The following is a 112400-nucleotide window of genomic DNA, read 5'->3' as shown; positions in this document are numbered from 1 at the left end:
TTGAGCTCGAACACAAGCGCCGGATCCCAGCGCACGAGCGGTAGCGATTTCGCCGCCCCATCCAGTTCGAGCAGCAATGCCATGGCCGTATCAGAGCGCTCGGCGTTCTGTGCAAGTCGCGCCATCACGAACCGCTGAAGAAAGCGATGCCGCTCCGTTTTCATGCCCGGCAGTCCTTCGAGCCACGCGAAGGCCGCTTCGATACCTTCGCGTGCGACAAGATCCCGTGCCTGTGCCTCGATCTCCGGCCAGTCGCCGACGCCACCCTCGCCGGTATCGGCCGACACCGGTAACGGCGCAACCACCTCACCAGCCTCGAGATCGCGCACGACGGCATGGCGGGCAATCCACTCAAGCGTCGTATCGTCCGCGAATGGCGTACCATCGTTGAACGATAGACGCTCGATCCCTGGCAGCCGTTCGAGGAACAGCGCAAGGTCCGCGCGCAACTGCTCGCGCCAGCTGTTGTAGGGCGCGCCCAGGTGATCGAGTGCGGTTTGCTGGAAGTACTGCAGATCGAACCACAGGTGATTGACGCCTTCCATGAAGGCGCCCTCGACCCGTTCGATCAGTTCGTTCCACTGCTTTTGCAGAACAAGGCGCTTCATCTGTGAGCGCAACTCCGCGCGCGGTGCGAGAAGCCGCGTATGTGACGCGGCGTCGGACGGCGGCACCTCATGAAGGGTATCCCAGCGGATGCAGCGCACCAGGCGCACCGACGGCAGATAGCCCCCTTCGTTATCACGAAGCCAGTTGGCCATCGCGCGCGCCTGTTCCAGCAGGTCACGCGTTGAGGCAATGGTGCCTGGCGCGCTCCCGCTCACAGGCGACGACGGGAATTGCGGCGCTTCGGTGACAGCCGTCTCAGACTCATCCCTGCGCTCAAAGCGGGAGACAAGCGGTCGCAGTGCCGGGCGGGCGGCTTCTGGCCAGGTCGCCGTGTGCGTCACGAGCACGTCGAGCGCAGCAAGCGAGCGTTCAAGGTCACGCGCCATCGGCTCGCCGCGGCTTGCGAGCAGTTCCACCATGCGCGCGGTGGCGAGCATCTCAAGTGCGCCCTTCTTCGCTTCGGCGCGCGCAGGCAGCACCGCCTCGCCGAACCGCTCGACGAGCGCAGCGGCCAGTTCCAGTCCATCAGCAAATCCAGCCGGCCCATCCTGTCTCAAACGCGCGCCGGCGTAGTAGCCAGCCACCCGCAGGTCCTTGCCGGTTTCCTTGATCAACTGCTCGCACGAGCGCGCGATCAACGCGTCGTCGATCCCGGACAGCTTGCTTGCCTCGTCCTTGAGCGTGAAGAAGGCATCTTCGTAGCCGGGATCGCGCCCAGCACCGTTTTCGCCAGGAAGCAGTTGCAGCCAGGCGCTCCAGGTGTCAAGGCGTGTGCGTGTGAGCTGTTCGGCGTCATGCGACGGAAACAGCGCCTTGAGCAGGCCGGGCATCTTCACGTGGGGCACTCCCGTAAGCAGGAAAAAATAGCGCCGGGGCGTTGTGGGCCCCGGCGCGGTTCACGTCAACAGCAGCCGATCAGCTTTTGGCCTTCGGCATCTGTGACACGAGCGAGAGCCCGATATCCATGCCTTCGACCTGGAAGTGCGGGATGATGTAGAGCTTGATGCGGAAGAAGCCCGGGTTGTCCTCGATATCCTCGACGGTCACCTTGGCCTCGCGAAGCGGGTGCGATGCCTGGAGCTCGTCACCCGGATCCTTCATCTCGGTCACAAGACCCTTGATCCAGTTGTTCAGCTCAAGTTCGAGCAGACGGCGATCCTTCGTCATGCCGATGTTTTCGCGCTGGATGAGCTTCAGGTAATGGGCGATGCGCGAAAGCAGGAAGATGTACGGCAGCCGCGCATTGATGCGGCTGTTCGCGCTGGCTTCCTTCGTCTCGTAGAGCGCCGGCTTCTGCGTCGAGCTCGCCGAGAAGAAGCAGGCGAAGTCGTGGTTCTTGTAGAACGAGAGCGGGATGAAGCCGAGATTCGCGAACTCGAATTCGCGCGTCTCGGGAATCAGCACTTCCGTCGGAATCTTCGCCTGGGTGCCGGTGCCGAGGTCATACAGGTGAACCGGGAGGTTTTCGACCTTGCCGCCGGCCTGTGGACCGCGGATCTGGACACACCAGCCGTTGTTCACGAAGCTGCGGCTCATGTTGGCCGCGAACGCAAATGAGGCGTTGACCCACAGGTACTTGTCGTGGTCCGGGCCCGTCACGGCTTCTTCGTAGTTGAAGGCCCGCACCGGAACCGTGTCCTTGCCATACGGCAGACGACCGAGCACGCGCGGCATCGTCAGGCCGACATAGCGCGCGTCGTCCGTATCGCGGAAGCTCTTCCACTTGATGTATTCGGCACGGTCGAAGTAGTTGCCGATATCCTGGATCGCGGCCACTTCCTCCATCGACTTCTTGCCAAAGAATGCCGCCCCCACCGAACCGATGAACGGCATGTGGGCGGCCGCCGCCACCTTCGAGATATTGCGCAGCAGCGCGATGTCCAACGGCGAATTCTCGAACTCGAAGTCGCTGATCATCGAGCTGAAGGGCTGGCCGCCCGGCGTGTCGTATTCCTCGGTGTAGGTGAGGCGATACAGGCCACTCTGGATGAGTTCCGGCGCATCGTCGAAATCGCTTTGCAGCGCTTCCTTGGAGACGTCCAGCACCTCGATGCGCGCGTTACGACGGAAGTCGGTGCGCGAGACAAGCATCTTGAGCCCGCGCCAGCGTCCCTCGAGCGCCTGGAACTCGGGCGCGTGCATCACCGAGTCGAGCTGACGGCTGATCTGGCGATCGAGCTGGCCGATGTGGAAATCGAGCAGGGACTTGTCGAGGCGCTCGACCGGCTGGCTCGACTTGGCGATGAGTTCGAGAAACGCGCCCATGCCGCGCGCGATACGCTCGTCAGCAGAGGCTTCCGAGAGTGCGTCGCTGTCGCGGAACGCCTCGATCGGGCGCGCTTCGGCAACGGGTTTGAGGTTGATCCTGCTGCACAGCGAGGCGTACACGCTGTCGGGTGCGTCAAGCACAACGGTCTCGGTTGTGCCCTTGCGGGAATCGTTCTGTTTCATTATCGTTCCTGTCTGCGGTTGGAGTGCAACCTGATTGCGAAAAGCGGTGAAGGCCAGTTTGGCCCGTTGGCGCTCAGGCATGCCCTTCGGGTTGCGTGGCCGCCGTCGCGAGTTGTGCCAGCTCGCCTCGCAGCTTCTCGGACAGGGACTTGTCCTTAACGATTTTCTCGAACTCACGACGGAACGTCGCGTTATCGAGCAGGTTCGATTTGAGGTCGCGCAACAGATTACGCATCGCCAGCATCGCCTGAAGTTCGGGAATCTGACCGGCGACATGCTCCGGTTCGAAGTCCTTCATCGAACGGAACGAAAGGTTGACCGGCAGCTCGGAACCGTCAGCAGCCAGCGTGTTCTGCGCGGCGAACTTCAGGTCCGGCGCGTAGTCGGCGAGCACCGAATCGAAGTTGTTCTTGTCGATGTTGACCTTCTTGCGTTCAGCCAGCGGCGCCTGCTCACGACCTGCGCTGAAGTCACCCGCGACTAGCAGCTTGAGCGGCAGTTCGACCTTCTTCTGCGCCCCGCCCGTATGCAGGTCCAGCGTGATCGAAACACGGCTTTTCGGAATTTCTCTTTGAAAACTGTCCATCGGCAATCCTAAGGAATAATGTCTACAAACTCCGCAGGAATCAACCGCAACGACAGGGATTCTCCCGTATACGTACCCAGAATGTTCATTCAGAATGCTCCCCATGCCGTGGCTATCATTCATGCGACCTCTATTGGCCTGTACATTAAACAGGTTTACCGGCGCACCGTCAAAGCCCGTTAGCGATGACTCGGGAATAACTTCCATCAATATTGCGCTGGATCGGGTTTTAAATTTTTTCCCGATGCGACATCGCCTCCAACCTCACACCTCTCTTGCGTGCCGCACCATCTTTTTCCTACGAAACGCGCAGATTAATCTTGGCGCAATCACGACTTTAGGAATTAACTGCTCGTGATGTCAGGGTACGTGGGGGCATGCGATGCCCAATGGCTATCTCTATTTAAATAACCGGAAGTCTGACAATCCTTCACGAATCAATTAACCAGGATACCTAAAATTTCGCTATGCTCGGATGAAAAGAGACATATAGAATCTTCCGCTAAACAGGAAACAATAAACTAGACCACATATTGCAGATCTCACTGCCTTCATCAAGAAGCCTGATTTTCACGTAGCCTTCCTGTCGCGCTCACTGCCTCAACGACTACGCTGATTTGTTGGCACACCAGATGAAACACGCGACTTGCAGTGCGGGTGCTGCATCAGACAACAGCACGGATGATGACACTGACTCTGGGCCGCAACGGGCGGCCTTCCTCGCCTCCAGCACCTGACGCTCTCCGTCCGGCAGATGTCGGTGTGCGCGATTTGCTGCACGACACTGCGCTGCTCGTGACAACACTTGCGAGCGGAGGAAGCGTGCAGAACGCGACGACATTCCGCGAACGCTGCCGGCAGCTTGTCGACCAGTTTTCGGAGGCGCTTGCGCGACACGACATACCCGAGGACGTTCAGCGTGAAGCGCTCGTAGCACAGTGCGGGCTGCTGGACGAAACGGCGCTACGTCATCTGTCATCCGAAGCCCGCTCGGACTGGGAACTTCATCCGATGCAGGTTGAAAGGTTCTCCATCCATGATGCGGGCCGACGTGTCATCGATCGTGTTGAAACCCACCTGCATGAGTCATCGCCTGACGTCGATCTGCTTGAGTGCTACGCGGCGATTCTCGGGATGGGGTTCGTCGGTCGCTACGCAGTGGAGGGAGAAGCGAAGCGGGCCACGCTGATCGCCGCGCTCAATGCACGGCTGGAATCGATGCGCCCCTATACCGAAGTGCCCTTTCACTCCGAGTCATCTGGCACGCTGCTCTCGAGCGGCGCACACCGGCTGCTACCGGGGATTACGGTTGCGCTCGCCTGCCTGGTGGCAGTGACTGTGTGGGTTGTGGGTAGCAGCGAGATCAATACACAGCTCGCGCAAATCGCGCCAGCGAAGGTCGCCCAGCAATGAGATCCGATCTGCCCATACTCGGGAACCACACAACGTCGGCGTCGGCGGCAGGTCATGACGGACTGGGGTATCCGCTGCGCCTGATGATCGTCTTCGCGACTGCCCTGGCGTTCGCCGTGATCTGGCTCGTGGCCAAACCGGGTACCGGTCCGGCTTGGGTGCTGACCGTCATGATTACGTTCTCAGGCGCACTTCTCTCGTTCTGGCGTACACGACTTATCGACGGTGCGCGCACGAATGGCGCCCACGTGCTCGCTGCGCTCGGAACAGCGACCGCTGACATTCCGCTCAGGCTGCGCACGCGCATGCCGCTCGTGCTGATCACGGGAGACGACCTGCCCGCGCTGTTCGACCGGCACGATGGGCAGCGATTCGCCCACGTCGGTGATGGCGCCATCTGGCTGCGTGTGGATCGCCCGCAGGATCTCCCGCGCATGGCCGTTGCCGTCAGGCAGTGGCGTGATGGTCGCGCACCGGACGGTGTCGTGCTTTGCGTATCGCCCGCGCGCTATACGGATGAGGACGTTCTCACCCAGGCATTGCGTGTGGTACGTCAGGCAACGGCTGACGCCGCGCGCATGCTTGGGTCACGTGCCCTTCCGGGGTATGTGGCGATCTACCAGCGCCTCACTACCGAAGGGGTCTTTGGCTCGATCAAGGCGCTTGTCCAGGCGCAGGTTGCAACGCCGCACACGGACCTTCTCGCGCCGCAGTGGTATGGCGTCTCGTCGGCCTCGCGCCCGATCGACGCGCGGCATTTCGGCGACGTCGTGCGCGCGGCCGAAAACGAGGCGCGGTCTGCGGCGGACACCCGTGTTCCGGCCGCCCGTGCGGCGGCCCTTGCCTCGATGATTGGCTGGACACAGCGTGTCGTGATTCACGCGCTCGCCGACCAGCGACAACCGGCGACACCATGGGCACTTTACGGCGTCGGCTGGATTGATTGCGGGCCGGCAAGCGCGCCGGGTCGCCCGTGGGAAACCGATGTGCACAGACAGACCCAGGTTGCCCGTCCACCCGGTGCAGGTTCGCCCATGCCCTGGCCGCTTCCCCAGCCGTTGATCCGGGCCATGCCGCAGCGCCACTGGATATCACCGCGGATCGTCGCGCTCGCCCACGCGCTGGCGCTGCTCGCCTGTGCGGCCGCAGTCGCGTTCTTCTTCTCGACCCGGCACAACCAGACGCTGCTCACGCGCATTGGCAGTGACCTTGGCCGGTATTCGATGATTCCGCCCGAACACGACGCTGCAAGACGTGATGCATTGCACGCCCTCGTGTCCGACCGCGATGAACTCGAGCGGTATGCCCGTATCGGCACGCCACTGCCCCTCTCGTTTGGCCTGAATCGCGGCGCCCGGCTGATTCCCCCGCTCAACGCCGCGATCGCCTCGTATCAGCCGCCGTCTCCACCGCCCCAGATCGTGACGCTCGACAGCATGTCGCTCTTTGACAGTGGCCGGGCGCAGCTCAAGGACGGCTCGACACGGGTCATGGTCGGCGCGCTCGAAATGATCAAGGCGCACCCGGGCAAACGGATCCTCGTGGCTGGCTACACCGACAGCGTGGGCGACGCGGACAGCAACCTGAAACTCTCGACCGCACGTGCCGAAGCCGTACGCGACTGGCTCGTCGAGGTCTCCGGTATCCCCGCCACACAGTTCGCCATTCAGGGTTACGGTGAGACGCGTCCGCTCGCCGATAACAGCACCGAAGCCGGGCGGGCGAGGAACCGCCGCGTGGAGATCACACTGGTCCCTGACGCACCAAAGGAAATGACTGCGCAGACCGCCACGCCCAGATAACACGTTTTAGGTCCCCGGAGCCCAGGCTTCGGGATTAGTTAGCCCGGGTAGTGCTGCCGGGCGAATGTCGCGGTAATCAATGCAATGGAGTGAAGACATGGCAATTCCGTCATATATGTGGCTCAAGGACGATGGTGGTGCGGGCATCAAGGGTTCGGTGACCGTTCAGGGCCGCGAGGGAAGCATCGAGGTCACGCAATTCGACCACGGCCTGCATATCCCGACCGACGGCAACACTGGCAAGCTCACCGGCACGCGTGTGCACGCACCGATCACGCTGATCAAGGAAACCGACGCGTCGACGCCGTATCTGTACAAGGCGGTGACGAGCGGCCAGACCCTGAAGTCGGCCGAGATCAAGTGGTACAAGATCGACGACGCCGGCAAGGAAAAAGAGTACTTCAACACGAAGCTCGAAAACGTCAAGGTCGTCGCGGTCCGCCCGAAGATGCTCGACATCAAGGTTCCCGAATTCGAGAAGCACAACCACCTCGAAGAAATCGAACTGCGCTACGAGAAGATCACGTGGTCGTACAAGGACGGCAACATCATTCACTCGGATACGTGGAACGAGCGTTCCTGATCCGTCACGGTGGTCTGAGGGCCGCTACCGCATAGCGGCCCCTTTTGCCAGTCCGCGCACGCGGGCTGGTTTTCTTGCTGCATGGGCGCCGCCATCTGCGGACACCCCTTTCCTGACTTCGCGAACAGCCCGAACATGACCGTGTCCCTCGACCGAAATCTCCTCTCCCGCGACGCGAGCCAGCTTCTGCAACGGCTCAATCCCCATTGTGCGAATGCGCTCGAAGCCGCAGCCAGTCTATGCCAGGGACGACTTGCGGACGAAATTACGGTCGAGCACTGGTTGCTCAAGCTGATCGAAGCCGGGGACGGCGATATCTCAGCCATCATCCGGCATTACGATCTGAACATCGAGGCCATATGGGATGCGCTCCTCAGGGCCATCGCGCACACACCACGTAACCTGCGCGGGCGCCCCAGCCTTTCGCCACAGCTGGCTGCGGTTCTCCAGGACGCGTGGGCTCATGCGGTGACGTTAAATGAACCAGACGAGACGACCATCCGGTCTGGCAACGTACTGCAGGCGATCGTTGAGGCGCCGCACGTCCTTCGCGCGCGCAATGCCTGGCAGTTGCTGTCGGTGAGCAGCGCGCAAATCGACCGCCTGCTGCCTCGCCTTGGGTTGCGGACCTGCGAAAACCAGCCGGAAGAGCCGGCCGCTCCCGCTGACCAGAACAATACCCGTGCCGCAACCAGTACTGTTGACGACTCGCCGGAAGGTAAAGCCGCAGCGACGGCGCAGGCAGTCAAACGGAGTGTGGAAGGCGATGCACTAGCGCGCTTCGCGATCGACATCACGGCCAAAGCGCGTGAAGGCAAGATCGACCCGGTGTTCGGCCGCGACCGCGAGATCCAGCAAATGGTCGACGTGCTCGCGCGGCGCCGCAAGAACAACCCCATCCTCGTGGGCGAGCCGGGCGTCGGGAAAACAGCGCTTGTCGAGGGCTTGGCGCTTCGTGTCGCCGAAGGCACGGTTCCCAACGTGATCCGCGATGTGCGCATCCTGACGCTCGATCTGGGTCTGTTGCAAGCCGGCGCCGGCGTAAAGGGCGAATTTGAGCAGCGCCTGAAGAATGTGATCGACGAAGTGCAGGCTTCGAGCGTGCCAATCCTGCTTTTCATTGACGAGGCCCACACCCTGATCGGCGCGGGCAACGCACCCGGCGGCGCAGACGCGGCCAACCTGCTCAAGCCTGCGCTTGCGCGAGGCGAGCTGCGCACGATCGCGGCCACCACGTGGTCGGAATACAAGGAATATTTCGAGCGCGACGCCGCACTCGAGCGGCGCTTCCAGATGATCAAGGTGGTGGAGCCAGATGACGAGGCAGCCTGCCTGATGCTGCGCGGCCTCAAGGAACGCTACGCGAAATATCACGGCGTCCACATTCGCGACGAAGCGCTGGTTGCTGCTGTCAAGCTCTCGCGCCGCTACATTCCGGCCCGCCAGCTGCCGGACAAGGCCGTCGACCTGCTTGACACGGCAGCCGCGCGCGTGCGCATGGGCCTGGAATCGCCACCGGCCGAACTGCAACGTGCACGCGCAGCCGTTGCGGCACTGGAACTCGAACTCACGGCCGTGGAAGAAGACGCCCGTGCGGGCATTGGAGAGATGCAGACGCGTCAGGCAGAACTTCGCGCGGCCCGCGTCGAGGCGCAGGCTACGCTTGAGCAGTTGCAGCAGCGCTATGACCAGGAGCTCGGTTACGTGCACGCGCTGCATGAGCAGCGTAATGACGCGTCTGGCGGCCAGACCGGTCCCCTTATACAAGCGCAGGAAACGCTTGTGCGCGTACAGGGCAAAACGCCACTGATCTTCGCGGACGTCGACGCACAGGCAATCGCACGCGTGGTCGCCGAATGGACCGGTGTGCCCGTTGGCAATCTCGTCGAGGACGAGCTGCAGGGCCTTCTCACCCTTGAGGCGAGCCTTGCGAAACGTGTGGTCGCGCAGGACGAAGCCCTTGCCGCACTTGCGGAAAGTCTGCGCACGGCCAAGGTGGGACTGAAGAACGAGCACGCACCGCTTGGCGTCTTCCTGCTCGCAGGCCCTTCCGGTGTTGGCAAGACCGAAACGGCACTCGCACTTGCGGACCTGCTCTTTGGCGGTGAGGCAGCGCTTACCACGATCAACATGTCGGAATACCAGGAGTCGCACACGGTGTCGCAGCTCAAGGGTTCTCCCCCGGGCTACGTTGGCTACGGCCGCGGCGGCGTGCTGACCGAAGCGGTACGCCAGCGCCCGTACAGCGTCGTGCTGCTCGACGAGGTTGAAAAGGCACACCGCGATGTTCTCGACATCTTCTACCAGGTGTTTGACCGCGGCACGATGCGTGACGGCGAAGGGCGCGAGATCGATTTCCGCAACTGCGTGATCCTGATGACGTCCAATCTCGGGAGCGCCCAGATTGACGAGGCCACCACCGACGCGCCGGATATCGCGCAGGCGGCACTTCTTGAGGCAATTCATCCGCAGCTTGTTGTGCACTTTCAGCCTGCCCTGCTCGCACGCTTCCAGACGCTGGCATACCGGCCGCTCGATGTACCGGCTCTCGCGTCGATTGTGCGCCTGAAGCTAGACAAGCTTGCCGAGCGCCTGAAACGCCTGCATCACGTCGAACTGGCCTGCGACGATTCCCTGATTTCGGCCATGGCCGAGCTTTGCCTCTCACGCGAATCGGGCGCGCGCAAAGTAGACGCGTTCCTCAACCAGCGCGTCCTGCCATCGGTTTCGCGTGAAATGCTGACGCGCATGGCGGGTGGCGCGACGCCAGCGAAGATTCTGCTGTCCAGTTCGGCCGAGGGCAACCTGACAATCGATTTTCTCGATCATGGCGTATCAACGACGCAACCGTGACTAAGAAGATCGAGGAAGTACCAACGAATAGATGTGGCTTCGCGAAAGGTGAAAGCCATTTCTGACCGATCCCGCGCCACCGCCATCACTGGCAAGTCACAACACTAACAGGCAGGTTCTCGCTCGCCGCGCCGAGTCTCTCGCGCGATGCCGTAGTGATGGAGCCGCCCGGCGGTAAGCATTCCGATTGCCCCATCCCTCCGCCTTCCATTTGCGGCGAGCCATTGTTGAACGACTGCCACGTGATGACGACCGAGGCGCCGCAATTGTTGATCAAGTCGGTGTAGTCGAGTCCCAGTTTGGCGTTCTTCCCGCGATATTCGCGGTCGATGCAGTCGGTCGAAAGCTCGCTCGGCTCGAAGCGGGACGCGGCTGGGGACGCCGCGCGATCGCCCGCAGCGCCAGCCGAGGCATGCGCCAGAAGAACCACGAGAAGCACTGCAAGTTGGCCGTTAGCCAGATTGCGGGAAGCTGTCATTTCTTCACCTCGTTTTCGGGTGTCGATCATCATCAGTTAGCTTCCCGCAGAAGCTGGCGTCAAGCGTCAGGCGCTACCTTACGTGGGCAAACAGACAGTTTCGCCCACCTTGTTATTGAGGAATTCGAAATGACCTGAAGGCCGCCCGCGATACTCACAAGGCTTGCACCTGCACCGCGGGTCCAGGCGCGCCGCCCACGCTGGGAGCAATCACGAGGTATCGGCGGTGGTCGGTAACGCCAGGTGTGCCCGGCGCGCCAGGCGTGACCACTTGGCGAATCTGGCCTAGCGTGTTGACGATCGCAGATCCCGCCGGATTGGTCTTGAAGCTCGCGAGCACGTCAATGCGGCCGCTGCCGTCCGCGTGGTCCGATAGACCGAGAAAATACGGCTGCCCCGCCTGCAATCCCGTCACCGCAGCCTGCAGCACCTGCAGCAATCCCTGATCGAACAACGCCACCGACGTAGGCGCATTGCCCTGGCCGGCGGCAGCGCCACCCACCGGAATCAGCGCCACGTGCGTCGCCTCGCCCGCCGTGCCGAGCGGTTGCGTGTTTGCCGTGCCGTCGCCATCGGGAACCGCATCGGGCACATACGCCACCGCTTGTGGCGCCTGGCCCACCGGCACCGTGGCGATGACCTTGTTGGTCAGCGTGTCGATTGCCGTGATTGCATCGCCGTTTTCGAGGCCCACATAGACGCGTGTGCCGTCGCCAGACGGCCAGATGCCATGCGGCAGGCTGCCGACATCAATGGTCGCCACCTGCGAGAAATCGTCGGTACGGAACACCTTGATCCGGTTCAGGCCGCCCACCGTCACGTACGCAAACATGCCGTGGGCGTTCTGCACGATGTTCACGTGATTGGTGATGGGGCCCGTATCGATCGTTTTCAGCAGCGCAAACGGCGGGCGGGCGTCGAACACCTGAGTCTTGCCCACATCCTTGAGCGTGAACCAGACCTGCCGGCCATCGGGCGTCGCCGCAATGTTCGGGCAGAATGGGCTCGCCTGCGTGACCTTCGCCACAACCTTGTGATCGGCGACCGAAACGACATCGGTTTCCGGGTTGAAGGACGAGCAGATATACCCGTACTTACCATCCGGCGAGAAGATCTGCATGCCAGGCCCGGCCGGCACGACAATGCGCGTCTTCTCTTCGAAGGTCTTGCCGTCGAGCACATCGACGTAATTCTCGCCGCGCACCGTCACCCACACCTCGTTGCCGTCGGGCGTGAAAAATGCCTCGTGCGGAGAGCGCCCCACGTAGGTCACGTGCTTGACGGAATTGGTTGGTGTATCGATAAACGTCACCGAGTTCGAGCCGATCGAGACAATGGCCAGCGTGCGGTGGTCAGGAGAAAAGCCCATTCCGTGCACGAGCAACTGACCGTGATAAAGCGGGCTGAAGTTGGCCGGCGCCGGATCCCCGAGCCGAATGACGCCGACCAGCCGATTGGCAGCGGGATCGATGACCGAAACGGTGTTCGAAAACTGATCAGACGAATAGACGCGGTCCCGATGGCTGACTGGAATATCGGCGCCCGATAGTGAACCTGGGACCTGCCCCGCCTGCGCGAACGTTGAGGCAACCAGCGCCGCAACAGCCATGGCCGCGCGAGGAATGAGGTTGTATTTCATGACATTGTCTCCTGCGTCGTGACGCGAATGAGTCGGCGGTTCAATGGGACATCGGCGTGGGCGCAGCGCTCGAGTCATGCACCGCCAGGTGCATGGCGACGATCTCCTGCTGTTGTTCGACCACGATCTCCTGAGCGATCCTGCGTAGCTGTTCGTTGTGGCCGTGCCGCAGTTCCGCCATCGCCATGTCGATCGCGCCCTGGTGGTGTGGAATCATCGTTGCGACGAAATCGCGGTCGACGTCGCCCGTGGGCCGCGCCGCCATTCCGGCCATCATCTTCGTCATGGCCGCGTCGTTTTCCGAAAGAAACGAGCCCTCTTCACTGTTGCGAGACGATGCCGCGTCACTCGACGGCGCGGCGCATAGACCGGCCAGAGACAGCAAGGCCGCACCGCTCACCGTGGCTCGCAAAACGAGTCGAATTGCTGAGTTCATGACGTGCTCTCCGTATTGGTCGAATCAGATCGATTCAGGTCGAATCGTGTTCGACGTGAAGGCAAACAACGGACTAGCCGATTTACTCCATGCAGACCAAATTTGAATTGCGAATTGAGCGGGCGCCAAACGTTGGCAAACGCTTCCCGACTCACGAACCTGACGCGGGCCTCGCACAAATGGAATAACTTCGCCGATCGCGCGTTCGCCCCGTCAAGTTCGCGTATGCGGGCGTACCATCAGTGCACAACGCGTGAAGGTTGCAGATTAGCCGCTTCGCAGCGGCGGGGAGCGCTCCATGGCCACGGACATTGGGCTTCACGACCAGGGACGACAGTTGTTGCCGTTTCGCGAGTCCCTATTGGCGATGCTTGGCGTTGCGTCGGTCTCGATGCTGATCGCGCTCGACCAGACCATTGTTGGCACCGCGCTGCCGCGCATCGTCGCGGAACTCAAGGGTTTCGATCTCTACGCTTGGGTTGCGACGGCCTACATGCTTGCGTCGGTCATCACGATTCCGATCTTCGGGCGTCTGGGCGATCTGTTCGGCCGCAAGCCATTCATGCTGGCAGCGATCATTCTCTTCACCCTCGCCTCGGTGCTCTGCGGAATGGCGACCAACATGCTGTTTCTCGTGATCGCGCGCGGCCTGCAAGGCATTGGCGGCGGCATCATGATGGGCACAGTGTTCGCGACCGTCGCCGACCTGTTCCCCGATCCGCGGCTACGTCTGCGTTGGCTGGTGTTCGTCACCTCGGCGTTTGGCATTGCGAACATGGTCGGGCCAACGCTCGGAGGCATGCTGACCCAGCATGGAAGCTGGCGTCTCGTGTTTTTCGTCAACGTGCCGGTGGGTCTGGTCGCGCTCTTCTTCGTGTACGCTTTCCTGCCGCATCTGCACCATGCCCGCGAAGGCGCGCGGCTGCGCCTCGACTGGCTCGGCGCATGCGTCGTCGCCGTCACGTTCGGCGCGCTGCAACTCGCCATCGAGCTTTTGCCAAGGCAAGGTTGGACGACTTCGACGATCGTGCTCGCCGTGATCGTGCTGGTCTGTTCGCTGACGCTTTTCTTCTGGGAAAAGCGCATGGGCTATCCAATCATCCCCGTGGACATGCTGCTCGACCGCAAGCTCGGCCCGCTCTTTGCGATGTCGGTGCTCGGCGGGTTCGCATTGTTCTCGCTCGTTTTCTACGTGCCGCTGCTGTTCCAGGGCGGCTATGCGATGTCGCCTCGCTCCTCGGGCATGCTGATCACGCCGCTCCTGCTCGGCACGACGGTCGGCAGCTTCGTGAACAACCGCCTGGTCACGCGCATCCGGCGCGCCAACGCAATCCTCTACGTCGGCTTCGCGCTCTCTGCGTTCGCGAGCCTCGCGGTGGTCGTGCTGCGAGGCAACGAGCCGCACCTCGTGTGGATGGCGTGCATGGGCGCGAGCGGACTGGGGCTGGGCCTCGTCGGCACGAGCCTCACGGTCTGCTCGCAGCAGATCGTCTCGCGAGACCACATCGGCGCGGCCACGGCCATGCTGCAATCGCTGCGCACGTTCGGCGGCATGCTCGGCACGGCGATGACAGGTGCGCTGCTCGGGCACCTCTACACGATGGGCGTGAATCGCTCGCTGGACTCATACCAGGCGACGCAGTGGTTCAAGTCGTTTGCGAGCCCCGAACTGCTCGTGGACCGCGCCGACCAGGCCGCGCTGATCAGCCGCCTCGTGAGCGCCGGGCACGCCGGCGACGCGATGATGAACTCGGCGCGAAGCGCGCTCGTGGATTCGATCCACATGGGCCTCGTCGTCGCCGCCGTGGCTGCGCTAGCCGGCCTGTGCCTCGCCTGGTTCGTGCCGCCCGTGCGGGTTGGCTATCTCGATGTATCGGTCGACGTCCAGGTTTAGCGGGCCTGCCAATTCGAATCGGGTGCTTAGCTGCGCTTGTGCAATTGCTGCTCGCTTGCGCTTGCCTTAAATGCGCCAGAAGATCCCCCGAGGATTCGTATAACTAACTATTCATCGAAAAATCGAGCCACGTGCAGACGATCTCCCAAGACGATGTCGAGCGCGTGGATCATTTTCGTCACGCCCGGCTGCGTCAGCCCCCCGCTTCCCTAAACGAGCGTTGCCCAAGAGAGAACGATATGTGAACTTTGTTGCTCTTGCTATACAGCCATGCTCCGGTCACGATGGCGTTGACCGGTTTGCACATCTTCGCGCATCGCGACCATTCGCCAACAAGCTCTTCCGCGTGGCACCGGACAAATCAAGGAGTCTGCAATGCTTTTGTATCTATCGACGTGGACCGAAATTGAGCAGTACCTGAAGCGCAGCCGCACGATTGTCGTGCCGATCGGCTCGAACGAGCAGCACGGGCCGACGGGGCTCCTCGGCACCGACTGGCTGTGCCCTGAGATCATCGCCCGTGAAGCCGAAAAGGCCGCCGACATTCTCGTCGCTCCGACATTCAATATCGGCATGGCCCAGCACCATCTCGCCTTTCCCGGCACCATCTCGCTGCGTCCGTCCACGTTCATCGCGGCGATCGGCGACTGGATCCGTTCGCTGGCCGTGCACGGCTTCGAGAAGATCCTGTTTCTCAATGGCCACGGCGGCAACATCGCGTCCATCGAGGCGGCGTTCTCCGAGGTCTATGCCGAAGCGAGTTTCGCGAAGCGCCACGCGGGCTTCGCGCTGAAGCTCTGCAACTGGTGGGACCTGCCGGGCGTGGGCGAGCTTGCACGCGAGCAGTTCCCGAGCGGCCACGGCGCGCATGCGACGCCGTCCGAGATCGCCATTACGCAGTGGGCCTTGCCCGAGACGATCAAGTCGGCCGAGTATTCGCCGCAGATCGCGCCGTCGGGTCCGATCCGCGAAGCCCTCGATTTCCGTGCACGTTACAAGGACGGCCGCATGGGCTCCGATCCGAACCAGGCCTCGCAGGAAAAAGGCGGCGCGCTCGTCAAGCTGGCCGCAAAGAGCCTCGTGCAGGAAGTGGACGCCTTCAGCCGCGAGGCCATGCCGGCCTGAATTCACAGGAGCAACATATGAGTCGACACGATATCAATGAAAAGCTGCGAGCGCTCGGCATCAGCCTGCCCACGGTTAGCGCGCCGGCTGCCGCATACGTCATGGCCGCGCAGAGCGGCAACACGGTTTATCTTTCCGGCCACCTCGCGAAGCGGGATGGCAAGGTGTGGGTGGGCAAGCTCGGCGAATCGATGAGCACCGACGAAGGCCGCGTGGCCGCGCGCGGTGGCGATCGACCTGCTGGCGACGCTCAACGCGCACGTGGGCGATCTGAATCGCGTCACGCGCATCGTGAAGGTGATGAGTCTCGTCAACTCGATGCCCGACTTCACGGAACAACACCTCGTGACGAACGGCGCGTCGGAACTGCTGGCCGAAGTGTTCGGCGACAGCGGCAAGCACGCGCGCTCGGCGTTCGGCGTGGCGCAGATTCCGCTCGGCGCCTGCGTCGAGATCGAATTAACCGTAGAAGTGAGTTGAGACGCGCGCGGCCCCAGCGTGACGCACAATCGACATCGAGCCCTCGAGCGGCAACACGCCGCTCTAGGGCGAACACACGTTGATAGCGCTTTACAGACGTGACGCCAGGAGTCGGATGCCGGCAAACGCGAATACCACGGCGAGGCACCCTTCCATGGCACGGCGAGTCCGCACGTAAAACCTGCGCGCGGACCCCGTCGAGAAGAGCAGCGCATAGCTGCCGAACACCAGACATCCGATGGCCGCACAGCCCACAACTAAAGCACTATGGGCAGGCCCCTTGCCGTTCGACGATAAGGCGACAATTGAAACCCACACGAGGATGGCTTTGGGATTCGTGAGATGGAGCATCAAGCCGCGACAGACCGCCAAAAATCTTGACCGCAGTAAGTGATCGCCTATTCGCAATTCAGTAACGGGGTGAAACTTTCAATTCTCCCTAAACTCGGCCATTTTCCGCATCTGCAAGCGCCTGGGCAGACGGTGAACGAAGTTCGGGCCGCATTCGGCGCGGACAGCAACCCCATGAATGACTAGAATATTTCGGCCGTGTTTCATTTCAACTACCATTTAACATGAGCGTAATAATTTAGTAATTAGGGAGTAATCGAGGGTAAGCATAATTCGCCGCCGTCAGTGAGGAATCACCACACAGCCCCAACCACGACGACGGAGCCCTCAGCATGTCCGCATCACGCCACCGAATTTCGCTGCCGCTACGCCTGGCAGTACTGACCAGTATTGCCGCACTTGCCGCCTGTGGCGGCGGCAATAGCGATCCCGCTACCACCGCCGCGGTTCCCGCGCCGCCCGCCGATCCCGGCTTCGTCGACAACGCGCCGATTCCCGACGTGCCCGCTTTCGTCGACAACATCGCGACCAACCAGCGTGGCGACGCGCGTTACGCCACGCTCGCGACCAATGCGGGCGTGCGCGTGGTGGCGCGCTTTCTCGATCTCTGGCAGCCCCTTACGCTGCTCGTGGACGCAGGCGTTTCTGCGCCCGCCACCGGCACGTTCCCCGCAGTCGTGCAATCGACGTGGACGGGCGTGCCCACCGACGGCACGCCCAACGGTACGATCCTGAACAGCACCGTGCTGAACACGAACATCCAGTACGTTGTGACCGCAACGACCCAGCGCACCCAGACGCAAGCCGACGCGGCTTACTACGACGACCGCCGCGGCAAGGGCTACAGCGTGACAGACGGCATGGGCCCGCTCACCGCCGCATGGCGCTCGGCCGCGCAGCAAACCACGAGCATCACGTCGATTCCCGCGGACGCCACCACGACGCTCTACAACGACTCGGGCAACAACACTGGCGTGGGCAGCACGACCAACGCGTCCTTCGGCAAGGTAGTCGACCTGCTCAACACGATGGGCAACAACGCCTCCACCGAACCCGCCAAGCGCTTCTACAAATACGCGCGGCCGTTCCGCTGGAGCACGAGCGTCGTGGTCGATCCCACGCTCGTGCCGGCTATCAGCACGACGCCTTCCACGGACGGCGGCTTCATCAGCGGCCACGAAGCCGAAGCCATGCGCGACGCGATGACGATGGCCTGGCTCGTGCCCGAGCGTTACCAGGAAATGGCGAGCCGCGGCCTCGAACTCGGCGAAAACCGCATTCTCGCGGGCATGCATTCGCCGCTCGACGTGATCGGCGGCCGCATGTTCGCGCTGGCCGCCACGGCCGCGAATCTCTACGATCCCGCGAACGCCACGCTCAAGAGCACGGCCTACGCGCAAGCGCACAGCGCACTCGAACAGGCCACCGGCACGAGCGCCACGACCTTCCCGGCCTTTGCGCATTCGGGCACGGCCGCAACCGACCGCTTTGCCGACTATGCGACCAACAAGTCGGAATTCGCGCGCCGCATGACGTTCGGCTTCAGCCAGATCGAATCGACTGAAGCGCCGCCCGTCGTGCCCAAGGGCGCCGAGGTGCTGCTCGAAACGCGCTTCCCGTACCTGAGCGCAGATCAGCGTCGCGTCGTGCTGAAGACGACCGAAATCGTCTCGGGCTATCCGGTCATGGACGATGCCGAAGGCTGGGGCCGCCTGAACATGTTTGGCGCTGCGGATGGTTATGGCGCTTTCAACGGCAACGTGATCGTGGCAATGGACGCGACCCAGGGCGGCTTCAACGCCGCGGACACCTGGCGCAACGACATTGCTGGCTCGGGCAAGCTCACGCTGCAAGGCAGCGGCACGCTCACGCTCGCGGGCAACAATAGCTACGCGGGCGGCTCGCAGGTGAGCGGCGGCGTGCTCGCCGCAGCGTCGGCCACGGCCTTCGGCAACGGCGACGTGTACGTTGGATCCGGCGGCGGCGTGAGCGTCGCGACGAGCGCACCGCTGACGGTGGCGGGCAAGTACACACAGCTCGACGGCACGACGCTCGAACTCGACATCGACGGCAACGGCGGCGGACGCGTGCGCGTGGGCGGGCAGATCACCGTGGCGGGCGGCACGCTGCACGTGAGGTTCGTGAACGGCTACGCGCCGAAAGCGGGCGATACGATCGACGTGATCGACGGCAGTGGCACATCGGTAAAATTCGCCACGGTCACCGTGGATGGCTTCAAGGCCACGCCCGTCTATTCTTCGAGCGGCGTTGCGGTGAAGCTCTCGGCTTCGTGAGGTAGCCGCGCAGCAAGGGACGGGCGTAACGCATCAGCAGCGACTTCAGAAACGATGCCGCACGCCCGCCGCCACGAGCACCTGATTACGGCCGCCCGATGGGTCGCAAGTGTTGATCATCGCAAACGCACCGGATGAAGCGCGCTGATAGATCGCCTCCGTATAAATGTCCGTGCGCTTCGACAGTTGATAATCGGCCTGCAGCGCGCCCTGATGCCAATGCGCTGAGGTCGCGCCGGTGTAGGCATACATGCCCGCCAGCGAGAACGCGGGCGTCACCTGCCAAAGCGCATTCGCTTCGTAGTTGCTGAACGCGATCGATGGCAACGGCGCGCCGCCTTCGGCCTCGCTCACGCCGGTATGGATCGAGCGTGACCAGGCCGCGCCGAGCGTCACATCGCCGAGAACGTAGCTCATGCCCGCGCCGATGGTGTCTTCGCGCTGCACCGCAACCTCGGTCGGCACGAGGCCCGCGCCCGGCAGCACCGACGTATCGTATGCGCCCACGGAAGAGGCGCCGCGCCCGTCGATGTGCATCCACGCCACGCCGGCGCTGAACCCGCCGCCGTCGTAATGAGCACCGAATCCGTAGGCACGGTTCTGCGCGAAACGCCCTGCGGCGTTCGAAAACGCATACATTGCGCCGGCGCTAAAGCCGCCATATGTTGCGCTTGCAACCTTTACGGCGTTCGAGGCGAGCCATGAATTGTTGGCGTTGTCGTTGTCGAACGGATGCGCGAATGCCGTCCCGCCCGCGCCGCCTGTTAGCGTGAACGGGGCGAAGTAGTCGTGCATCGTATCGTACTGACGGCCGAGCGTGATCGTGCCAAACCGTTCGGATTGCAAACCGACATAGAACGGATGGTCGTCGAACGCCTCACCGGATGTGACAGAGAAGCCGCGCTCGAGGCGAAAGATCGCGGCATTGCCGCCGCCGAGATCCTCGGTGCCTTGCAGGCCCCAGAAACTGCCATCGATAAGGCCCGATCCCGCGCGATACTGGGTGCGGCCGCCAACGTTGCTGACATAGTCGACGCTCGCGTCCATTTCGCCGTACAACGTGACCTGCTGCGCCGATGCGCCAGTGCCAGTGAATGCCAAAGCCGCCCCACCGAGAACGGCCAGAATGTTCTTGTTCATCAGTCTTCTTGTTTGTGTATGGGGAGAATGCATGGACTGAGTCGCGCACCTACGCGCAAAAAACAGCCGAAAGGATAACGTAAGTTGCAGGGAAGGCCAAACCGGGTGTTTTTGCCACACCAGCCAGTCAAAGGTTGACGCGCCGAATGCGCGGCCATTACCCTTGCGCGCTGATGGTTCCCGGCGACGGGATCAAAAGGGAACGCAGTGCGAGACTGCGGCTGCCCCCGCAACTGTAAGCGGCGAGTCCATGCCAGAGAGGGCCACTGGGAAACCGGGAAGGCCGGCAGCGGATGTCGACCCGCGAGCCAGGAGACCTGCCATCAGCCGAGTCCAGCAGCCGCAGCGGGCGGGGATCCCCGATGCGCAAGCACCGCCCATGCGGCGGTCGCCGTTGCAAGGACAGCCCTATACAGGAGCTGTTTCCAGCCACCACAACATGAAGTTTCGCCAATTCGTTTTGACTTCCGCCGCGCTCGCCTGTGCGTGGCAAACCGCGTACGCCGCCAACGCATCGCCCACCGAGGCGCAGCAGCAAACCAGCGACGACACCACGTTGCCCAATATCCTCGTCGTGGGCGACACGCAGCATCTGCCGCAATCGTTCGACCAGCGCTACGCGAGCACCCAGGTGCTCACGCGCGAGGATCTCGAGCGCGTCTCCCCCGCCGACCCCAGTATCGCGCAGGCGCTCGCCACGCTGCCGGGCGTCACCGTCTCGCAGACCGGCGGCCCGGGCTCGTACACGGGGGTGAGCATCCGCGGATCGTCGGCTGACCAGGTGGCCGTGTTCATCGACGGCATACGCGTGGGCTCCGTCACCACCGGCACGCCTGAATGGGCCGACCTCGCGACCGCCTCGTTCGACCGCGTCGAGGTGATCTCGGGCCCTGCCGCCGCCTCGTTCGGCGCGGACGCCGTGGGCGGCGTCGTGCAGCTCTTCACGCGCCATGCGTCGAACCAGCCGAACCAGACCACGGTGTCGTTCGGCGGCGGCTCGAACAAGACCTTCGACACGCAGGTGCGCACCTCGGGCACGATCGGCTCGACCGGACCGCTTTCCGCATTGAGCGGCCTCACCTATTCGCTGGGCCTGCACGACTACAACACGGCGGGCATCGACGCAACGCAGCCCTGGGCTTACGGCCACGAAGACGGCCGCAACCCGTACCATGCGCAGAACCTGGACGCGCGCCTTGGCTACGCGCACGACAACTGGTCGATCTCGACCTTCGCGCTCTACCACCGCTCCGATCTCTCGTACGACAACGCAGGAGGCAACGACCGCCAGCGCGACAACCAGCTAACGACCGGCCTTGCGTTCCACCTCGACATCACGCCGACCACGCAGTTCGACCAGTCCGTGGGCTACGCAACAGATCGTCAGTTCCTCTATTCGAACGACCCGACGATCCCGACCGATGAGATCGACTCGACGCGCTTTTCCACTTCCACGTCGATCACGCATCAGGAAACGGGCCACACGCTCTTTGGCATGCCGCTCGAAGGCGAAACCAAGCTCGCCTACGACTACACGCGCGAGCTGGCGTTCCTGCCTGTGGATGTGCCGAGCGGCCTGCCCGCGCGCAACGATTCCGCGGTCTCGATGCATCAGTCGACCACGCTCGGACCGCTCACGCTGTTCCTGGCGGGGCGGCACGAGATCGTGCAGGGGCAATCAGTGAATACGGGCAATGTCGCGCTCTCGTGGGCGATCACGCCGGTCTACACGGCGCGCGTTTCGTATGGCAATGCGTTCCGCCTGCCCACGTTCAACGACCTTTACTATCCGAGCTATTCGAACCCCGACCTGCTGCCCGAGCGCAGCGACTCGGTCGAAGCCGCGCTCGATGCGACCACGTCGATCGGCACGTTCACGGCGGCGGTGTACGACACGCGCGTGCACGACCTCATCACCTACAACTCGCAGACCTTCCTGCCTGTGAACGTGGGCCGCGCGCACATTCAAGGGCTCGACCTCACATACAAAGGCACGCTCGGCAAGTACACGCCGGTGAGCCTCACCGTGGGGATTCTGAATCCGCAGGACGTGACCGACCAGACCTGGCTCAATCGCCGCCCGCGCCAGACGGTGAGCCTGAGCGTGGATCACACGTGGGACGAGTTCCAGCTCCACGCGCTGAGCACCGGCGTCTCGCTGCTGTACAACGGCTCGACGTTCGACGACCAGCTCAACACGATCTACCTGCCTTCGTGGACGACGGTGAGCCTGCGCGCGTCGTACAAAGTCAATGCGCATCTCGCGCTTTCGGCCACGCTTGCGAACGTGTTCAACCGGCAGTACGTGAGCGCCTACGGGTACAACACGCTCGGGCGCACGGCGTTTGGCAAAGTTACCTATACGTTCTGACGCCCTGCGCGCCTAGCCTTCGCGTTTCGGTCGCCGCACCGCGCGAATCTTCCCGGTGTTGCCGCCGCCGCAGAAGAACTGCTCGCCGCCATCGGACTCCAGCCCAGAAACGGCGGTTCCGGGCGGCATATCGAGCTGTTCCAGCACTTCGCCCGTACCCGGATCGATGCGCCGCAAATCGCTCTCATCGCCTTCCCAGGTGCCGTGCCACAGCTCGCCGTCCACCCACGTCACGCCGGTGACGAAGCGGCTCGATTCGAGCGTGCGCAAGATCGCGCCCGTCTGCGGATCGACCTGATGGATCTTGCGCTCGCGATACACCCCGACCCAGAGCGTGCCGTCCGCCCACGCAAGGCCCGAGTCGCTGCCACCACCGGGCGCGGGAATCGTGGCGAGCACGCGGCCCGTTTCGGGGTCGATCTTGTGGATGCGGTCCTCGGCGATCTGAAACAGATGCCTGCCGTCGAAGGCCGTGCCCGCGTGCGCCGCGATGTCGATCGAGCGCTGCGTCTGGCCGCTCACAGGATCGAGCGACGCAATGCGCTCGCCCACGGCGAACCACACGTGCTTGCCATCGTACGAGACCCCGCCCACCTTCTCGATGCCGGGAAAAGGGCCGTACTCGCGGACGACTTCGGCGGTCGATCGTTTCATGACTTCCTCCTTGAATGAAGGGACAGGCGTTCATCCTAATCGCCCGGCAGCGGCGCGGGGAGTAACAAGGTCGTCGCGAATCCGGGAACGGGCGGCGTGGTCCAGCGGCGCGCGCGGCCGTAGCCGAACGACTGCACCTTGTCCGCCGCCGCAAGCGAATCGAGCGCGCGCTGCACGGTGCGCTGGCTCGCGCCAAGCGCAAGCGCCAGCGCCGAACTCGACCACGATTCGCCGTCGGCGAGAAAAGCCAGCACGGCTGCGTGCTTCTCTTCCACCGGACGCGCCAGCACCACCACTTCGCTCGCGTGGCGCGGCGCGAGTGCGAAGCCCTGCTGGGTCGCACCGATATCGGCTACGTCGCGCATCAGCGTACGCAGGCGGCCAATTTCCACGCGCAGGCGCGCGCGGTGCGTTTCGTCGGCGTGCTTCGTGCGAAAGGCGCGCTCGATGAGCGCGTCGCGCGCAACGTCGGCGGGCCACGCCTCGGCGAGCGCGCGGGCGAGCACGAACAGCACGGGCCGTCGCGCAAGCTCGATGACCGTCGCCCCCTCGCGCGCGACGTAGCGGCACGCGTCCACGACGAGCGCCTTCGAGGCGAGCAGCGCCTCGACATCCTCCAGCAGCAGCACCCGCTCTTCGCCCCGCGCGATGAGGCGCGCAGCCGGCGAGGTCAACAACCGCGCAGCGCTCTCGATCTCGGCGCTCAGCGCCGCGATGCCGGCCTCGCGCGCGGCGCGTGCGGCCTCGGAGAGCGCCCGGCGTGCCGCCTGCGATTGAATGCGCCGCATGGCAATGCCAGCAGCGATCAGTTCGTGCGCTGCACGCAACGCGGGCGGGAGCGGCGCCGGGTTGACTTCCGCGAGCATGGCCCCAGCCTCGTCGAGCCGGCCGATGAGCAGCAAACGGCGAATTTCCAGGTAGCGCGCATGCGCGGCGTTGAGGCGGTCGCCATGAGATTCGAGCGTTTGCCGCGCTGCAGCGAGCGTATCGGTCGGCCAGCCGAGATCGCGCGATGCAAGCGCGATTTCGGCCTCGGCGACAACGCAGCGCGCGCGGGCCACGGCCTCGCGCGAACCGAAGCCGCGCGCGGCGCTGCGCAGCAGCGCTTTCGCGCGCGCGAAGTCGCCAAGCTGCGCCATGGCGATGCCGCGCAGCGCGAGCGCGGGCGCGTCGTCACGCAACGCGACCCGGTTCAGCGCGCCGAGCGGGTCACCGGCCGCGAGCGCGCGCGCCGCCGACGTGATCAGCGAATCCATGGTCATGCGAATCCCGCCACACTTGTCACTCCCCCTCCTCCTGGGTCCGGACCTAATCTAACACGGCGATCAAATGCATCATCGATCGAACGCCGCGGCGGCACCCACAGCACGCCGCCACCCTTGTGAATCCATAGGAGGACCAGGCAATGGCAACCCATACCACAGGAACGCGCGAAGACTGGCTTGCAGCACGCATCGAACTGCTCGCAGCCGAGAAGGAACACACACGGCGCGGTGACGCACTGGCGCAGCAACGCCAGGCGTTGCCGTGGGTACGCGTCGATAAAACGTATCGCTTCGAAACCGAAGATGGCAGCACCACGCTCGTCGATCTTTTCAAGGGGCGCTCGCAACTGCTCGTTTATCACTTCATGTTCGGGCCGGATTACGCGGCGGGCTGCCCGTCGTGTTCCTCGATTGCGGACGGTTTCGACGGCATCGCCGTCCATCTCGCGAATCACGATGTGCGGCTCATGGCTGTCTCGCGCGCGCCGCTCGCGAAACTGCTGGCCTACCGCAAGCGCATGGGATGGCATTTCCCGTGGGCCTCGTCGAGCGGCAACGACTTCAACTTCGATTTCAACGTGTCGTTCACCACGGCGCAGCAGCGCGCGGGCGACATCGAATACAACTACGCGCGCAGCGGCCACGCCATGGACATGAACCCGCCGCCCGCGCCCGTTGCCGAGTTCGCAGCAAGCTGCGGCACCGACGCCGCGACCTATACGCGCGACCGTCCTGGCCTCAGCGCATTCGTGCTGGAGGACGGCGTGGTCTATCACACGTACTCGACCTATGCGCGCGGCCTGGATGGCGTGTGGGGCATGTACCAGTGGCTCGACCGCGCGCCGAAGGGACGCAACGAGGCCGGCATCTGGTGGCACCGGCACGACGAGTACGCGGAAAGCTGAGGCGCATCATGGATAACGTCGGCATAACGGTGGGGCGGCACAGCGGTGCGCCGCGTGCGATCTTCTTCGGCGTTGCGGCGCTCGTGTTTGCGGCGAGCGCGACGGTCACGTTTGTGTGGTGCGCTTCGATGGACGCGATGGGCGGCACGCCCATGTCCGGCGGCTGGACGATGTCCGCGCTCTGGGCACCCATGTGCGGACGCACCTGGCTCGACGCCGCCGTATCGTTTGCCGGCATGTGGAATGTGATGATGGTCGCGATGATGCTGCCTGCGGTCGCGCCGGCTTTGTGGCGGTATTTCGAGGCGGTGGGAGAGCGGCCCGCCGCGCAGGCGGGTGGGATGACGGTGATGGCCGGGTTTGGGTACTTCCTTGTGTGGCTTGCCGTTGGGGCGCTCGTGTTTGCGGCGGGTGCGCAACTTACCGCACTTGCGGTCGCGGCGCCTGCGTTGTCGCATACCGCGCCGGCCGTGGCGGGTGTTGTCGTCGTGATTGCGGGCGTGCTGCAATTCTCGGCGTGGAAAGCGCGGTGGCTTGCGTGCTGCGGGAACGTACCGTCGTGCGGACATGCGCGGCTCGATGTACAGGCGGCGCTGCGTCATGGCTTAAGGCTCGGTCAGCACTGCCTGTGCTGTTGCGGGAATTTGATGGCGGCGCTGCTTGCCGCCGGTGTGATGGATAGGCCCGCGATGGCTTTGGTCGCTGCGGCCATTGCTGCGGAAAGGTGGATGCCGGGTGGCGCGAGAGTCGCGCGCGGGGTGGGTGCTGCGGCGATTGCGGTGGGGGTGGTGATGGTGGTACGGGCGCTGACTGCATAAAAAAATCGCCGTTCCGCACCCGCGAAACGGCGATAAAACGCTCCGACTCTAACGTCGAACTCACGCCTCCAGACTCGCGCCTGCACACGAGTCTGATCGACGCTCCAGACTGTTATTAGCAGTCCGGAGTAACAGCAAGAGGCCGACTGGAGTCAACCTCCGCGCTGCTGGGCAGAGCACGGCCTGACCAGGGAGACCCCGGCCTCACCGCACTCCGCGCCTCTTGTCGCGGCTTACATGCCGCCCAAAGGTTTTTGAACCGTCAGCTTGTTTGTCACCGAGGTCACGCCGGGGACGCCCCTGGCGATCTCGGCGGCTCTGTCGACCTGCGCGGCATCCGTGACCGTGCCATTCAGCGTAATCGCCCCATTCTTGGCAGTAACGCCAATACTGCCGCCGTGAATTTCCTTGTGCTTCGCAATCGCCTTGTATACCGCGCGCCGCAGCTGGGTGTTGCTGGGTGCCGCCGGTGCCGCGGCGCTGGTCGCCGCCGAGGCCGTAGCGCTCGGCGCGCTGGCGTCGGTCTGGGCCGACGCGTTCAGGGACGCCGTGGCGAGCAACGTGACGAGTGCAAAACTGAGGGTTTTGGTAAGTGTATTCATTCCCTACTCCAGTGATTGGCCGGACGCGACTTAGAAGGTATGGCGCAGACCGAAGTTAACAGCCGTGGTATTGCGACCCGGGGCGACAGGCGTGCCGTAGATGAGCTCCTGGTTCATCTGCCCGCGGTTGGACACATAACCGGCTTGAGCATAAACCTGCGTGCGTCTCGTGAGGCTGTAGTCGGCGCCGATGACGTAGGCGGTCGACTGGTTCGCATTGTTCCGGTTGTCCTTCAGGTAGTACACGCCCGATGTGACGTCGAACGCCGGCGAGAAGCGATAGCCAAGACCGCCCGTCCACATGTCGAAATCACCGGAGACAGCAAATGGCTTCGGTGCCCCATTCGTGTTGGCCGGATTGCGACCGTTGGCGAACGAGCCAGAGACCGAGAAACCGTGCCACGTGTATTTCGCGCCGAAATAGACGAAGCGATTGTTGTTCTGGCCGGTTGCCGGAGTGGCAGTCGGCGGGCTCGAGTACGCGTACGGGTTCGCGTCGTGACCGTTGTAATAAACGGCATCGGCGTTCAGGCCAAAGCCCGAGTACTTGAGGATGGCCGACTCGCGTGTACCGCCCTGGATCTGCCCTGCCACGCCACCGGGCGCGTATTCAAGTGCAGTAGAAAGACCGTAAAACGACGGCGAGTTGTAGACGATCGCATTGTCGTCATAGAGCGCGCCAATCTGGGCGTTCGTGTTGTTGCCCGCCCAGCCGGACATCGTGTTCATGGTCAGCCAGGCTGTCAGCGTGCTCCCGAAGTACTGCGCATTGCGCACGTCCGTTTCGGCCATCGCGTAGGCCATCGGCGCAAACTGGCGGCCGAAGTCGATCTTGCCGAACGGGCCCGACACGCCAACCGTGGTGACCTGGTTGAAAACCGCAGTGGCAGTCGCCGAACTGTTCAATCCCGTCTGCCCATTGGAGCTGTTGAACGACCCCTGGAGCTTGAAGTTGGCCGCGTATCCGCCGCCAAGGTCTTCCGAGCCCTTCATACCGAAGATGCTCGAGTAGATGCCGCCGTCCTTGAGCGCAAAAATAGAGCCCGCGTTGCCGTTGAACAGTTTGCCGCCTATGATCTTGGGCGCGAAGGCATGCTGCGCCGACGTGCTCTGATAAAGCAAGCCAGAGTCCACGACTCCGTAAAGCGTGACCGACGATTGTGCGTGCGCTACGCTGGCGAACAGGGCCAACGCCGCCAGGCTGCCGAACTTCAATTTCATTGCCTCTCTCCGTGTGTGTGGCTTCCAGGTGGTCCCGGCGCCTTTTTTTGTTGCCTATGGGTATAACCTGAAGGGTATTGCGTGAATGAAACTCTGTGACCAGGGGAGTTAACCCGCTTGCAAATAGTGGCCGCCGTATTGGTCGCGCAACTGGTTCTTGAGCACCTTGCCCGTTGCGCCAATCGGCACGGCTTCGACGAACAGCACGGCATCGGGCTTCCACCACTTCGCCACGCGGCCGTCGAAGAACATGAGCAGGTCGTCCGCTTCGAGCGCACTGCCCGGCTTCTTCACGATCAGCAGCAGCGGGCGCTCGTCCCACTTCGGGTGGTGCGCCGCGATGCACACTGCTGTCGCGACTTCCGGGTGCAAGCTCGCAACGTTTTCAATGTCGGCGGAGCTGATCCACTCGCCGCCCGACTTGATGACGTCCTTGCTGCGATCCACGATTTGCATGAAGCCATCGGCATCGATCTTCGCCACGTCGCCGGTCGGGAACCAGCCGTCCTGCAGCGGCGAAGCATATTCGCCGCCAAAGTATTCGTTTGCGACCCAGTGGCCGCGCACCTGCAAGTCGCCCGCGGCGTTGCTGCCCCAGGGCAGTTCCTCGCCCGCGGCGTCGACGATCTTCATGTCGATACCGAACACCGAGCGCCCCTGCTTCGCCTGCAGCGCGTAGCGCTCATCGTCGGCCAGTTCGGTCTGGTGCGCCTTGAAACTGCAAACCGTGCCAACCGGGCTCAGTTCCGTCATGCCCCATGCGTGCAGCACGTCCACGTTGTGACGCTTCTGGAACGCCTGGGTCATCGCGGTCGGACACGGCGCGCCGCCGATGATCGTGCGGCGCATGGAGGAGAACGAACCGTCCATCGATTCGACGTGCGAGAGCAAACCTTGCCAGACGGTCGGCACGCCAGCCGACAACGTGACCTGTTCTTCCTCGATCAACTGATACAGCGACTTGCCATCGAGCGCCGGACCCGGAAACACGAGCTTCGCACCGGTCATGCAGGCGATGTACGGCAGGCCCCATGCGTTCACATGGAACATCGGCACCACCGGCAGGATCGCGTCGCGCGCCGAGCAGTTCAGTGCGTCGGGCAGCGCAGCAGCGTAGGTGTGCAGCAGCGTCGAGCGGTGGCTATAGAGCACGCCTTTCGGATTGCCGGTCGTGCCCGACGTATAGCAGAGCGACGAAGCGCTCTTTTCATCGAGCAGCGGCCATTCGAAATCGTCGTTGTGGTTGTCGATCAGGTCCTCATAGCAGAGGAGTCTCGAATCGAGGCTATGGTTGCGCGGCATGTGCGCGCGATCGGTCATGGCGATGAAGAACGTCGGGCTCTTCACGCGCGACGCGACGCTTTCGATCAGCGGCAGGAACGTGAGATCGAAGAAGATCACGCGGTCCTGCGCATGCTCGATGATGTACACGAGCTGATCGGCGTGAAGGCGCGGATTCAGCGTATGCAGCACCGCGCCCGAACCCGATACCGCGAAGTAGAGTTCCATATGGCGGTAGCCATTCCATGCCAGCGTCCCTACGCGCTCGCCCGGCGCGATGACGAGGCTCGACAGCGCATTCGCCATGCGGCGCGCGCGCTGCGCGAGATCCTGATAGCGGTAGCGGTGAATATCGCCCTCCACGCGGCGCGAGACGATTTCGCGCGCGCCGTGATGGCGTTCTGCATGCTTGAGCAGCGAAGCAACCAGGAGCGGTTGCTCCATCATCAGACCTTGCATGGTTTGCTATCCTAAGTAAACTCTATTCGTGTACGGTGTTCGAAAACGTTGCCGCGCGCTTATGCCTGGCTGGAAGCCGGCGTTTCCACGACATTCACCAGCAGCTTCCCGTCTACGGTCCGCACCGGAAAGGTCGTGAGCTTCAGTCCGTCCACACCCGGCATACAGCCGCTGCGCACGTCGAAGCGCAGTCCATGCGCCGGGCAGCGCAGCATGCATCCTTCAAGCGTGCCGCTCGCGAGCGATGCGCCGTTGTGGGGGCACGAATTGTCGACTGCGTGCATCTGTCCGTCGATATTGAACAGCACGATGCTGCGGCCATCGACGAAAACCAGTTTGCGCTGGCCCGGCGCAAGTTCGTCGGCCGTGCCGACCGGTACTTCACGTGTCATTCCCTTTCCCCTCGACTTCCCTCAGCCCGCCTCAGTTCGCGACCGCCAGCGCCATCGCGCCTGCCATCGCTACCGGCGAATACACGCCCGAGAGCGAATAGCCCGTGTTGAACACAAAATACGGCACACCGGTCACCTGCGGGTGGGCGTAGGGCACGCGCTGGCCGGTCGGGTCCGCGATGCGTTCCGATGCATCAATATGCGCCTCGAGGCTCTCTCGCTCGAGTCCGCATTCAAGCCCCAGGCGTTCGAGCACCGCGTAGTCGCCGATGTTCTCGCCTTCCATGAAGTAGGCCTTGAGCACGCGGTCGATCAGCACCGCGCTCTGTTCGCGCGTGCCGCGACTAGCGGCAAACGTGACGAGGTCGTGCGCGGCGGCGGTGTTCGGCATCACGTCGATGCGCTCGAACGCGAACTCGACACCGGCGTCGCGCCCCGCGCGCTGCACCTGCGCACGACGTGCGGCCACCGCTTCGGCGCTGCCGAGACGGTCGCGATAGAACGCCTGATACGGCAGGCCTTCGAGCGGCGTCCACGGCAGCAGCTGATGCGAGCGCCACTGCACACGCACACGCACATCGGGCCGCGAAGTCGCGAAACGCGCGACCGCCGCGTCCAGGTTGCGCTTGCCGATCAGGCACCACGGGCAGATGAAATCGAAGATCGCTTCGATCGTCAGCACGGACGGTTCACCCGCATCGCGGTTCGCCTGCGCCGCCCACTTTTGATCAGACAAGTTCATGAATCAACATCTCGGCCATCGGCCATTCGCCAAAACCCGCTGCGGGATTCAAATGCCCGACTTCACCCAGGTCCACCAGGCTGCTGCCCCAGTCCTCCGCCATCGCCTCCACGCGCTCGAATTGTGCGAGCGGATCGTTGCGGCTAGCACCCACGATGCTCGGGAACGGCAGCGGCTTACGCGGAATCGGCACCCAGCCGTGCTCGACGAGCGTTTCGAACGCCGGATAACCCAGCGGCAGCGGCGTTTCGAGGTCTGCCGGCGCGGCGAGCAGCGCGCCATGAATCTTGCGGCTGTGATGCTGCGCCCAATGCACCGTGATCATCACGCCCGCGCTGTGCGCCACGAGAATGACGGGACCGTCGATCTTCGCGAGCGCAGCGTCGAGCGCGGCTACGCGCGCCGCGCAGCTGAGCTTGTCGTGCTCGAGCGGCGGCACTGAGACTGCGTTGGGCAGTTTCGCCTCCAGCAGCGTTTGCCAGTGCTCCGCCACGTGATCGCGCAACCCCGGGACCATCAAGATGGTCGGTGTGGTTTTTGTCGTCATTTGTTCTGGTCTCCTGCGTGCTTCAGTACGGCTTGTCGCCAATGATGCCGGCGCGTTCCATCTTGCGGTGGCAGGGCGGATAATCCATCACCGCATAGTGCTGTGTGCTGCGGTTGTCCCAGATCGCGATGCTATTGGGCTTCCAGCGCCAGCGTACCTGGTACTCCGGAATATAGGCCTGGCTCACGAGATAGCGCAGCAGGTCCCCAGCGCCCGGATTGGCGTCCTGGCCGAAGCGCACACGATCAGGCGTGTGATAGTTCGTGAAGTGCGTCGTGAACGCGCTCACGAACAGCACCTTCTCACCGGTTTCCGGATGCGTGCGCACCACCGGGTGTTCCGCATCGGGAAACTGCGCCTTCAGCGCATGGCGCTTTTCGATCGGCATGGCCGCGCCAAAGCTCGCCTCGATGCTGTGGCGCGCGTAGAGGCCGTCGATCTGCGCCTTCACGTGCTCCGACAGCTTCTCGTAGGCGAGCACCATGTTCGCCCACATCGTGTCGCCGCCCACGGGCGGGCATTCCACGCAGCGCAGCACCGCGCCGAACTGCGGCGCTTCGCGCCAGGTGGCGTCCGCGTGCCAGGCGTTTTCGTAGCGGTCGTTAGGCTGTTCCGGATTCTTGTAGATGCGCACGAGGCCCGGGTGGTCAGGATCGCTGCCCGCAACCGGGTGGTCTTCCAGCTCGCCGAAGCGGCGCGCAAACTCCACGTGCTCGGTGCGCGTGATGTTCTGGTCGCGCAGGAACAGCACGCGGTGCTTGAGCAGCGCCGCGCGAATTTCGGCGAAGAGCCCGTCGTCATGAACGGCATCGGCAAGATTCACCCCAGTCAGTTCTGCGCCAATGGCATAGGTCAGTTGTTCGACTTTCATGCTGCGCTCCTCAGATGACGAAGACCGACGAGCCTGTCGTCTTGCGCGCTTCGAGGTCGCGATGCGCCTGCACCGCGTCTTCCAGCGCGTAACGCTGGTTCAGTTCGATCTTGATGCGGCCCGCGGCCACGTGGCCGAACAGCTCCGCAGCAAGCTCGTCCTTCTCCGCAGGGTCGGCGATATAGTCGGCCAGCGCCGGGCGCGTGAGATAGAGCGAGCCCTTCATCGCCAGGATCTGCGGATTGAACGGCGGAATCGGACCAGAAGCCGTGCCGACGCAAACCAGCAGGCCGCGGCGCTTGAGCGAGTCGAGCGACGCCTCGAAGGTATCCTTGCCCACGCTGTCGAACACCACGTTCACACCGACGCCGTTCGTCAGTTCGCGTACGCGCTTCGCCACGTCTTCACGGCCGTAGTAAATGATGTGGTCGCAACCATGTGCGCGCGCCACTTCGCCTTTCGCTTCGTTCGACACCGTGCCGATCACGTTCAGACCCAGCAGCTTTGCCCACTGCGAGACGATCAGGCCGACACCGCCCGCCGCTGCGTGCAGCAGGATCGTGTCGCCGGCCTTGAAGTCGTGAATGCGGCGCATGAGGTACGACGAGGTGAGACCACGCATGGTCATGCCAGCCGCCGTTTCGCACGCAATCGCGTCGGGCAGCTTGATGAGCGGCGCCGCCGGAATCAGGCGTTCGGTGCTGTACGCGCCGAGCGTGTTGATGAAGCCGGTGTAGGTCACGCGGTCGCCCACGGCCACGTTGTTCACTTCAGGGCCCACGGCCTCCACCACGCCCGCGGCCTCCACGCCCATGCCAGCAGGCAGCGGCACGGGGTACAGACCGGAGCGGAAGTAGGTATCCGCGAAATTCAGGCCGACTGCCTCATGGCGCAGGCGGACCTGACCGGGGCCGGGGTTGCCCACTTCGACGCTCTCGTAGCGCAAGACTTCGGGACCGCCGGTTTCGTGGAAGCGCACTGCTTTCGCCATGTTCAATCTCCTATCCTTTACTCAAACTCAGTCCGACTCGCTCGGACTACCAATTCAGATTCATCGTTGCGCGTGACCACCGGCTTCTTCGCGCAGTGCGTTCACACGATCCAGATCGGCGGCGTAGTTGCGCTTGCCGATCAGGAAAACCGCAGCCGCCACGAGCGGTGCGAACGGCACGAGCTGCAGCGCGCCAAGCAGGCCGATGTGATCGGCGGCGATGCCCGTGAGCACTGCGGCGGGAGCCAGGCCCAGCAGGTTGTTCGCCAGCGTGAGCGTGGCGAACGCCGAGGCGTGGATCGAGGGCGGCGTGAGGTTCGCCACCATCGCGCCCGAGGGGCCCGCTGCACCTGCGCAGAAGAACATGGCCGCGCCGATCAGCACGAGCTGCGCCGGGCCCGCCGGGATGTGCAAGCCGACCGTGAGCAGCGCGAAGCAGATCAGGCAGTACGCAACGGCGATGGTCCATTTGCGCGCGCCGTTATCCTTGCTGAAGCGGTCTGCGAGGTTGCCGCACACCACCATGCCAACGCCCGTCACGAGCACGAACAGCGCTGCGGTCGCGGCCGCTTTGCCGGTCGCCATGCCGTAGTAGCGGTTCAGGAAGCTCGGCAGCCAGCTCCACACAGCGGCCGGCACGAGCAGATGCACGCCGCTGCCCACATACGCACACACCACCGAACGCGTCGAAAAGAGGCCCTTGAGCAGCGCGCGCAGGCTCAAGCGCATCCCGAGGCCCTTCGCCTCGCGGCTCACGCTTGCCGGCTGCAGCGATGCAATCCGCTTTTCCGTGACGACGATGCGATAGATCACGACCAGCACGATCCCCATGATCGCCATTGCGCCGAATGCCGCGCGCCAGCCATGCTGGGCCGCGACCGCGCCGCCCAGCGCCATGCCCAGCACGGAGCCGAACGCGCCGCCCGCCATGAAGGCGCCGGTGATCGTCGAGCGCAACCGCACCGGAAAAATGCTCAGGACAACTGCAATACCCACGCTGCCATAAGCCGCTTCGCCGATACCCACGAAAGCGCGTGCCAGCAGCATCTCGCCGTAGTTCGTCGAGATCGCGCAGCCGAGCGTGGCGATGCTCCACAGCGCCGCCATCAGGACGATGCTCTTCACGCGGCCCCAGCGGTCGGCGAGGACCGAAAGCGGGAACGTGAGCACGCCCACCATCAGCGCGACCACACTGCTCAGCGAGCCGAGCTGCGTGTCCGAAAGATTCCATGTGGTCTTGAGCAGCGGAAACACCGCATTCAAGACTTGCCGCGACATGTAATCCGAAAGCAGCAATCCGACAGTCAAGGCAAACACCACCCACGCGTAAGCGGGCACGCTTGATTTTTCGGTCTTCGTCAATTCGCCCGCGGCGGGCTCGGCATGCGTGAGCATGGGTTATCTCCGTGGTGTCCCGCTCTCCGGCAGGTTCCGTTGTTCTCTCAGGTCTGCCGGCTGGCAGGAGGCATGCGCCAATTACCCGATTCAAGGCCCGGCGCAAGCACGCATGCGCGCCGGGCCACTTTCATTACGCCGCGCGCAGCGGCAGGTTCTTCACGCCGGTCACGCGGTTCGGCGCCATGCCGTTGGCCGCGAGCGTCTCGTCGATCGTCTCGTACTGCACGCCAATGCGGTAGATCTCGCGCGCTTCCTTGCCCGTGGCAATTTCGCGGCCCAGTTCGCGCGCCACGCGCACGCACTGCTCGATCTGCTGCACCGACGTGAAGCGCTTGCCGTGCTGGTCGATGATCGTGTCTTCAATGCCGCAACGCGGATGCAGACCCATGGACATCGCCATCATGTTGAACGGCAGCACGTTCTTGAGCAGCGACTCCGCGGTGACCGTGCAGCCATCCGGCGCGCGGTGAACGAAGTTGAAGAAGTTGAACGGGTTCGGGCCGTCGAAGCCGCCGCCGATGCCGATCCACGTGAGGTTCAGCGGACCCTTATATGCGCCCTTGCGCACGAGGCGGTCGAGCGTTTCGAGCGCATGGATGCCGGTGAGCTGGAAGTGCGGCTGGATGCCCGAAGCCTGCAGGCGGCGCAGATGCTCTTCCACCCACGCCGGGCCGGCCGGCACCGTCATTTCGCTGTACGCGGCCATGAGCGCCGGGTGCGCCAGCGAGGTGCCCTCCAGGTATTCCGGGTAGAGCAGCTCCATGATGTTCATCTGCGTGGTGTTGATCGCCACGGTCACCTGGTCCGGCTTCGGCTCGAGGTCGGCCAGCATGTGGCGCGTGTCGTCCGAGAGCCACTTGGCGGCCTGGCCGTCGTCTTCCGGCGCGAACGAGATCGAGCCGCCCACCTGGATGATCATGTCCGGCACCGCGGCGCGCACGCCTGCGATCAGCTCGTTGAACTTCGAAAGGCGCTTCGAGCCCTTGCCGTCGAGTTCGCGCACGTGCAGGTGCAGCACCGTTGCGCCCGCGTTGTAGCAGTCCACGGCCTTCTGGATCTGTTCATCCATCGTTACCGGAATGTCTTCCGGGAAGTCTTCAGGCATCCATTCCGGGCCGTACGGCGCGGTGGTGATGACAACCTTGTCCTGGTTCTCGGGGTGCAGCGAATCGTCGAGGAATTGCATCGTGTTCTCCAGTATGGGGGACGGTATTTCAACGTTTGGCAACGTGGCCAGGAGCCTGAAATGCCGCTCGGAACATGTCTGATCCGTTGAGATGCACGATACGGCAAACCTGCGGTACACTTTTCTGATCGCGCGCCATCGTTTTAGCTTTTCGCGCCACCAGGCGTTAACACCGATATAAGCGCAAGCCTATGTTTTAAAGGCTGAAAAGGCGCGGCGAGGCGGCAGCAACGAGGAGACACACGACCATGGAAACCACGCTGAGCTCGGTCTCGCTGAGCGGCTATTTCGACGTGGCGAAGCGCGTCGGTTTGAACCCGGTCGAGCTTGCGCACGAGACCGGTGTGGACGCTGCGGCGCTCGCGAACCCGGACCACCGCATTCCCGCCGCCGCCGCGTGCCGGCTGCTGGAGCGCTCGGCGGAAAAGGCAGCGTGCCCGACCTTCGCGCTGCAAATGGCCGAGACCCGTCACAAGTTCGGCACCGGAGTCGTTAACATTCTGCTCGCGCACAAGCGCACGCTGCGCGAGGTCCTGCTCGCCACCGCCGAATACCGGCATTTGCTCAACGAAGCGCTCGCGGTGTATGTCGAAGACACGGGCGCGACGGTCACGATCCGCGAGGAACTGGTCGTCGATCCGGGCACCCCGACTTACCAGGCCATCGAACTCGCGGTGGGCGTGCTCGCGCGCCACTCCAGCGCGCTGCTGGGCGAGCACTGGAAGCCGCGCGCGGTGCATTTCGTTCATCGGGCGCCGCCCAGTCTCACGTATCACCGGCGTTTTTTCGGCTGTCCGCTGGAATTCGGCAGCGACTTCAACGGCTTCGTGTGCACGGCCGCCGACCTCGACTATCCGAACCCGGCCGCCGACCCGGAACTGGTGCGCTATGCGGAGAGCCTCGCCGACTCGCTCAATGTGACGGGCATCGATTCCACCGCGCTCGAAGTGCGCAAGGCGATTTACCTGCTGCTGCCACTCGAACAGGCCACCGTCGAAGGAGTGGCCGCGCATCTGCGCCTGAGCGTGCGCACCATGCAGCGCCAGCTCGGGGCCGCCGAAACGAGTTTCACACGGCTTGTGGAGGAAGTGCGAGGCGAACTGGCGGTGCGCTACATGAGCAACCCGCGCTACCCCATCGGACGTGTTTCCGACCTGCTCGGCTATGCGCAGCAGGGCTCGTTCACGAACTGGTTCAGCGCGCGTTTCGGCATGACGCCGCGCGACTGGCGCAATGGTCATTTGAAGTGATGGGACTACGGCGCGTGTTGCTTGCCCCTTAGCCCCTGATCCCCTCAGCCGGTATGCGAAAGCGGATGCGGCTCCGGCACGCCGGAGTCGAACGTGGTCATGAGCCGCACAAGATCGGCGAGCGAATTCGCTTTCATCTTCTCCATGACACGCGCGCGGTGAATCTTGATCGTTTTCTCCGCCGCGCCCAGTTCGTCGGCCACGAGCTTGTTCGGCCTGCCAGTCACCACGAGCGCCATGACCTCGCGCTCGCGCGGCGTGAGCTTTTCCACGCGCCGCTGGATCTCCGCGCGGTGCTCGCGTTGTTCGAATAACTGGCAAGCGCGTTCCAGCGCGCGCGATGTCGCTTCGAACAGCACGCGCGCGTCGATCGGCTTCGTCAGGAAATCCGACGCGCCCGCCTTCATCGCCTGCACGGCCGTGCCCATGTCGCCGTGGGCGGAAACGAAGACGATCGGCACCCTGCCCTCTAGCCGCCGCTGCAATTCAATGCCGCTCAGGTCAGGCAACTGGAGATCGAGCAACAGGCACGCTGGCGCGCTCGTCAGGTCCGCGCCGTCCAGGAAGGCGCTGGCACTGCCGTACGCTTCGGCCGTGTAGCCGCCGGATCGCAGCAAGCGGCTGAGTGCGTTGCGCACGTGTTCGTCGTCGTCCACGACGAACACGATGGAAGTTGGCGAGGTCATGGTGAAAAACGCGTATTTGTCTGCACGTACGCGCCCTCCGCGGGAAGTTCGATATGGAACGTCAAGCCGGTATCGGCGTTGCGCTCGGCCCATAGCTGGCCGCCGTGCGCCATCACGATGGTGCGGCTGATGGAGAGACCAAGACCCAGCCCTTGCGGCTTGGACGTCATGAACGGCTTGAACAGCGTGACGAGCCGGTCGGCGTCGACACCGGGCCCATGATCGCGGATAGCGAGGCGCACCTTGCCGCGATCCTCGCTCGCCGTGACGATGATGCACACCCGCCGATCTTCCGCCTGGCAGTCGTGCACCGCGTCGAGCGCATTCAACAGCAGATTGACGAGCACCTGCTGCAGTTGAACCACGTCGCCGTGCACTTGCGGCAGACCGTCGTCGATCCGCGCGCCGACTGCCGCACCGCAGGTTTCCGTTTCGCGGCGCAGCAGGCGAATCACATCGCGCACGAGGCTGCCGACATCGACCGGGCACATCTCGGGCGGCTCACATCGCGCCGACTGGCGCATCTTGCGGATGATCGCGTGCGCGCGCGTGCTGTCCGACACGACTTCGCCAAGCAGCTCCCGCAAGTCGCTCATGGCCGGCGGGTTCTGGGCGAGAAAGCGCTGCGCCGCCTGCGCGTTGCTGAGAATGGCTGTGAGCGGCTGGTCGACCTCATGCGCGAGCGCGGCGGCCATGTCGCCCACTTCGGACGCGCGTTCGCGGCGCAGCCGGCGCGGTTCATTGCCGGGTTCCGCAAGCGCGGCGTCGTGGCTTTCCGGTTCGATGACGACCACCATGCGCGCCGCAGGTCCTGCGGCGAGCGACGCCGAAGCGCTCACGTGCACGTCGATATCGGCGCCGTTCTTGGCCCGCGCAATGGCCACGCGCGTCACGCTGTGCGGCCGGCCTTGCTCGGTCTCCAATGCGGCGAACGATACGGGGCGATCGTCTTTGCGCCAGGCGACCAGCACGTTCTCAATACGCATGCCGATCAATTCGCCCAGGGCGTAACCGAGCACACGGGTGGCCATGCCATTCGCCCAGGCGACGCTGCCCGCTTCGTCGATCACCAACGCCGCCGCGGGCACGACTTCGAGGACGCTGTGCAGGCTCTGCGCAATGCCTTGGGTGGCCTGCGCCGATGCGCGACGGTCGTTTTGCCAGGCCAATGCCCTCCCGTTCGGGAAACCGCGTGGTTTGATCCTGTCGAGCCACGCCAGCAGGCTGGACGCTGCGTGCTCGGCCCTCGATCTGTTCAGTTTTAGTTTTTCGTTCCCCATGTCTGCCCTGATCACGGTGTCCTCCGACTACGCTGCCCCGTTCCGCGCTGAAAAGCGTTTCAAACGTTTCAGCGCCGAACGGAACGGATTTGACGAGCACCAGAATTCCGGCCGTTTTTCGGGGCAGGTTGCACCCCAATACTGACTACCGCCTGCTTTTGATTTTCCGAGAACGCTCCGGCTTTTGCGGAGAATGAGTCAGTTGTTGAAGAAAAGAATGGATAGGATCATTGTTGCGCAACAGCGTGGCTGCATGCTTTCACCGCGCGTTAATTATATGAAAGAAATTGCCGATGATTGCCCCCGCGCGCAATTGTTTTCGATAATTTTTTCCGCACACGTTGCCCTCCAAGCGCCTCAGGCCTTGAATACGCTTGCATTGACGTATATAAACTGACTATTTGCGGAAGATATTTGCGAACATTCTATTTTCTTTTGATAATTGATCGCGCAATCGTTTTTATTCAGAATGAATAGTGACCTGCGTTTTGTCATGCGAATTATCTATTCTGTTCTTTATGAAATGACGGCCGCGATTATTTCGGCAAGGAACCGCGCCAAATGGCTGTAGAGAATCCGTCACACCTTTAGTGTGTGACGGCTGGCTGAGCACCGTTGTCGATCAAGGCGCCGATGCGGGCGCGGCTGCGCTCGCCGCATGATGTTGCGACGTATTTTGCTGATTCTGTTGCGCAGACTGGTTCGAACGGGCCTTGTGCTCCGCTTTGCGCTGCACGTCCCGCATCTGCTTCGTACCCATCGTCCCTACTTGTGCATATACCTCAGACATGAAAACGGGCGCGCCAAGCAGGAGCGCCATCGCGCACGGCGCAGCCACACGCAACATCAGCATTTTCATTTTGGACCTCCAGGTATCGACGCTGCCGGCCTTGGCGAGCGAATAGCATCGTTGCGCAGCCGTTCCAGTGTCAATAGGACTCTGGTCCGATTGCCAGCACAACGCGGCTTACCGGACTATACCCGTGGGCCTCCCCGCCTCGCCACACTCGAAAAAGAATGCGCGCGCACGCGCTCACCCCTTCACGTTGTCGCTATCCGTCCCGTAGTCCGGTTGAGCAAACGAATGGAAGGATCGGCCATGACCACATGGATCAAACAACGCCTGTACACGGTCTGCCTGCTCGTGTTCGCGTTGCTGTTCGCAGGCGCCCAGGCGCTGCGCGCGCAAGACGCGCCGCAGCCTGCTCCGTACAAACCCGAGGAACTCGAGGCGCTCGTCGCGCCCATTGCGCTCTATCCCGATTCGGTGCTCGCGCAGGTCTTGATGGCCTCGACCTACCCGCTGGAAATCGTGCATGCGGCGCGCTGGGTCAAAGAGCACCCGAAGGTGAAGGGCGACGACGCCGTGAAGGCGGTGCAAGACCAGCCGTGGGACACGAGCGTGAAATCGCTCGTCGCGTTCCCGCAGGCCCTCGAACCGATGAACGACAAACTCGACTGGACCCAGAAGCTCGGTGACGCGTTCCTCGCCCAGGAAAAGGATGTGCTTGCCGCGGTGCAGCGCCTGCGTGCGCGCGCACAGGACGCAGGCAACCTGAAGAGCAACGAGCAGCAGAACGTCGTGGTCGAACAACCGCCAGCGCAAGGCGGCCAGACGATTGTGAAGATCGAGCCGGCCAACCCGCAGGTGATCTACGTGCCCGCGTACAACCCCACGGTCGTATACGGTGCGTGGAGCTATCCGGCTTACCCGCCGTACTACTGGCCGCCCTCTCCCGCGTATTACCCCGGCGGCGCGCTGATGACCGGCTTCGCGTGGGGCGTGGGCCTCGCCGCCGCCGGTGCGATCTTCGGCAACTGCAACTGGGGCGGCGGCGACGTCAACATCAACGTGAACAAGGCGAGGAACGTCAACCGCAACTTCGACAGCACGAAGGTCCAGAACGGCAAGTGGAAACACGATTCGAGCCACCGCCAGGGCGTGGCGTACCGCGACAATGCCACGCGCGAGAAATTCGGCAACAACGTGGGGGGTGCTGACGGGCGCCGCGACTATCGCGGCCGCAACGGCCAGAATGGCCAGGGCGGCGCGAACGTGGCCGATCGGGCCGGCAACCGCGCGGGCGGCGGCGCGGACCGCGGCAACCAGGGCAATCTCGGCAACCGCGGGGGCGCGGGCAATAACGCGGGTGTCGGCAATCGCGCGAACCTTGCCGACAACGGCGGGGCGGGCAATCGCGGGAACGTCGGCAATAACGGTGCAGGCGGCAATCGCGGGAACATCGGCGACAACGGTGCAGGCGGCAATCGCGGGAACGTCGGCAATAGCGGTGCCGGGGGCAATCGCGGCGGCGTGGGCAACAACGCCGGCGCGAGCAATCGCGTGAGCACCGGGGCAGGCGGCGGGTATGGCGGTGGCGGGGGCGGCAGCTACGGCGGCGGCGGACGTGACGGCGCGTTCCAGGGTGTGGGCGCGGGCGGCGCCACCCAGCGCGACGCGAGCCGCGGCCGCTCCAGCGTTCAGTCCTCAGGGTTCAATCGTCCGAGCGGCGGCGGCGGCGGGATGCGTGGCGGCGGCGGTGGTGGTGGTCGTGGTGGCGGCAGACGCTAAGGAGAACAGCCATGAACAGACATGAGTTTCTCCGTCCGGCTGCATCGGCAGTCGTCGCAGCGGCTATCGCCGTCGCACTGCTGGCGTTCGCCCCGCGACCTTGCGCGGCCGCCGGGCAAAGCGCCTTCTCTACGCCCGACGCGGCGATGACCGCGTTCGGCGACGCCATAGCCGGCAACAACGAGGCGGAATTGCGCACGCTGTTCGGCGCCGATTTCCGCCAGCTCATACCACCGCTCGGCGCCGAGATCCGCGAAAAATTCCTGAGCGAATGGAAGGTCTCGCACGCCATTAAGGATACCGATGCAAATCATGCGGTCATCGCCGTCGGCGACGACGGCTGGACCTTCCCGATCCCGCTCGTCAAAACCGCGCAAGGCTGGCACTTCGACATGCACGAAGGGGTCGAGGAAATGCGCGATCGCCGCATTGGCCGCAACGAGCTTTCGGTGATGCAGGCGCTGCTCGCGGTCTACGACGCGCAGCGCGAATATGCGCAGACGTATCACGACGGCGGCAAGATGCTGGTCTACGCCAGCAAACTCGCGAGTTCGCCGGGCAAACAGGACGGCCTGTACTGGCCAACCGGCCCCGACGCCGAGCCAAGTCCGCTAGGCGTCGCATTCCTCACCGCCGGGACGCGCAACACCGAAAGCGCGGGCTACTACGGCTACCACTACAAGCTGCTGACCTCCCAGGGTCCGCACGCGCCGGGCGGTGCGTATAACTACGTGGTCGACGGAAAACTCTTCGGCGGCTTCGCCGTCGTTGCGTGGCCGGTGCGCTACGGCGACACGGGCATCAAGACGTTCATGGTGAGCCACGAAGGCCAGGTGTACGAGCGCGACCTCGGCCCGGATGGCGCGGCGAAAGCCGAAGCGATGACGTCTTTCGATCCGGGCCCCGGCTGGTCGAAGGCTGCTCCCTGACGAGCAGCACAGGCGCGATCAGGGCGCGTGCGCGGTGTCGGGGGCTGGCGTGTGCGTCGGCGCGTCCTCGCCGAGCATGTAAAGCAGCAGCGCGTCGCGATCCGGTCCGCTCATCGCCGCGGTTGAGCGCATGAGCACCGCGCTCGCCCAGCAGATGTCGGCCATCGTGGCGCCAGGGCCGCCATTGGTGACGCGCTCGAGCCGCGCCACGGATTGCGGATCGCCGGCAAGCGCAGCGTTGACCGCCTCGTCCAGATGCTGCAAGGCCCTCTGGTAGGCCACCGGCGTGGGCAGCGTAAGCGGCGCGGCGAGCACCGAGCGGATCACCATGCGATAAAGCAACGAGAAATATTCGGCCGTGTCGGCATCGCTCATGCTGCCGATCGAAATGCGACCGGCAATGTCCTGTACGCTCGCAACCCCCTGGCAATCGCCATGCGCCGCGCGGCCCATGTATTTCGCGAGCAGTGTGAAGTATGCCTGCCGATCTTCCGGCGTCAGGCGCGCAATGCCGCCGCGGATCAAGCGATCGCGTGCCGCGTCGTCGCGCAGCCGCGCTTCGAGGCCCGCCACGCCGCCGGGCACGGCGACGACGACGGCCGGGTCCGCTCGCAGCCGGTAGAACCAGGCCTCCACGATGCGCGCCTTGACCGTTTCCTGCTCCACGCCGGCGTCGCGCAAGGCAACCGCGCTCTGTGCGGAGGCCTGCTCGGCGGGCGCGACAACATAGTCGAGCACCGCGAAGAGTCCCTCTGGCGTGTCCTCGTTGCGCGGCACGCTGCCCGACGCATCGCGGCCCGCCAATGCCAGCGCTGCGCTCAACGCCAGCAACGCACAACGCAACGTCTTCATGAGATTGCCCGCGGAGCGCTCAATCCGTCGCACTGCCAACTGTTGGATGGTCCGCGCGAATCGCCGCCGCAATATCGGCGCTGATGGTGGCGAGTGCGCGATCGTGCGCGTCCACGAGCGCGCCGTAGTCCTGGCTCGTCACCTGCTCATGCGCCACCGTGTGCCCGAGCGTCAGCGCCTGATGACCGGGCGGGCGCACGACCCATTGCGCGTCGATCGTGACCGAGTCCCCCAGCACGCTGTCGATGCGTGTGATATCCACGCGAACGCGCCAGACCGGCGGGGTGGCCGCGCCCACATCGATCGTCGAAACGCGCGCCGTGCCGAGCCGCTGCGCGAGGTCCGCAGCCACGACGCGCCCGATGTCCAGTTTGAGCGGCGCGGCCCAGCGTGCGAACTCGTTCATCTCGATCGTGTTGTCAGGATTGCGCGTGACGATTTGCGGGCGGTCCACCATGTCGGGCACGGTCACGGGACCCACGACGACATCGAGCGAAGCGGCGCTGGTTGGCACAGCGGGCGTCGCCGCGCTCGTCCCGTCGGCGCGCAACGCATAGAACTTGGGCGACGGCGAGGAGCAGCCGGTCAGGCACGCCACAGCGGCGAATGCGATACACAGGGTCACTTTGCGGCGGTTCACTGCTTGCCTCCAGGTTTGCCCTGCACCACGGCCTCGGGATGGCGCTCGAGATAATCCGTAAGCATGCGCACGGAGGCGGCGGTGCGGGCCAGTTCACGCATGGCGTCGCTCGTGTTCTGCTGGAGTTGAGTGTCGGGCTGCAAGGCGTCGGTGGCCGAGTTGAGCGTGGACTGGGCGGCCGAGAGCGTGTCGTGCGCCTGCGGCACGACGTCGGTGCCAAGCTTCGCCATCACGTCGTTCGCGCTTTGCAGCGTGCGCTGCGCGTTCGCGCCGATCGCCTCGAACGGAATGCCGTTGAGCTTCGCGAGCAGCCGCGTGAGCGAATCCTGCAACGACTGCAGCGTGCGCGGCACAGTGGGCAGTTCGGGCGGCGTTCTCGACCAGTCGATTTTGGCCTTCGGCGCGTCCGGGAAAACGTCGAAGGCGACATAGAGCTGTCCCGTGAGCGGATTGCCCGAGCGCAGCTGGAACCGGAAGCCGTTGGAAATCAGCGTCTCGGCAAGCTGGCGCGGTTCCGCAACGAGGCGGCCGGCCGGCTTGCCACCCTTGAAGCGCGACGTAAAGCGCTCCGGATACAGATTGATTTCAACAGGAATGCTGAACTGTTTCTTGACCGGGTCGAAGCGCGTGTAGATTTTTGTCACCTCGCCGATCACGACGCCGCGAAAATCGACGGGCGCGCCCACGGTCAGCCCGCGCACCGAGTCATAGAAGGTCACGACGTAGGTGTCGACAATGCGGTCGTGCTCCTTCAACGAGTCGGCGTGCGTGGCGTAGAGTTCGAACTTCGAGTTGGCGTCGGCCTCGGGCGAATCGCCGCCGGTATCGGCATCGGGCGATTCGAACGCCACGCCGCCGATCAGCAGCGACACGACCGACTGCGTGTTGATCTGCACGCCATCGGGGCTTAGCGACACATCGAGCCCGCTCGCGTGCCAGAAGCGCGTATCGCTGCGCACGAACCGGTCGTAGGGCGCGTTCACGAACACGCGCAGCGTCACGCCCTTGCCGTTCGGGTCCATCTCGTAGGACGCGATCTGGCCCACCTGCAAGCGGCGGAAGAACACCGGCGAGCCGACATCGAGCGAGCCCATGTTCGTGCTATGCAGCACGAATTCGCGCCCTGGAATGTCGCTCGGGATCACCGGCGGCACTTCGAGCCCCACGAAGTCGTGGCGCATCTTCGTGGCGTTGCCTTCGTCCATGCCGACATAGGAGCCCGAGAGCAGCGTGCCCAGGCCCGAAACCGTGCCGCCCGAAATGCGCGGGCGCACGACCCAGAAGCGCGTGTTGTCGACGAGCATGCTCGCTGCATCTTTCACGAGCTCGCCCGTCGCGATCACGCGCTTGTGGTCGGGCGAGAGCGTGACCGATTTCACCACGCCGATATCGACGTCCTTGTACTTGATCTTCGTTTTGCCGGCCTCGAGGCCATCGCCGGTCTTGAAGCTGATCGTGATGGTCGGGCCTTCCTCGATGATCGCCTTGGCGGCAAGCCAGCCGCCAATGAGCACCGCGACGATCGGCACGAGCCAGACGATCTGCATGCGCCAGCGCGAGCCGTGCACGGGCTTCGCCTCGGGCAGGTCCGGTAGTCCGGTGTCGTTTTCAGGACCCGCCATCATCGCGCTCCACAGCGTCCCAGATTAGACGCGGATCGAACATGTTCGCAGCGAACATCGTGAGGATCACGACGGCGCCGAAAGCGATCGCGGCGGGCCCCGCCTTGATCGTGGCGAGCGCGTTGAACTGCACCAGCGCCACGAGCATCGTGATGACGTAAATGTCGAGCATCGACCAGCGGCCGACCAGCTCGATGAGCCGGTAAATGCGCGTGCGCTGCTCGGGCAGCCATGTCCAGCGGCGTTGCGTGGACCACGTCAGATACGAAAGCCCGAGAATTTTCAGCATGGGCACGGCGATGCTGGCAATGAACACGAGCAGCGCGAGCGGCCAGGAGCCCGACACCCACAAATACACCACCCCGCTCATGATCGTGTCCTTCTGCGTGCCGAACAGCGAACTCGTGTCCATGACAGGGAGCACGTTCGCCGGCACATACAGCACGATCGCCGCGACCAGAAGCGCCCACGTGCGCGACAGGCTCGCGACCTTGCGCATATGCAGCGCGCTGCCGCAACGCGGGCACGTCGCGGCATGCGCGGCCGCCGGCATGCGCGCGAGCATCCCGCACGCATGGCAGCGCGCAATGCCGCACGCAGCGCCCGTGAGCGGGCCCGCAGCGCGCGCGCCGCGTGCGCTGGCCACGCGCTCAGGCGTGACGTTCGTTGTCACGCTGGCTGCGTTGGCTGCAACGAGCGGGCGCGTCGCGCGCGCCACGCGCGACCAGAACTGCCTGCCGTCGAATGCCGCGCTCGCGCCCGCGAGCACCAGCATCAACGCGCCGAACGACCACAATGCAACGCCCGTCACGACCGTTGCGATATGGGAGAGCTTCACGAGCGCGACCAGCAGGCCGAGGATCAGCACCTCGGTCATGCCCCAGGGCCGCGCGGTGTACATCACGCGAAACAGGAGCGGCGCCTGCCAGGGCGCGCGGTTCACCGCAAGCGGAACGAGGAGGGCCAGCAGGCATACGACCTGCATGCCCGGCATCAGAATCGTCGTGGCGAACACCAGCGCCGCGATGGGCCACATGCCGTCGACATAGAGAATCTCGACCGAATGCCACAGTGTCGTGCGCACAAGATTGCCGTTCACCGAGAGCCCGACGATCGGATACAGGTTGGAAATCACGTACAGCACGAGCGCGCCCAACGAGAACGCGAGCGCACGCCCGAGGCTTTCCGGAAGATCGCGCTCCAGTTCGGCGTTGCAGCGCAGGCAACGCAGCGTGCCACGAGGCGGACAGGGCGCGCCGCGCTGCATGAGATCGCAATCGTGGCAAACAAGAAGCTCGGCGCGCTTCATGGCAGGGCCTTCCTCGATCCAGTCATGTCGTGGTCGCTGCATCGTCGCTGCACCGTTTCGGCCTGCGGGCTATCAGCCCGTCGGCGCCACGCCGAGCACCGCATGGACCGCGCCAATGAGCGCGGAGTCGTCGAACGGCTTGCGCAGGTAGGCAACCGCGCCGGCTGCCTGAGCCTGCTCGCGCACGCGCGCATCGTCGTGCGCCGTAATGACGATGCACTGAATGCCGGTGCCCACCAGCCTGCGCTGCACCTCGATACCGTTGATGCCGGGCATCTGGATATCGAGGACCACGCACACCGGCGCGTGAGGCGCCTCAGCCGCCAGCGCGCCGAGAAATGCCTCGCCACTGGTGTACACGTCGGAGTCGATGCCGACCGACTTCAACAGGCGCTGGATCGCTCGCCCGACCGACTCCTCGTCGTCGACGACGGCCACGGATCGTGTCACGTTGTTCATATGACTCAGCGTTCGGTTAGCGATGGTGACACCCAGACCGGCGCCGTGGTACGCGCCGGCCGGCATCCTGAGCGCAAGCGGCTGCCCCACGCGCGACTACTACTTGTGTGCAGGCTTGACGGATACGGCGAACGCTTCCGTATACACTGCCTCGACCTGATCGCCGACCTTCACGTTTGCCAGCTGTTGGGGATCCTCGACCTTCAGATCCATCGTCCCCCCTTCGGGTCCCATCAAGGTGACCGTTTTCGTTTTCGTGTCGACAGCGACAACATTCGCCGTGACCTTCACCTCTCGCCCGACCATGCCGCCGGGCTTTTCGCCAGCGGCTGCGCGCTGGACCTGCGGCGTTTCCTGCACCGAGGTCTCGCCGTCGCCTCCCTTCTTCAGGCTCAGCGTGAGGGATTCCTTATAGGCCATGGTCACGACATCGCCAACCTTAAGTTGAGCGAAGTTTCTGACTTCCGGCCCCAGCTCGGCTTCGACCATCTTGCCGTCTTCACGCTTGAGCGTGACGGTACGCGTGTCCGCGTCGATCTTCGTGATGGTCGCCGTCACCGTGTGCATACCGGTGACGGTTGCCTTGCCGGGCGCGTGCGTCACGTTTGCCGTCGTCTGGCCCTGGGCCGCGGCAAGCTGCGCCGCGGCGACGATGGTAACTGTTACAACCCACTTGAGGTAAGGCATCGCGACCCCCTGTCACAAATCAAGCTTCGTCACCTTGGTGCCGGCCACCGACGCATCGGCCATGATGCCCGTATTGGTCATCACGATCGCCTGAACTGGCGCCGTTGCGGTTCTCGTGTCGATCTGCCCATTCGCACCGACCTTGACGAGCGTAACGGCAACGTCACCGCCAACCGACCAGCCCTTCGAATTGCGGAATTTGTCGAGCGATTCCTGCGTCATGAAGAAAAAGATCACGGCGGTGGACTGCACCCCTGCCTGCAAGCCGAACGAAGCCGCCGCCGTACTGTAGTAGCCGACTGTCGATCCGCCTACGCGCAATGCGCCCTGTCCATAGGCACCGCCGATAATGAACGCTGCCTTCCCGACCGAAGGAAACACCAACACGCCTTGCGACTTGGAAACGAGTTCTTGCGAACCTGGGACCGTCGAGAACAGCCGCGACAGCGTGCCGTCCACCGACGCATCGATCTCCTGGCGTTTCGCCGTGTCGGTTGCGCCGCTCGTCCCACTGCTCGTGGTCGTGCTGCAACCCGTCACCGCCAGCCCAGCCGCGGCCGCCGCCGTAAGCACAAAAATCCGTCGCTTCATTGTTCTCCTCCATTGAGTTTTTACAGCCCGGACACGGCACTCACGCATGCGGATCGAACGTCACGCGAGAATGAGACGTTGCTCGCTCACCGTTGCTTAGTGTTGCTCATCGTTGAGTTACATACTGTCAGACGCGGCGGACAGGACAAATCGGACCTTGGTCTTACGCCGCGCCGAGCCACCGCGCGCAACGCGCACCGCTACTGGACGGTGTAGCCGCGCCCCTGCATGCACGCCGCGAAGGCCCGATTGAACGTGTCGATCGCGCCCTGCTGCTGTTGCTGCGAGTTGGCCTGCTGCGCACGCCGGTTCTGCCGCGCACGCGATCCGCCCACCATCGTTCCAGCGGCCGCGCCCACTGCCGCGCCCTTGCCCGCGTCGCCCGTGATCGCACCGATCACCGCGCCGCCCGCCGCGCCGCGCGCCGCGCCCTGCACACGTTCGCCGCCGCCCACCGCCGGGCCCGAAGGCGGCGGTGGCGTCGACGCAACCTGCTTCGGGTCAATGCCCGTGTTGCTCTTCGCCCACGAGTAGCACGACGATTCATCCGCGTGCTGTTGCTGCGCACTCTGCCCCTTGGCGGGATAGGCAATAGGCGTAGCCTGCGCGGCGCTCACCAGAAGCAGCACGGCGGCGCACAGGGCGCCAGTCTTGCGATTTATATAGGCATCCATATCAACTCCTTGGGCACGTGCGAGAGCGCGCCGATTACGCCTGCTGCTATCGGCGGGAGATTGGAAAGCGACAGTCGTGCGGTTGGCACGACGCCCGATCGCGGGCAAGCACCACGCCGTGCAACCGGCCCGGTGGTCTGTTCAATGATGTGGGAGCGGCACCGCGAAGACAATCAGACCATGGTCCTACCGTGACCGGCAGCGGCCGGCAGGCTCAATGACGCGCCCGCCGGCGCATGGCCGGTGCGGCCATGCGGTGCGGCGGGCGCGGAAGCGATGCGGAGACAGAGACCGCGGGAGATCAGAACTTGTGACGGATGCCGAGGCTCACCATGATTTGCGAACTTGAGCTTGCGTTCAGCCCGTAGTCCGCCACGGAAGCGACCGCGGTGGTCAGGATGGAACCCGTTGCGGTCGGTACGCGCTGCGTGCCGTTGGCATGCTGCCACGCGCCGACGAGATACACGTCGGTACGCTTGGAGAGGTTGTAGTCGCCGCCCAGCGAAACCTGGTTATAGGTCGCCGAGGTGTCGCCCGCGCTATGTGTCCACGTATAGCCAATACCGACGAGAGACGCCGGGGTGATCGCATAGTTCACGAAGCCGGCGGCAACGTTGTAGCGCTGGTTGGATGGGAAAAGCGATTGCGCGTCGGCCTTGTATTGCGCATTGCTATACCGGCCGCCGAACGTAAACGGTCCAGCCACGTATTGCAGGGCAACGGAACCAATGCCGACCCACTTGGCGGTTTCGTAAGCGAGGTTCTGAAACCCGCCGTCGAACGTGCCGTCCGAAGTGCTGGTCCAGCCGGTGCGAGGAATCGTGGAGTTGGCGTTAGTCATACGGACGTAGCCCGCCGCGATGCTGAACGGGCCAGTCACGTAGCTCGCCGCCGCCGACCAGGTCTGCTGCGAACCCGTCGCGCCCGCCACGCCGCCAAACGCATACATGCCTTCGATCTGGAAGCCCGCGAAATTCGGCGAGAGGTATTTGATCGCACTATTCGTACGGGAGCTGTTGTCGTTGTTGTCCACGTCGCCCGGCGTGGTGAAGGTGCTGCCCCAGTAATTGTCTGCGGTAAGCGGCTGGACCATGTCGACGACCGGGTCGTACTGGCGGCCAAATGTCACCGTGCCGTACTGCGAGTGCGTCAAGCCTACGAAAGCTTGACGGCCAAATAGCAAGGTATTGCCGTTGTAGCTGCCCATCTTGCCGCTATTGATGTCGAATCCACTTTCGAGCTGGAAGATCGCTTTCAGGCCGCCGCCCAGATCTTCCGTTCCCTTCAATCCCCAGCGGGACCCTTGCAGATTGCCACCTTGCATCCGATACAGGTTTTTCCCCTCAGCGTCGGCGTTGTGGACGAACTGAAAGGCTTCGTCGATCACGCCATACAGGGTGACGCTGCTTTGCGCTTGAGCCACCGGCGCCAGTATGGAAAGCGGAACAGGAAGCAACATAAGCGCAAGCTTTTTCATGTTTGCAACTCCTTCACGCACCGGGTAATCGGTGTTCCTATATTAGTCGCTAGCTCCGGAGTGGCCTCGTCGTGAAATTGGTGCCGTTGTCGGCGCAAGACACACAATGCGGCGCGGATGAAAGTGAACGCTCTGTAACCGCAGCTTAAATAAGGCGCTAAAACCGGCATGTTTGCAAATGCCGTGACACCCTCTAACGGACTGGCAACCACCGCTCGCAAACAATCAGGAGTCCATACACCACTCCCGCCGCGAAGCTCGTGCAGCCGCAATACCAGACGAGCCCGAGTGCCCACCCCTTGCCGGCCACCGCCAGCCACAGCGCGGCGAGCAACGCGCTCCGTCCGGTGCAGCGCACAACGCGGGAAACCGCGGCGGACAACCGCGCGCCGAACAGCGTTTCCTGATGGCGCTCCATCGCCAGCGCGAGACACGCAAAAGCGGGCACGCACACGATCAAGGCAAAAACCGGCATCATGCGTCCTCCTGCGCCGCGAGCGCGCCAACGCGGGCGCGGCCCACCGCCGCCTTCGCACGCAGCCGGTGCCGCGCTGTGCGCACCGCGAGCGCGGCGTGCAGCGCGGCGAGCGCCCACATCATCAGATCGAAGCCGGCGTAGACCCAGTCGCCATCCGCGAGACTGCGCCAGAGCGGGCGCTGCGTCGTCAACGCATTGAGCACGGGCAAGCAGGCCAGCAACGCCGCCGCCAGCCACAGCAACTCGATCCACGCGCGTTTCGCGGGCCGCGCGAGCGCGTACAACAGCGTGGCGGCCCAGATCGCGAAGAACACGTTGATTTCCGCTTCTGCACGATGCGTCAGCGAGACCGGCAGCAGACGGTTCGCCCACAAATAGCCCGCCATCGCAATGGAAAGGCCGGCGATGCTCGCGATATTCAAGCGCTCCACGAGACGAAAGCCGAAGTACGGCCGTTCGGGATCGCGCAGTTTCTGGCGGCGCTTCACCGTCCACATCACGAGTCCGGTGCCGACCATTGCCGTGCCCGCGAGGCTCACGAGGAAATACAGCCAGCGCAACTGCAGGTCGCTGAAGCGGCCCATGTGCAGCGCGTACAGGACGCCACGCGTTTGCGCCGCGCCGCCCACGCTGTCGTTCACGCTGAGCAGTTTGCCGCTCACGCCGTCGAACAGCAGATACTGCGGGCTCATCGACACGCGCGCGGCCTCGCCCCGCGAAACCGCCACGCGCGCGCTCGCGTCGCCGGGGTTCGTCACCGTCACGCGCAGCACGTTGTCCCGTCCCCAGCGCGCCTGCGCTTCGCGCACCATCGCATCGACGGGCGCAAGGGGTGCTTTCACGCCAAGCGGCTTGCCGGGCTGGATATACGCGCTCATCTGCGCGGCCAGCGCTTCGCGTTGCGCGGGCGTCTTCAGCGCGGTTTGCGCACCCCATGGCATATACATCGTCATCAGCGTAACGAGCCCCGTGTACGTGATCATGAGATGGAACGGCAGGCCGAACACCGAAAGCGCGTTATGGGCGTCGAGCCAGGATCGCTGGCCCCGTCCCCAACGGAACGTGAAGAAGTCGACGAAGATCTTCTTGTGCGTGATCACGCCGCTCACGATCGCCACGAGCATGAACATCGCGCACAGGCCCGCCAGCCAGCGCCCCCATATCACCGGCATGTAATAGAACTGGAAATGGAAGCGATAGAAGAATTCACCGCCCAGTGTGTCGCGCGCGCTGACCTTGTTGCCCGTTGCGGGATCGAACGTCGCTTCGCCAAAAGTGCGCTTGCCGGAAGCCGTATTTCGCCCATTGGACGGCATGCGCCAGAACGCACTGGCGATATTGCTGCGTGCGTCCGGCAGTTGCATGCTCCACTGCGGGCTGCCCGCCGCGAGCGTTTCGAGCGTCCCGTTCACGCGCTGCGCGACGGCTGCCGGGTCGGGCGCGACCTGCTGGTGTGCGATTTCGGGCCGCATCCACTGCGATATCTCCTCCTTGAAGTAGCTCACCGTACCGGTCAGGAACATCGCGTAGAGAATCCAGCCGACAAGCAGGCCAGCCCACGTATGGAGATCGGACATGCTCTGGCGCACGCCGCGCGCTAGCGGTTGTTTGTCCGCAGGCTTCATTGGTGCGTGCCCCCCGCGGCCGCTACCAGGGATGCCGAGGACGTTGCGGACGCAACCGACGACGAAGCCGACGACAAAGCCCACCACGCCGCCAGCGCGAGCGGCAGCGCCGCGAGCAGCAGACCGGCCCACGCGCGCCGCGCGCTTCGCGCGAGAAATACCCAGATCACCGCGCCTGCGTAGAAAACGAAGCTCGCCAGCATGCCGGTAATGACGCCTTGCGGCGCGCTGATGGGCAACGCGAGCGCAGCCACGCTTGCGAGTGCGCCCAGCGCATAGCCGCCGAAAATGGCGCCAGCGATACGCGCGGCAAGCGGGCCGACGCGGCGCGCGCGGCACATGTACTCAATCGCGACGCTCATGCGGTTTCCCGCACGGCTGCGGCGACGTCCTCCGACGACCGCGTAGACAACACCCACCCCGCCAAAACTCGTTTCATGACTCTTCCTGCAAGCTTGAGATGTCGATCTGCACCGCACGCGGCGGCCTGCGAAGGCGCGCGCCGATGCTCACCTTGCGCTTTACGCGAGGTGTCCGGATCGTATTGGGGGGGTGTTGATGTATTACCGACGAGGTCGTGATGATACCCCGTGCGCGCCATGTCGGCAAAAACGCAGGCGAGCGCCTGCGTTATCTGTTGCACACGCATCCATCTCCTACGACGAGGCACGCCGGCGCGCCGGCGAGCGCGCCTCGCCGCTCAGATCGACTTGACCTCGCCGCCGTCCATTCTGAGCGTCGTGCCGGTCATCCAGCGCGCGCCGGGCGAGACGATGAACGCCATCAATTCGGCAATTTCCTCGGGAGCGCCGTAGCGCGCAATGCCTGCTTCGGCCGGGAACTTCGCGGTGGCTTCCTCCACGCTCATATCGTGCAGTGGCGCCCAGTGCTCCAGATACGACTGGCGGCGCCCCGTCATCACCGGGCCCGGCAGCACGCTGTTGACCTGCACGCCGTCGGCGATGCCGCGGTCCGAGAACGCCTTCGCGAGCGCGACGATCGCCGCGTTGATGGTGCCTACGGCCGCATAGGGCGCCTTCGGAAACACCGCGGAATTGCCCGACATCAGCACGACCGCGCCCGAGCTGGCCTTGAGCGCCGGCCAGGCTTCGATCGTCAAACGCCGCGCACCGTGCAGTTTGAGCGCGAGGCCGCCCTCCCATTGCTCGTCGGTCATCTCGAACAGATCGATCTGCGGCACCGCGCCCGCAATGTTGAGCAGGGCGTCGATACGGCCGAACGCCGCGAGCGTCTGCTCCACCACCTTGCGCGCGGCATCGGCACGCGAAAGATCGATGTCGATCACTAACGCCTCCGCGCCGGCCTCTCTCACCTGCGCGGCGGTCTCCTCGAGTTGCTCGCGGTTGCGCGCCACCACGACGATCGCGTCGAAGTCACGCGCCAGCCTCACGGCCGTCGACCGCCCAATGCCCTGACTTGCGCCCGTTACGATTGCGACTTTTCTGACCATCTTTCCGCTCCTCATTCGATCAGTCTTGCCAGGCATTATTCGAGAAATTCCGCGATCGCCGTGGCGATTTCGTCGGCGTGCGTTTCCAGCGCGAAGTGGCCGGTGTCGAAAAAGCGCACCACCGCTTCCGGCAAGTCGCGCTTGAATGCCTCTGCACCCGGCGGCAGAAAGAACGGGTCGTTCTTTCCCCACACGGCCAGAAACGGCGGCCGGTTCGTGCGGAAATACGCCTGAAACGCAGGGTAAAGCGCAACGTTGTTCCGATAGTCGCGGAACAGGTCGAGCTGGATCTCATGTGCGCCGGGGCGGCTCATATAGTAGTCGTCGAGCGAATAGCCGTCCGGCGACACCGCCGACGCATCGGGCACGCCGTGCGTGTATTGCCAGATCGTCGCTTCGCGCGTGAGCATCGCGCGCAGCGCGTCGCGATTGGCCTGCGACGGGTCCTGCCAGTAAGCGCGAATCGGATTCCAGCCGTCGCTCAGGCCTTCCTCGTAGGCGTTGCCATTCTGCGAAATGATCGCCGTGATGCGCTCGGGATGCGCGAGCGCGAGGCGAAAGCCCGTGGGCGCGCCGTAGTCGAACACATACACCGCGAACCGGTCGAAGCCGACACGCTCCGTAAAGCGCGCGATGACTTTCGCGATGTTCTCGAACGTGTACGCAAATTGGCCCCGGTCCGGCAAGTCCGATTGACCGAAGCCCGGCAGATCCGGCGCGACGATATGAAAGCGGTCCGCGAGCTTCGGAATCAGGTCGCGGAACATGTGACCCGCACTCGGAAAGCCGTGCAATAGCAGGAGCTTCGGCGCGCCAATGCGCCCGGCTTCCCGGTAGAACACGTTGAAGCCGTCGACGTCGGCGCGGCGGTAAGTAATGGCTGTCATGAGTTCCTCCAGATACGAACGGAAAGTCGCGCGGCTTTAGCGCGAAGACACGGACCGAACAGCTTCGGCGATGACTGCGGTGACGGCATCGGGCGCCGTGACGCTCGGCGTGTGATCGACTTCATGCGCGTGGACCTGGGCGTTCATCCGGCTTGCCATGAAGCGCTGCGTGTCGGGATCGATCATGCGGTCCTCGCCGGCGACGAGAAACCAGGCCGGCCGATCTCTCCAAAGCGGCCGCGCCACCGCTTCGCCGATACACGCGGCAGCAATCGGACGCTGGATCGCAGCGAGCGCCGCCGCCTCCTGCGCCGTGGCGTGCTGCGCGAACGCGTTCGCAAACGCCTCTTGCGGCAGCCAGATCCAGCCGTGCCGGTCGGGTGCGAGTTGCGGCGCCTGCGGGTGCGTCTTGCCACGATAGAACACGTCGGCCACCGTTTCGCCCTCGTCGGGCGCGAGCGCGGCCACGTACACCAGCGCCGCCACATTGGCAGCACGCGTGGCGCCGATCACGGCCCCCGCATAGGCGTGGCCGACCAGCACGGCCGGCCCCTCGACCCGTTCGAGCGAGCGCTCGAGCGCGGCCACATCGTCACCGAGCGAAGTGAGCGGGAGCGGCGCTGCCAGGGCCTCGATGCCCTGCCGGCTCAGCCGCTCGATCACCTTGCTCCAGCTCGACCCGTCCGCCCATGCGCCGTGCGCCAGCACCACGCTCGTTTTGCCGTGAGACATGCTCTGCTCCTTGGAGGAAAGTGGCGCTGCCTGCGCCGCAGTTGGTAACTGTCTTATCGATGTTTTAGAGGTTACTGATCAGAGATGTAACTTGTCAAGTAGGTTTTTGATGGTTACACTGAATGCACCCTGATTACACTTTCGTGGCAAGAAAATGGACTACCGTCCAATACCTGCGATATTCGTGGCCGATGCGCTGGGGCTCGACTTCCTGAACTCGGTCGCAACACCGGTGGACGTGCCCATCGACTGGATCGCCGACGGCGAAGGTTTGCTGTCGTGGCTCGAACAAGCGGCCATGGTCCCCGCGCCGGCACTCGCCGCCATGCGCGCGCAGTTCACGGCGCAAGCGCTGGACACCGTCGCGGGCGAGGCCCGCGAGCTGCGCGAATGGTTCCGGGGTTTCGTGCGGGAAAGAAAGGGACGACCGCTTGCCAGCGCCGATTTGGGCGAACTCGCGCCGTTGAACCAACTGCTCGCGCGCGACGACCAGTATGGCGAAGTCGTTTCGGTCGGAAGCGAGGGCGCGGCGGCGTTCGAATATCGCGTGAATCGCCGCTGGAAAACGCCGGAATCGCTTTTGATGCCGATTGCCGAAGCGCTGGCGAAACTCGTCTGCGAGCAGGACTTCACGCACGTGAAAGCCTGCGAAGGCCCGAAATGCACGCTGCTCTTCGCCGACCACACGCGCGGGCACGCGCGCCGCTGGTGCAGCATGGCGATCTGCGGGAATCGCGCGAAAGTTGCCGCGCATCGCAAACGGCTCAAGGAGCGCGATGACAAGTCGCCCACGCAGTCAGGCGAAGGGGAACCTTCGGTGGGCTGATATCGCTGCTGATATCGCTATTTACACAGCAAAAGAGGCTTGCATTGCGCAAGCCTCTGAGTGCTTCTGCAACATGTAATTCGGATGCCTTACCGAATATCGTCAGTCGCGATTCGGCGCGCCGAGCGGAAAGAGCGGGCGGTACGGCCGCGCCTCGTTCACGGCCCGCGCGAACGAAGGCCGCGCAAGCAGGCGCTCGCGATAGGCGCGCAGCACCGGATACGCCGGGGCGATGCGATGTGTCCAGTCCGCGTAGAAGAGCGAAGTAGACGCGGCACAGTCCGCCATCGAATAGTCCTCGCCCGCCGCCCAGGTTTTGCCCGCGAGATGACCTTCGAGCCACGCATAGGCGAGTTCGAGCTTTTCTTCCGCGAAGGCGCGCCCTTCATCGCGCCTCGCCGCGTCGCCGGACAACGCGCCGTCCACGGCGCGTTGCACGGGCGTCATGACATGCAGGTCGAAGAAGCGGTCGAGAAAGCGCACGTCGAGCGCCGCCATGGGATCGGCGGGCAGCAGCCGCACCGGCCCGGGATGCCTAAGCTGCAAGTATTCGATGATGATGCTTGTTTCCGCAACGTTACGCTCGCCGTCCACGAGCACCGGAAACTTGCGCAGCGGCCAGCGCCGCAGCCACTGCGCCGTATGTTCGGGCGAATCCGGGCCGATGCCGCGAAACTCGAAAGGCGTGTTGTTCTCGTACAGCCCGATGAGCACTTTCTGCGTGTACGAGGAAAACGGGTGACCATATAGCGCGAGCGACATCGTGGAGTCTCCTGGTTCGAGCGGGGGGGGCGAGTCGTTGAACCATGCACCGGTTGCGTGCGCATTGCAAGCGTTGCCGGGAACTGAAGCGGCGGCTGCGCAGGAAACTGTACATGGCGACGGCCAGATGCATGACGTATCGTGAACGCGCGCGGTTTTCCCTCCTGTTCATTTCGATATGCTCAACATCCTCGGAAAAGCATCGTCCATCAACGTTCGCAAGGTCCTCTGGACCTGTGTCGAACTGAACGTTCCCTTCGAGCGCGAGGATTGGGGCGCGGGCTTTCGCTCAACGCAGACGCCGGAATTCCTCGCACTGAATCCCAATGCGCTCGTGCCGGTCATCAAGGACGGCGATTTCGTTCTGTGGGAGTCGAACACCATCATCCGCTATCTGGCATCGCGCTATGGCGGCGCGCATCTCTATCCTGCCGATGCGTTGCAGCGCGCGCGCGTCGATCAATGGATGGACTGGCAGGCGAGCGACCTGAACCGTTCGTGGAGCTACGCGTTCCTCGGCCTGGCCAGGGCGTCACCGGCTCACCAGGCGGCGAGCGACATTGCGCTTTCCATCGAGAACTGGACCCGGCATATGCGCATTCTCGACGCGCGCTTGCAGGCAACCGGCGCATTCGTCGCCGGCGCGCAATTCTCGCTTGCGGATATTCCCGTTGGGTTGTCGGTGAACCGCTGGTTTCGCACGCCGTTCGAGCATCCGCATTTGCCCGCCGTTTCCACGTATTTCGAACGGCTTGCCGAACGCCCTGGTTTTGCGGTGCATTGCGCGAACGGGATGCCGTAACCGGGCGCCGCTAGCCGATACTGGAATTCGAGCGCTGCATCATCCAGCGCCGGTATTCGCGGGTGCGCGCCACGTCGCCCACCTGTTGCAGAATCAGCGCTCGCAATGGCGACACTCTCGGATCGGGCGTCTTTCCGCGGCTCAGTCTGCGCAACTGAAACTTCACGGCGGCCATATTCGCGAGCGACGCCAGCAGCTTGCTCTTCCACGTGATCGGCGCGAGTGCCGGCGCGTTGTCCTTGCCCGCAAGCCAGTCGCGGGGCAGACCCGGATCGATCGCAAGGGCGGTACCGATGCCGACCATGTCCACCCCGCTCGCGATGGCCTGTTCGGCGACCGACCGGCGGCGGATGCCACCAGTCACCATCACGGGCATCGTCGCGATCGTGCGGATGTCGCGGGCGAATTCCAGGAAATACGCTTCGCGCGCGAGGGTGCGGCCGTCGCGAGCCTCCCCTTGCATGGCCGGGGCTTCATAGCTTCCACCCGACAACTCGACCAGGTCGACCGCCAGATCGTTGAGCAGCTTCACGACGTGACGGGCATCGTCGGCACTGAAACCGCCGCGCTGGAAATCGGCCGAATTCAGCTTGACGGCGACTGCAAAGCGGGGAGAAACGACCGCGCGAACAGCCTTGACGATCTCCAGCAGCAGGCGGGCCCGATTCTCGAGCGAACCGCCCCATTGATCCGTTCTCTGGTTGGTGAGCGGAGAAAGAAACTGGCTTAGCAGGTAGCCATGGGCCGCGTGGATCTCGACGCCCGTGAAGCCCGCCAGCTCGCCCAGCCGCGCGGTGCGGGCAAAGCGCTGGATCACCTCTTCAATGACTGCGCCCGTCATCGCATGGGGCGTATTGAAGTGCTTTGACATCTTGCCCAGCGCCAGGGGAACCGCCGAAGGCGCCCACGTCTGCTGACCGAGGTTGGCCCGCATCTGGCGGCCGGGATGATTGATCTGCAGCCAGAATTGCGCGCCCTTCGACCGGCCGATTTGCGCCCAACGCCCGAATGCTTCCAGGTGCTTGTCATTTTCGAGCACGACCCCGCCGGGCCCCGTCATGGCGCGGCTGTCGACCATCACGTTGCCGGTAATGAGCAACCCGGCGCCGCCGTCCGCCCACGCTTGATAGAGGCGCATCAGTTGCCCGGACGGGGCGTGGTCCGCGTCCGCCATGTTTTCTTCCATCGCCGCCTTGGCGATGCGGTTGCGGATCGTCGAGCCGTTGGGCAATGCCAGTTTGTCGAACACGTTCATAGGTTCACCTCGTCTGATCGTGGCTCGACTCTAAGGTTAAAGCCAACTTGAATGTCAATCCCCCTTGCGAGGCGAGCGTCCCTGGCGACGAACGCTCAAGCGTCTGGACGCTTGACCTTCAAGCTGACTTTAACCTTAAAGTACTGGCTATCGGGCTACGCGCCGGCGCGTCCTGGGTGTATGACGCGTCGCCCTGGTTGAAGCTGCTAAGGCGAAGCGTTAAGTTGACGGTCAGTTTCGGTCTGACCGGGGAGTCGCGAAAATATGAAAATCGGTGAACTTGCGCAGCACACGGGCCTTGCCGCATCGCGCATTCGCTTCTACGAGGGTATCGGCCTGCTGAAGGCCGAGCGTCAGCCGAACGGCTATCGGACGTATTCACCTCAGGCCGTGCTGCTGCTCAATCTGATCACGACGGCACAGCAGGCCGGGTTCAGCCTGGACGAGATTCGCATGTTCCTGCCGCCCGACCTGACGCAGTGGAAGCACGGCTCGCTGATCGAGACGCTGCGCGGCAAGGTGCACGATATCGAAGCACTGGAAAAGCGGCTCGCGCAGAGCAAGGCACATCTCGTCGAGCTGCTGGCGGAGATCGAAGCGAACCCCGAAAACATGGACTGCACCGCCAATGCGAAGCGAGTGCTGTCCCGGCTGCGGTCGGGAGAACTGAAAGCGCCGGCGCTGGAAGCCGCGGACGTGACGACGCTTCGCAAAGCGAAGCGTCGCGTGCCGCTCAAGCGCGCGTAGGGACGCCCCTCGATGCATTGTTTGCGGACAGACTGGCAGCGAATGCACCCCGAAAATCTCCGGGCTAGCGCCGCCTGACGCTACCGGAATACCGCCACACTTGTTACTCCCAACCTGCAATTTTCAGGGCCAAACTCATTCACGTCACACAGGAAGCGACGCGTAGCGGATGCCATCGCGCCGCGTGAATTTGCCCAATTCAGGAGGTCGCAAAAGCCATGAGTACATCAGCCGGAAACGCAGGGAAAGACGGACAGCCCGCCATGCACACACCGCCTGTCGTCTCGCGGCAGGCGTGGGAGGCCGCGCGCGAGCAGTTGCTGGTGAAGGAGAAGGAAATCACCCGCGCGCGTGACGCCCTGGCCGCCGAGCGCCGCCGCATGCCCTGGATGGCGTTGGAGAAGACATACGCATTCGAAGGGCCTGCGGGCAAGGTCAGCCTGCTGGATCTGTTCGACGGCCGGCGACAGCTGATCGTCTACCGTGCTTTCTTCGAGCCTGGCGTGTTCGGCTGGCCCGACCATGCCTGCCGGGGCTGCTCCATGGTGGCCGACCAGGTCGCCCACCTCGCCCACCTGAACGCGCGCGACACCACGCTCGTATTCGTCTCCCGCGCGCCGCAGGCCGACATCGCGCGACTGAAGGCGCGAATGGGCTGGGACATACCGTGGTTCACGATCACCGATAGCTTCGACGCAGACTTCGGCGTGAGCGAGTGGCACGGCACGAACGTGTTCTACCGCGACGGCGAGCGCGTGTTGCGCACCTACTTCATCAACAACCGCGGCGATGAACAAATGGGAGGCACCTGGAACTACCTCGACATCACGCCGCTGGGCCGGCAGGAGGTGTGGGAGGACTCGCCCGAAGGCTATCCACAGACCCCGACCTACAAGTGGTGGAACTGGCACGACAACTACGCCGAAGACGCACCGCCCGACAAGAAGTGGGTCGAGGTGTCGGACGCCGGAGAGGCTGCGTTCCGGAACCAGAACCAGGACGGAACCCCGTAACTCGCCTCACGCGGCAAGCGCCGCATCGACCGCGGCCAGGTATTGCTGGAAGCCTGCCTGCAACAGCGCGTCTCGCACGCGCGCGAGCTCGCCTCTCGCGGCTTCGTCCGTGGGCGCCTGCTGGGCGCGCGCGAGCGCGCGTGCGCGCGCCGCGAACAGCTCGGCCCAGGGCAGCGGTTCGCGCCGCGTGTAGTCCTCCAGTGCGCTCACATAGCGCAGCACGCCGCCTGGATCGCGGGCCGAAAGCATGGCTTCGATCGCGTCGCGGTAGAACCAGAGGTGGTTGTGGCCGACCGCGCCAAGGCGCAGGAGCTCCTCGCCTTCTGCGAGGAGCCGAGAGCGCTCGTCATGCTCGTCGACCGCGCGGGCGAGCGCGCCCAGGACCTTCGGCCCGCAGAACTGTGTGCCCACCTCGCGCGAGATCGCCAGCGCCTCGCGCAGCGCTTTGAGCGCTTCGCCACGGCATCCATCGGCGAGCCATAGACGTCCCTGCATTTCCACGTTCTGCGCTTCGAACCGGCGCGCGCCCAACTGCCGGATCACGCGCCTTTCCTGCTCCAGATGGACCCGCGTAGCCGGCATATCGCCAAGCTCGTAGCAGGCGAATACGCCGAGCGTCTCGCCCAGCAACTGCGCGCGCGGCTGCCCGATCAGCTCGGCGGCATGCACGGCCGCCACGGCGTCTTCGCGCGCCTGCCGCGGGTCGTTCAGATAAATGCGGCTGAAGCCCTGCATCGGCCGATTGGCGACTTCAATGCGCCCGCACCCGTGCTCGCGGCTCAGCGCCACGCAATCGCTGAAATGGCGGAACGCGGTCCGCATGCGTCCTTGCGCGTAGGCGGCATCGGCGAGGCCGCCGAGTGCCCGAGCCTGCGCCTCCGGCAGGCCGAGACGCCGCGCATAGTCGAGCCCGCGTTCGTGCTCGGCGCTGCAGGCATCGATATTTCCAAGCGGAAAGTAGATGTTGCCGCGCAGATAGTGAAGGCTCGCAAGCTCGGTCACCCGGCCGTCGCGCTCCGCGATGCGCTGCGCTGCCTCGAGCAGGTCGAGCGCTTCGTCGAGACCTTCGCTCACGCGCAGGCCTTCCGCGAGCCCGAGCTGGCAGCGGCACAGACTGGCGTCGTCGGGGGCGGCCGCCAGCGCCGCGCGCCAGGTGGCGATCGATCCCGCAATGTCGCCGAGGTCGCGCTGGAGTTCGCCCTTGCAACAGCTCAGCGTGTGGCGGTCCGCCTCGGTCTGCGCGATCTCGAGGCCCCGCTCGGCCAGGCGCAGCGCCGCCTCGAGCAGGTGCGCCGTGCGCTGCGCGAGCGCGGCGGCGAGGTAGGCCTGCGGCGCGCGTTCGTCCTCGGCGCGGTCGAGATGCTGGGCGTGCAGCGTGGGGTCGCCGTGCGCGAACCAGTCGGCTGCGCAGCGGTGCAGTTCGCGCCGGCGCGCGCGCAGCAGCGTCGAATAGGCGCTCTCCTGGATCAGCGCATGGGCAAACAGGAACTCCTCGCCCTCCGGCAACACGAGCGCATTGGCGAGCAGGCCGTCGCACACATAGTCGGGATCGTCGATGAGCCGGCGCAGCAACGCGAGGTCGAAACGCTGGCCGATCACGGCGGCCGCCTGGAAGGCGAGGCGGTCGCGCCGCGCGAGCCGGTCCATGCGCGCGAGCACGAGGCTGCGGATCGAGGCGGGCACGGCGCTGCCGCTGCCCTCCTCGACGTTGCGCAATAGCTGTTCGAGGAACAGCGGGTTGCCGCCCGCACGCTCGATGCAGGCGAGCGCGACCCGCTGCGTCGCGTCGATGAAGTTGCCCGCGAGGCTCAGGGCCTCGTCCTTGCGCAACGGCCCGAGATCGATCGTCGCGAACGGGGTGTCCCGGCAGCGCGCGCGCCACGCCGCATCGATCGGATCGCCGTCCACGCGCGAGGTCGTCACCAGCAGGCCTGGGCCGTTCGCGATGCCCGAGGCGAAGGCCGAGAGATAGTCGAGCACTTCGGGGTCGGCCCAATGCAGGTCTTCTACGACGATCAGCGTGGCAGCCTGCCTGCAGGCGTCGTCGGTCAGTCGCGCGGCGAGCGCCTGCTTGCCGCGCTTGCGTGCGCCGTGATCCATCGCGTTGTAGAGCGCTCGCCACTCGTCCGCGAGCGGCAGGTCGAGGAGGTCGTGGAGAAACGCGCGCTGCTCCGCCTTCACGACGCCTTCAGCGGCGAGCCGCGCGGCCACCGCCTCGCGCGCGTCGCTCGATGCGCCGGCCGGCAAGCCGAGCAGACTGCCGACGATCGTGTGCACGGGATCCTGCCCCTTGCCCACACCGAAATCGAGCACGAGGCCCCGATGGACCGCGAAGCCCTGCGACTGCGCGTAGTGGCGCATTTCGTCGACGAGACGCGTCTTGCCGATGCCCGCTTCGCCGCGCACATGAACGATGTGGCCGCCCCGCCGCGCGACGCACGCGTGGACGATGCCGTGAAACTGCTCGAGCTCGGCCTGGCGTCCGACGAAGCGGCTCTGGCTCGCCTTCGCCGATTCGCTCGCCGCATCGCTTGCCGGGTCGCTCACGAACGCGCGCAGCCGCCATGCGCGCAGCGGCGTGTCGATGCCCTTGAAGTGCTGCTCGCCGAGCGCGTCGCAAACAGCTGCGCCGCCGAGCGCGCGCGCCACGTCGTCGGAAAGCCAGGTCTCGCCGGGCGCCGCCGCGACCTGGAGCCGCGCGGCCAGGTTCACCGGATTGCCGGTCACGGTGTAGTCCCGCGCGTCGACGCAGCCGAGCGCGCCGGCGACCACTTCACCGCTCGCGATGCCAATATGCGCCTGCAACGTGCGCGACGCCTGTGCGCTCAGTTGCGTCAGCGCCTCGTGGATGTCGAGCGCGGCACGAGCCGCGCGCAGCGTGTCCGTCTCGTGCGCGCGGGGCGCGCCGAACAGCGCCATCACGGCGTCGCCGATGTGCCTGTCGGTCATGCCGCCATAGGCGACCACGATACCGTCGACGAGCGCCGTGAAGCGGCCGATCAGCGCGCGCAACTCCTCCGGATCGAGCGTACGCGAGAGCGCCGTAAAGCCGCAGAGATCGGCGAAGAGGATCGTGACCTGCCTGCGTTCGTCGGTGGGGAGGTCCGGGGCGCTCGGAGCGCCGGGCGCCTGCGCGATCGGCGCAGTCGCTGCCGGCAGGTCCCGCGCGGCAGCGGCGAGGATGCGTTTGCGATGACCGAGCGACTGCACCCCGAGTTCTTTCAGGTCCGCGTCGGTCAACTGCGCGAGCAGCGACAGATCGATATCGTTGGCCGCGAACGCTTGCGCGTACTGCTCAAGTCCCAGGGCACGCAGCCATTGCTCAATATCCATGTTCGCCGCCTGGATCCAGTGCCGGTCGCCCCATGCGAGCCGCCCCGAGCCCTCCGGGGATCATGCCGATGAATATCCAGTGTAGGCGCGCGCCACGGGCCGCGTATGGCCCGCTTGCGGCCGGGTTTGCGCGGGCTTGCCCGTTTGACACGCTTTCGATCGCGGACGGATACTGGATCGCTCCCCATCGCGCCTCGCGCATTCCACTGAGAATTCACGTGAAGCCGGGCAAGACCGTTACCGTTGCCGACGTCCCGCCGCGCTCGCGCATCGCGTCGCTGCCCGGCGATCTGGCGGCCGGGGCGGTATCGGCGCTCGTCATGCTGTGCTACGCGATGAGCCTCGGCACGATGATCTTCAGCGCCGATCTTGCCCGCTACGCGATGCTCGGCGTGCCCACCGCGCTTGTGAGCTGCGTTGTCACGGCGCTCGTGATTGCCTTGACGAGCTCGATGCGCGTGAACATCGGCGGCCCCGACAGCAATGCTGCGGCGTTTCTCGCGGGGGTGGCGGCCGGCGTTGCGAGCAGCGTGCGCGCGGACGGCGGCTCCCCGCAAACGCTCCTCCTCACCGTGCTGATCGCCATCGCGCTCTGTTCGCTCGTGACCGGCGCGGTGCTCTACGCGATCGGTTCATCGAAGCGCAGCCGCTCGCTGCAATTCCTGCCCTACCCGGTGCTTGGCGGCTTCCTCGCCGGCACCGGGTATCTGCTCCTCGCGGGCGCGTTTCGCGTCATGACGGGCGCGTCACTGCAATGGCAGACGCTTGCCCTGCTCACCCATCTCCACTGGCTTGCATGGCTCCCCGCGCTCATCGTTGGCGTGCTGGCCACGATCCTGATGCGCACCTGGCAGCACGTTGCCGCGCTGCCGCTCACGCTGGCCTTCGGGATCGTCCTTTTCTACGTTCTGCTGCATGCTGCGGGCCTGTCGATCGACGATGCGCGCGGCATGGGGCTGCTGCTGCCGCGCGCGGCGCTGCGGCTCACCGGGCTGCCCGAGTTGCACTTGCGTGCGCAGCTTGGGCAGGGCGGCATCGACTGGGGGGCGATCGCCGCACACCTTCCGGAGAGCCTCGTGGTCACGTCGGTCTCGGCTGTGACGATCCTGATGAATTCCACGGCCATCGGCGCGGCGACGGGCGAGGAAGTCGATCTCAATCGCGAGATGCGGGCCGCGGGCCTCGCCAATCTTGCGAGCGGGCTGCTGGGCGGCATGGTCGGCTATCAGTCGTTCAATCGCTCGATGCTCAACGCGCGCGTGGGCGCGACGAGCCGCATGGCCGGCGTGTTCGCCTCGCTCGCGTGCCTCGTCGTGCTGGCCGCGTCGCCGGGTTTCGTCGCGCTCTTTCCCGTGCCCGTGCTCGTCGGCCTCCAGCTTTTCATGGGGCTGCGCCTCATCGTGCACTGGGTGATCGGCGCATGGGCGAAGCTGGCCTGGTACGAGTACCTGCTCGTGCCCGTCATTCTCGGCACGATCGCCGCCTGGGGCGTGATCATTGGCGTGGTCGTGGGTGTGGTCGCCGCGTGCGTGATGTTCACGCTGCTCTATGGGCGGGTGAGTTGCATCCGTATGGAATTCGACCTTCGCACCCGGACCTCGAATGTCGAGCGCAATATTGAGGAAACCGAAGCGCTGCGCAAACTGGGTGCACAGGTATGCGGCATGTGCCTGCAAGGGTTTCTCTTTTTCGGCACGGCCAATTCGATCCTCCACCGCATCCGCGAGCGCCTCGCCACGCGCAGTCTGGCGCCGGTTCGCTTCGTCGTGCTCGATTTCGCGTCGACCCAGGGCATCGACGCGTCGGTGTCGATCAGCTTCGTCAAGCTGCGGCAACTCTGCGCGACAGCGGACGCCGACGTGATCCTGACCGCGCTGCCGCCGCGCTCACGCGATCTGCTGACTAAAACCGGCACGCTCAATCTGCGGATTCGTGAATTCGACACGCTCGACGCGGGCCTGGAATGGGTCGAAGACCAACTGCTCGCGTCGAGCGCGCACGCAACGAAGCCAGGTGACGACCTCGATGCGTTGCTCGCGCCGCATTTCACGGCCAGTGCGCTGCGCACGCTCGCCACCCGGCTCGAAGTGCACGACCTGCAAGCGGGCCAGGCGCTGTTTCTTCGTGGAGACCCGGGCGACGCGCTGTACATCATCGAGCGCGGCCGGGTCGCCGTTTCGCTGCCGCTCGGTGGCGGGCGGACGGTGCGGCTGCGCGCTTGCCTCCCCGGCACTGTCATTGGCGAAATGGCCATGTACACGCAGCAGCCGCGCAGCGCGGACGTGTTCGCCGAGGTGCCGACGCGGGTGCGCAGGCTGTCGCTCGCCGCGCTCGTGGCGCTCGAGCGGGACGACCCCGCAGCCGCCCAGCAGTTTCATCGCTTTCTGGTGAAGGGCATCGCGTCGCGCCTCGCCCTCGCCACAGAGGCCCTGCGCGCGGCCTACTGAGCGGTGGGCGTCTGCCAGTCGCGTACGCGTTCAGGCACCTCTTCATGTGCGTGATCGTCGAGCGATATCCGCGACGTTTCCGGCAAGGACATGCCGCCGACTAGCGCGAGCAGCGAGACGGCGATCAGGTAGAAAGCGGGAGAGATGTTGTTGCCCGTCGACTCGATGAGCCAGGTGGCGACTAGCGGCGCCGTGCCGCCAAAGATCGTATAGGCCAGGTTGTACGTGATCGCTGAAGCGGTATAACGGGTCCGGGTCGGAAAGACTTCAGACAGCAGCGCCGCCGTAACCACACCCGACAAGACCGCGCCGATTGCAAGCATGCCCGCGCCGAGAACGGCGGAGCGAAAGTCCCCAGATCCCCCCAGCACGAATGCGGGGTACACCGCGGCGATCAGGATCGCGCATGCCGTGAAAACGGTTTTTCGTCTTCCCACTGCGTCCGAGTAGAGGCCCGCTAGCGGGCAGATTGCGGCGGCGAAAACCAGCGCGATCACCGTAATCGACAAGGCGCTCGCGCGGCTCTGATGACCGACCACCTGCAGATACGTGGCGAAGTAGGTCGTAAATGTATAAAAGGAGAGCGCAGTCACGGACACGAAGGCACCCAGGCGCACAATCGCGCCTCCCTGGGTCTTGAGCGTTTCGCGCAGTGGCGCGTGAGCCAGGTCGTGATCGTGTTCGACTGCGGCAAACGACGGGGTTTCGCCAAGGCGCGTGCGCAGATACAGACCGACGAGGCCGATAGGAGCAGCCGCGATGAACGGGACTCTCCACCCCCAACTGCTCATCGCCTGCGCCGATAACGCGGCGTCCAGTCCGGATGCCACCACGGCGGCACTCGCGAACGAGAGGAACGTGGAGACCGGAAGAAAGCTGCCGTATCGCGCGCGCTGGTGCTTCGGCGCATGTTCCATCAAATACGCGCAGGCGCCTGCGTACTCTCCGCCGGCGGAAAAGCCTTGCACGCATCGGACGATCGCGAGCAGCACGGGGGCGAGCATGCCGACCGATGCGTAGGTCGGCAGGAAGCCAATGACCGTCGTTGCACCCGCCATGATCAGGATGGTCAGCGCGAGCGTTTTCTTGCGCCCTACCCGGTCACCCACCACGCCGAAGAAGACGCCGCCGAGCGGTCTGAACGCAAACGCGACGGCGAACACCGCGAAGGTCTTCATCAACGCGATCGCCGGGTCGCCATTCGGAAAGAACTGGCGGGTCAGCAGCGTTGCCAGGAATCCGTAAACGGCAAAGTCGAACCATTCGACAAAATTGCCTACCGCAGCGGCAATGATCACCTTGCGAAGCGTCTTTGGGTCCACTTCTGGCTGATGCGCTTTCATGACCTGGCCGTCCCTTGTGCGTTGAATAAGGTGTGCGTATCACCCTGAATGGCAACGCCATTCGAGGCGAGCGGTTTAACGCTGAAATCGCACGGTGATGGTTTGCACAGTTAATGCGACCATAAAAGTCGTTCCTAGAACGCAGGCGACATGGTGACGCTCTGGAAGCGACATCAAACGGCACGCGGCAATGACGGCTGTAGCGGAAAATGTCAGACGAAACGCTCGGAAACGCAACGGCGGCGATCGTCGATCGCCGCCATGCGCCCGGCGGACACTGGATCGACGCTGATTCCTGCAATCTCGTGCGTCGCCTCGCGACGAACGGGCGCAAACAACAAAAAGCCCTTCTCCATCCAGGAGAAGGGCTTTCACCGAACGTTTGAGGCACTAAGGCACTAAGGCGACTGTGGCTTACTGACCGAAGTACACCGGCTGCAAGCCGGGCGTGGCCATGGGCGCGCCAGACTGTGACGTCCCGCTGACCACACCGCCGTAGCTGGTTCCGCCGTTTTGCGCCGACACGCGCGCTTCAGCAGCCTGGATATCGGCTGGATAGTTTGCATTGTCGCCGTCACCGACGTGATAGCCAGCCTGTTCGAGCTGGATGAGATCGGAGCGGACTTGTTCACGCGTCACAGGGCCGTTCGTTTGTGCGAACGCGACAACTGGAGCCGCGATAACAGTAAGGACAACGACAGTTTGAGCAAGGTATTTCATGATGAGCTACCTCCAACGATTGCCACGTTTGCTGCGACAAGTCTTCCTGGATGCGACCGGCTCTACCACCCATCGATGCAATGAAGCCTGGGGGTCAAGTGAGCTAGCCGCACATCCGACTGATCTCCTCGGCACGGGAACCGCTCAGTCGCACGGACGCGAGCGCTGCCGATACAAGCCGTTTCACTTCGCTGAGTTCCTCCCGCATCGAAAGAGGCCTGGCTCAAAGCGAGCTTCTCTGCCTTGAGCGGGGACTGGGGTTGAATGGTTGCAAACGATCCGTGCCCGAGCGCAGCTACAGCGTGGGAATCACACCAGGAGACTGCAACACGTGGCTCTCTACGCGCTTGATGCCGGGCACACCTTCGGCCGCGATGCGGATCGCGCGCTTTTCCTCGTCGGTCTCGATCACACCCCACAGATGCGCGACGCCGTCCTTCACGATCACGCTCTGTTTTGGCAACCCCCAACGCTGTCCGTGCATTTCGCGAACGATCGCGTCGCGCAGGCTCGCATCGTCATGCGCTTGCCCGTCCACGACCGGTTCGACGTTCGCCAGCGCGCGAATCAGGTTTCCCCGGCACACGATGCCGACGAGCTTGCCGTCCTTGAGCACCGGCACGCGTTTGAGGTGCCGACGCTCCATGAGATCGGCGATCTGCTGGAGAGGCGTGTCTTCAGCGATCGAAATCACGTGGTCGGACATGACGTCGCCCACGAGCCGGCCGTGCTCCTTCACATACCGTGCGGCCTCGTCGCGAGGGGACGACGCCAGCACTTCGAACCACCAGGCTCGCTTGCTGTGCCCCGTGCCGTTCTCTACGCGATGCAGGAGGTCGCGATGCGTGACGATGCCCACGACCTGGCCGTTCGCATCGACCACCGGCATACCGCCGATACGGTTGTCGACGAACAGTCTCGCCGCTTCGTGGATCGTCATGTCCGCGTGGGCGGTGACGACGGACGAAGTCATGACGTCGAATGCGCGCATGATCGATCCTTTGGTGTGCTGAGGGGGATGCCCATTTGCTGAAACTGTGCAGGGCAGATACGACTGTATGCGCCGACCCCATGCGTATGAATAAGGCGTCCGTCCTAAAAGCGGCTAGGGGATTGCCTTATTCGGCGGGCAAGCTGAGCCCCGATTGATTTCCGGTTGAGCCCTATTGGCTCTCGATCCACTGAATGGCGAAGCGCGTCAGTTCTTTGCCGTTACGGATATTCAGCTTCTCTTTGATATTGGCCTGGTGAGCTTCGATGGTCTTCACGCTCCGGTTCAGCTTCCCGGCGATTTCGCGGGTGCCGAAACCGAGGCCGATCAGATGCAGGACTTCGAATTCCCGCTCCGAGAGGTTCGCAATGGGGCCTTCGGGCTTTTTATGGGGAACGGCAAGCGCCCGCGCCAGCTTCTCATGCATGGCGGCGCTCATATAGATATTGCCCGCCAGCACTTCGCGGATGGCGGTCACGACATGGTCGGTAGCCTCGAGTTTCATCAGATACCCGTTTGCGCCGCAGCGCAGTGAGCGTTCGGCAAAGAGGCTTTCGTCATGCATGCTGAGGACGAGGATTCCCAGGTCTGGGTAGCGGTGACGCAGCGTCTTCACGAGTTCGAGGCCGGAGTCCGTTTGCAGGCTAATGTCCACAATGACCATGTCGGGCTGGCACTCCATCGCCGCGAGCGCCTCTTCGGCGCTGCCCGCTGCACAACACACGTGCAGATCCTCTTGCAGATTGAGCAACAGCGCCATCCCGTCCCGGATGATGGGGTGATCATCCACGATGAGGATTTGCGTCGCTCGGCCTGGGCTAGCGCAGTTCCTGGGCATGGCCAGAACCCTCCGGTAGCGGATAGCTGATGGCGACGGTGGTGCCGCCCAACCCGTTGCGAGTCACGGTACAGGAGCCGCCCAGAAGGCTGGCCCGGTGACGCAGGTTGTGCAGCCCAAGACCCGCGGCACGCTCCATTTCCTCCGGGCCGACGCCTACCCCGTCGTCACTGATGGAAAGCGTCTGCAGGCCGCCCGCGCGCTCCAGGTCGATCCAGATGCGGTGGCCGTGACAGTATTTCAGCGCGTTGTTGACGGCTTCCTGCGCGGCACGATACAGGTTGATCTGCAGCAGCGGGTCGACCAGATCCACATCGGGCGCGATTTGCAGCTTGCAGTCCACGCCGTTGAGTGCGTGAGCCGTTTCCGCGAGCGCATGCAGTGCGGCCGCAAGGCCGCCATATTCCATCGCGACCGGGTCCAGACCATGAGCAATCCTGCGGGTCATCAAGGACGCCTGTTTCACCAGGCCGACGACGATCGCGGCGTCGGCGGCGGCCGGGTGGCCCTGCGTCTGCAATTTCTGATTCAGCGCGGCGCAATACAGGCCCAAACTGGTCAGGTGTTGCCCAAGTCCGTCATGCAACTCCTGGCCGATGAGTTTCTGTTGCTGGTCGCCGATCCGGATCAGTTCCCCTTCCAGCAGACGGCGTCGCACCATCTCTTGCTTGAGTTCGTTATTGGCCCTCTCCAGGTCTTCGGTGCGCTCATCGACACGACGCTCCAGCTCGATGTGGGCTGACCGCAGCAGGTCATGGGCGCGCCGTTCCTGAGCACGTACCGCCGCCAGCAGCAATCCCGTTACCGCTACGACGTTCGCAAAGGTGCACCACCTCACGAGGCTGTCCACAGGAGATTCGGCGGCAAAGGGCCCGGTTCCGTGCGTGGTGCCCCAGACGGCCACGGCTGAAATCACGAGGGTCACGATGCTGGCGCCCAGGCGGTCGAAGCGCAGCGCCGCCCAGATAATGAATGGGAAGATCGCGAGCGCGGCAGGATAGTAGCCGTGCCCGGCAAGCTGCGGCGCGCCGAAGATGAGGTAGCTCACCCAAACAGTCGCAGCAACCAGTACGCACGCTTCCAGGGCACGCTGCGCGGAGCGGATCGGGTTCGAATACCTGAGGAAGCTCAGGAGGGCCGGCGCCACGACGAGGACCCCCATCATGTCGCCGAGCCACCATTTCAGAAAGGCTGACCCGTACGCGGCGAACGACACGAGGCCGCCTTCCAGCATGGAGGTCGTGCCGACCAGCGCACTGATTGCCGTACTCATCACCGCAGCGAAGGCGATGAAGGCCAGCACGTCATTGACGCGGGCAAGGGTGATCTGGATTCGGGTCGTCCGGTTCAGCAATATGGCCGCCGTCAACGGTCCGATCATGGACCCGATGCCGATCACAACGGCCACGGCCGCGGGCACGCCCACCGACACGTTGGCAAGGAAAGAGCCAATGGCGATTCCCGGGGCAACCGCGACGCCCAGAGCGAGCAGCGCAACGATAGCGATGCCGCTGGAAGGCCAGACGAGAGAGATTGCGCCGCCCACCAACGCAAAGGAAAGTCCGAGCTTCGCACCTGCGAAATACGCCGCTGCAACAATTCCGGTGTGCAGGAAGAGGGTGACCCTGGCATTGTCCCGAATGGTGGCCATTGTTCGCTTCACATCCAGCAGCCGAAGTGCAATTGCGCTACGTGCTCCCTGTGGGCGAACGTGAAGGGTGTCGCCCGTCAGTCAGTGAGACATTTGGCGCTTGTGTGCGACCTGACCTTTTTATTGTGCTGGCACGCACCGCGTTAATCAAACACTACACTGCGCAAACACTACCCTGCGCGCAGAAGCTTGCCGGCAAGCATCGGCACAAGCGACAGGAAGCTTTCGACGGCTTTCTGCTCGCTCTCCGCATGCACGGCTTCGTGCGCCATGTGCTCGAGCATTGCGTCGAGATAGACCTTGCGAACGGGGTTGACCTCGACCTCGCCTTCCCATTCCCGCTGCGGAAGAAGGCTCGCGCCGTAGGCATCGAGCAAACCGCCCGCGCCAGGAAGAATGGATCGCGCCGTCTCGAAGCGCACCGCCGATCGCCGTGCCGCCCACAGGCGCAGCGATTTTCGCAATTTTCTTGAGGAGTCCGTCGTTGTTCTTGACGAAACGCGCGATCTTGCCGAAGCACTGCTCGCCGCCTTCGAACTCGCCGAGCTCGTGCATCTCTCCCGCCTCTCCCACTCGCCGAGCCCTTCGAATTCGTGTTGTTCGTGCTGCTCGAACTCGCCTTCACCGAACAGTCCGCTCGGCGCCGAGGATGCCTTCGCCTTCACCGGTCTCGCCGGCCGCCTCGAACTCGTTGAGTTCCGATTCGAACTCGTATTCGTTCATGTTGCCCATGCCGTGCCTCCTTGCGCGATGAAAGTCACTCGACGACCTGGATGAAGGCCAGGCTCGAATTGAGCGAAGCGAAAGTCACTGCTTGAGGGCAATGTGTTTGTGGTCGCGCGCTGTGGCGCCACACGTTCACGCGACGCGCAGCGTGCGACCGTGAGCGGCTCGTTGCGCTCTTGTTCTTGACTGGTATGCGCGTCGCACGGTTCGCAATTGCCCGCCAGGAAGTGCACAATACCCCCATGCAAGCCCCAGACCTCGAACGCCTCGTCACCCTCGCCATGCCCTTCGGCAAATACAAGGGCCGGCTGATCGCCGACCTACCCGGGCATTACCTCAACTGGTTCGCCCGCGAAGGGTTCCCGCCGGGCGAGATCGGCCGGCTGCTCGCACTGATGCAGGAGCTTGACCATAACGGCCTGAAGGGGTTGCTCGATCCGCTGCGCAAACGCGCATAGCGCCATTGCGGCGCGCGGAGGACAATGCCGCTGCGAATCTCTTGCGAGGCAGCGCGAAATGGCCAAATTTCAGCCAGATGGATGGCATACCGTCACGCCCCGAATCGTCGTGCGGGACGCGGAAAACGTGGTCGCCTTCATCAAGACAGTGTTTCAGGCGCACGGCGAATTCCGTCACGGGCTGCCTGCCGAAATCAGGATCGGCGATTCGGTCGTGATGGTCAGCGGCTCGGACGGCCTGCGCGAACCGATGCCCGCATTTTTGTATGTCTACGTTGCGGACACCGATTCGACCTACCAGCGGGCGATTGCCGCACAGGCGGTTTCGCTCGAGATTCCGGCCGACCTCCCATACGGTGACAGGCGCGCAATGGTCCGCGACCCGTGGGGTAACACCTGGCAGATCGCCACCCATCAACGCGACCTCTCTGCTGCCGAAATCCGTTCGAGACTGACCGGCGAGGGATAGGCCGATCGTTCGCGAACATGGCGCCCTCGCAGGACCCGTCAGTCAAACGTGCATGCCTTCACTTACGCGAATGGCGATTGCAGAACGATCGCATCGTCGCGTTCGGGGCCGGTCGTGACCATCGCCGCGGCAACGCCGACCTCCTCCTGGATCGCTTCGATCAGCGCCGCGGCTTGCGGCGGCAGGTCGCCATATGAGCGCACGCCACGGGTCGAACCGGCCCAACCGTCGAAGCGCCGGAGGATCGGCTGGAGGCGCTGTTGCTCGGCGTTCGTGGATGGCATGTAGTCGATACGCGCGCCATCGAGCATGTAGCCCACACAGAGATGCACCGACTCGAAGCCATCGAGCACATCGAGCTTGGTCAGCGCGAGCTGGTTGATGCCCGCGACCTTGCAGCTCTGACGCAGTTGCACGGTGTCCAGCCAACCGCAGCGGCGCGGCCGCCCGGTATTGACCCCGTACTCGCCGCCGCGCTGCCGGAGTTCGTCGCCGAGCGCGCCGTCCAGTTCCGAAGTGAACGGGCCCTCGCCGACACGCGTTGCATAGACCTTGCTCACGCCAAGCACGCGCCCCAGATGCGAGGGCGCAATGCCGGCGCCGCTGGCCGCGCCGGCGGCGATGGTGCTCGACGACGTCACGTAGGGGTAGCTGCCCCAATCCACGTCGAGCATGACCGCTTGCGAGCCTTCGAACACCACGCGTTTGCCCGACGCATGGGCGCGATCGAGCTGCTCCCAGACACGGCCCACGAACGGCAGGACGCGCGGCGCCATGGCAAGCAGGCCGCTCAACATCGGCTCCAGCGGGAATGGCTCCTGGCCCGAACCGCGCAGCCAGGCGTTATGGTGCGCGAGCAGGGCTTCGAGCTTCCCGGCCAGCAATTCCGGTTCGGCAAGGTCGCACACGCGCAGACCGCGGCGCCCGATCTTGTCCTCGTACGCCGGGCCAATGCCGCGCAAGGTGGTGCCGAGCGGCTTCGCACGCATGCGTTCCTGCGCAGCGTCGAGCGCGCGATGGACCGGCAGGACCAGCGTGGCCGTTTCGGCGATCTGAAGCACCTCCGGCGTGACGTGGATGCCCATCGCCGCCATCCGGTCGATCTCCGCGAGCAGCGCCTCGGGGTCGAGCGCGACACCGTTGCCGATCAGGCCCAGCTTGCCGCGCACCACGCCGCTGGGAAGCAGCGCCAGCTTGTAGGTTCGGCCATCCACCACCAGCGTATGCCCGGCGTTGTGCCCGCCGTTGTAACGGACGACGATGTCCGCCTTCTCCGCGAGCCAGTCCACGATCCGGCCCTTTCCCTCATCGCCCCACTGCGCGCCGACCACGACGACATTCGACATGCGATATTTCCCCTGGTGAGTTAATCGAACAGGTCCAGAACCGGAACTGCTGCAAAGGGGCTCAATATAGAGTTCTCCGGGCGTCCAGAAAAGCGATGTAAACTCACCGAACTTGTCAGGAAAAGTCACATAGGATTGGACTCATGTCTCGTCGTCTGCCGCCGTTGAACGCCCTGCGCGTGTTCGAAGCCGCCGCCAGAGCGGAGAGTTTTTCCATGGCGGCCGAGGAGCTTTGCGTCACCCACGGGGCCGTTAGCCGGCAAGTGCGGCAACTGGAGGACTGGCTTGGACTCGACCTGTTCGAGCGTCGCGGCCGAAGAGTCGTATTGACCGCGTCGGGCCGCGCTTACCTGGCCGAAGTGTCGGCGGCGCTGGATCGCATCGCGCTCGCAACCAGCGAGCAGCTTCGGGCCACACGAGCGCAGATCGTGAGGGTCAATGCCCCAACGACGTTCGCGTTGCGCTGGCTATTGCCGCAGCTTTCCAGCTTCCAGCTGACCAACCCAGCGGTGGAGGTGCGGCTGACGACTTCGGACGAGCCGATCGAAAAGCTGGGCGACGAATGCGACGTGGCGATTCGCGGCAGCGAGCAGAAGTCGGCGGGGTATGCGGTCAAGGAGTTTCTATCGGAAGTCCGGCTGCCGGTGTGCTCGCCCAAGGTGCTGGAATCTCATCCGATACACCATGTCCCGGATCTCGCGCACCACACCCTGCTTCACACGGCGACTTATCCAGGTCTGTGGGCGGAATGGCTTGCGGCGAGCGGCAATGCGGGGCTTGCGCCTCGCCATTCCCAGCAACTGGATCACTTTTATCTGACGCTGCAAGCCGCCATTGATGGCCTGGGTATTGCGATGGGTCCTACCGCGCTCGTCGCGCTCGACGTTAAAGAGGGCCGTCTCGTGTTTCCGTTCGACGGCCCCGCTTTGCCGGCATGGCGCTATTGCAGCTATGTGCGCGAAGCACGCCTGGACGACCCGGCTATCAATACGTTTCTGGCGTGGCTGCGCGAACTCGGGAATCGGTTTTCACGTCATGCGTAGTGCGGGGTTGGGCAGCCTTGGACGAAATCTGATTGCTCATGGAAACCCCTGCGAGATGGATCATCGCGCGCGGCGAACCTCTAGTATCGGCCCAAAACAGGCGCTCGGCTGCTCCTCCGTCAACGGGCAGGTTTCTGCTCTGGAAGCGACGTCTGTTGCGTCGAACGAGTCGCCGTAAGCAAGCTTTCGCGGCATCGGCGGTTTCCGCCATTTTCTGTGCATTAAGCGTCAGAATTGCGCCTACCCTACCCTGCGTTTGGGCGGTGACAACATAAAATTGGAAACGCATCCCTGCCCGTAGGCAGCCGGGGCTTTGTGGACCTGTGAGACCACCGTCCGGATTCGTCGCAACGCTGAAAAAGGAGAAAGTGAATGAAGGCTATTCAGGCAATCAAGCTAACCGGTGGCGCATTGATCGTCGCCGTTTCGATCAGCGCATGGGCGCAGGGGAACGATACGAGCACGGACACCGCGCCGGCCACTTCGCACTCGTCGAAGCAGGCCAACCACGCGTTGGAGAAGAAAGTGCGTGCCGCGCTGAATCACGCGAAGGACATCAAGACGGAAAACATCCTGATTCGCGCTCGCGGTGGCGCGGTGACGCTGGAAGGCAGCGTTCCGGATTCTTCGCAGGTCGACAAGGCCGCTCAAGTCGCTCAGGGCGTTGCCGGCGTGACCTCGGTCAAGAACGCACTGACCATCAAAGAACCGGGTCAGTAAGCCAGGCTTTTGGCGGGGCCGCCCCTTCGTTTTCACGAGCATGCGGCTTCGCCGTTCCCCAGCATCCCTGGCAACGCGGTTAGAACGAAGACTCGAACGGTCTTCTGAGGCAGTAGTTCACTGCCGCAATGACGGACCGTTCATGACGTTCCTTGCGGTTGGCGTCGCCCAGTGTCCATTTACTTCGTCATCCGAAGCACCTGGCGAACCACATGACTGACCTGGCGCTAGCCCCGCACTCAGCACGACTTGAAACCCCGATGGCAAGCGACGATCAGAGATCTCCGCGCACTTCACCGGTTCCCAACACGCTCCGCCGCCGGTTGACCTCCGCCCACAGCTCATCGCTGTCGTCATTGCGCAGCAGGATCACGCAGTCCAGTTGATCGTCGGCCACGCCGAAGTATTCCAGGATTTCCCTGCGAACGGCATCGACGAACTGCGTATATTCCGGGGTTGCCTGGGCCTGCGCGTGCAAGGCGTCGTAAGCCGCATCGTCCGCGCCGCCGCCATGCTCGTCGATGTAGCGCGCGATCCACTGGTCCCGTTCGCGGTCGTAGTCGGCCTCGGCGCGCATCGCCTGCACAGCCGTGTAGAAGTCCAGTTGGGCAAACGCGGCGATCGCCGCCGTTGTTGCCTCGTCGAATGTCGTTGTCATCCCATCTCTCATGTTGGCCGTGGCACATCATCGCACGTGCCGCGCCCGGTCGGGCGCCGCAAGCGTCGCGCTGGCGCTTAAGCGCCAATGCGAGCGCCGGTCGTAATTCGTTCACGACGGCGGAAACGGGTTACACGCTGAATTGTCGATAAACCGGGTATTCCCAAATCTGCGCAAATCGGTAATCTGCGAGGTTTCAGTCAACGAAAATGCCTCGCTGCCTGAATGCAACCATTCGGATTCTCCATGACTGAGCCTCGTCTGACATTCCGTGACCAGAATGAATGGGAAAACTGGTTGACTCAAAACGGCGGCACCTCGACCGGGATATGGCTGCGCCTTGCCAAAAAGGGTGCCGGGCAGCCAACTTTGACTTACGAACAGGCACTGGAAAGTGCCCTTTGTCATGGCTGGATCGACGGTCAAAAACAGACTGAAAGTGAAGAATACTGGTTGCAACGTTTCACTCGACGCTCCGCGAAAAGTATTTGGTCGAGCCTCAACAAAGACCGGGCCGAAGCGCTGATCGCCGCAGGCAGAATGCTTCCCGCGGGCATGCGAGAAATCGGGAAAGCCAAAGAGGATGGGCGCTGGGAGGCTGCCTATACGTCGGCCAGCAACTCGGTCGTGCCGGACGATCTGCAGGCCGCACTGGATGCCAATCCCAAGGCCAGCGCGTTCTTTGCGACGCTGAATGGCCGCAACCGCTACGCCATCCTGTTCCGGATACAGAATGCCAAAAAGCCCGCGACACGGGTGCGCAAGATCGAGGAGTTCATCGGCATGCTGAATCGCGGCGAAACCATTCATTCCTAGACCATGAAGTTCGACGGCCGACGAAAGGCGCCGGACGATGCCACGCTCAAGGCGGGCATTCCGCAGCGCTCTGCACGCCTGAGCGCTGGCGAGCGCCGATCAATGCTGGCTTAGGCTTATCGATCTCTTTGACCGCTATTCGCGCGTGACCGGCCTTTACTAAAATCCGGCTGATCTTCGGATGCTGGCCGATCGCTGTCGTTCGTTATCTTCTGGCGATTCGAATTGCTCGGGGCCAGCATGCGCGCTCAGGAGGCCGGTTTTGCCGCCTGCCGTTTCAGTTCACGGGCTTCCTTGCGAGCCCGTATCGCTTCAAAAAGGCCAGCAATCCAGCAGGCAGGGCATCCGCGCATCAGAAAGACGGCGAGAAAAATCAAGCCCGCTGCGGGCCAGAAATGCGGCGTCAGCCAGATCGCCGCCACTATGGATACCAGCGCCAGGGCGCCACGGAGCAGTTGCGCGGTGATAGACGTGCTGCAGTACATGGTTCAACCTCCCTATCGTGTGTTCGCATATAGGAGGCAAGAACGGCGAGCAACGATTCGCGCCCCGTTTTAAAAATGATGCTGATGCTATCGAGGCGACCGTGAGTCCCCGACCGGCCAATCGCGACGCTCTCATCACCGCAGCCCAGACCGGCGACGCGGCCGCGATCTCGCGCCTGCTCGCCGCGTACCAGGCTGACGCGCGTCGTTATGCGTACCGGCATTGCCTTGCCAGCGACGTCGACGACGCGGTCCAGGAAGCGTTGCTGATCGTTTCGCGCAAGGTGAAGGGACTCAGGGCGGCGGCGGCTTTTTCGTCATGGCTCTTCACGGTGATCAAGCGGGAGTGCCATCGGCTCGCACGCGGGGTGTTCGGCCATGAGCCGTTGCCGGATGAACTGGCCGAGGAGGTGATGCTGCACCGGCCCGACGACGCGCTCAGGATCGACCTCATCCGCGCGCTTGAGTCGCTGCCGCCGCATTATCGTGAAGTCGTGTTGCGGCGTGATTTCGAAGAACTGACCATCGCCGAGATCGCGCAGAAGTCAGGCGAGCAGGCGGCGGCGATCAAGAGCCGTCTGCATCGGGCGCGCGCACTGGTTCGCGAATATATGTTGCGGGCCGAAACCACGACGAAGCCGCAAGCGTCCGGGAAATAGCCTGGACACTTGCATTGCGAAGCCGTTCAGGCGGGCGGCGGACAGGTGGCCGCTTTCCGGCTGCCGAAGCCGCTTGTGCCGCTGGGCTGGACCGCGCATGTCCGCACGATTGCTGAAGTCCCTGGCGAACGTCCGCGCTTCGCCTCCCAGACAACGCCCGCCTGGGCGGCTCTCAGGGGCTGACCTTCTGCTCTACGGCAGCCTCCTCGCGCATGCGACGGGCTTCGTCGCGCAGGAACTGCTGGTAATCGTCCAGATCGCCGTCGAAGGGCTCGACACCGCCCTTGGTGACCAGCCAGAACTCGTCGCATACGGCGCGCAGCAGGGCCCGGTCGTGACTAACCAGCATCACCGTGCCTTCGAATTCGTTGAGCGCCATGGCCAGGGCTTCGCGTGTGGCCAGGTCGAGGTGGTTGGTAGGCTCGTCGAGCAGCAACAGGTTGGGGCGCTGCCACACGATCATGCACAACACGAGCCGCGCCTTTTCGCCGCCGCTCATCGTGCTAACCGCCTGGTGGACCATATCGCCACTGAAGTTGAAGGTGCCAAGGAAGGTGCGAAGCGATTGTTCGGTACCACTTTGGCCGGGCGCGCGCATGTGCGCCGGCGTGTCCTTGGCAAGACGGATCATGTGTTCCATCGGCGTGTCTTGCAGACGCAGCACGTCGAGTTCCTGCTGTGCGAAGTAGCCGATGTTCAGGCCCTTTCCTTCGCTGATTTCGCCGGCAATCGGCGCCAGCGCGTGCGCCACCGTCTTCACCAGCGTGGACTTGCCCTGGCCGTTGGCGCCGAGAATGCCGATGCGCTGCCCGGCCAGCACGGAACGGTTGATGCCGCGCACGATGACCGTGGGCGGCGTGCCCGGCAGTGCGCCGGCCGGCGCGGGGTAGCCGAAGCTCGCGTCCAGCATCGACAACAGCGGGTTCGGGACGTTGAGGGGTTCCTTGAACTCGAAGTTGAACTCTGCATCCGCAAGCACCGGCGCGATCTTCTCCATGCGTTCGAGCGCCTTGACCCGGCTCTGCGCCTGTTTTGCCTTCGAAGCCTTGGCCTTGAAACGGTCGATGAACTTCTGCAGGTGGGCGATCTTGTCCGCCTGCCTGGCCATCGCAGCCTGCTGCAACACGAGCTGCTCAGCGCGCATGTCTTCGAACTTGCTGTAGTTGCCGCCATAACGCACGAGCTTGGCGTTGTCGACGTGCACCGTCACCTGCGTCACCGCGTCGAGGAATTCACGATCGTGGCTGATCACGACCAGGGTTCCTTGATAGCGCTTGAGCCAGGCTTCCAGCCACACCAGCGCGTCGAGGTCGAGGTGATTGGTCGGCTCGTCGAGCAGCAGCAGGTCGGACGGGCACATCAGCGCGCGCGCCAGCTGGAGTCGCATGCGCCAGCCGCCGGAGAAACTGTTGACCGGCTGGTCAAGCTGCGCGGCCGTAAAGCCCAGTCCCAGGATCAGCGCCTGGGCGCGTGCGGGGGCATCGTGCGCACCGGCGTCGTGCAGGGCCATGTAGGCGTGCGCCATGCGCATGCCGTCATCGCTGGCCTCGGCGGCCGCGACTTCGGCCTGCGCGGCGAGCAGCACGGTGTCACCCTCGACGACGAAGTCGGTCGCGCCCTGGTCGGTCTCCGGCATCTCCTGCGCGACCTGACCCATCTTCCATGCCGGGGGAATCGAGAATTCGCCGCTATCTTCGTGCAACTTGCCGTTAAGAAGCCCGAAAAATGACGATTTGCCGGCGCCATTGCGGCCGACAAGACCGATCTTTTCGCCGGGGGTGAAGGTGACGGACGCGCTGTCGAGCACGACATTGACGCCGCGGCGCAGCGTGACATTACGGACGGAAATCATAAGAAGCTACTTCGGAGAGGACAGGCATGATAGCCGACTGGACGCACAGGGCTGTCTCTTTTCTGAGCCGCTTGCGCTTTGCGGCGCACACCGAAGGGCACAGGGGTCTATCGTAAAAGCTCGACTATCACGACATCGGTGTCGTCGAGCGCCACCATCGCAATGTGCGGTTCGTCGCTGACGACGACGCCATCGCGCGGCGCGAGCCGGATCTGTCCCACGTCAAGCCGACCATGATCGGCAACCAGATACGCCGCGCCTGAGGCCGGCAACACGTGATGCACCATCGAGCCTTCGCGTAGCGTGGCGATACGTACGCGCACGTCGGCGTTGATGGGCAGCGCGCCCGCGCACACATCGTCTGGATCGCCACTCGCCAGCGTGACGAAGCGGCCTTCGCGACAACCGCGCGAACAAATGCGCGTCGCCGAACGTGGCGTGCCGCCCGGCGTGCGCGGATGCAGCCAGATCTGGAATAGCCGCGCTGGCACATTTTCCTCGTTGCGCTCGGCATGATGGACAGCGGCGCCCGCACTCATCGCCTGCACCGTATCGGCGACGAGTCGCGCGCGATTACCCGCATCGTCTTCGTACGTGATCGCGCCTGAGCGCACCCACGTCACGATCTCGACGTCGCGGTGCGCATGCAGCTCGAAACCCGAGTGCGGCGCGAATTCGTCGTCGTTCCACACGTAGAGCGCGCCGAGCGGCGCATGGTCGGCTCGTCCGCATTCGCCGAAGCGGAAATGCTGTCGCGTATCGAGCCAGTCGCGCCTGACTGCGCCAAGCGAAAGGTAACGACGATGTCCGATCATGATGTGCCTCCGCTCAAACGCGCGTACGCGCCGGGCGCTGGCGCGATCGTCGAAGACCGCATCCACGCGCCCGGGCGGCGTTTAGACCTGCTGCTGGCCGCCATCGACGAACAACTCGATGCCGTTCACGAAGCTCGCGTCGTCGGAGGCCAGGAACAGCGCTGCACTCGCGATCTCGCCGGGCTCGCCGAGACGCCCCATCGGGATCTGGGCAGCCAGATAATCGGCGAGGCCCTGGCGTTGGGCGGCATCGTCACCGGCGAGGTCGAGCAGGCCGGGCGTGCGCGTCGCGCCCGGGCTGATCGTGTTCACGCGGATGCGGCGATCCTTCAGATCGAGAATCCAGCTGCGTACGAAGGCGCGCACCGCGGCTTTCGAGGCCGAATACACGCTGAATGCAGCCGTACCGGCGCTGCCTGCCGTCGAACCGGTGAGGATCACCGACGCGCCCTCGGCGAGCAGCGGCAGCGCCTTTTGCACCGTGAAGAGCACGCCCTTCACATTGCGATCGAAGGTGTCGTCGTAGTGTGCTTCGGTAATGCTGCCAAGCTGCAGCATCGAACCGCCGCCGGCGTTCGCGAACAGCACGTCGAGGCGCCCCTGCTCTTCCTTGATCTGCGCATACAGCGCGTCGAGCTCAACCAGCTTCGTGGAATCGACACGTACACCCGTCGCGTTGCCGCCGGCTTCGCGAATGCCCTTCACCGCGGCATCGAGTTCGGCCTGACGGCGGCCAGTGAGGTAGACGTGTGCGCCTTCTGCCGCGAAACGCTGTGCGGTGGCGAGGCCGATGCCGCTGGTTGCGCCGGTAACGAGTGCAATCTTGTTGTCGAGCTTGCGTGCCATGGTGTTGCTCCTTTCGTTCGGTAAGTGGATGACTGCGTTCGGTGTTGCGTGCTGCGATGTGAGGAGAATATCGACGCCCCGGTCTTTTCGAAATAGAATTGATTGCAATCCAACGTTGCAAAAATGAAAAGATGAGGGGAAATGGCGAAGCTGCCTGATTTCGAAGGACTCGCGATGTTCGCGAAGGTCGCCGAGGAAGGATCGTTCGCGGCCGCGGCACGCGCGATGGGGGTGTCGGTGGCCACGGTCTCGCGTGGCGTCGCGCGCCTGGAAGACCGGCTGGGTGCACGGCTTTTCAACCGCACATCGCGCCAGCTCTCGCTCACCGAGTTCGGCCGGACGATCTGCGAGAAGGCCGGAGAGATCTACCGTCAGGCCGAAGAAGCAGAAAGCGCCGCGCGCGAGATGTCGGTGCAGCCGCGCGGACTGGTGCGCCTGGCCGTGCCGATGTCGTTCGGGCTGCGCTGGGTCGCGCCGCTGCTGCCCGGCTTCTTTCGCGCGTACCCGGAGGTGTCGATCGACCTGCATCTTTCGGATGCGTCGGTCGATCTGGTCGCCGATGGGTTTGACGCCGCGCTGCGCATTGCCGCGCTGCCGGATTCGTCGCTGGTCGCGCGACGGCTGTGCGCGGTGACGCAATTCGTGGTGGCGTCGCCGGCGTATCTGAAGCGCGAAGGGCGGCCCGCGCATCCGCGCGAACTGGTGGACCGGCCGTGCCTCTCATACGCGTACCGCGCGCGCAGCGATGTGTGGCGCTTCACGAACGCCGCGGGCGAGGAGGAGCCGGTCATGCCGACCGGCCCGTTGCGCGTGACGAATTCCGATGCGCTGCTGCCCACGCTGCTCGATGGCGTTGCCATTGCCGAGCTGCCCGAATTCATCGCCGGCGAATATCTGGCCGATGGCCGTCTGGAAGCCATCCTCACCGACTGGTCGCTGACGAAGGGCGGCCTTTACTTCGTCACGCCATCGGCGCGCGCGCGTCCTGCGAAGGTGGCTGCGCTGTCCGATTACTTTGCGGAGCATCTCTCCGAGCCATCGTGGCGATGGCCGAAGTAATGCGTTGGTGGATTTGACCAGCAAAACCACATCGTTGCATTTCTGCAATGATTGCCTTCCAACAATTCTATTTCGCAAGCATCGCGCGCTCCGTATTCTCCTTTCCACCGGCTGCATAACACCAAGTCGGAAGCCACTCAGCCAAACGGAAAAGGAGAATCAAGATGAACACGCAATCCACGCCGAACACGCCCGATACCGCGACGCTCGCTTTCCTCGACGCGTTGAACCGCGCGGGCGGACCGGCGATCGAAACGCTCACACCCGTCGAAGCGCGCGAAGTCCTGGCGGGCGCCCAGCGCGGCGCGCCGGTCGACGTATCGGGCATCGACGTCACGCGCCGCACGATCGAACAGGATGGCCTCGTTGTGCCGCTCGTCGTCGTCAAGCCGCAGAACGCACGCGCCGTGCTGCCCGCGTTCATGTTCTTCCACGGCGGCGGCTGGATTCTCGGCGATTACCCGACGCATGAACGCCTTGTGCGCGACCTCGTCGTCCAGTCGGGCACGGCAGCGGTGTTTGTCGAATACACACCTTCGCCCGAAGCGCGCTACCCGGTCGCGATCAACGAGGCCTACGCCGCGACGAAGTGGGTCGCGGTGCATGGCGAGGAAATCGGCGTCGACGGTGCGCGGCTCGCCGTTGTGGGCAACAGTGTGGGCGGCAACATGGCAGCCGTTGTCAGCCAGATGGCGAAGGACCGGCATGGGCCGGCCATCCGCTTCCAGGGGCTCATGTGGCCGGTGACGGACCACGCGTTCGACAACGCCTCGTATGACGCCTTCGCGAACGGCTACTTCCTGAGTCGCGACATGATGAAGTGGTTCTGGGACGCGTACACGACCGATGAGGGCGAGCGCAACGAACGCTACGCGTCGCCGCTGCGCGCATCGATCGACGAGCTGAAGGGCTTGCCGCCCGCGCTCATCCAGACCGCGCAGTTCGACGTGCTGCGCGACGAAGGCGAGGCATACGGAAATCGGCTCGACCAGGCGGGCAACGAGGTGACGACGACGCAGTACAAAGGGACGATCCACGACTTCGGCCTGCTCAATGCCCTCGCTGCCGACGCGCCGACGCGCGCCGCCATGCAGCAGATGGCGAACGCTTTGAAAACGCGTCTGCAATAAAGCCGCATTCATGCCTTCTTCTATCGAGCCGATCATGAACAACGCCAGTCAACTGCTTTGCGCTTACCTCGAATCGATTCGCGACCCGCGTGCGGCTGCCGCACTCTTTGCCAGCGATGGCGTGCTGGAGTTGCCTTACCTGAAGTCGCTCGGCATCGACGGACGTGCGCAGGGGCCCAAAGCGATCGAAGGTTTCATTGCCTCGCTCCTCGCGAAAGTGCCGGATTTCGCGTTCAAAAACGTGCGGCTTCTGATCGAAACGCCGGAACAGGTGTTCGCCGAATACGAGGTCGAAGCGCTGGTCCCATCGACGGGAAAAATCTATCGCCAGATGTATGCGGGGCGACTCGTGGCACGTGACGGCAAAATCTCGCTATTGCGTGAAGCGCTGGATACGGTCGCGGCGGCAGACGCGTTCGCGATGACGCGCGCCGCTTGACGATCCCGAGCAGCAAGAACCGCCGATTTTGCCCGAAGAGAACTCACGCTTTCGACCCGCAGTGGAGATCATCCGCGACGGTCAAAAGTCCGCAGTGCATGGCGTTACGGTCGTTCAGGCTAATCGCTTTTCAAACCAGTGATGGGCATACGGTTCCGCGCTGAACGCATCGACTTCGATATATCCAGATTGCCGGTATAGAGAAATCGCTTCGCGCAGAGCGCGATTTGTCTCCAGGCGAATCACGCGCGCTTTGGCCTGCCGAGCGTGTTTCTCCGCCTCGACAATCAATCGCCGGCCGACACCCATACCCCGAGCGGCGGGACTCACCCACATTCTCTTGAGCTCGGCCGGAGACTTCTTGTGAAACTTCAGCGCGACGCAGCCTATCGGGCGCCCATGGAGTCTGGCGACGATCAACGCGCCTTCCGGCGCCGTCAATTCATGGGCGTCTGCGGGCAGGCTCCTGGACGGGTCGAATCCTGCCTCAAATCGCTCGTTGAGCTCGCCGAAGTATTGTTCAAAGCACCATTGCGCTTCATCGCTATCCGGTTTCTCAAGCGCATATTGCACAAGCGATGCCTGGAGCAAACGCTCAACCTCAGACATGGCTGCGACCAGTCTGCGTCTCTGCTCATCGCCGAGCGGTTCGAGCGCACGTAACGCGACTTCGTCGGAGAGCCGTTCGAGTTCGGCCCTTTCCATGAGCCCTTCCTCAGTCAGGCAAGCCCGGCGTACGCGCCGGTCGTTCGAATGAGTGAGGACGGCAACAAGGTTTTGTCGCTCGAGAGACGCCAAGGTCCGGCTGACATAACCTGAATCAAGGTTTAGCCGCGCGCGAAGCGCACGAATATCCGCACCTTCGACACCGATCTCCCATAGCAGCCGCGATTCACCCATCGGACGGCCTCGTCCGAGGAAATGATCGTCGATGGCGCCAATGCTTTCGGCAACGATACGGTTGAAGCGACGAATCTGGAGAATGTCGGCTGCGCTCATATCTCTGACTTTAGTCAGAGATATGACTCCCGTCAACAACGCGTTGTCGATGATGTCCCGGAAGCGGTCGTCTACCCGGACGCTAAAGTTTCGGGTCAGATTGCCGTTACGCTGGGTTGGTTTCCCGGTTCTGAAACGTGCGGAGTGGCATGAACAAGAGTATGAAAATTCTGGTGGTGGATGACTTTCCGACGATGCGCCGGATTGTCCGCACCATGTTGAGGGATCTGGGTTATACGAACATCCTTGAGGCGGAGGACGGCGTGGCGGGGCTGGCGCAGCTGCGTGCGAGCCCCTTCGATTTTGTGGTTACCGACTGGAACATGCCGAACCTCAACGGGCTTGAGATGCTGAAGGAGATTCGCGCAGATGTAAAGCTCGCACACCTTCCGGTGCTGATGGTTACCGCCGAGTCGAAGAAGGAAAACATCATCGCAGCGGCTCAGGCCGGTGCGAACGGCTACATCGTCAAGCCGTTCCCGGCGTCCCTCCTGGACGAGAAGCTGAGCCGAATTGTCGAGAAAATGGGCAAGACGGCAAAATGAAGGCCCCGGCGCACCGATACCAGGAACGCTGACCTGCAGCGACTTCTCAAACCAGGAGACGAAAGGCGATACTGGGCTCATGCGTTCGATGCCCTCGGCGCGGACCTTTTCGCCCTCGGCCGCCCTGCCGCGCAGGGCCCGCTCTACTGCGACTGATCCTCAGGTTGGAATCGCACTTCCAGTTCGGACTGAGCTTGACTGAGCCACTTGATCTGCGCCGAACACGCATCCGAGGCCGGTACCTGCGCTCTGGTCAACAGCGCGGTGAGTCCGTCGATCTTGTGCGCGTCCTCGACAAGCAGCCCGGTGCATATGTGGGTCACGTGTTCCAGGCCCCGTGTGGCAAGCATCGACTGGAGCCTCCCTGACATCTGTGACGCGGTCTCTATCTCCGGCACCGGCAGATTCAACACCCGAAGCGACTGCACGACATCAGGTTGGCACGATCCCGTGTAGTCGAGAACCTGGACGCATTCCTCGGGTAACACCCACACAGAGGACAAGGCACGTTCGTCACGTAATGCCGAATGCGGAACAGTCGAATCCGGAATCGATTCTTCGCTCCTGGTCGCGTCGGGAACAGTGGCGCGGCCAATCGGCACCCAGGTTTCGTTGTAGGTGCGCGCCTTGTGGTTGTGCTTTCCCTGTCTGCGATGTACGCGCACCTTATGCTTATGTTTGATCGGCTGCGCATGAGCCTTGTGACCCGAGACCCGTTTGTTGTGAGTCCCCGCCTGGTGGTGGACCGTTGCTCCGATGTGGCTTGTGGTTTGTTTGTGTGCCTTGGCCTCAACCTGTGCCGTACTGCCTATGGAAACCCAGATACTGAGGACAGCGAGACTGATACGCTTCATTGCTACTGCTTTTCCTGTTCTATACGTTGTTGTAGCCTTGGCTGCATGATCGCGCTGATCCTCTTCGGATCGCCCAGGACGCGCGCTCTCACGACTCTCATGTTTTCGTGGACCCGCTTTTTGCAGGAGTCCACTATCGCGCGTTGTTGCTCCACGCCATGCGGCGTGTCTGCGAGTGCAATGTGCGGGTAGAGATGGCCGAGCAACGGACGAGTCACGCAGATTGCGTCAGGAATCGACGCATCCAATCGGAATAACGGCATTTTGAAACGAAACTTGCGGCTCCATGATGGGGAGGCTCTATCAATCAGGCCGCCAGAGCGAGCAAGACCAATAACGCAACATCGTCCTGGACGCTCGTCGAACTGGTGCTCTCGGCCAGGACCGGTCACTCGACCGCATGCCTAAATCGTCGACACTTTGCAACCTCCTACGGCGCTTCAATGACAACGATCTCGAGGTGGGATTCGAAGTGTGTCAAAGTAACAACTCATACTCGTGAGTGCCCCTACATGATCACGTTGCCAATTGCCCAGCGATGGTTTGAACTCAAACGCGTCGGCGATGACATCACCCTGCTTTGGGAACCCCACGTCGTGCCGCTAATGCGCTGCAATATCTGGCATGTGCGCGGCCGCGACCGAGACCTGATGATCGACACCGGAATGGGTATCGCCAGCCTGCGCGATGCGGCCAGGCACCTGCTGCAGAACGACGTAACCGCCGTCGCGACGCATACGCATTCGGATCATGTCGGCGGACATCATGAGTTCGAACACACACTGGTTCACGAATTAGAGGCAGAGAACCTGCGCTCTCCGAGCAAGCCAGGCACCCTTCTGGCGTCGGTATTGGGCGACAAAGCAATTCGCCGGTATCGCGAAGCAGGGTATGCGATCGACGGTGATCTGATCACGGCCCTTCCTGACGCTGATTACTCGATGTCTGACTATCGCGTGCGGGCCGCGACGGTCACGGAAATCGTCAAAGAAGGGAACGTTGTCGATCTCGGTAACCGGCATTTTGAAGTCCTCCATCTGCCCGGCCACTCACCGGGCAGCATTGGCCTGTGGGAAGCAGCTTCCGGCACTCTGTTCTCCGGCGATGCGATCTACGACGGCCCGCTACTGGACGAGATAGACGGCGCTGATATTCCGGCCTATGTGCGAACGATGAAACGCTTGCGTGAACTGCCCGTGCAAGTGGTCCACGCCGGACATGATGGGAGCTTCGGGCGAGAACGGCTAGTCGAATTGGTCGATGCCTATCTAGCTAAACGTACCTGATTACACACCGGGTCGGCGGTTCGAAGATTTGCCGGCTGGACTTCGGGTACCAGGAAAACAGTCGACGTACGCCAGCCATGAACTGCCGTTCACATGGGTTGCCGGTTGGACATGCAGGCGTCGGCTCCGCTCCGTAAGCTGCCATCCACTTGTCGAAGACGAACGCTCCTTCTCGGCCATTGCTGACGGTGGCGGCATCGAGCAGCAGAACTTCAGCTTCCTGCCTGAGCGAACGGTCGAATCCGGACCCGATTCGACCGTTCGCACCGGTACGAAATCAATAGGCGCTTCCGCGCGATCTTCGGACCACCACGTGCTTCGGTCGCGACTTGTATTCGGCGATGAGCCATCGGCGTTACAGTATGTGCCGCGGGCCGTTCGATCTATCCGCGTGACTAACAACGCTGCGCTTTTCGTGACGTGTGCGCCCGGTCACGACCGAATTCCGATTACCATCGACTCCGGACCGGCGAGTGGTTCTACTCGTAACTGCGTGAAGCCGGCTTCCTTCATCCATTCACAACACTGCGCGCCGGTGTAGTCAAAGCCGCCAGTTGTTTCGATTAGCATGTTCAGACTCATCAGAAGGCCCAGTGCATTCTGCCTGCGATCATCGTCGATTACTGTGTCGTAGACGATCAGGCACCCGCCGGGAGGCAGCGCCGCATGACACTTCGCGATGAGTTCGCGTTTCTGCCCGAGGTCCCAGTCGTGGAGGATGTGTCCCATCACGAGCACGTCTGCCGTCGGGCAGGGGTCCCTGAAAAAGTCGCCCGCGTAGAAGCGCAGCCGCCCCTCCAGTCCGTTCGATGCCACGTATTCGTCGAATACTGGGCCCACGACCGGCAGGTCGAAACCGCCGCCTGTCAGGTGTGGATGAGCGAGTGCGATCTGCACAGGCAGCGCGCCTTGTGCGGTGCCGATGTCGATGAACGTGCGGTACTCTTGCCACGGAAACTTCTGCGCCATCGCTTTTGCAGCGCCCAGGCTGACTCCGCTCATCGCCTTGAGAAAGCCGCGTAGAGACTGTTCGTCGCGATAGATCGCGTCGAACGGGTTACCGCCCTGCTTCGCCTCGTTCTGCGGTTGCCCGGTGCGAAGCGCCTCGGTCAGCGCCCCCCAGAAAGGGTAAAGCCGCGAGTTGGCCATTTCGAGCAAACCGCCTACGTAGGCGGGCTTCGACTTGTCCAGAAACAGCTCGGCCTCCGGTGTGTTCCGATAGATTCCGTCTTCACGTTCCAGCACGGCCAATGCGACGAGCGCATCGAAAAAATCCACGGCACCCCTTGGATGTAGCCCAAGTGCGTCGGCCAGTTGCACCGCATCCCGAGGAGTCTTCGCGAGGTTCGTGAACACCTCGAGTTCGACTGCGGAAAGCAACGTCTTGGATGCCCAGAAACCCATGCCCAACATGAGCAGACGCTCGGGGGTCGGCTCGCGCTGCTGCGTGTCGTCAGGCGTAGACGATTCTGGTTCCATACGTGGGGTGTCTGCCATCATTGCTCCCGAAACAGACTCGCGATGTAGCGCAAGATTGCATGCTAGGCGTGGAGATTTCATTCAAATGTGCGTTAGCGCACAGAGCGCTGTGCGGCGTCACTGTTGAGCGGGTGAAACTGGCCAGTTGCCGACGCTGCCCACGGTTTTCTCGCTGACATTCGTACGTCGGCTCTCCAGCAGGCAACGGAAGTTCCGAAACCGTTAAGGCTTTGAACAGCCAGATTACTGCGCGGGTGCTATCTGAGGGTGATCCGTGGAGCGCCTCCGAGAAGGGTCTTCCGGTCTGGCGTCGGCGGATCACTTCGCATCGACACTACTCCTTCACCTCGGCTTTCTTTGTCTCATCTCCTGCCATGCCGTCATGGTTCATCGCATCTTCTTTCATCTCATCTTTGGCCGCGCTGTCGGCGCTCATCGCGTCTGATTCTGTTGCGCTCTTTGCGGTTATCTCCTGACTCGGCGCGTCGTTGGCAGCCGCGTCGGTCGGCACACTATCATCAGCGAAGGCGCCCGCGGTCGCGAACGAGAAGCAACTGGCGAAAATGGTGGCGGTGAGCTTTTTCATGATGTGATCCCTCAGCGAACCGACAGTGAGTCGGAATATCGATAGGACAGTAGCCCGGAGGTTGGGGCGTGGTCTTGCCGCAAATCAGTGACGGGCATGGCACTTCCCGGTACCCCCGTCGGCGACGGTCATGTCATTCTTGCGCGGATGGATACGACAGGAAGTCGGCAGCCACTCCAAAGGGCATGGGTAAAGACCCGATATGCGTTAGCCGAATCACTGGGAAATGACTGCAGGTAAGGTGTGAAAGGCGCCTGGATGGCCCAGCGACCGCAACGATATGGCAATGGCTGCTGTACCCTCGTGAGGAGTCGTCTCGGCAGCGGATGATCGAACGACGGCAACGGGTCGTGTCCTGCCGGTCGGACCACTCTGTGGCTAGCCAGCAGAGGCCCTAGCCTGATTTGAAAAGGCCGATCCACCGGTTAGATTGGCTGCCACGTGCCCACCAACAGAGCAAGCGGCCGCTTGGATCTATACTGGGGCACCTGGAGACTCCGATGGCTAATCACGACAGGCTGCATCCGCTACGTCCGCTCCTGAAGAATTGGGTTTGGGAGCACGGCCGAATCGGTACTCGCTATCTGGACTGCATCGATGGCGAAATCAAGTTTGACGAAGGCAAGAAGGCGCGCTTCGCCGCCGAAGAATACATTTACGTGCCGCTCGACAAGGATGCTGACGACGATGCGTCTGTGGAGGGCCCTGCGATCCAGGAGGCCGGCCTTGCCCGTTTTTTGACGGCAGCGCAGTTGGGCAAGCCGGAGGAAGCCGGCTCTATGGTGGAGGTCCAGCGCGCAGTGCAAGACTGCGTGGAACTCGGCCTGTTCAGTGCGTATCAGATGGACGCCCGCGAGGCCTTCGCACGCTACGCGCAGGAGCCCATGTTCGACGATGAAATCCGCGCTGCGGTTGTCGATGATACCCGGCGTATCTACACGGGCGTGCGCGAGCGACTGTCGCTGTACGATTTCAGTGTGCTTTACGGCTTGCCCATGCCGCTGCTCATCAGCGAGGCGCCGTTCATCGACTGGCGCGTGCGTGCTAGTCCGGCCCTTCCGTTCGTCTCGCTTCCTCTTGGACCGTACTGCCTGCTGGTAGGTGCGCCCTCGGGCAGGAGCAGCCGAATTGGCCCTGTGGTCTGGAAGCCCGCTGCCGCAATGGGCCCGTTGAAGGACCACAACCGCCAAATCGCGGAGCACGCACGTTTGTGGCTGGTGGCGACCACTAATGACCAACTCGTCGCTGTACAAAGCCGCTTTGCTGCGGCCAGGAGCACCAAGCCAGAGGATGCGAGGCCCTGACTGAAGTCGATGGGAAACGCGCTGCGGGCAGTGGCCGAATCATGACGCGTAGGCGCTTGTGTTCGGTGCCGAACTGCACTGAGTAAACAGGGGAGGGACCGCCAGTATGAGACATTCGCATGCAGCGCTGTAGTGATTGTCCGTCGTGCGCTCCAAGCAGCGGAATAGCGGGGCCTGTCTAGTCAGGCTTCGGAACGCGCAATGTGCAGGACTACGAGAGAGTCTTTCACGAACCGCCCAGACGGATCATCGGCTTATGGCCTGCTGACCGACACCGACAACACCGGAACTACGACACAGACATGGTATGGAGACATCCATTTTCTGCCTGGGTCATGATTCATGGGAACCTCCACGCTAGTCCAGCGGCATGATGCCAGTCGACGCGTCGCGCCCTACGGCCAGACGTTCCGGAATAGGTACGGGCTGGAACGCCAGCAAGAGAGTCCGGACCAGAAAGACAGCAACAGCAATGTATCGCCGAATATTCATGCGTATCTTTCGCAAAAGTTCCGGACTCTCAACGCCGTACGCTAATGCTCGGCAAAAATCACCGTGGCTTGTAAGAGAACTTCTGGCCGCCGACGCTTGCCTCGTACATCAGCCCACCCTTGGCCACTGTGAATACGGCCATACCTTTTCGATAGGATCCCGCAGTTTTAGCGTCTTTCTTGCCACCACTGACGTTAGCAGACGTGCCCGTCGTGCCTGCCTGCGCGCCCGCCGCCGCGGTGATCGCAATCGCATTGGCATCCGCGCCGAATTCGAAGTTTCCATCGGTGAATTCTTTGAGAGCCCGTTCGTCTTCGAACAAGATGAGTTCGCTGTACACCTGGCCGCCAAGTTGCAAGCCCACAGTGAGCTGAGTCATCGTCGTATCGCCGATATGTTTCCCTTGCTCATAAACGCGGCCCTTGCCACGGGCACCGCCTATACCGACCCCTCCCTTGCCAATCTTTGGAAACAAAGCGTACGCATAGGCACTGTGCAGCAAACTGCCGCTTTCTCCTGCGTTCTTGAACAGGTTGAGTGCGTCCGCATATTCGTCGGCCCGAGCAGCAGAAATAGGCAGCAACAGGAGGATGGTGAGCGTCAACATCAGACGTTTGAGCATGATATGTTCTCCAAGGATTGGGCGCATTCAAGCACTGCTGTCACGCATACGCAGTCTATAACCAACTCCTCCCTCTACACCATCGTCGATCCATCGCATATTTTGGGTTTTGTTGAAAAAGGCAGATTCGCATTCCGACAACGACAGATGGGAAGTGTACGTAACCGTCAACCTCACTCAGTGACGCGTCAGGACGCCGCTGACCTACACTCTGTAGAACCAAGGTCTGATCGTCCTTGAGTGCACGCGTGACAACATACAACTCCCGGTTTTGAATTCGACCTGGCTGCCCAGCGTCTGAATCCAGATGACAGGACTGACCCAGTGGTCGAACGTGGATTGAGCAGCGATCGTTATGCGCCCTTTCCTCTTCCCGTTGCTTGCCGCCGCGGTCGCGACAATCGCATTGGCAGGTTGCGCCCGGTCTTCGCCAAACACATCCGAACCAGGTTATGGAAGCCGCGCCGCCACTCGCACCGAGCGTGGCATGCTGGTTAAAGCGGCTACGCTTTCCGCAGAAGAAAGCCAGTCAATCTATGGTGTTGCGCTCGCATCGAAGGGCGTCCAACCGGTCTGGATCGAGGTGCATAACGGCGACGACCGCAGCTATTTTCTGCTTTCACCGGGACTCGACCCAAACTTCTTCCCGCCGTCCGAAGTCGCCGAGACATTTGCCGGCGCAGAGTCGCAGCGCGCGCTCGCGACGCTGGACCTCCGCTTTAGCGAGCTCGCGTTTCACAACCCAGTGTTACCCGGACAAACGACCTCCGGCTTCGTGTTGACCCACCTCGACGAAGGCGTGAAGTTCGTGCAGGTCGACCTGGTCGCGAGCCGGCGCGCCAGGACGTTTTCTCTTTTCACGATGGTCCCGGGATTCCAGGCCGACTACAAAACGAGCCGGGTATTCTCGTTCGACATCTATCCGCGCGAAGAAATCGTCAACTACACCGATGACGAGGCGTTCAGGGCGGCGCTTGAAGCGCTGCCCTGTTGCGCGACCAACGAGGACGGCACGAAGAATGGCGATCCGCTCAATCTCGTGATTGTGGGGGGCCTCGACGACGCGTTCCCTGCACTCGTGCGCCGTGGGTGGACGCCCACTGAGCAAAAGTGGTCCGGCGCCATCATGAAAATGGTGAGTTCCTTCCTTGCCGGAAAGCCCTACGTCAACGCACCGGTAAGCGACCTTTACCTGTTTGGACGTCCGCAGGATCTTGCGTTGCAGAAAGCACGCGATACGATCCATGAACGCAATCATCTGAGGTTGTGGTTAAGCCGCATGCGATACCACGACAAGCCCGTGTGGATCGGTCAGATCAGCCGTGACATCGGAATACGGTTCACGATTCACACGCCAACGTTCACCACCCACAAGATCGATCCGGACGTGGACGAGGCACGCGCTGCACTCACAGAGGACATGGCATATTCCGAAAATCTTGTGAAGATCGGTGCAGTAAAAGCAAGTGACGCCGCGCCACAAGACACGCCCAGAGAAAACCTGACGGGAGACCCCTATTACACCGACGGATTTCGCGTGGTGCTGGTATTCGACCAGCTTCCGACCTCGCTATCGGGGATAACCTTCTTCCAGTGGGGCACAGGCAACGATAGCCACGGGGCCATCCCGGGAGCGGATCGATGACGGCGCTTTGGCATTCCCATCCCACGTGGCGACGCGCGTCGATCTGGGCCAGCCTGTTGCTCGCCCTTGCGAGCTGTACGACCTGGCACGAGCCGGCAAACGTCGACGATGGACTGCTGCGCGAGCGTGCAGTCCCGGCGACGAGTCGTGGGGTGCAGGTGCGTGCCGCTGTGCTCGGAAAGGATGACAGCACGCGAATGCTCGGCGCCGACCTCGCTGCCATCGACGTGCAGCCGGTCTGGATCGAAGTCAGCAACGGAACCTCGCAAACGTTGTGGCTCCTGCGAACGGGAACCGACCCGCGCTACTTTTCACCGCTTGAGGTCGCGTGGTCGCTGCATTCATTTTTCGGCGGCGAGAGAAACAAACGCATCGACGAATACTTCACCAGGCTCAGCTTCAAGAACCCGATACCGCCAGGCCAGACCCAGGCAGGCATGCTCTTCACCAATCCGGATCGCGGAACGAAGGTGTGCAACATCGACCTGTTTGCAAACAGGACGCTCATTCCTTTCTCGCTGTTCCTGGCGGTTCCGGATGATCTCGGAGATCCCCGCTTCGCGGAGACACGATATCGCTACCCTGATTCTGCGGTGACGGACTACAGCGATCCGGGTTCGCTAAGGGACGCCCTTGAACGGATGCCATGCTGCGCGACCGATGCGGGTGGTATGACGCAGGGCGATCCGCTGAATGCTGTGTTCGTCGGCAGGCTTGACGACCTGGCTGCAGCATTGGTCCGGCGGGACTTCCACGGCTACAAGCGCGCGGACGACTTGAATCAGCGGTTTGATGGCCGCGTACCCGATGTCGTGCTGCGCAAGGAGGCGGCGGGCGAAGCACCGGCTACGTGGCTTCGGATATGGCTTGCACCCGTACGTTTTCAAACCCAGCCCGTCTTTCTGGTGCAGGTCGGGCGTCCCGTCGGCGGTCGGTTCATTTCGCGCGAAGAAGCGGATTTCATCTTGCAGGAGGATGTTGATGAGGCCAGAAACCACTTCGTTCAGGACATGGTGTATTCGGGTGGTCTTGAGAAGCTCGGCTTCGTGCATGGCGTCGAGCCGGCGCCACGAACGCACCCGCGCACGACACTGGACGGCGCGACCTACCATACCGATGGTTTGCGTGCCGTTCTGTTTTTTGCCACGCGCCCGTTGAGCCTGTCCGACGTTGAATTCCTGGACTGGGTACCGTATCTGCAGCCGCATGAATCGGCTGATGAGGAGGCGGGAGGGAATGAGCACAAGTGACCGCATCGCTGACGTCTGGGTTGGTCGACCCCGCGGGAATCTCGACTTCTCCCGTGCTTTAAGGCGTGCCTGCACCCTCATTGAAGCGCTTGCGCTGATGCTCGCATTCAGCGCCTGTGCAACGAAGCCGCTCATCCCCTTTTCCACCGACACGCCTCCACTTGTACTCGTTCCGGCCTCGCAGGCCGGCGTGCTTGACCAGCGAGCGCGATTCCGGGAGATCTACTGTGCCGTACTGGACGCACACGGCCGCGCGTTGCCTGACTACAGACCGTGCGACGACGCCCTGACACGTGTGGGCCCCGAAGCGGCCGGCACTGGCAAGCCTGTTGATCTGGGTCCTTCGAGGCAACGACTGGTCGCGGCGATCGTGGCGGGTGTTGGATACGAGTGCTTCGAATCCTGGCTGAATCCGGCTGGCACCGTAGCTTCACACTTGCGTGAGTTCGGCTATGACGCGATGCTGCTCCCGGTCGATGCGCTCTCGAGTTCCACGCACAACGCGCGCCAGATACGCGATGAGGTCATGGCCATGCCCGCGGAACCGGGCGCTCCGCGCCTGGTATTGATCGGTTACTCGAAGGGCGCGCCCGACATTCTGGAAGCGCTGACCGAGTATCCGGAGATACGTTCGCGGGTGGTGGCAATGGTCAGCGCGGCCGGCGCAGTGGGTGGCTCGCCTCTGGCGAACGACGCCGACCAGTCCCAGGCAGAATGGCTGCAATACTTTCCGGGCGCGACGTGCACCGAAGGCGATGGTGGCGCGGTAGAAAGCCTGCGGCCCGCGACGCGCAGGGCATGGCTCGCACAGCACCCGCTTGCGCCCGGCCCGCGGTACTACTCAATCGTCACGTTTCCGCAACCCGAGCGCATCTCATCCATTCTCAAGGGAAGCTATGACAAATTGGCGCGCATCGATGCCCGCAACGACAGCCAGGTGATCTTCTACGATCAGGTGGTGCCCGGAAGCACGTTGCTCGGTTACGTGAACGCAGACCATTGGGCCATTGCCGTGCCTGTTGCTCGGACACACTCCACCATCGGTTCGATCTTCGTGACTGAGAATGCTTACCCGCGTGAAGCGTTAGCCGAGGCAATCCTGCGTTTTGTCGAGGAGGACCTGACGTCCTCCCGGCACTGAACGCCATGTCCGTCAATCGGGCTTGCCAAAAAAGCAAATTGCCGCTGCAGGGTGCGATCTGCGGCGTTGCCTACGATGCCGGACGGTAGCGATGGTTTGGCAGGGAGCACAACGGGTCTTCCAGAATCACGGGCATGTCGGCAGTCGGTTGACATCGGAAGTCCCGGGAAAACAGCAGGCAGCGTCGTTCCTTAAGCCTGTGCGGAAGAATTGCGGCCGCGACCGACTCGATCTCCGCTCGATGCAATTCGAACGCTGCAAGCAGATACGAACGGTGTGTGCGCGTGGCTCCGAAATGATCTTCCAGCGCTTCGGGCGAGATTTCGCAAATTACGGGTGTCCCATCGACCATCGCGACAAAGGTGACCGTACCTGTGTGGGTGTATCCCGCAGACGTATGAGGAAACTGGACGATCATCACTGATCTTCCCTGGCGCGACACATGGCGGCCATCTGTCCGGTCCAGGCACTGTTATGTTTCGTATTTCGGCTGGAGAGGCCAACAGAGCGCAGTTTTGTGGCGCGATTCGTGGGTGTACAAGGCCGCCGCATTACGCGGTTTGGCGGCGGAAGCGAGCAGGCATGCCTCGAGATTTCCGGCAGAAAGTCGCATCGGCCATGAATAAAGATAGCAGGGACCTTCGGCAATTTCACGTCAATCGTTGAGATTCACCGATGACGGGCTTGCTCATAGTCCGAAGCACTTCAGAAACGGGAAAATCCATTGCGATGATCATAAGACGTAAGTCAGATTTGACGCGGGGTCCGTACATGGCATGACGGCGCTGATATATCCACGCACACGGCACGTCGAGCCGGCTTCGGCACGCGGGCTGAGCGATTTAACCAAATCGTTGCATCGACCGGTTGAATCCGCCGCCACTTTCGGCCATTCGGCTGCACGCAGACGCCGACATTCAGGTGGCCGTTCTACAGCGGTTTCCCGCCATAAGGAAAGCGGATCGCATCGACATCGAGCCGGGTTGAGTCGCGTGTCAAGCCGCTTACGCGCCGAGCGTATTCTTGTAGATCTTGCCGTCCTTCATGATGACGCGCAGGTTCTTCGCTGGATCGGCAATGAGCGCGAGGTTTTGGGTGGGATCGCCGTCGACGAGCAGCAGGTCGGCATACGCCCCCTCCTGAACGACACCAAGCTTCGCCGGATACGGGTTGCGTGGACCCGAAAGCGCGAGCAACTGGCCATTTTGTGCAGTGGCCATCTGCAATGCTTCCGTTGCGGTGTGCCAGCGCAGCAGATGAGTCAGCATCGTGCCCTGGCGCGTGGCGAGCACGGGAGAAAACAGCAGGTCCGAGCCGAATCCCGTTTTGATGCCGTGCTTTTTCGCGAGCGTATAGGCGTTGTTCGTGCCCGCAAAGACCATTTTTATTTTATCGAGGCTCGGACCCGTCAACGGTACGAAGTCCTCTGCACTGACGAACGGCTGAATGCTGAGCCACGTCCCGTTCTTCGCCATCAGGCTCGCCGTCGCGTCGTCCATCAAATGACCGTGTTCGATGCATTGAACGCCTGCCGCCATGGCACGCTGGATTGCCGCCGGCGGGAATGCGTGCACCATCACGTAGCTGCCCCAGTCTTGCGTGACTTCCACGGCCGCACGCACCTGGGCTTCGGTGAAAGTGAGCATGTCGAGCGGGCTGCGCGGCGTGGAAACGCCGCCGCTGCTCATGAGCTTGATCTGCGAGGCGCCCTGCATAAACTGCTCGCGCACGCGCTTGCGGACTTCGTCGGCGCTGTCGGCGATGATGCTGCCGCCCGATTGCTCGGACGCGCTCACCCGGCCGGTGGTGCGAGGCACGTCGGTGAGTGGGCGGAAATCGCCGTGACCGCCGGTGGTGGTAATCATCGCGCCTGAAGGGTAAATGCGCGGCCCCGAAATGAGGCCTCCGTCGATAGCCTGCTTCAGCGCGAAGGCCGGCCCGCCTGCATCGCGCACCGTAGTGAAGCCGCGCATCAAGGTGCGCTCGGCTTCGGCGCTCGCGGCGATATGGATGAGGCCGATGTCGGCGGTCAGCAAGGTCGGCAGTGGCACCGCGGCGATCATCGTATGCCAGTGCATGTCGATGAGGCCCGGCATCAGCACTCGCGCGCCGCAGTCGATCACCTGCGAACCCTCGGGCACGGTGGGCCGGTTTTGCGAGAGCGTATGAACGCGATTGCCGTCGACGAGCAGATAAAGGCCATCGCGCAACTTGCCGGAGGTGCCGTCGAAAAGGCGGAAATTCGTGAAGAGAATGGGCTGCGCGGGACTCGATGGCACAGGCGCTGTCTGCGCGCTGGCGAGCCTGGGCAGGATCTGCATCAGCAGAGAGGCGGCCATGCCGACGACGAAGCCGCGCCGTGAAAGTCCTGCGCTGATCCGGTTGTTCGCAAACACGACGTCCGATTGAGGACAAAAGCAGGTGTACGAACGGCCACTGCTATCTCTATCGCCCGGTTTGCGCGAGAACATGGCTTTTCTCCAGACAGTTTCGACTGCTCTGCTTTGGGAGGCCAGTCTATAGCAATCGACGAATAGGCGCGGTCCAAAACGTCAGCCAGTTGTCCCGAGTGACCGCTGTACCTCGGAACTCGACACCCGAGCTGCAATCGGCTGACCGGCTGACCGGCTGAGATGGGTCGAACAGAGCGCTACCCCGGAAATCTGCGAAGAGACTTTCTGATTGCCTACCGAAATAAGCCGCCCACGAAGGACTAGCTTGCGGGCATTCTTGATAGCGTTTTTCACCCCCAATCCCGATACCCTACATCGGACAACCGAGCAGCAGCAGGCCGAGCACACAAAGGGCTGCGCCAAGAAGGATCGAGGCCAGGATAGCAAGGGGAAGCGGAACCATGTTTATTATTCGAATGCATACATAGCTCGATGGTATGCGCATTGGCTTCGCCCGACTGTCAGCAATTGTCAGAACCGCCATGCCAAGGCGTCGTGCCAGCGCCGAAGATCGTACGGTTGCGTACACAACAAATGCTGTGGCTATCCAGATCGCTTTCCGCACCAAACGCTGAGCATCCGCGCGATGTAGCGGCTCTTTCAGGATCTTCGCGGATTTCCGTGGAGGCCGCTTGCGCGCAGGCTGTAGCCGGTCGCGAAGCGCCTCTCGCTCGCCACCGTTCCATTCGCCGGCGCATACGACGGCTTCCGACGTGGCGTGTAACGTGAAGCTCCCATCGCAACAACTGGAACGCTCGACAATGGCACCGCTGCATGCGCCATACGGGAGGTGTGCCGGCGCATCCGGGGTCCGAAGTCAGCATCGGAAAGATCAAGGCGCTTCAGTCGCGCGACACGCGCCGCTTTTCGGATGCGTACGATTATCCGTAGCGGTGAAGACTCGATCCGCTAACCTGCTGGAGTGACGGATTCGCCTCTGGTCAATCCTGATTGATTGAATGTGAAGCGGAAGCGCGCAGATCCGTGGGCGAATGGCGTCCGATGCGGCGCATGGCGTGCGCGAGTGCAGCGCCACTTCCGAAGCCCACACGAAACGCCACTTCACCGATCGGCAGATCCGTTTCCACCAGCAACCGGCAGGCGTTCCTGTAACGCGCGCGTTGCTGGAACTCGCCGATTGATAGCCCGGTGTGGTCGCGAAAAAGCCGCGTAATGTGACGGCGCGAGATTCTGAAGCGCGCTGCGAGCGCGTCAAGCGGGATCTCCCGATCGGCGTGCGCAGTGATGAAGTTTTCCAGGTCCGCGACCAGTGCCATGCCGTGTTCGCCGGGAGAGTTGGCCGACGCCGTACTCCCTGCGATGACCTCTCCAATGCACTGCATCAGCAGGGCCGACGACAATGCCTGTCGCGTCGCCGCAAGCCCATAGCCCGCACCTTCGTTGCGCAGCGAGAGGTCCTGCAACGATCGGATCGCCGTCGACATGTGTACCAGCACGGGCTTACGCGTGCGTCGGCGGAATTCCTCGAGCGAACCAACAGCGCTATCGAGCTTACGCAGCGCCTCGTCGGTGACATAGAGCGCGATATGCGCGTTAGGCGCGCACGCGGCTTGCGTCTGATGGGCACGCCCGGCGGGAATGACCGCGAAGCGCTCCTGCGACAACCAGACTCCCGCGCGATGGTCTTCATGGTGAATCTCGACAGCGCCATGGCGTCGCGGTACTCGGCATCGAGGGCGTCGCTTTTATGCTGCGCAAACATTTCGACGACCACCTTGACTTGCTAAAAGGCGGCCTGCGCTCCGCTCCGTCGCGCCATCAATCCCTGCGCGCGAGCTTTGACTGGAGCTATGCCTTGCTCGACGTCAGTGCCCGCGCACTGCTCCGCAATCTCGCACTCTTTGCCAGCTCATTCACATTTGAAGCGCTTTGCGCGGTAGGTGCAGAGCCGCACGCGCCAGACGCAGGCGTGATTGCCGCACTGGGTGAATTGGTGGCCAAGTCGTTGCTCACGGTGGATTATCGAGGTGCGATCGCAATATACCGTCTTGGCGAATCGACCCGTGCCTACGCGTTGGAAAGGTTGCGCGAAGACGGGGCGTTGCGGCATGTTGCGGCTCGGCATCTCCGCTATGTGCATCACTCATCGAACATCACTTATCGCTCGCGCCGTCGCACGCACCACTCACTCTCGCACATGCACGGCGCACCAAGCCGGGTTCGATGTGGATTGCGAAAAGAACATTTAGGATTCCAAGGCGAATTAGCGCTTCGGCGGTGAATACCGTAAGGCATCCACCAGCAGTGCGAATGCAGGCGTCGGCTGACGTCGGCTCGGATAGTAGAGGTGGTAGCCCGAAAACGGCTCACACCAGTCTTCCAGAACGCGAACCAACCTACCGTCGGCCAGGTACGGCTCCATCTGCCCTTCAGTCAGATAGGCAAGCCCACGCCCTTCGAGTGCGGCGTGCAAAATGAGACTGCTGCTGTTGAACACAAGTTGACCGTCCACCCTTACATTGAGTTTTCGCCCGCGTTTCTCGAACTCCCAGGCGTACAGCCCGCCGTGACTGGAGAGGCGAAGATTGATGCAACTGTGACCAGTAAGCTCCTGCGGCATCCGGGGAGGCTTGCGCTTCTTGAAATAGTCGGGTGACCCGGCTACAGCCATGCGCATCGGTGGTCCAATCCGCACTGCAATCATGTCTTTTGCAATGGTTTCCCCCGGTCGCACGCCGGCATCGAAGCGGTCCCTCACGATGTCGGTCAGACCATAGTCAATCAGCACCTCGACCTTGATGTCGGGATACTCGTCGACCAGTTTTGCAATTGCTGGCCATAGCACCGCTTCGGCCGCGTATTCAGTGGCGGTCAACCGGATTACGCCAGAGGGCTTCTCGCGCAGTTCGCTCAATACCATGAGCTCGCGCTGGATTTCTTCGATTCGCGGACCTACAGACGCCATCAGGCGCTCACCTGCTTCGGTCGGCACGACGCTACGTGTTGTGCGTGTGAGCAGCCGAAGGCCTAGCTGTGCTTCAAGCGCACGAACCGTCTGACTCAATGCCGACTGGGAAACACCGAGGCGTTTCCCAGCCCGTGTGAAGTTTCTCTCCTGTGCAACGACCATGAAGGCCGCCAGGTCATTCAGGTTTTCGCCGGCCATTAAGAAGCTCCGCTTATAGGTCCAATCTGATTCTAGCACCTAGTTTCTGATTAACGCCTCGCGTACATTGAATGGGCGGACTGGTTTCCGCGACGCGCACCGGACGTATTGCGGATAGGCGAGCGTTCGCAACCGCTTCGTCATCGACTTGACGCGTCCGCAATGCGGGGCTGCCGGCTTGACTCGGGCAGCCAACCATCAAGAGGTAATCATGAAACACGTACTCGCAGCGGCTGCTACTGCTGCCGGCATTGCGTCGACTGCAGCTGTCGCTGACAGCATTGAAATTCGCCATAGCGTCGAAGGGTCATGTCGCGTTGACTTACGTGGTGGCAAGAACGTGGACTGGCTCGAGCCCGTGTCCGACGAGCAATATCGATAAGGAAGGAAACGGCATGAACGCTACGACACCTACAGCTATCGCTCTCGCACTTTCTCTTGGCGCAGGTGCCGTTCAGGCCGAAGTCGGGGCGCAACGAGGCACGCTTTCGGAAGCAGACATCCAGGCCGTGTCACCCGCGCTCGACCGATATGCCACGGCGAAACTTGCCAACGACCTGTGGAAGCGGCCCGGTCTGTCGCCTCGTGACCGCAGCATCGTCACGGTCGCAGCGGTGATTGCACGCAATCAGTTTGTTTTGATGGCCGAGCAGTTCGCGCTTGCACTCGATAACGGCGTCAAGCCCCGCGAACTGTCGGAAATCATCACGCACCTGGCGTTCTATGCTGGCTGGGGTAACGCGATTGCCGCAACTGCCATCGCCAGGGACCTCTTCGCGGCTCGCGGCATCACTCAGGACCAGCTTCCCCAGGCTTCAGTCGAGCTGCTTGCGCTAGACGAGAAAGCCGAAGCGGACCGAGCAGCGCGCGTATCGAGCAGTGCCGGACCTGCCTCCCCGGGTCTGGTACGCGACACGACCGACGTTCTGTTCAGGGATTTGTGGCTTCGGCCAGGGCTCGCGCCGCGAGACCGCAGTCTCGTGACCGTCAGCGCGCTGATTGCCAATGGTCAGGTTCAGCAGATTCCGTTTCACCTGAACAAGGCAATGGATAACGGCCTGACACGTGATCAGGCGTCCGAGGTCGTGAACCAGCTCGCGTACTACGCTGGCTGGCCAAACGCTTTCTCAGCTGTTCCCGTCGTCCGCTCGGTCTTCGAAGAGCGCGCGTCGCAATAACAGTCGACTACCCCCCAAGGAATCCAATCATGTCATCAGGTATCCAAAACAAAGTCGTTGTCATCACCGGAGCCAGCAGTGGCCTGGGGGCGGAAACTGCCCGCCACCTCGCGAAGGCAGGCGCTCATGTCGTGCTCGGCGCGCGACGCATCGAGCGCCTCGAATCGCTGGCACGCGAGCTTCACCTCGACCCGCAGGCCATCCAGAGAACAGACGTGACCGACCGTAGCCAGGTGAAGTCACTCGTTGACCGCGCCGTAACACTGCACGGCCGCGTCGATGTGCTGCTGAACAACGCAGGCCTGATGCCGAGTTCGATGCTCGACAAGCTGAAAGTCGAAGAGTGGGACCGCATGATTGACGTCAACATCAAGGGTGTTCTGTATGGCATTGCGGCCGTGCTGCCGCACATGCAGAAGCAGATGTCCGGTCAGATCATCAACGTTTCTTCTGTTGCCGGTCACAAGGTCGGTCCTGGCGGCTCGGTCTACGCGGGTACCAAATGGGCAGTGCGAGCGATCTCGGAAGGACTGCGTCAGGAAGTGAAGCCCTGGAACATCCGCACAACCATCGTGTCGCCGGGCGCTGTTGCGACTGAACTCATCAGCACGATTACTGACAGCGATATCGCGGCTGGCATGGCGAAGACCTATGAAAAGGCCATTGCGCCCAGCTCGTTTGCACGCGTGGTGGAGTTCGCTATCAGCCAGCCCGAAGACGTCGACATCAACGAAGTGCTCTTCAGGCCGACGAGCCAGGCCTATTGATAGCGTCGAAGCGCGGCCTTCCCCGGGCCGACTCGACCCGTGTTCAACCGATGGAGATTCAAGCGATGCCACATGTGATCGTCAAGGCGTGGCCCGGAAAGACCGCAGAGCAGAAGCAAAAACTGGCAGATGCGATTACACGTGAAGTGATGTCGATCCTCGGGTATGGACAGGAATCGGTATCCGTCGCGTTCGAGGAGATTGAGGCAAACCGGTGGAAGGACACGGTATATGTGCCTGACATTCAGGGGCGACCTGACATCCTGATCAAAAAACCCGGTTACAGGATGTAGGGCGTATTGCAATGTCAGTTATCGTTTCCACAAAGGCGAGGAAGGCTTCCGTATTGCCGACGCTGATGCCAATCATGGCCGCCGTACTCGTCGGCTTCGTAATCATCGGCATCGCGCTCCCCGTCCTGCCCTTGCACGTCCATAACGACCTCGGGTTCGATACCTTCGTAGTTGGACTCGTTGCGGGAGCACAGTTCGCTGCGTCACTCGTTTCGCGCATTTTTGCAGGTTCCTACGCCGACCGTCATGGGGCGAAGCAGGGCGTCGTAACGGGACTGATTGGCGCCGTAGTGGCCGGATTGCTCTATTGGCTGTCACTCGCGTTCGTGAAGCTGCCCGTCCTCTCGGTACTCATCCTGCTGGTTGGGCGCGCTGTTCTTGGCGGAGCCGAGAGTTTCATCATCACAGGAGCTGTTGCGTGGGGACTCGGGCTTGTCGACACGGAACACGCAGGCAAGGTAATCGCCTGGGTCGGCACGGCGATGTTCGCATCGATGGCGCTGGGTGGTCCCGTTGGCACCGTCCTTTATCGTTCAGTGGGCTTTGTCGCAATCGTGCTGATCACCACGCTGCTGCCGCTAGCCGTTCTGCTGTACCTCATCCGGCTGCCGTCAGTCGCTCCGCAGGCGCATGGAGAACATTCGTCGCTGAAGACAGTCATGAGCGCGGTATGGCTGCCAGGCATTGGCGCCGCGCTCGCGAGTATCGGCTACTGCGCAATCCTCGCATTCAGTTCGCTTTTCTACACGGACATGCACTGGCATCCGGTGTGGATGGCATTCACCGTGTTTGGACTCGCGCTGATGCTCGCGCGGACGATTGCAGGTCATCTGCCCGACCGGTTCGGTGGTGCGAAGGTCGCGCTGGTGTTCGTGGTCATCCAGGCAGCGGGTCTGATTTTAATGGGGCTTGCCAGAACGTCGTCAATTGCGTCCGCAGGGGCGGCGCTTGCGGGCTTTGGCTATTCGCTCGTCTATCCAGGACTGGGCGTGGAGGCGGTAAGCGCAACGACACCGAAGAACCGGGGGCTGGCGATGGGCATCTATACGGCTTTCCTCGATGTGGCGATGGCCGTCGGCAGTCCGGCGTTAGGCTGGGTTGGTGGGCACATCGGTCTTGGGGCAATATTTCTCGTCGGCGCGGTGGTTGTTGCGTGCACCGCCGGAGTGGCAGGCCGGCTGCTTTACAAAAAATTGCCGTAGCGCGCACGCTCCCATGTTGACCGTTGAAGATCACTGGCGTCTCTGTGAGGCAGTCCGTCGACAATTCTGCGCAGTGCGTGTGATCCACTCATGCACGGCATCGACCGCAGCGGAGCGTGCGGGTTGCGCAGAGCGCATGAGCCAGAGTGGCGGGAGCTCGACTTTCGGCACCTGCGGCAATACTTTTACGCGACCGGCGCGCAACGCTTCGTGCGCGAACAGCTCCGACACCATCGCAATGCCTGCCTCCTGCTCCGCAGCCGCAACGAGAAAGCGTGGATCGTCGATCGTCATCGCGCGGCGCGTGCGCAAACCTGCGCGCCGCAGATCGGCAAGCCACGGGGCCCAGTCTGGAGACGCCTCGTGAACCAGCAACGGCGCTTGCGTGAGCACGTCCGGAAACGGCGCTTTCGACAGCCGCCGCGCGGTCAGCGGGCCGCAGATCGCCACCGCCTGCTCACAAATCAACGGCTCGCAAATCACCTCTGGTGAGCGAAGCTGTTTGGTCGACACGACCAGGTCCACATCCACGCGATCGATCTCCGTGACCTCTTCGGCGGTCAGGAGCCATAGCTCGATGTCCGGCAGCGCCGCCGAGAACGCCTTCATACGCGGCATCAACCAGCCCGCAACGAACTGCGGCGGACAGAACACGATGGCCGAATCGGGATTGCCATACGGCTCGATGCGGTCGCGGCCGTCCGCAAGCGTCGTGAGCGCCACGGTAACCGTCTGCGCGTAGAGCGTGCCCGCCGCCGTCAATGCGACGCCGCGCCCGATACGACGAAAGAGCGCCTGGCCAGTCCATTCCTCGAGTTGCTGGATCTGATGGCTGATCGCGGACTGCGTCAGCGCCAGCTCCTGCGCGGCGCGCGTGAAACTGCCAAGGCGCGCCGCTGCGTCGAAAGCGAGCAGCGCCTGTAACGGGGGAAGTCTACGCATCGTTCAGAGCATGCAAGGTATTAGCAATTTCGATACTTCCAGCAAGATTCTTCGCTATTCACCGGTTTATTTGCCCGCAATCATAGCCCCATCGTCCCTCCCGACCATGGACGCATGAAAAATATTTGTATGGCGGCATTCTCCCAATCAACCGGAACGACCCTGATGACCTCGATCGAATCACCCTCCCCGGCCTCCAGCGCGACGGCCGAAGGCGAACGCGCAGCCCCGACCTATGCCGGCGTGCTGTCGTTCATGCGCCGGCCTTACACGCGCGATCTCACCGGCGTCGACGTTGCCGTTTCCGGCGTGCCGCTCGATCTCGCCACCACGTTCCGCTCAGGTGCACGCTTTGGTCCGGCCGGAATGCGTGCCGCCTCCGTGCAACTGGCCGAACTCGGCGCTTACCCGTGGGGCGTCAATCCGTTCGATCACCTGAATGTGGTCGACTACGGCGACTGCTGGTTCGACGCACACAATCCGCTCGGCATCCGCGACGCGATCGTCGCGCATGCGCGCGAAATCCTTGCGGCCAACGCACAGATGCTGACGTTAGGAGGCGATCACTACATCACCTGGCCGCTCTTGATCGCGCACGCCGAAAAATACGGCAAGCCGTTGAGCCTGATTCATTTCGACGCGCATTGCGACACGTGGCCCGACGACAACCGCGATTCGCTGAACCACGGCTCGATGTTCTACAAGGCGATCCGCGAAGGGCTGATCGACCCCGCACGCTCTGTCCAGATCGGCATCCGCACCTGGAACGACGACTTCATGGGTGTGCGCATTCTCGACGCACAGTGGGTGCATCGCCACGGCACGCAGGCAGTGGTCGACGAAGTGCTGTCGATCGTCGGCAACTCGCCCGCCTATCTAACGTTCGATATCGACTGCCTCGATCCCGCCTTCGCGCCGGGTACCGGCACGCCCGTCGCGGGAGGGCTGAGTTCGGCGCAGGCACTTGCAATCGTGCGTGGGCTGGGCGACGTCAATCTGGTCGGCGCCGACGTGGTCGAAGTCGCACCAGCCTATGACCACAGTGACGTCACCGCGCTCGCGGCGGCGCATATCGCTGCCGACATTTTGTGCCTGATGCGCCACAGAAAACTCGAGCGCCACCGCTACGCCTGATCTCCTGACCGACGACACGACACGACTCTGCGGAAACCACCATGTTGAAACCTATGACGAGACCGCTTCTTGCCGCGACACTCTTCTGTGCGCTGGGCGCTGCGAAGGCCGCCGACGACCGGCAGCTCAATCTGTATAACTGGGCCGATTACATCGCTAAGGATACCGTACCGAATTTCGAAAATGAATTTGGCATCCACGTGAGATATGACGTCTACGACGGCGACGAGACGTTGCAGGCCAAGCTGCTGACCGGATCGACGGGTTATGACGTCGTTGTGCCCACATCCAACTTCCTCGCACGTCAGATCGAGGCGGGTATTTATCAGAAGCTGGACAAGTCGAAGCTGCCGAACCTCGCGAATCTCGACCGTGACTTGCTGAAGCTCGTTGCAGACGCCGACCCCGGAAATCAGTATGCGGTGCCGTGGGCATGGGGCACGACCGGACTCGGCTACAACGTGACACGCGTGCAGAAGATCCTGGGCAACGACGTGCCGCTCGACAACTGGGACATGCTGTTTAAACCTGAATACGTGAGCAAGCTGAAGACTTGCGGGGTATCGGTGCTCGATGCGCCAGCCGATGTATTCGCCGTCACGCTGCACTATCTCGGCAAGGACCCAAATAGCACGGTGCCGGCCGACTACCAGGCCGCCTACGAAACACTGAAGCGAATTCGCCCCTACATCACGCAATTCAGCGCGACGAGCTATATCAACGATCTGGCTGGCGACGACATCTGCTTTGCGCTCAGCTGGTCGGGCGATGTGTCGATGGCGAGTCATCGCGCCGCGGAGGCGAACAAGCACTTCGAGATCAAGTACTTCATACCGAAAGGCGGTGCGCCGGTGTGGTTCGACATGATGGCGATTCCGAAGGATGCACCGCACACGCAGGCAGCGCTCGAGTGGATCAACTATATCGAGCGCCCCGAAGTGCATGCAGCGATTACGAACGAGGTGTTCTATCCGAATGCCGATGCAGCGGCGCGCAAATTCGTTCGCCCGGAGATTTTGAACAACCCCACCGTGTACCCACCGCCTGACGTGCTGAAGACGCTTTTCCTCATGAAGCCGTTGCCCGCCGAAATCAAGCGCCTTGAGAGCCGGCTTTGGGCACAGTTGAAGTCGGGCGGATAAGCCGGTGTCGGACACGTCACGCAATATTCGCAAGCTGCGCGCGTCGGGCGCCTGCGTCGTTCGACATCGATTCGCGTACGTGGCGTGTGAATTCCTGTGCGGCGGGTTGAACTGTCGCGGGCAATCGCAGACAGATCGCGAACTCAGGCAGCGCGGGCAAGCCGGTGGCTTCCGGCGTAAGCGTCTCCAGGTCGGCCGGCATCGTGGAGGCGAGCACAGTTGTGACCGCGAGGCCCGCGTGCACCGTCGCAGCGGTCGCCTCGATGTTGCCGCTCTCGAACACCGTGCGCCACGCAATGCCCTCGTCCGCGAGCGCGCCGAGCACCGCCGGCCGGAAGGCACAACGCTCGCCCACCATCGACAGCGGCAACGGCCGCTTCTGCCACGCGTCGCTGCCGCGTCCATTGACCCACACCAGCGGCTCGATGCAGACCACTTCGCCTTCGGCTTCGCTCGCGAGATACTCGACCAGCGACACGTCCACGCGACCGCTATCGACCGCTTCGCTCAACTCTGGCGACGCCGCGCACACCAGCGATATGTCGACGTGTGGATGCGCCTCGGCAAATGCCTTCATGGCAGGCGCGAGCCGCGTCACGAGGTCGTATGGCACGCCCACGCGCAAGGCGCCGCGTAGCGGCTGGCCGGTCATATCGGCCCAGATTTCGTCGTTGAGGCGCAGCAGCTTGCGCGCATTCACGAGAAAGCGCTCACCCTCGCGCGAAAGCGCCAGCTTGCGCGTCTTGCGCACGAACAGAAGGCAATCCAGCACGTCTTCGAGGCGCTTCACCTGCTGGCTCACGGCGCCTTGCGTCATGTGCAGCAGATTCGCAGCGACCGTCATGCTGCCGCTATCGGCAACGGCAACAAAGGTACGGATCAGATCGAGGTCGAGATTTCGGCTCATCTATACATTAATGCGCGTAATGAATCGCATCAATATTATTACCTTTCACGATGCGTTGGCGATCCGTACAGTGCAGATCTTGCTCACCCGGATGTGCATCGATGACCACGATCCTGCCGCTTCTACTTTTTGTGACCGTCTCGACCGTGACGCCCGGCGGCGCAACCACGCTCGCCACCGCCTCGGGCGCGCGCTTCGGCTTCGTACGCTCGATTCCACTGATGCTCGGCATCGCGATGGGCCTCGCCTTGCTCGCTGCGGTCGCCGCGCTTGGGCTTGGCGCTCTGCTGCTCGCGCTGCCGTCGCTGCAAACAGCGGTAAAAGCGTTCGGCTCCGCGTATCTGCTGTGGCTCGCGTGGCGCATCGCCCGCAGCGAGCCGCCTGGCGCAGGTAACGGCCCCGCTCGCCCGGTTACGCTCGTCAACGGCTTCCTGCTGCTCTGGCTCAATCCGAAAAGCTGGGCGATGACGGTCGGCGCGGCGGCGTCGTTCGCGCTGCTCGCGAGCAGTCCGAACCGGCTCGCGATGCTGCTCGGCACCGCGTTTGGCGTTGCGGCGTGTGCGTCGCTCGCGCTTTGGTGCGCGCTCGGCGTACTGCTCGCGCGGCTCCTTCGAACGCCGCGCCACTGGCGCATGCTCAATCTTGCGATGGGCGCGCTGCTCGCCGCATCCCTCTTGCTGACCTGGAGATAAGCATGTCGCCTCATCCGTTGGCCGGGTCGTTGTTCCAATCGCCGGTTACCGGG

107 protein-coding genes, 3 pseudogenes and 1 riboswitch (1 of these 111 only partly in view) are annotated in these 112400 nt (G+C 63.1%); of the genes and pseudogenes, 46 read left to right on the top strand and 64 right to left on the bottom strand.

Annotated elements, in window-relative coordinates; translation table 11 throughout:
- From tssA to tssB, 3 genes are all read right to left on the bottom strand, one after another.
- On the bottom strand, nucleotides 1-1439 hold the 5' portion of the coding sequence (gene tssA, locus VSR72_RS00800) for a type VI secretion system protein TssA (RefSeq protein WP_342950980.1). 139 nt of this gene lie to the left of the window's left edge; only the first 1439 of its 1578 coding nucleotides appear in the window; its start codon is at nucleotides 1437-1439; the stop codon falls past the left edge of the window.
- Between the two features lie 85 nt (nucleotides 1440-1524).
- Complete coding sequence (gene tssC / locus VSR72_RS00795; protein ID WP_342950507.1) at nucleotides 1525-3060, bottom strand: type VI secretion system contractile sheath large subunit; 1536 nt, start codon at nucleotides 3058-3060, stop codon at nucleotides 1525-1527.
- 73 nt (nucleotides 3061-3133) lie between these two features.
- A complete protein-coding gene (gene tssB / locus VSR72_RS00790; RefSeq protein WP_342950979.1) occupies nucleotides 3134-3646 on the bottom strand; it encodes a type VI secretion system contractile sheath small subunit in 513 nt (170 codons plus the stop codon).
- A 762-nt stretch (nucleotides 3647-4408) separates the two neighbouring features.
- Between tssB and VSR72_RS00785 the strand changes: the two genes are divergently transcribed.
- The 4 genes from VSR72_RS00785 (at nucleotide 4409) to tssH (ending at nucleotide 10297) form a co-directional block, all read left to right on the top strand.
- The gene (locus tag VSR72_RS00785) at nucleotides 4409-5059 is read left to right on the top strand and encodes a DotU family type IV/VI secretion system protein (RefSeq protein WP_342950506.1); all 651 of its coding nucleotides are present in this window, start codon (nucleotides 4409-4411) and stop codon (nucleotides 5057-5059) included.
- A gap of 83 nt (nucleotides 5060-5142) precedes the next feature.
- Complete coding sequence (locus VSR72_RS00780; RefSeq protein ID WP_342950505.1) at nucleotides 5143-6861, top strand: OmpA family protein; 1719 nt, start codon at nucleotides 5143-5145, stop codon at nucleotides 6859-6861.
- A 97-nt stretch (nucleotides 6862-6958) separates the two neighbouring features.
- Nucleotides 6959-7444: an Hcp family type VI secretion system effector gene (locus VSR72_RS00775; RefSeq protein WP_342950504.1), complete on the top strand. Its 486-nt coding sequence runs from the start codon at nucleotides 6959-6961 to the stop codon at nucleotides 7442-7444.
- Nucleotides 7445-7579: 135 nt separating this feature from the next.
- Nucleotides 7580-10297 carry a type VI secretion system ATPase TssH gene (gene tssH / locus VSR72_RS00770; protein WP_342950503.1) on the top strand — a complete coding sequence of 906 codons (2718 nt, stop codon included), beginning with the start codon at nucleotides 7580-7582 and terminating at the stop codon, nucleotides 10295-10297.
- 85 nt (nucleotides 10298-10382) lie between these two features.
- Here the strand turns inward: tssH and VSR72_RS00765 are convergent, their stop codons facing one another.
- The 3 genes from VSR72_RS00765 to VSR72_RS00755 form a co-directional block, all read right to left on the bottom strand.
- Nucleotides 10383-10808, bottom strand: coding sequence for a hypothetical protein (locus tag VSR72_RS00765; RefSeq protein ID WP_342950502.1), 426 nt, complete (start codon nucleotides 10806-10808; stop codon nucleotides 10383-10385).
- A 121-nt stretch (nucleotides 10809-10929) separates the two neighbouring features.
- Nucleotides 10930-12414 (bottom strand): hypothetical protein, encoded by a 1485-nt coding sequence (locus VSR72_RS00760; protein WP_342950501.1) that lies wholly within the window; start codon nucleotides 12412-12414, stop codon nucleotides 10930-10932.
- A 40-nt stretch (nucleotides 12415-12454) separates the two neighbouring features.
- A complete protein-coding gene (locus tag VSR72_RS00755) occupies nucleotides 12455-12850 on the bottom strand; it encodes a DUF305 domain-containing protein (protein ID WP_342950500.1) in 396 nt (131 codons plus the stop codon).
- A 298-nt stretch (nucleotides 12851-13148) separates the two neighbouring features.
- Here VSR72_RS00755 and VSR72_RS00750 point away from each other — a divergent pair, with 298 nt between their 5' ends.
- The 3 genes and pseudogenes from VSR72_RS00750 (at nucleotide 13149) to VSR72_RS00740 (ending at nucleotide 16349) form a co-directional block, all read left to right on the top strand.
- Complete coding sequence (locus tag VSR72_RS00750; protein ID WP_342950499.1) at nucleotides 13149-14744, top strand: MFS transporter; 1596 nt, start codon at nucleotides 13149-13151, stop codon at nucleotides 14742-14744.
- Nucleotides 14745-15119: 375 nt separating this feature from the next.
- A complete protein-coding gene (locus tag VSR72_RS00745) occupies nucleotides 15120-15869 on the top strand; it encodes a creatininase family protein (RefSeq protein ID WP_342950498.1) in 750 nt (249 codons plus the stop codon).
- 17 nt (nucleotides 15870-15886) lie between these two features.
- A pseudogene (locus VSR72_RS00740) lies at nucleotides 15887-16349 on the top strand (RidA family protein).
- Nucleotides 16350-16439: 90 nt separating this feature from the next.
- Here the strand turns inward: VSR72_RS00740 and VSR72_RS00735 are convergent.
- Nucleotides 16440-16709 (bottom strand): annotated as a pseudogene (locus VSR72_RS00735) (LysE family transporter); the annotation flags it as partial.
- 323 nt (nucleotides 16710-17032) lie between these two features.
- Between VSR72_RS00735 and VSR72_RS00730 the strand changes: the two are divergent.
- Nucleotides 17033-18994, top strand: coding sequence for a phosphatase PAP2 family protein (locus tag VSR72_RS00730; protein ID WP_342950497.1), 1962 nt, complete (start codon nucleotides 17033-17035; stop codon nucleotides 18992-18994).
- 45 nt (nucleotides 18995-19039) lie between these two features.
- On the opposite strand, the gene VSR72_RS00725 is transcribed toward VSR72_RS00730, so the two are convergent.
- Complete coding sequence (locus VSR72_RS00725; protein ID WP_342950496.1) at nucleotides 19040-20134, bottom strand: porin; 1095 nt, start codon at nucleotides 20132-20134, stop codon at nucleotides 19040-19042.
- Nucleotides 20135-20291: 157 nt separating this feature from the next.
- A riboswitch (cobalamin riboswitch) is annotated at nucleotides 20292-20474 on the top strand.
- A 99-nt stretch (nucleotides 20475-20573) separates the two neighbouring features.
- Between VSR72_RS00725 and VSR72_RS00720 the strand changes: the two genes are divergently transcribed.
- Nucleotides 20574-22505 (top strand): TonB-dependent receptor, encoded by a 1932-nt coding sequence (locus VSR72_RS00720; RefSeq protein ID WP_342950495.1) that lies wholly within the window; start codon nucleotides 20574-20576, stop codon nucleotides 22503-22505.
- Between the two features lie 12 nt (nucleotides 22506-22517).
- On the opposite strand, the gene VSR72_RS00715 is transcribed toward VSR72_RS00720, so the two are convergent.
- A complete protein-coding gene (locus VSR72_RS00715) occupies nucleotides 22518-23159 on the bottom strand; it encodes a glutamine cyclotransferase (RefSeq protein WP_342950494.1) in 642 nt (213 codons plus the stop codon).
- A 35-nt stretch (nucleotides 23160-23194) separates the two neighbouring features.
- Nucleotides 23195-24415: a helix-turn-helix domain-containing protein gene (locus VSR72_RS00710; RefSeq protein ID WP_342950493.1), complete on the bottom strand. Its 1221-nt coding sequence runs from the start codon at nucleotides 24413-24415 to the stop codon at nucleotides 23195-23197.
- Nucleotides 24416-24564: 149 nt separating this feature from the next.
- Here VSR72_RS00710 and VSR72_RS00705 point away from each other — a divergent pair, with 149 nt between their 5' ends.
- Together VSR72_RS00705 and VSR72_RS00700 are read left to right on the top strand one after the other, a co-directional pair.
- Nucleotides 24565-25329, top strand: a complete 765-nt coding sequence (locus tag VSR72_RS00705) for a DUF899 domain-containing protein (RefSeq protein WP_342950492.1) — start codon at nucleotides 24565-24567, stop codon at nucleotides 25327-25329.
- An 8-nt stretch (nucleotides 25330-25337) separates the two neighbouring features.
- Entirely contained in the window at nucleotides 25338-26147 is an 810-nt protein-coding gene (locus tag VSR72_RS00700; protein ID WP_342950491.1) for a DUF2182 domain-containing protein, read from the top strand.
- Between the two features lie 233 nt (nucleotides 26148-26380).
- Here VSR72_RS00700 and VSR72_RS00695 read toward each other — a convergent pair whose 3' ends face one another.
- The 10 genes from VSR72_RS00695 to VSR72_RS00650 all read right to left on the bottom strand — a co-directional run bounded on the left by VSR72_RS00695 (nucleotide 26381) and on the right by VSR72_RS00650 (nucleotide 35837).
- Entirely contained in the window at nucleotides 26381-26749 is a 369-nt protein-coding gene (locus tag VSR72_RS00695; protein WP_342950490.1) for a BON domain-containing protein, read from the bottom strand.
- Nucleotides 26750-26779: 30 nt separating this feature from the next.
- Complete coding sequence (locus VSR72_RS00690; protein WP_342950489.1) at nucleotides 26780-27970, bottom strand: porin; 1191 nt, start codon at nucleotides 27968-27970, stop codon at nucleotides 26780-26782.
- 108 nt (nucleotides 27971-28078) lie between these two features.
- Nucleotides 28079-29710, bottom strand: a complete 1632-nt coding sequence (locus tag VSR72_RS00685) for a 3-(methylthio)propionyl-CoA ligase (RefSeq protein WP_342950488.1) — start codon at nucleotides 29708-29710, stop codon at nucleotides 28079-28081.
- 59 nt (nucleotides 29711-29769) lie between these two features.
- Nucleotides 29770-30102, bottom strand: a complete 333-nt coding sequence (locus VSR72_RS00680) for a Rieske 2Fe-2S domain-containing protein (protein ID WP_342950487.1) — start codon at nucleotides 30100-30102, stop codon at nucleotides 29770-29772.
- Nucleotides 30103-30133: 31 nt separating this feature from the next.
- Nucleotides 30134-30844, bottom strand: a complete 711-nt coding sequence (locus tag VSR72_RS00675) for a DsbA family oxidoreductase (RefSeq protein WP_342950486.1) — start codon at nucleotides 30842-30844, stop codon at nucleotides 30134-30136.
- Complete coding sequence (locus tag VSR72_RS00670) at nucleotides 30831-31391, bottom strand: alpha/beta hydrolase (RefSeq protein ID WP_342950485.1); 561 nt, start codon at nucleotides 31389-31391, stop codon at nucleotides 30831-30833. Before VSR72_RS00670 ends, VSR72_RS00675 begins: the two co-directional genes overlap by 14 nt.
- Before the next feature lie 22 nt (nucleotides 31392-31413).
- Complete coding sequence (locus VSR72_RS00665; protein WP_342950484.1) at nucleotides 31414-32262, bottom strand: TauD/TfdA family dioxygenase; 849 nt, start codon at nucleotides 32260-32262, stop codon at nucleotides 31414-31416.
- A gap of 10 nt (nucleotides 32263-32272) precedes the next feature.
- Nucleotides 32273-33253, bottom strand: coding sequence for a quinone oxidoreductase (locus VSR72_RS00660; protein WP_342950483.1), 981 nt, complete (start codon nucleotides 33251-33253; stop codon nucleotides 32273-32275).
- Nucleotides 33254-33313: 60 nt separating this feature from the next.
- Entirely contained in the window at nucleotides 33314-34648 is a 1335-nt protein-coding gene (locus VSR72_RS00655) for an MFS transporter (RefSeq protein WP_342950482.1), read from the bottom strand.
- Nucleotides 34649-34781: 133 nt separating this feature from the next.
- Nucleotides 34782-35837 (bottom strand): 3-keto-5-aminohexanoate cleavage protein, encoded by a 1056-nt coding sequence (locus VSR72_RS00650; RefSeq protein WP_342950481.1) that lies wholly within the window; start codon nucleotides 35835-35837, stop codon nucleotides 34782-34784.
- Between the two features lie 248 nt (nucleotides 35838-36085).
- Between VSR72_RS00650 and VSR72_RS00645 the strand changes: the two genes are divergently transcribed.
- A complete protein-coding gene (locus VSR72_RS00645) occupies nucleotides 36086-37087 on the top strand; it encodes an AraC family transcriptional regulator (protein WP_342950480.1) in 1002 nt (333 codons plus the stop codon).
- Nucleotides 37088-37131: 44 nt separating this feature from the next.
- Here VSR72_RS00645 and VSR72_RS00640 read toward each other — a convergent pair whose 3' ends face one another.
- Both VSR72_RS00640 and VSR72_RS00635 read right to left on the bottom strand, forming a co-directional pair.
- Nucleotides 37132-37773, bottom strand: coding sequence for a response regulator (locus VSR72_RS00640; protein ID WP_342950479.1), 642 nt, complete (start codon nucleotides 37771-37773; stop codon nucleotides 37132-37134).
- The gene (locus VSR72_RS00635; RefSeq protein ID WP_342950478.1) at nucleotides 37770-38942 is read right to left on the bottom strand and encodes a HAMP domain-containing sensor histidine kinase; all 1173 of its coding nucleotides are present in this window, start codon (nucleotides 38940-38942) and stop codon (nucleotides 37770-37772) included. Before VSR72_RS00635 ends, VSR72_RS00640 begins: the two co-directional genes overlap by 4 nt.
- A 28-nt stretch (nucleotides 38943-38970) precedes the next feature.
- On the opposite strand from VSR72_RS00635, the gene VSR72_RS00630 reads away from it, so the two are divergent.
- The 3 genes from VSR72_RS00630 (at nucleotide 38971) to VSR72_RS00620 (ending at nucleotide 42554) form a co-directional block, all read left to right on the top strand.
- A complete protein-coding gene (locus VSR72_RS00630; RefSeq protein WP_342950477.1) occupies nucleotides 38971-39198 on the top strand; it encodes a hypothetical protein in 228 nt (75 codons plus the stop codon).
- A gap of 954 nt (nucleotides 39199-40152) precedes the next feature.
- Nucleotides 40153-41625, top strand: a complete 1473-nt coding sequence (locus VSR72_RS00625; RefSeq protein WP_342950476.1) for a DUF3300 domain-containing protein — start codon at nucleotides 40153-40155, stop codon at nucleotides 41623-41625.
- A gap of 11 nt (nucleotides 41626-41636) precedes the next feature.
- Nucleotides 41637-42554 carry a DUF2950 domain-containing protein gene (locus VSR72_RS00620; RefSeq protein WP_342950475.1) on the top strand — a complete coding sequence of 306 codons (918 nt, stop codon included), beginning with the start codon at nucleotides 41637-41639 and terminating at the stop codon, nucleotides 42552-42554.
- An 18-nt stretch (nucleotides 42555-42572) separates the two neighbouring features.
- Here VSR72_RS00620 and VSR72_RS00615 read toward each other — a convergent pair whose 3' ends face one another.
- The 16 genes from VSR72_RS00615 to VSR72_RS00540 all read right to left on the bottom strand — a co-directional run bounded on the left by VSR72_RS00615 (nucleotide 42573) and on the right by VSR72_RS00540 (nucleotide 56058).
- Complete coding sequence (locus VSR72_RS00615; protein WP_342950474.1) at nucleotides 42573-43406, bottom strand: hypothetical protein; 834 nt, start codon at nucleotides 43404-43406, stop codon at nucleotides 42573-42575.
- A gap of 19 nt (nucleotides 43407-43425) precedes the next feature.
- The gene (locus VSR72_RS00610; RefSeq protein WP_342950473.1) at nucleotides 43426-44046 is read right to left on the bottom strand and encodes a PqiC family protein; all 621 of its coding nucleotides are present in this window, start codon (nucleotides 44044-44046) and stop codon (nucleotides 43426-43428) included.
- Entirely contained in the window at nucleotides 44043-45668 is a 1626-nt protein-coding gene (locus VSR72_RS00605; protein WP_342950978.1) for an MlaD family protein, read from the bottom strand. The genes VSR72_RS00610 and VSR72_RS00605 overlap by 4 nt, the downstream gene beginning before the upstream one ends.
- Entirely contained in the window at nucleotides 45655-46977 is a 1323-nt protein-coding gene (locus VSR72_RS00600; protein WP_342950977.1) for a paraquat-inducible protein A, read from the bottom strand. Before VSR72_RS00600 ends, VSR72_RS00605 begins: the two co-directional genes overlap by 14 nt.
- Before the next feature lie 72 nt (nucleotides 46978-47049).
- Nucleotides 47050-47436: a response regulator gene (locus VSR72_RS00595; RefSeq protein ID WP_342950472.1), complete on the bottom strand. Its 387-nt coding sequence runs from the start codon at nucleotides 47434-47436 to the stop codon at nucleotides 47050-47052.
- A 99-nt stretch (nucleotides 47437-47535) separates the two neighbouring features.
- Nucleotides 47536-48123: a hypothetical protein gene (locus VSR72_RS00590; protein WP_342950471.1), complete on the bottom strand. Its 588-nt coding sequence runs from the start codon at nucleotides 48121-48123 to the stop codon at nucleotides 47536-47538.
- Between the two features lie 12 nt (nucleotides 48124-48135).
- Nucleotides 48136-48714: a YSC84-related protein gene (locus VSR72_RS00585; protein WP_342950470.1), complete on the bottom strand. Its 579-nt coding sequence runs from the start codon at nucleotides 48712-48714 to the stop codon at nucleotides 48136-48138.
- Nucleotides 48715-48914: 200 nt separating this feature from the next.
- Entirely contained in the window at nucleotides 48915-49388 is a 474-nt protein-coding gene (locus VSR72_RS00580; protein WP_342950469.1) for a glycine zipper family protein, read from the bottom strand.
- 301 nt (nucleotides 49389-49689) lie between these two features.
- Complete coding sequence (locus VSR72_RS00575; RefSeq protein WP_342950468.1) at nucleotides 49690-50865, bottom strand: porin; 1176 nt, start codon at nucleotides 50863-50865, stop codon at nucleotides 49690-49692.
- Between the two features lie 193 nt (nucleotides 50866-51058).
- Nucleotides 51059-51343: a DUF3325 domain-containing protein gene (locus VSR72_RS00570; RefSeq protein WP_342950467.1), complete on the bottom strand. Its 285-nt coding sequence runs from the start codon at nucleotides 51341-51343 to the stop codon at nucleotides 51059-51061.
- Nucleotides 51340-52968 (bottom strand): PepSY-associated TM helix domain-containing protein, encoded by a 1629-nt coding sequence (locus VSR72_RS00565; protein ID WP_342950466.1) that lies wholly within the window; start codon nucleotides 52966-52968, stop codon nucleotides 51340-51342. The genes VSR72_RS00570 and VSR72_RS00565 overlap by 4 nt, the downstream gene beginning before the upstream one ends.
- On the bottom strand, nucleotides 52965-53330 hold the full coding sequence (locus VSR72_RS00560) for a DUF3649 domain-containing protein (RefSeq protein WP_342950465.1): 366 nt from the start codon (nucleotides 53328-53330) through the stop codon (nucleotides 52965-52967). Before VSR72_RS00560 ends, VSR72_RS00565 begins: the two co-directional genes overlap by 4 nt.
- A complete protein-coding gene (locus tag VSR72_RS00555; protein WP_342950464.1) occupies nucleotides 53327-53611 on the bottom strand; it encodes a hypothetical protein in 285 nt (94 codons plus the stop codon). Before VSR72_RS00555 ends, VSR72_RS00560 begins: the two co-directional genes overlap by 4 nt.
- Before the next feature lie 57 nt (nucleotides 53612-53668).
- Nucleotides 53669-54439: an SDR family oxidoreductase gene (locus VSR72_RS00550; protein WP_342950463.1), complete on the bottom strand. Its 771-nt coding sequence runs from the start codon at nucleotides 54437-54439 to the stop codon at nucleotides 53669-53671.
- A gap of 35 nt (nucleotides 54440-54474) precedes the next feature.
- Nucleotides 54475-55326 carry an alpha/beta hydrolase gene (locus VSR72_RS00545; protein WP_342950462.1) on the bottom strand — a complete coding sequence of 284 codons (852 nt, stop codon included), beginning with the start codon at nucleotides 55324-55326 and terminating at the stop codon, nucleotides 54475-54477.
- A 36-nt stretch (nucleotides 55327-55362) separates the two neighbouring features.
- Nucleotides 55363-56058 carry an alpha/beta hydrolase gene (locus VSR72_RS00540; protein WP_342950461.1) on the bottom strand — a complete coding sequence of 232 codons (696 nt, stop codon included), beginning with the start codon at nucleotides 56056-56058 and terminating at the stop codon, nucleotides 55363-55365.
- 154 nt (nucleotides 56059-56212) lie between these two features.
- Between VSR72_RS00540 and VSR72_RS00535 the strand changes: the two genes are divergently transcribed.
- The gene (locus VSR72_RS00535; RefSeq protein WP_342950460.1) at nucleotides 56213-56884 is read left to right on the top strand and encodes an ABATE domain-containing protein; all 672 of its coding nucleotides are present in this window, start codon (nucleotides 56213-56215) and stop codon (nucleotides 56882-56884) included.
- Between the two features lie 102 nt (nucleotides 56885-56986).
- Here the strand turns inward: VSR72_RS00535 and VSR72_RS00530 are convergent, their stop codons facing one another.
- Complete coding sequence (locus VSR72_RS00530; protein ID WP_342950459.1) at nucleotides 56987-57646, bottom strand: glutathione S-transferase family protein; 660 nt, start codon at nucleotides 57644-57646, stop codon at nucleotides 56987-56989.
- Nucleotides 57647-57824: 178 nt separating this feature from the next.
- Between VSR72_RS00530 and VSR72_RS00525 the strand changes: the two genes are divergently transcribed.
- Nucleotides 57825-58448, top strand: coding sequence for a glutathione S-transferase (locus VSR72_RS00525; protein WP_342950458.1), 624 nt, complete (start codon nucleotides 57825-57827; stop codon nucleotides 58446-58448).
- Nucleotides 58449-58458: 10 nt separating this feature from the next.
- Here VSR72_RS00525 and VSR72_RS00520 read toward each other — a convergent pair whose 3' ends face one another.
- Nucleotides 58459-59703, bottom strand: a complete 1245-nt coding sequence (locus VSR72_RS00520; RefSeq protein ID WP_342950457.1) for an NADH:flavin oxidoreductase/NADH oxidase family protein — start codon at nucleotides 59701-59703, stop codon at nucleotides 58459-58461.
- Between the two features lie 264 nt (nucleotides 59704-59967).
- Between VSR72_RS00520 and VSR72_RS00515 the strand changes: the two genes are divergently transcribed.
- Nucleotides 59968-60450 carry a MerR family transcriptional regulator gene (locus tag VSR72_RS00515; RefSeq protein WP_342950456.1) on the top strand — a complete coding sequence of 161 codons (483 nt, stop codon included), beginning with the start codon at nucleotides 59968-59970 and terminating at the stop codon, nucleotides 60448-60450.
- Between the two features lie 263 nt (nucleotides 60451-60713).
- Nucleotides 60714-61463 carry a DUF899 domain-containing protein gene (locus tag VSR72_RS00510; protein ID WP_342950455.1) on the top strand — a complete coding sequence of 250 codons (750 nt, stop codon included), beginning with the start codon at nucleotides 60714-60716 and terminating at the stop codon, nucleotides 61461-61463.
- A gap of 6 nt (nucleotides 61464-61469) precedes the next feature.
- On the opposite strand, the gene VSR72_RS00505 is transcribed toward VSR72_RS00510, so the two are convergent.
- Nucleotides 61470-64796 (bottom strand): adenylate/guanylate cyclase domain-containing protein, encoded by a 3327-nt coding sequence (locus tag VSR72_RS00505; RefSeq protein ID WP_342950454.1) that lies wholly within the window; start codon nucleotides 64794-64796, stop codon nucleotides 61470-61472.
- Between the two features lie 218 nt (nucleotides 64797-65014).
- Here VSR72_RS00505 and VSR72_RS00500 point away from each other — a divergent pair, with 218 nt between their 5' ends.
- Nucleotides 65015-67243, top strand: coding sequence for a SulP family inorganic anion transporter (locus tag VSR72_RS00500; protein ID WP_342950453.1), 2229 nt, complete (start codon nucleotides 65015-65017; stop codon nucleotides 67241-67243).
- Here the strand turns inward: VSR72_RS00500 and VSR72_RS00495 are convergent.
- On the bottom strand, nucleotides 67237-68586 hold the full coding sequence (locus VSR72_RS00495) for an MFS transporter (RefSeq protein ID WP_342950452.1): 1350 nt from the start codon (nucleotides 68584-68586) through the stop codon (nucleotides 67237-67239). The two genes, VSR72_RS00500 and VSR72_RS00495, sit on opposite strands and share 7 nt — an antisense overlap.
- Before the next feature lie 209 nt (nucleotides 68587-68795).
- Here VSR72_RS00495 and VSR72_RS00490 point away from each other — a divergent pair, with 209 nt between their 5' ends.
- Nucleotides 68796-68972, top strand: coding sequence for a hypothetical protein (locus VSR72_RS00490; protein WP_342950451.1), 177 nt, complete (start codon nucleotides 68796-68798; stop codon nucleotides 68970-68972).
- A 28-nt stretch (nucleotides 68973-69000) separates the two neighbouring features.
- On the opposite strand, the gene VSR72_RS00485 is transcribed toward VSR72_RS00490, so the two are convergent.
- From VSR72_RS00485 to VSR72_RS00465, 5 genes are all read right to left on the bottom strand, one after another.
- Nucleotides 69001-69306, bottom strand: a complete 306-nt coding sequence (locus tag VSR72_RS00485; RefSeq protein ID WP_342950450.1) for a DUF4148 domain-containing protein — start codon at nucleotides 69304-69306, stop codon at nucleotides 69001-69003.
- A 295-nt stretch (nucleotides 69307-69601) separates the two neighbouring features.
- Nucleotides 69602-70297: a CBS domain-containing protein gene (locus VSR72_RS00480; protein WP_342950449.1), complete on the bottom strand. Its 696-nt coding sequence runs from the start codon at nucleotides 70295-70297 to the stop codon at nucleotides 69602-69604.
- 172 nt (nucleotides 70298-70469) lie between these two features.
- Nucleotides 70470-71087, bottom strand: coding sequence for a response regulator transcription factor (locus VSR72_RS00475; protein WP_342950448.1), 618 nt, complete (start codon nucleotides 71085-71087; stop codon nucleotides 70470-70472).
- 28 nt (nucleotides 71088-71115) lie between these two features.
- A complete protein-coding gene (locus VSR72_RS00470; protein WP_342950447.1) occupies nucleotides 71116-72786 on the bottom strand; it encodes an MASE1 domain-containing protein in 1671 nt (556 codons plus the stop codon).
- Nucleotides 72787-72956: 170 nt separating this feature from the next.
- Nucleotides 72957-73163, bottom strand: coding sequence for a hypothetical protein (locus VSR72_RS00465; RefSeq protein WP_342950446.1), 207 nt, complete (start codon nucleotides 73161-73163; stop codon nucleotides 72957-72959).
- Nucleotides 73164-73754: 591 nt separating this feature from the next.
- Here VSR72_RS00465 and VSR72_RS00460 point away from each other — a divergent pair.
- Together VSR72_RS00460 and VSR72_RS00455 are read left to right on the top strand one after the other, a co-directional pair.
- The gene (locus VSR72_RS00460) at nucleotides 73755-73970 is read left to right on the top strand and encodes a DUF3820 family protein (RefSeq protein WP_342950445.1); all 216 of its coding nucleotides are present in this window, start codon (nucleotides 73755-73757) and stop codon (nucleotides 73968-73970) included.
- Between the two features lie 127 nt (nucleotides 73971-74097).
- Nucleotides 74098-74439 carry a VOC family protein gene (locus VSR72_RS00455; RefSeq protein WP_342950444.1) on the top strand — a complete coding sequence of 114 codons (342 nt, stop codon included), beginning with the start codon at nucleotides 74098-74100 and terminating at the stop codon, nucleotides 74437-74439.
- 62 nt (nucleotides 74440-74501) lie between these two features.
- On the opposite strand, the gene VSR72_RS00450 is transcribed toward VSR72_RS00455, so the two are convergent.
- Nucleotides 74502-75785 (bottom strand): adenylosuccinate synthase, encoded by a 1284-nt coding sequence (locus VSR72_RS00450; protein ID WP_342950443.1) that lies wholly within the window; start codon nucleotides 75783-75785, stop codon nucleotides 74502-74504.
- Between the two features lie 143 nt (nucleotides 75786-75928).
- On the opposite strand from VSR72_RS00450, the gene gcvA reads away from it, so the two are divergent.
- Both gcvA and VSR72_RS00440 read left to right on the top strand, forming a co-directional pair.
- Nucleotides 75929-76828 (top strand): transcriptional regulator GcvA, encoded by a 900-nt coding sequence (gcvA, locus tag VSR72_RS00445; RefSeq protein WP_342950442.1) that lies wholly within the window; start codon nucleotides 75929-75931, stop codon nucleotides 76826-76828.
- Nucleotides 76829-77200: 372 nt separating this feature from the next.
- On the top strand, nucleotides 77201-77548 hold the full coding sequence (locus VSR72_RS00440) for a BON domain-containing protein (RefSeq protein ID WP_342950441.1): 348 nt from the start codon (nucleotides 77201-77203) through the stop codon (nucleotides 77546-77548).
- A 274-nt stretch (nucleotides 77549-77822) separates the two neighbouring features.
- Here the strand turns inward: VSR72_RS00440 and VSR72_RS00435 are convergent, their stop codons facing one another.
- Complete coding sequence (locus VSR72_RS00435; protein ID WP_342950440.1) at nucleotides 77823-78206, bottom strand: ATP-dependent protease; 384 nt, start codon at nucleotides 78204-78206, stop codon at nucleotides 77823-77825.
- 246 nt (nucleotides 78207-78452) lie between these two features.
- On the opposite strand from VSR72_RS00435, the gene VSR72_RS00430 reads away from it, so the two are divergent.
- On the top strand, nucleotides 78453-79022 hold the full coding sequence (locus VSR72_RS00430; protein WP_342950439.1) for a YdeI/OmpD-associated family protein: 570 nt from the start codon (nucleotides 78453-78455) through the stop codon (nucleotides 79020-79022).
- 248 nt (nucleotides 79023-79270) lie between these two features.
- Here VSR72_RS00430 and VSR72_RS00425 read toward each other — a convergent pair whose 3' ends face one another.
- Entirely contained in the window at nucleotides 79271-79507 is a 237-nt protein-coding gene (locus VSR72_RS00425; RefSeq protein ID WP_342950438.1) for a hypothetical protein, read from the bottom strand.
- Nucleotides 79508-79608: 101 nt separating this feature from the next.
- Between VSR72_RS00425 and VSR72_RS00420 the strand changes: the two genes are divergently transcribed.
- A complete protein-coding gene (locus tag VSR72_RS00420) occupies nucleotides 79609-80166 on the top strand; it encodes a sigma-70 family RNA polymerase sigma factor (protein ID WP_342950437.1) in 558 nt (185 codons plus the stop codon).
- 172 nt (nucleotides 80167-80338) lie between these two features.
- On the opposite strand, the gene VSR72_RS00415 is transcribed toward VSR72_RS00420, so the two are convergent.
- The 3 genes from VSR72_RS00415 to VSR72_RS00405 form a co-directional block, all read right to left on the bottom strand.
- Entirely contained in the window at nucleotides 80339-82018 is a 1680-nt protein-coding gene (locus VSR72_RS00415) for an ATP-binding cassette domain-containing protein (protein WP_342950436.1), read from the bottom strand.
- Between the two features lie 107 nt (nucleotides 82019-82125).
- Entirely contained in the window at nucleotides 82126-82833 is a 708-nt protein-coding gene (locus VSR72_RS00410) for a pirin family protein (RefSeq protein ID WP_342950435.1), read from the bottom strand.
- Nucleotides 82834-82914: 81 nt separating this feature from the next.
- A complete protein-coding gene (locus tag VSR72_RS00405) occupies nucleotides 82915-83679 on the bottom strand; it encodes an SDR family oxidoreductase (protein WP_342950434.1) in 765 nt (254 codons plus the stop codon).
- 141 nt (nucleotides 83680-83820) lie between these two features.
- Between VSR72_RS00405 and VSR72_RS00400 the strand changes: the two genes are divergently transcribed.
- The 3 genes from VSR72_RS00400 (at nucleotide 83821) to VSR72_RS00390 (ending at nucleotide 86307) form a co-directional block, all read left to right on the top strand.
- Entirely contained in the window at nucleotides 83821-84738 is a 918-nt protein-coding gene (locus tag VSR72_RS00400) for a LysR family transcriptional regulator (RefSeq protein ID WP_342950433.1), read from the top strand.
- A 164-nt stretch (nucleotides 84739-84902) separates the two neighbouring features.
- Complete coding sequence (locus VSR72_RS00395) at nucleotides 84903-85868, top strand: alpha/beta hydrolase (protein WP_342950432.1); 966 nt, start codon at nucleotides 84903-84905, stop codon at nucleotides 85866-85868.
- A gap of 34 nt (nucleotides 85869-85902) precedes the next feature.
- Nucleotides 85903-86307: a nuclear transport factor 2 family protein gene (locus VSR72_RS00390; RefSeq protein WP_342950431.1), complete on the top strand. Its 405-nt coding sequence runs from the start codon at nucleotides 85903-85905 to the stop codon at nucleotides 86305-86307.
- Nucleotides 86308-86421: 114 nt separating this feature from the next.
- Here VSR72_RS00390 and VSR72_RS00385 read toward each other — a convergent pair whose 3' ends face one another.
- The gene (locus VSR72_RS00385) at nucleotides 86422-87306 is read right to left on the bottom strand and encodes a helix-turn-helix domain-containing GNAT family N-acetyltransferase (protein WP_342950430.1); all 885 of its coding nucleotides are present in this window, start codon (nucleotides 87304-87306) and stop codon (nucleotides 86422-86424) included.
- A gap of 149 nt (nucleotides 87307-87455) precedes the next feature.
- Between VSR72_RS00385 and cheY the strand changes: the two genes are divergently transcribed.
- Complete coding sequence (gene cheY, locus VSR72_RS00380) at nucleotides 87456-87851, top strand: chemotaxis response regulator CheY (RefSeq protein WP_342950429.1); 396 nt, start codon at nucleotides 87456-87458, stop codon at nucleotides 87849-87851.
- A 143-nt stretch (nucleotides 87852-87994) separates the two neighbouring features.
- Here the strand turns inward: cheY and VSR72_RS00375 are convergent, their stop codons facing one another.
- Nucleotides 87995-88705, bottom strand: a complete 711-nt coding sequence (locus VSR72_RS00375; RefSeq protein ID WP_342950428.1) for a hypothetical protein — start codon at nucleotides 88703-88705, stop codon at nucleotides 87995-87997.
- A 512-nt stretch (nucleotides 88706-89217) separates the two neighbouring features.
- Here VSR72_RS00375 and VSR72_RS00370 point away from each other — a divergent pair.
- Nucleotides 89218-89991: an MBL fold metallo-hydrolase gene (locus tag VSR72_RS00370; RefSeq protein ID WP_342950427.1), complete on the top strand. Its 774-nt coding sequence runs from the start codon at nucleotides 89218-89220 to the stop codon at nucleotides 89989-89991.
- Nucleotides 89992-90423: 432 nt separating this feature from the next.
- Here the strand turns inward: VSR72_RS00370 and VSR72_RS00365 are convergent, their stop codons facing one another.
- Both VSR72_RS00365 and VSR72_RS00360 read right to left on the bottom strand, forming a co-directional pair.
- Nucleotides 90424-91488, bottom strand: a complete 1065-nt coding sequence (locus VSR72_RS00365) for a methyltransferase (RefSeq protein WP_342950976.1) — start codon at nucleotides 91486-91488, stop codon at nucleotides 90424-90426.
- Between the two features lie 316 nt (nucleotides 91489-91804).
- Nucleotides 91805-92056, bottom strand: coding sequence for a pentapeptide MXKDX repeat protein (locus VSR72_RS00360; RefSeq protein ID WP_342950426.1), 252 nt, complete (start codon nucleotides 92054-92056; stop codon nucleotides 91805-91807).
- Between the two features lie 500 nt (nucleotides 92057-92556).
- Between VSR72_RS00360 and VSR72_RS00355 the strand changes: the two genes are divergently transcribed.
- Both VSR72_RS00355 and VSR72_RS00350 read left to right on the top strand, forming a co-directional pair.
- Nucleotides 92557-93360 carry a hypothetical protein gene (locus tag VSR72_RS00355; RefSeq protein WP_342950425.1) on the top strand — a complete coding sequence of 268 codons (804 nt, stop codon included), beginning with the start codon at nucleotides 92557-92559 and terminating at the stop codon, nucleotides 93358-93360.
- 197 nt (nucleotides 93361-93557) lie between these two features.
- A pseudogene (locus VSR72_RS00350) lies at nucleotides 93558-93699 on the top strand (DUF3047 domain-containing protein); the annotation flags it as partial.
- Between the two features lie 211 nt (nucleotides 93700-93910).
- Here VSR72_RS00350 and VSR72_RS00345 read toward each other — a convergent pair.
- Nucleotides 93911-94474, bottom strand: coding sequence for a YSC84-related protein (locus VSR72_RS00345; RefSeq protein WP_342950424.1), 564 nt, complete (start codon nucleotides 94472-94474; stop codon nucleotides 93911-93913).
- A 487-nt stretch (nucleotides 94475-94961) separates the two neighbouring features.
- Here VSR72_RS00345 and VSR72_RS00340 point away from each other — a divergent pair, with 487 nt between their 5' ends.
- From VSR72_RS00340 to VSR72_RS00330, 3 genes are all read left to right on the top strand, one after another.
- Entirely contained in the window at nucleotides 94962-96119 is a 1158-nt protein-coding gene (locus tag VSR72_RS00340) for an LssY C-terminal domain-containing protein (RefSeq protein ID WP_342950423.1), read from the top strand.
- Nucleotides 96116-97369 carry an LssY C-terminal domain-containing protein gene (locus VSR72_RS00335; RefSeq protein WP_342950422.1) on the top strand — a complete coding sequence of 418 codons (1254 nt, stop codon included), beginning with the start codon at nucleotides 96116-96118 and terminating at the stop codon, nucleotides 97367-97369. Before VSR72_RS00340 ends, VSR72_RS00335 begins: the two co-directional genes overlap by 4 nt.
- A 97-nt stretch (nucleotides 97370-97466) precedes the next feature.
- Nucleotides 97467-98510, top strand: a complete 1044-nt coding sequence (locus tag VSR72_RS00330) for a hypothetical protein (protein ID WP_342950975.1) — start codon at nucleotides 97467-97469, stop codon at nucleotides 98508-98510.
- 70 nt (nucleotides 98511-98580) lie between these two features.
- Here VSR72_RS00330 and VSR72_RS00325 read toward each other — a convergent pair whose 3' ends face one another.
- The 3 genes from VSR72_RS00325 to VSR72_RS00315 form a co-directional block, all read right to left on the bottom strand.
- On the bottom strand, nucleotides 98581-98928 hold the full coding sequence (locus VSR72_RS00325; protein ID WP_342950974.1) for a DUF1488 domain-containing protein: 348 nt from the start codon (nucleotides 98926-98928) through the stop codon (nucleotides 98581-98583).
- Nucleotides 98929-99514: 586 nt separating this feature from the next.
- Nucleotides 99515-100981, bottom strand: a complete 1467-nt coding sequence (locus tag VSR72_RS00320; RefSeq protein WP_342950421.1) for an amidohydrolase family protein — start codon at nucleotides 100979-100981, stop codon at nucleotides 99515-99517.
- Between the two features lie 923 nt (nucleotides 100982-101904).
- Complete coding sequence (locus VSR72_RS00315) at nucleotides 101905-102588, bottom strand: AraC family transcriptional regulator (RefSeq protein ID WP_342950420.1); 684 nt, start codon at nucleotides 102586-102588, stop codon at nucleotides 101905-101907.
- Nucleotides 102589-102671: 83 nt separating this feature from the next.
- Between VSR72_RS00315 and VSR72_RS00310 the strand changes: the two genes are divergently transcribed.
- Nucleotides 102672-103205 carry a hypothetical protein gene (locus VSR72_RS00310; RefSeq protein WP_342950419.1) on the top strand — a complete coding sequence of 178 codons (534 nt, stop codon included), beginning with the start codon at nucleotides 102672-102674 and terminating at the stop codon, nucleotides 103203-103205.
- On the opposite strand, the gene VSR72_RS00305 is transcribed toward VSR72_RS00310, so the two are convergent.
- Nucleotides 103188-104090 (bottom strand): LysR family transcriptional regulator, encoded by a 903-nt coding sequence (locus VSR72_RS00305; RefSeq protein ID WP_342950418.1) that lies wholly within the window; start codon nucleotides 104088-104090, stop codon nucleotides 103188-103190. The two genes, VSR72_RS00310 and VSR72_RS00305, sit on opposite strands and share 18 nt — an antisense overlap.
- Nucleotides 104091-104301: 211 nt before the next feature.
- Here VSR72_RS00305 and VSR72_RS00300 point away from each other — a divergent pair, with 211 nt between their 5' ends.
- The 5 genes from VSR72_RS00300 to VSR72_RS00280 all read left to right on the top strand — a co-directional run bounded on the left by VSR72_RS00300 (nucleotide 104302) and on the right by VSR72_RS00280 (nucleotide 107530).
- Nucleotides 104302-104472, top strand: coding sequence for a hypothetical protein (locus VSR72_RS00300; protein ID WP_342950417.1), 171 nt, complete (start codon nucleotides 104302-104304; stop codon nucleotides 104470-104472).
- A 13-nt stretch (nucleotides 104473-104485) separates the two neighbouring features.
- Nucleotides 104486-105268, top strand: coding sequence for a carboxymuconolactone decarboxylase family protein (locus tag VSR72_RS00295; protein WP_342950416.1), 783 nt, complete (start codon nucleotides 104486-104488; stop codon nucleotides 105266-105268).
- 29 nt (nucleotides 105269-105297) lie between these two features.
- Nucleotides 105298-106035 carry an SDR family oxidoreductase gene (locus tag VSR72_RS00290; RefSeq protein WP_342950415.1) on the top strand — a complete coding sequence of 246 codons (738 nt, stop codon included), beginning with the start codon at nucleotides 105298-105300 and terminating at the stop codon, nucleotides 106033-106035.
- Between the two features lie 65 nt (nucleotides 106036-106100).
- Nucleotides 106101-106328, top strand: a complete 228-nt coding sequence (locus VSR72_RS00285) for a tautomerase family protein (RefSeq protein ID WP_342950414.1) — start codon at nucleotides 106101-106103, stop codon at nucleotides 106326-106328.
- Between the two features lie 11 nt (nucleotides 106329-106339).
- On the top strand, nucleotides 106340-107530 hold the full coding sequence (locus tag VSR72_RS00280; protein ID WP_342950413.1) for an arabinose transporter: 1191 nt from the start codon (nucleotides 106340-106342) through the stop codon (nucleotides 107528-107530).
- A gap of 30 nt (nucleotides 107531-107560) precedes the next feature.
- On the opposite strand, the gene VSR72_RS00275 is transcribed toward VSR72_RS00280, so the two are convergent.
- On the bottom strand, nucleotides 107561-108472 hold the full coding sequence (locus VSR72_RS00275) for a LysR substrate-binding domain-containing protein (RefSeq protein WP_342950412.1): 912 nt from the start codon (nucleotides 108470-108472) through the stop codon (nucleotides 107561-107563).
- A 165-nt stretch (nucleotides 108473-108637) separates the two neighbouring features.
- Between VSR72_RS00275 and speB the strand changes: the two genes are divergently transcribed.
- The gene (gene speB / locus VSR72_RS00270; protein ID WP_342950411.1) at nucleotides 108638-109606 is read left to right on the top strand and encodes an agmatinase; all 969 of its coding nucleotides are present in this window, start codon (nucleotides 108638-108640) and stop codon (nucleotides 109604-109606) included.
- A 53-nt stretch (nucleotides 109607-109659) separates the two neighbouring features.
- Complete coding sequence (locus VSR72_RS00265) at nucleotides 109660-110748, top strand: polyamine ABC transporter substrate-binding protein (protein ID WP_342950973.1); 1089 nt, start codon at nucleotides 109660-109662, stop codon at nucleotides 110746-110748.
- Nucleotides 110749-110764: 16 nt separating this feature from the next.
- Here VSR72_RS00265 and VSR72_RS00260 read toward each other — a convergent pair whose 3' ends face one another.
- On the bottom strand, nucleotides 110765-111655 hold the full coding sequence (locus VSR72_RS00260) for a LysR substrate-binding domain-containing protein (RefSeq protein WP_342950410.1): 891 nt from the start codon (nucleotides 111653-111655) through the stop codon (nucleotides 110765-110767).
- A 101-nt stretch (nucleotides 111656-111756) separates the two neighbouring features.
- On the opposite strand from VSR72_RS00260, the gene VSR72_RS00255 reads away from it, so the two are divergent.
- A complete protein-coding gene (locus VSR72_RS00255; protein ID WP_342950409.1) occupies nucleotides 111757-112347 on the top strand; it encodes a LysE family transporter in 591 nt (196 codons plus the stop codon).
- Nucleotides 112348-112400 lie beyond the last annotated feature (53 nt).

This window comes from Paraburkholderia sp. JHI869 (genome assembly GCF_038900775.1).
Taxonomy (GTDB): Bacteria; Pseudomonadota; Gammaproteobacteria; order Burkholderiales; family Burkholderiaceae; genus Paraburkholderia.
This window is presented reverse-complemented; position numbering and strand designations above follow the sequence as displayed.

Excerpts from the sequence above, each read along its gene's own strand:
- VSR72_RS00450 (WP_342950443.1), bottom strand. The coding sequence starts at position 75,785 with ATGTCGAATGTCGTCGTGGTCGGCGCGCAGTGGGGCGATGAGGGAAAG.
- VSR72_RS00615 (WP_342950474.1), bottom strand. The coding sequence starts at position 43,406 with ATGAAGACGTTGCGTTGTGCGTTGCTGGCGTTGAGCGCAGCGCTGGCA.
- VSR72_RS00575 (WP_342950468.1), bottom strand. The coding sequence starts at position 50,865 with ATGAAAAAGCTTGCGCTTATGTTGCTTCCTGTTCCGCTTTCCATACTG.
- VSR72_RS00550 (WP_342950463.1), bottom strand. The coding sequence starts at position 54,439 with ATGGTCAGAAAAGTCGCAATCGTAACGGGCGCAAGTCAGGGCATTGGG.
- VSR72_RS00470 (WP_342950447.1), bottom strand. The coding sequence starts at position 72,786 with ATGGCCACCATTCGGGACAATGCCAGGGTCACCCTCTTCCTGCACACC.
- tssH (WP_342950503.1), top strand. The coding sequence starts at position 7,580 with ATGACCGTGTCCCTCGACCGAAATCTCCTCTCCCGCGACGCGAGCCAG.
- VSR72_RS00710 (WP_342950493.1), bottom strand. The coding sequence starts at position 24,415 with ATGGATTCGCTGATCACGTCGGCGGCGCGCGCGCTCGCGGCCGGTGAC.
- VSR72_RS00460 (WP_342950445.1), top strand. The coding sequence starts at position 73,755 with ATGCAAGCCCCAGACCTCGAACGCCTCGTCACCCTCGCCATGCCCTTC.
- VSR72_RS00300 (WP_342950417.1), top strand. The coding sequence starts at position 104,302 with ATGAAACACGTACTCGCAGCGGCTGCTACTGCTGCCGGCATTGCGTCG.
- VSR72_RS00540 (WP_342950461.1), bottom strand. The coding sequence starts at position 56,058 with ATGTCTCACGGCAAAACGAGCGTGGTGCTGGCGCACGGCGCATGGGCG.
- VSR72_RS00505 (WP_342950454.1), bottom strand. The coding sequence starts at position 64,796 with ATGGATATTGAGCAATGGCTGCGTGCCCTGGGACTTGAGCAGTACGCG.
- VSR72_RS00435 (WP_342950440.1), bottom strand. The coding sequence starts at position 78,206 with ATGACAACGACATTCGACGAGGCAACAACGGCGGCGATCGCCGCGTTT.
- VSR72_RS00780 (WP_342950505.1), top strand. The coding sequence starts at position 5,143 with ATGATCGTCTTCGCGACTGCCCTGGCGTTCGCCGTGATCTGGCTCGTG.
- VSR72_RS00375 (WP_342950428.1), bottom strand. The coding sequence starts at position 88,705 with ATGAAGCGTATCAGTCTCGCTGTCCTCAGTATCTGGGTTTCCATAGGC.
- VSR72_RS00725 (WP_342950496.1), bottom strand. The coding sequence starts at position 20,134 with ATGAACAAGAACATTCTGGCCGTTCTCGGTGGGGCGGCTTTGGCATTC.
- VSR72_RS00715 (WP_342950494.1), bottom strand. The coding sequence starts at position 23,159 with ATGAAACGATCGACCGCCGAAGTCGTCCGCGAGTACGGCCCTTTTCCC.
- VSR72_RS00775 (WP_342950504.1), top strand. The coding sequence starts at position 6,959 with ATGGCAATTCCGTCATATATGTGGCTCAAGGACGATGGTGGTGCGGGC.
- VSR72_RS00760 (WP_342950501.1), bottom strand. The coding sequence starts at position 12,414 with ATGAAATACAACCTCATTCCTCGCGCGGCCATGGCTGTTGCGGCGCTG.
- VSR72_RS00650 (WP_342950481.1), bottom strand. The coding sequence starts at position 35,837 with ATGCAATTCCTCGACGATTCGCTGCACCCCGAGAACCAGGACAAGGTT.
- VSR72_RS00685 (WP_342950488.1), bottom strand. The coding sequence starts at position 29,710 with ATGCAAGGTCTGATGATGGAGCAACCGCTCCTGGTTGCTTCGCTGCTC.
- VSR72_RS00620 (WP_342950475.1), top strand. The coding sequence starts at position 41,637 with ATGAACAGACATGAGTTTCTCCGTCCGGCTGCATCGGCAGTCGTCGCA.
- VSR72_RS00310 (WP_342950419.1), top strand. The coding sequence starts at position 102,672 with ATGCTGCGCAAACATTTCGACGACCACCTTGACTTGCTAAAAGGCGGC.
- VSR72_RS00595 (WP_342950472.1), bottom strand. The coding sequence starts at position 47,436 with ATGAACAACGTGACACGATCCGTGGCCGTCGTCGACGACGAGGAGTCG.
- VSR72_RS00665 (WP_342950484.1), bottom strand. The coding sequence starts at position 32,262 with ATGAAAGTCGAACAACTGACCTATGCCATTGGCGCAGAACTGACTGGG.
- VSR72_RS00370 (WP_342950427.1), top strand. The coding sequence starts at position 89,218 with ATGATCACGTTGCCAATTGCCCAGCGATGGTTTGAACTCAAACGCGTC.
- VSR72_RS00530 (WP_342950459.1), bottom strand. The coding sequence starts at position 57,646 with ATGTCGCTCGCGCTATATGGTCACCCGTTTTCCTCGTACACGCAGAAA.
- VSR72_RS00705 (WP_342950492.1), top strand. The coding sequence starts at position 24,565 with ATGGCAACCCATACCACAGGAACGCGCGAAGACTGGCTTGCAGCACGC.
- VSR72_RS00695 (WP_342950490.1), bottom strand. The coding sequence starts at position 26,749 with ATGAATACACTTACCAAAACCCTCAGTTTTGCACTCGTCACGTTGCTC.
- gcvA (WP_342950442.1), top strand. The coding sequence starts at position 75,929 with ATGTCTCGTCGTCTGCCGCCGTTGAACGCCCTGCGCGTGTTCGAAGCC.
- VSR72_RS00745 (WP_342950498.1), top strand. The coding sequence starts at position 15,120 with ATGCTTTTGTATCTATCGACGTGGACCGAAATTGAGCAGTACCTGAAG.
- VSR72_RS00515 (WP_342950456.1), top strand. The coding sequence starts at position 59,968 with ATGAAAATCGGTGAACTTGCGCAGCACACGGGCCTTGCCGCATCGCGC.
- VSR72_RS00645 (WP_342950480.1), top strand. The coding sequence starts at position 36,086 with ATGGAAACCACGCTGAGCTCGGTCTCGCTGAGCGGCTATTTCGACGTG.
- VSR72_RS00305 (WP_342950418.1), bottom strand. The coding sequence starts at position 104,090 with ATGGCCGGCGAAAACCTGAATGACCTGGCGGCCTTCATGGTCGTTGCA.
- VSR72_RS00545 (WP_342950462.1), bottom strand. The coding sequence starts at position 55,326 with ATGACAGCCATTACTTACCGCCGCGCCGACGTCGACGGCTTCAACGTG.
- VSR72_RS00405 (WP_342950434.1), bottom strand. The coding sequence starts at position 83,679 with ATGGCACGCAAGCTCGACAACAAGATTGCACTCGTTACCGGCGCAACC.
- VSR72_RS00275 (WP_342950412.1), bottom strand. The coding sequence starts at position 108,472 with ATGCGTAGACTTCCCCCGTTACAGGCGCTGCTCGCTTTCGACGCAGCG.
- cheY (WP_342950429.1), top strand. The coding sequence starts at position 87,456 with ATGAACAAGAGTATGAAAATTCTGGTGGTGGATGACTTTCCGACGATG.
- VSR72_RS00295 (WP_342950416.1), top strand. The coding sequence starts at position 104,486 with ATGAACGCTACGACACCTACAGCTATCGCTCTCGCACTTTCTCTTGGC.
- VSR72_RS00660 (WP_342950483.1), bottom strand. The coding sequence starts at position 33,253 with ATGGCGAAAGCAGTGCGCTTCCACGAAACCGGCGGTCCCGAAGTCTTG.
- VSR72_RS00485 (WP_342950450.1), bottom strand. The coding sequence starts at position 69,306 with ATGAAATACCTTGCTCAAACTGTCGTTGTCCTTACTGTTATCGCGGCT.
- VSR72_RS00495 (WP_342950452.1), bottom strand. The coding sequence starts at position 68,586 with ATGAAAGCGCATCAGCCAGAAGTGGACCCAAAGACGCTTCGCAAGGTG.
- VSR72_RS00490 (WP_342950451.1), top strand. The coding sequence starts at position 68,796 with ATGTCAGACGAAACGCTCGGAAACGCAACGGCGGCGATCGTCGATCGC.
- VSR72_RS00325 (WP_342950974.1), bottom strand. The coding sequence starts at position 98,928 with ATGATCGTCCAGTTTCCTCATACGTCTGCGGGATACACCCACACAGGT.
- VSR72_RS00670 (WP_342950485.1), bottom strand. The coding sequence starts at position 31,391 with ATGACGACAAAAACCACACCGACCATCTTGATGGTCCCGGGGTTGCGC.
- VSR72_RS00675 (WP_342950486.1), bottom strand. The coding sequence starts at position 30,844 with ATGAACTTGTCTGATCAAAAGTGGGCGGCGCAGGCGAACCGCGATGCG.
- VSR72_RS00730 (WP_342950497.1), top strand. The coding sequence starts at position 17,033 with ATGTCCGCATCACGCCACCGAATTTCGCTGCCGCTACGCCTGGCAGTA.
- VSR72_RS00395 (WP_342950432.1), top strand. The coding sequence starts at position 84,903 with ATGAACACGCAATCCACGCCGAACACGCCCGATACCGCGACGCTCGCT.
- VSR72_RS00585 (WP_342950470.1), bottom strand. The coding sequence starts at position 48,714 with ATGAAGCGACGGATTTTTGTGCTTACGGCGGCGGCCGCGGCTGGGCTG.
- VSR72_RS00260 (WP_342950410.1), bottom strand. The coding sequence starts at position 111,655 with ATGAGCCGAAATCTCGACCTCGATCTGATCCGTACCTTTGTTGCCGTT.
- speB (WP_342950411.1), top strand. The coding sequence starts at position 108,638 with ATGACCTCGATCGAATCACCCTCCCCGGCCTCCAGCGCGACGGCCGAA.
- VSR72_RS00360 (WP_342950426.1), bottom strand. The coding sequence starts at position 92,056 with ATGAAAAAGCTCACCGCCACCATTTTCGCCAGTTGCTTCTCGTTCGCG.
- VSR72_RS00625 (WP_342950476.1), top strand. The coding sequence starts at position 40,153 with ATGACCACATGGATCAAACAACGCCTGTACACGGTCTGCCTGCTCGTG.
- VSR72_RS00385 (WP_342950430.1), bottom strand. The coding sequence starts at position 87,306 with ATGAGCGCAGCCGACATTCTCCAGATTCGTCGCTTCAACCGTATCGTT.
- VSR72_RS00345 (WP_342950424.1), bottom strand. The coding sequence starts at position 94,474 with ATGCTCAAACGTCTGATGTTGACGCTCACCATCCTCCTGTTGCTGCCT.
- VSR72_RS00750 (WP_342950499.1), top strand. The coding sequence starts at position 13,149 with ATGGCCACGGACATTGGGCTTCACGACCAGGGACGACAGTTGTTGCCG.
- tssC (WP_342950507.1), bottom strand. The coding sequence starts at position 3,060 with ATGAAACAGAACGATTCCCGCAAGGGCACAACCGAGACCGTTGTGCTT.
- VSR72_RS00580 (WP_342950469.1), bottom strand. The coding sequence starts at position 49,388 with ATGGATGCCTATATAAATCGCAAGACTGGCGCCCTGTGCGCCGCCGTG.
- VSR72_RS00285 (WP_342950414.1), top strand. The coding sequence starts at position 106,101 with ATGCCACATGTGATCGTCAAGGCGTGGCCCGGAAAGACCGCAGAGCAG.
- tssB (WP_342950979.1), bottom strand. The coding sequence starts at position 3,646 with ATGGACAGTTTTCAAAGAGAAATTCCGAAAAGCCGTGTTTCGATCACG.
- VSR72_RS00340 (WP_342950423.1), top strand. The coding sequence starts at position 94,962 with ATGCTGGTTAAAGCGGCTACGCTTTCCGCAGAAGAAAGCCAGTCAATC.
- VSR72_RS00280 (WP_342950413.1), top strand. The coding sequence starts at position 106,340 with ATGTCAGTTATCGTTTCCACAAAGGCGAGGAAGGCTTCCGTATTGCCG.
- VSR72_RS00560 (WP_342950465.1), bottom strand. The coding sequence starts at position 53,330 with ATGAGCGTCGCGATTGAGTACATGTGCCGCGCGCGCCGCGTCGGCCCG.
- VSR72_RS00640 (WP_342950479.1), bottom strand. The coding sequence starts at position 37,773 with ATGACCTCGCCAACTTCCATCGTGTTCGTCGTGGACGACGACGAACAC.
- VSR72_RS00255 (WP_342950409.1), top strand. The coding sequence starts at position 111,757 with ATGACCACGATCCTGCCGCTTCTACTTTTTGTGACCGTCTCGACCGTG.
- VSR72_RS00320 (WP_342950421.1), bottom strand. The coding sequence starts at position 100,981 with ATGTTCTCGCGCAAACCGGGCGATAGAGATAGCAGTGGCCGTTCGTAC.
- VSR72_RS00570 (WP_342950467.1), bottom strand. The coding sequence starts at position 51,343 with ATGATGCCGGTTTTTGCCTTGATCGTGTGCGTGCCCGCTTTTGCGTGT.
- VSR72_RS00720 (WP_342950495.1), top strand. The coding sequence starts at position 20,574 with ATGAAGTTTCGCCAATTCGTTTTGACTTCCGCCGCGCTCGCCTGTGCG.
- VSR72_RS00400 (WP_342950433.1), top strand. The coding sequence starts at position 83,821 with ATGGCGAAGCTGCCTGATTTCGAAGGACTCGCGATGTTCGCGAAGGTC.
- VSR72_RS00700 (WP_342950491.1), top strand. The coding sequence starts at position 25,338 with ATGGATAACGTCGGCATAACGGTGGGGCGGCACAGCGGTGCGCCGCGT.
- VSR72_RS00440 (WP_342950441.1), top strand. The coding sequence starts at position 77,201 with ATGAAGGCTATTCAGGCAATCAAGCTAACCGGTGGCGCATTGATCGTC.
- VSR72_RS00390 (WP_342950431.1), top strand. The coding sequence starts at position 85,903 with ATGAACAACGCCAGTCAACTGCTTTGCGCTTACCTCGAATCGATTCGC.
- VSR72_RS00480 (WP_342950449.1), bottom strand. The coding sequence starts at position 70,297 with ATGCGCGCATTCGACGTCATGACTTCGTCCGTCGTCACCGCCCACGCG.
- VSR72_RS00430 (WP_342950439.1), top strand. The coding sequence starts at position 78,453 with ATGACTGAGCCTCGTCTGACATTCCGTGACCAGAATGAATGGGAAAAC.
- VSR72_RS00410 (WP_342950435.1), bottom strand. The coding sequence starts at position 82,833 with ATGATCGGACATCGTCGTTACCTTTCGCTTGGCGCAGTCAGGCGCGAC.
- VSR72_RS00335 (WP_342950422.1), top strand. The coding sequence starts at position 96,116 with ATGACGGCGCTTTGGCATTCCCATCCCACGTGGCGACGCGCGTCGATC.
- VSR72_RS00525 (WP_342950458.1), top strand. The coding sequence starts at position 57,825 with ATGCTCAACATCCTCGGAAAAGCATCGTCCATCAACGTTCGCAAGGTC.
- VSR72_RS00365 (WP_342950976.1), bottom strand. The coding sequence starts at position 91,488 with ATGGCAGACACCCCACGTATGGAACCAGAATCGTCTACGCCTGACGAC.
- VSR72_RS00535 (WP_342950460.1), top strand. The coding sequence starts at position 56,213 with ATGGACTACCGTCCAATACCTGCGATATTCGTGGCCGATGCGCTGGGG.
- VSR72_RS00425 (WP_342950438.1), bottom strand. The coding sequence starts at position 79,507 with ATGTACTGCAGCACGTCTATCACCGCGCAACTGCTCCGTGGCGCCCTG.
- VSR72_RS00290 (WP_342950415.1), top strand. The coding sequence starts at position 105,298 with ATGTCATCAGGTATCCAAAACAAAGTCGTTGTCATCACCGGAGCCAGC.
- VSR72_RS00330 (WP_342950975.1), top strand. The coding sequence starts at position 97,467 with ATGCTCGCATTCAGCGCCTGTGCAACGAAGCCGCTCATCCCCTTTTCC.
- VSR72_RS00590 (WP_342950471.1), bottom strand. The coding sequence starts at position 48,123 with ATGCCTTACCTCAAGTGGGTTGTAACAGTTACCATCGTCGCCGCGGCG.
- VSR72_RS00510 (WP_342950455.1), top strand. The coding sequence starts at position 60,714 with ATGCACACACCGCCTGTCGTCTCGCGGCAGGCGTGGGAGGCCGCGCGC.
- VSR72_RS00520 (WP_342950457.1), bottom strand. The coding sequence starts at position 59,703 with ATGAACGTGTTCGACAAACTGGCATTGCCCAACGGCTCGACGATCCGC.
- VSR72_RS00605 (WP_342950978.1), bottom strand. The coding sequence starts at position 45,668 with ATGGCGGGTCCTGAAAACGACACCGGACTACCGGACCTGCCCGAGGCG.
- VSR72_RS00755 (WP_342950500.1), bottom strand. The coding sequence starts at position 12,850 with ATGAACTCAGCAATTCGACTCGTTTTGCGAGCCACGGTGAGCGGTGCG.
- VSR72_RS00565 (WP_342950466.1), bottom strand. The coding sequence starts at position 52,968 with ATGAAGCCTGCGGACAAACAACCGCTAGCGCGCGGCGTGCGCCAGAGC.
- VSR72_RS00600 (WP_342950977.1), bottom strand. The coding sequence starts at position 46,977 with ATGAAGCGCGCCGAGCTTCTTGTTTGCCACGATTGCGATCTCATGCAG.
- VSR72_RS00655 (WP_342950482.1), bottom strand. The coding sequence starts at position 34,648 with ATGCTCACGCATGCCGAGCCCGCCGCGGGCGAATTGACGAAGACCGAA.
- VSR72_RS00765 (WP_342950502.1), bottom strand. The coding sequence starts at position 10,808 with ATGATGATCGACACCCGAAAACGAGGTGAAGAAATGACAGCTTCCCGC.
- VSR72_RS00355 (WP_342950425.1), top strand. The coding sequence starts at position 92,557 with ATGGCTAATCACGACAGGCTGCATCCGCTACGTCCGCTCCTGAAGAAT.
- VSR72_RS00680 (WP_342950487.1), bottom strand. The coding sequence starts at position 30,102 with ATGACACGTGAAGTACCGGTCGGCACGGCCGACGAACTTGCGCCGGGC.
- VSR72_RS00415 (WP_342950436.1), bottom strand. The coding sequence starts at position 82,018 with ATGATTTCCGTCCGTAATGTCACGCTGCGCCGCGGCGTCAATGTCGTG.
- VSR72_RS00690 (WP_342950489.1), bottom strand. The coding sequence starts at position 27,970 with ATGAAATTGAAGTTCGGCAGCCTGGCGGCGTTGGCCCTGTTCGCCAGC.
- VSR72_RS00265 (WP_342950973.1), top strand. The coding sequence starts at position 109,660 with ATGACGAGACCGCTTCTTGCCGCGACACTCTTCTGTGCGCTGGGCGCT.